Origin of the sequence: Planktothrix serta PCC 8927 (assembly GCF_900010725.2) — a bacterium.
GTDB classification, from domain to species: Bacteria; Cyanobacteriota; Cyanobacteriia; order Cyanobacteriales; family Microcoleaceae; genus Planktothrix; species Planktothrix serta.
In genome coordinates, this window is record NZ_LR734855.1 from 1 (window position 1) to 115,343 (window position 115,343).

A 115,343-nucleotide genomic window follows, 5' to 3' on the forward strand; every position below is an offset into this window, starting at 1 on the left:
ATAGCCAAAATAGCCGAGTCCATTGGGATCATTCATCACTCCCTGTGCAATAATTTCGTCATCTTCACTGGCTTGATAATCGCTTCGACTTGCGCCTTCTTCCCCAACAATAGCGGCGGTAAAATAATCAAAGGTTCCTGAATCTTTACCGGGGCCATAGAGATTAATCGGTTGGTTTGGCCAGGACGAGCGAATTTGATTCCAAGTTTTAATTTGTCCTTCTGCTTGGGGTTCCCAAAGTTTCTTTAATTCCGCAACGGTGATATCCTGAGCCCAGGTATTTTGAGGATTAACTACAATCGTCAAGGCATCAAAAGCAACGGGTAATTCCAGATAAGAAATATTGTTTTTTTTACAAGCTTCTATTTCGGCTTTTAAAATGGGCCGAGAAGCATTACTGATGTCGGTTTCTCCAGCACAAAATTTTCTAAAACCTCCTCCGGTTCCTGAAAAATTAACTTTTACATCCAGATTAGAAGCAGTCTGAGCATTATATTCTTTAACAATGGTCTCAGTAATGGGATAGACGGTACTAGAGCCATCAATATGAATGGCTTTTGTCTGTTTGGTCTGACCTGGACTGCACGCCAAAAGCAGGGTAGCAGTCCCAACAGCTAAAGTTAAGGTTTTGAGAGAACTGGGCAATTTTGATAGTCTAGTAGTCATAAAATATCCCCTGTGAAAGTTAGGATTAGGGATATTAAAATTATATCAAAAAAAATTGATGTGTCAAGTTAAGAAAAGGTTAATAATCTAAGGCTTGAGTTGGGGATTAAAACTTCGGTAACTCCCATAATTCGGGTTCAAATTCATTCAGAGAATTGAGAATTTGATCGGCTTCTTGGTAAAGGGATTGATCCATATCAGGTGCGGGAACAGCAACCACTGACATTCCTGCGGCTTTAGCTGCGGAAACCCCTGCTAAGGCATCTTCAAAAACTAAACATTCTTCAGGGTTTGCCCCTAAACGTTGAGCGACCAAGAGGAAAATATCGGGGGCAGGTTTGCCATTTTTAAGTTCAGGATCATCCCCTCGAACAATTTGTTGAAATAGGGAAAACCAGTGTTGATGACTTTGGGTTTTAGCGGTAAACGGACGAGTTCCTGAACTGGTAGCGACGGCTTGAGGAATATTATTAAAAGCGAGATGTTGTGTCAGACGCACGGCTCCCTCTAAGGGAGAAACATGGGGATAGAAGTCATAAATAATTGCATCTTTTTGTTTGGAAAATTCTTCTACCGTCATCGATAAATCTAACTCTTGAATCAGAAGTTTTGCTGAATCATGGGATTTTCTTCCCCTAACTTTGCAACTGAGAGTATGATCAATCGTTTTACCATAATGGTTGACAAGCATTTGATTGACTTTGGCATGAAGAGGTTCTGTATCTAACAGCAAACCATCTAAATCGTAAATAACGTGAGTAATTTTTTTAAAGTTAGGCATTGGTAACTGGATAAAGCATTAAAGTTATTATGAATGAAATTGATCCATAAATCAAGTATCTGGATTATTTAAAAGTCCAGAAAGAGATTAATATTTCTAATAGACTTGCTATATGCCCTCAAACTCTAGGGATAGGCTGGAAATGATTGAGTTGAATCAAAATAGGTACAAATTAGAATTAAGTTTTTTTCCTATCCCTATTAAATTAAATTAAAATAGCTACGACATTTCTTTTTGACTTGCACTAAAATTTTATACCATTTTTGTGCAGGTTGATCATAAAAGGTAAAAATATCCCCATAAGCAACTCGATAGTTTTGATGGTGTTTCCAATGTCTTTCGGGAGTTGTAATATACAAAACTTCGCAGATTTTTTGCAGGAAAACAGGTGTTTTTTGGGCTCTGATCGGTTGATGTCTCCAGCAAACATGAACTCCTGCGATCGCTACACCTAATAATGTTCCGATCGGAGAAATTGCCCAAAATACAGGGATAAAAATACAATAGGGTAAAAAAGCCATAAATCCTGATAAGAGAACTCTAGGCTTTTTCTGGACAAGGGCATAATAAATAAAACTGCGGTTAGGACTGTGATGAATCAAAGCATGGTATTTACCAAAAATATGTTCGGGAACATGGTAAAAGAATGTTGCTATAAAGTCTGCCGACAGCAGAAACAGTACAAACACTAAAAAAACCTTAAAATTAGCCATATTTCACTCCTCATGCGCTACCCTAAACCATAAGGATTTAAGATTAAATTAGCTTAATCTTTAGGTTAAATTTAATCTAAGCGTATTCAGCAAAAATCATCAGGTTTTTAAATATTACTTTTTCTAAAAAACTGAGAATTTTTGTAAAACAGATTGACTTTAATTCTTTTCTTCTTTAAAATCAAAAGTTATGTTGTTTATTCTACAATATAACTACAATCCGCAGGGTTTGGACACAAAAATGAGATTAACCCCCGATTTTTTTGATGGGACTCAGATTGAGCATTCGGAGACTCAAATGCCTTCTTTATCAGAGCGAGAGCAATTGCAAGAGTTTGCTACTCATGTCACTCAAATTTTTAGCTTAGAAGCCGAAGGAATAATGTCTCCAAACCAAGCTTATAGTCAGATTAAGAGCTTGATTACTGAACTAAAAACCAGAGTGATCGGTAACTAAACTCAATTTTTGTATAATATTCAGGGATAGGGGTTTATTAATTTCGCTCAGACAGGGGAATCTAGATATTTTTTATGAAAACACAAATCAATTCTCAAACCCAGACGTTAGGATATTGGGCTGTACAAGCCATTCAAAAACATTTGGAAAAAGTCATTAGTCATGAATCAGAAGTTTTAAAAGATGATGATCCTGAAGAACTCCATCAAATGCGGGTGGGAATGCGACGGTTGCGTTCTGCGATTGTAGGGTTTGCTCCGGTGTTAGAATTACCGGAATCTGCTGAGGATGAAAAAATTGGCAAGATAGGGCGGCGTTTGGGAACATTACGAGATTTAGATGTTTTATTAGAAACATTACAAAACCATTATTATTCGCAGTTACCGCCATCAGAACAAGAAACCTTAGATAAAATCTTAATAAATTTGGTTAAACAACGTCACAAAGCCTTTCGACTTGTGGAATGGACGTTAGACCATAAAACTTATAAAAAGTTAAAAGAGGATTTACAAGATTGGTTAGAAGAACCTTGTTTTACCCCTCTCGAAAAGCTCCCTATTGATGAAGTTCTACCCGATTTATTACTTCCTCAAATTAGTGAGTTATTTTTGCATCCCGGTTGGCAAGTCGGTGAAACTCAAGCTCAACTGAATTCTATATCTTTAGAAACCTTAGAAGCAATTTTAGATCAGCAGGGAAAATTCTTGCACAGTTTAAGAAAGAAAGTCAAGCGGGTGCGTTATCAGATGAATTTATTTACGGATTTTTATAGTTCTAAATATTCCGATTATTTAGAAGATATGAAATCGATTCAAGAGGATTTAGGGAATATTCAGGATAGTATAGTTTTAGGGGAAAAAATAGCTGAGATCATCCCCTCCAAAATCAACTCCAAACTCCCAGTTTTTATCGGTTTATTAGCTCAAAATCGTTATCAATCTTGGCAAAAATGGGAAGAATTGCAACGCCGTTATTTAAAGGCTGAAACTCGTCACGAATTTCGCTTAGAATTGCTGCATCCAATCACAGGAACAGAAAATAGGACTGTTGACAGTTAACCGTCGTAGGGGCGGGGTTATCCCGCCCGTAACCGTCAACAAACAGCATTTAAGGTTGTTTTGAGGGAGTTTCAGTAGGTTGAGTGGTTGCGGTTTTAACTTTAACAAAAATATCATAACGGCTGGTGCGATCGCTCAGAATTGCGGTGGTTAATCCTATCGATTGAATGGCATCAACCCACACTTTTTGCTGAGGCGGAAGTTGAGGTAAAGATAAAGTTCTAACCTTCGGATCAAACACCCGTTCAACATTCATAAAAAAGTTGCCATTATTGGGGTTGAGTCCCATCGGAACACTTTGCTGAAAGAGGGGATTAGAGGTAATAGGAACTTGAGGAATAGGAACAATTTGATCCGCAATTGATCCCCCCAAGGTCATAAAAGCCACATCTCCTTCTAACCAACCACGAGTTACAAGAAATCCCCCAAAAGGAGAAACCCATTGCACCGCAGGTTGACCTTTTATTTTAGTTTCACTGACTTTAAATTTCTTATTCTTCATCACCTCATCTAACTGGGTTAAGGATTTATCCGCCGCCGTGCGATCATTCACCTTTACAGTTAATACTAATCCCGCCACAAATCGTTCTAAAGCTCTAGGATTTGGATTAGCGGGAACTAAAGATAAAGAAAATGCTCCATTCATCCAATTGAGAACATCTTTTTCTAACTCCATCCCTGTTGCTGATTTAAAACTAGAACTCAAAACTTGAGGATTAAACGGGGCGATCGGATTCGCATTTGCGCCTTGAGTATAATCTTCCCAAACCCGTTTTAAATTACTTCCAGAAACCATCATCAATGTATTTTCTGGAATCCATTTCAGACTTTCTTGGGCTTGATTTTCAACGGTAAATTTTTTCTGACTATTGGGTTTTAACCAAGACACGCTTTTAAGCCCAACTCCTTGAGATTCTAGCGTAATATTCGTCGCTAACCCTTGATGCTGTTGAACTTGTTCTAACTTTTCCGTAGGAATAGGACGGGCTGAATGGTAGGAGGCAACTGTTGTGGCGACGGGAATATTCAGGTAAACTTGAGCAAAGGGATTCGTCGTTTTAATCTTTTCTAAGGCGGCAGGATATCCAGGGGTTTTCGCTAAAGAACCTGAACCCCGATAGGTATCAATGGCGCGTTCAGTTGCATTTGGATCAGTTGTCACCACTAAGAAATCCTCTCCTAAAACCGCCATAGAATAATTTTGTTTAGGATTTCCTTGGGTTTCAATAATATCAACTCCTCGATAAGATCGTTGAGTTGTTTGACCTTGAGGAATGGTTTTCGGTTGTGATAATAATTCTTTAGCTTTAGCCCGGTTCGCAATCGGAAGCACCATCACCATCGCCTGTTGATTCAGGGTGCTGGAACTATCCGTAGTTGGAGGAGTGCCAGAGAGTAAACTAGAATGGGGTAAAAATGCAACCATGATTTCTTTACCCACCCAAGGCTGAATATCTTTTTGATAATCATAGCCATTGTCTGTAAACACTCGATTTTGCCAATCTTTGAGGATGTCTTGCAACGCGGCTTGAGATTGGGGTGTTCCGTATTGGTTTAATTTGTCCCATTGTTGGGTGTCTGTGGAGAGGGATACCGCCACCATTGCTTCTTGGGGGACAACATTCGCACCCAGGGGAACACCTTCTAAAAATTTACGCGAAACTAAGGTGTAGTAGGCTGCTATTCCACCCCCAACCAGCAGCACCGCAACTCCCACCGTTAAAATTAAATTAGGTTTTATTTTTTGCATGATCAATGGCAACGATGGCTCTAGGCAACCAATAAACTTTTATGATTCAGTATCTATCGAGGGAGATTTTAACCCAGGGGGTTACACTTTGCAAATTCAGGATTTATTAATAAAAGCGATCGCCACCGGAAAAAACAGCCTTTAGGAAGAAAACAACCACAGAGGAAGAGCTTTGGTCAGTGGGGTAGGCGATCTCACCCAGCCTGAAAACAATCGCTCACAGGAGGAGAGTAGCAATGACAGGAATAATCAAAATCAATATTGTAGAATCAGCCGAAAAATTATATGAAATCTCGAAATGTTTGCTACAAATCCCCCCCTGTAGAGACGTTGCATGCAACGTCTCTACAGGGGGTTAGAGGGGATCATCTGTAGCATCTATAATGGGATTTCATATTACATATCCTGCGGTGTTCCCTGTTAAGCTATTCCTTGTTCCCTACTATAACTTAAAATCTAGTTTCATACTCAAAACGAATTTCACTTTCATTATTAAAATTAGTTGCACCGCGTAACAATAAATTATCATTCAAACGATAATTAATATTAAAGAGAAAGGGTTGTTGAGCCGCCAAAACACGGCTTAAAGAAACATAAACATTATCAGTTACATCTAAACCCACTTCAATTCCCACTCCTAATGCTGAAGCTTTACCACTTGAACCTCGTTCCGCAACCCGTGAGGGATAAATTCTAAATTCTGTTAAACCCGTTGCATTAATAATATTGCGTTGCAGTCTGCCAAATAATCCTGTACTGGCAATATTTGCTAATACTAATGTACTATCCTCTTGAATGCCTTGAATCACACTTCCTCCTAATAAAGCTAGTAATTCATTTTGAGAACGAGGAGGAGAACTTTGTAACTTAATAATATCATTAATTTCCGATGCAGCACCGCGCACAACAGCAACAATACGGATAGTTCTTACTGTTCCAAACCGAGAAGGACTTAAAGCTTCCGTTTGTTCAGAAGGAAAAGCCGAAGGAGAAGATACAAACCTCACTGCTTCAGGAACACGGGTCACTAAGCGCACATCTAAAATTGGGTCGAGTCCCTCGGAAGGTACAAATATTGCCCGTTGGGGATAGCCTCGATCTAAGCGTAATTGACTGGTATAAAGATTCACTTGTCCCCCCGTTAGTTCAATGGTTCCTTGAGGACGAATATCATTAATATTGGCTACACTTCCATTTAATTGAATCGTTCCTTTAGCATCAAAATTAATTAAAGGTGCATCTAAAATTGGGGGAGTCATGACTTGAATATTATCAGCTAAAGTGAGTTTTAATCCATTTAAACTGACATTGACAGGGGGCTGAGGAGTTGTTGTTGTATTAGTTGGTAATGTGGCGGTTTCTTGGGAAGGTAAAATCACTCTTCCCTGACTTAATATCACTTCTCCTCCTAATTTTGGTTTTAAAGCGGTTCCTGTTATTGTGATCACACCCGAAGCATTTCCTTTATAGATATCGGGTAAATTTAATGTTAATTGATCTAAGCCTAATTGTAGGGGAGTTTGCAGATCAGGATCATTAGCTGTTAAGGGATGAGACACAGGTAAAACACCACTTAAGAGGATATTTCCGGTTCCTTTATCTCCTTGTAATTCCCCTTGAATATCTTTAACTTGAATGCGATCGCCTGTAAATAAAGCTGTTCCACTTAATCCGACAATTGACTGTTCTAAACTGCGGGCGGTTAAGACTGCATCTTGAATTTTAAATAATCCTTCGGGTTGAAGATCGAGTTTAATTCCTCCCGCTTCAGGTTGTTGCAATGTGCCATGAATTCTTAATTGTACTAATCCTTTTCCTTCCTGCCAATCTAACTCAGGATTGAGTAAATTAATTACCGCTAATCCTTCATCTTTAATCTCAACTCGAACATCGACTAAATCACTTTCCGGGGAAACTTCAGCAAAGGGTAATTTAAACGGTAAAGTTCCTTTAAATGCAATCGGATCGGTTTCCGTTACTAATAAGCTTCCTCCAAATCGTAAGCGAGCATTATTATAACTAAAACTACTTTGAGCTTCTTGAACCGGATCACCATTAACCGTTGCATCTAATAAGGTTAATTCCCCCGATGATTGAGGATTCTCTAAGGTTCCCCCAACACTGGCTCGAATATTCAATTGTCCGGTTAAATCAACATTCGGTAAATCGACAATTTTTTCAATTTCTTCTAAGCGGATATTTTTCACCCGCAACTGACCAGAGGGTTGTTGATTGGCTAAATTTAATTGTCCCCGAAAATCATATAATGCCGTACCAGAACGCAGTTGTATGGGTTCAACTCGCAATACATTATCAGCAAAATCAGCTTCTAATAAAAACTGATTGGCGGTATATTTTCCATAATTCCAATCTTGACCTTTAACCGTTGCTGTTGCTTGAATTCCCGATTGAATTGAACCTTGAAAGGCAATTTCTCCGGTAAATTTTCCTTGTAAATCTTGTAAGGGAGGTAAAGGTTCCTCCGCCGCTTCTGCAATGGATTGTTGTAAAAGTGCTCTAATTTCTGCAAATCGTCGTAATTGCTGCAATAAAGTAGCATCTTCCGATAAACGAATCGGAACAGGGATGACTTCTGTGGCTGTTGCATAATTTGGGGGTTTTAATCCTCTGGCTAAATCTTCTAAATTAAAGATTTTTAAGGCGGTTAAGACATCCTGTAAACTCCCTTGAGGGATTTTAATCGTTCCTTGAAATTGATTAGATACAGTGGATAAATTCTGAGCTTGGGGGTTAGAAAGACTCGCTAAAATTTCAGAAACATTAGCTTGAGTATTAATTAAAACTTGAGTGATGCCTTTCTTAAGTTCGGCATTAGTTAACTCAGCAATGCCATTTTTATAATTAATATTTCCCACAAAAGAATCCGCTTCAATATATCCTAATGTTGGATTTTGAACCGCAACATTTCCCGTTACCCCAATTTGATTAACATTGAAACTAGCTAAATTAGAGATGGTTAATTCTCCCGATGCTATGCCTTTTAAAAGTCCAATATCTAACTCGGCTAAGGGGGAAAGACTTAAAGCTTGTAGGGGAAATTGTTCTAAGTTAACGTTTAAATTATTTCCTTGTGATTGTCCAACTAATAGGCTTTCATCCCGTTGAACTAAAAAGGAAACAGGTAAATATTGATCATTTAAAACCAGTTCAATTTTATCCTGTTCTCCGGCTAAAGCAACATTCACCTGTTGACCCGGACTAATATTAACAATTCCGGCTAAAATGGGATCAAAGGTGACATCCCGAAGGGCAAAATTATTTAATCTTAAATTTCCGTTTAAGTTTAAGGTAGAAAGGGTTCCCGTTAACTTACCATTAAAGTTAACAATTCCCGCCACTAAAGGGCTATCTCCCGTTGTAACTTCTGGGGGTAAAGCCGTTAAGAGATTCTGAGCTAAGGGCGATTGTAAATTAAAGTTATTAACCCGAACATTTAAGTTTAAATTTGACAATTGAGGAATCCCATTTCCTTGAAACTCAACCCCAACTAACCCATCGGTTGAAAATCCTGGGGTTTCGGCTTTTTGAATATTAATTTGTTGACCATTCCAACTCGCAATCGCATCAAAAGGTTGTTTAATTATCGGTAATTCTGTTAGCCGTAATTGACCTAATGCCCGAATTGTGCTAGGATTAAAAGTAGCAATATTCCCCTGTCCCATGATTTCAGTATTTAATAATCCTCGTAATAAAGGCATATTTTCCGCTTGCTCTAACAGTCCATTTTGACGTAAACTTGCTGTTAGTTCGGGGATTTGAGATTCCACTAATTGAGAGAACCGACTCAGAGCAATTTGATCTCCTTTAAAACCTGCTTTCCATTGTCCTTGTTGGGTTTCTCCAGTTGCTAAAAGTAGGCCTCCTCCTTGACCTAAATTCACTTGTCCATCAAGGGTTGCAATTAAATTATTAGGCGAAAAATTAGTTAAATTTCCCCGAAAGTTTGCTAACCCTTGGAGGAAACCTCCTTGTAAATTTAAGGCGTTAATTTCGGCTACCAAACTCGGTTTTAAATCCGCTAAGGGTAATCCTAAATTGATCAGAGGTTGCAGAGGAATCTGATTCGTAATAACTTGAGCTATTAACTGACTATTTTGTAATTGTCCTTCGGCATTAATCGTGCCGCCAAAATTGCCTAAATTCACTTGTCCTGATCCGTTAGCAATCAAGCTATTTAAGTTTAAATTAGTTAAATTTCCGGTAATATTTCCGCCACCTGTTAAACGACTATTCCGCAGGTCAATTGTTTGAACTTGGCTCTGAATATTAGCGGGTAAATTAGCCAGGGGTAAGCCTAAATTAATCCAAGGATTGAGTTGAACGTCTCTGGCGTTAAAGTCTCCTTGAAACTGTCCTTGATTCACTTGACTATTGGCGGTAATGATTCCCCCTAAATTACCTAAATTAATTATTGTTTTTGCGGTTCCCGTGAGGCTATTGGGGGTAAAATTTTCTATATTACCGTTGAGAGAACCTGCAATTTGTAGAGTTCCTTGGCTGAAATCTAAGTTTTGAATTTGTGCGGTTGTAGTCTGGGGTAAATTTGCTAAGGGTAATCCAATATTAATTAATCGAGGTAAGGCTAAATTATCGCTAGAGAAGTCGGTTTGAAATAGTCCGTTTTGAAGTTGAGCGATCGCATTAATGGTGCTATCCTGAAAATTAAGTTGAATTTGACTATCAGCCGTTATGGTATTCAAGGAAAAATCTTTTAAATTTCCTGATAATTTTGCGGCTAGATTTAAACGTCCATCGGTTAAATCAACAGATTGAATTTGTTGTTTTGTAGAGTTAGGAATTGAGGCGAATAATAATCCTAAATCTATTAAAGGCGTGATGGCAATTTGATTTCCTAATATTTCTGCATTCCAAATATCGTTATTATTTTTTTGAGCAATTAGATTAAGATTACCGTTAGCAATTTCAACTTGAGCTTTGGCGGTATTTCCTAAAAATTGAGCTTGACCTGCAATGGGATAGGTTGCTGAGGGTAAATTAAATTCAGCCTGACCTTTTAAGTTATCTAAATTTCCTGCAATTTGAGCGTTTGCTGATAAATTTCCGACCTGAAAATTGGGTAAGAGTCCATAGGATTGTGCGATCGCATCCCCTGGAATATTATCTACACTAAAATCCAACTTAACGGCTGGATTAAATTCAACTTTTCGGGTTGTAATTTCACGGTTTTGGGGTAATGTTGGAAGGGGTTGATTTGGAGTGGGTTTTTGTTGACGGATAATGACTTTATCACCGGGTTTAAGCAGTTCGGGTTGAGGTTCTAATAATGCAGTTAATCCGTTTAATTGAATTTCTCCATTTCCCTTGACAGAACCCCCAACGGACGGTTGAATTAATAAATTTTTAATTCCAATAATCGGGTCGGCTAAAATTTTAAAATTGGGATCAAATTTAGCTAATATATTAAAATCTGTTTGAATTGTATCAAAATAAACCCGATCTACTAAAGTTTGTTGTGTGGTAGCAATTGTTCCTGAAATTTGAGGAGTTTGTAAATAGCCTTTTAAGTTAACATCGGCTTTTAATTCTCCTGTAACTGGAAAAGGAAGCTTTACAGGTTTCCCTTGAATTCCTTCTACTGTTTTTAACAGTGTCGAAACTTGAACAGGTTGTAAATTAGCGACTAAATCAACTTGAGTTTTAGCCAATTCTAAATCGGGATTTGTTAAAACAGATCCCTTCAAATTTAGAGCTAAATCTCCCATTGTGGTGTTAAACTGATCAATAATCAATTGAGTTCCCGCAAATCGCAATTTAGCTTGACTTAAGTTAACAGGATCGGGAAGATTGTCAACCGCAACTTTAATTTGATCTAAATTTAACGTTCCCCGCACATCTAGGGGTTTATAATCATCTAATTTAACGCTTAAATTTGTATTTAATTTACCCCGTTTTACTGATATACCGGGAGTAGAAACAAACCATGCTATTAAGGGTAAGTCTATACGATTAGCTCGAATTTGAGCATTGACTTTTCCTGGTTCTAGTAAGGCATCTCCCTTAATCGCAAAGGTTCCCGTATCGCCAATTTTTCCAGCTAAATCAGCTTGAATTCGTTCATTATCTTCGCTTAAGTTAGCTCTAACTTGATCAACGGCAATTAAAATCGGTTTTTGTGTTTTCTTCCCTTGAGAATTAGCCCTTAAAATTTCATAAGGCATTAAATTAATTTGAGCATTTTCAATTCCAATCGTTCTAAAAACTAAAGTAATGGGAGGATTCGGATCTAAATTCAGCTTTGTATTAATCCAGTTTCCTGATGCGTCTTCCTCAATATAAACATTAGGTTTAATTAAAGTAATATCTAGTTGAACTTTTGGTTTAAATAAAGATAAAAGGGAAAAATTAACTTCTACTGCTTCCGCTTCTGCTTTGTCGGTATCCGTTGCTGTTGGAGGGATTGATGAATTTCCAAAACGAATACTATTGAGGGTAAATCCTTCAACAGGGCCAACATTAACAGGCCGTTGTACAATCGTTTCTAAGACACCGCCAATAATGGGAGCTAACCGATATCGAATAAACCAGGCGGCTCCTGTTCCCACCGTTAACAGCGTAATTCCGCAGCCCACACCCCCCCAAATCAGGATGCGCTTTAACCGTCGTCGAGGATGTAAAATCGGTTCAGAATTGGGATTAGGAGAATTAGTCATCTCAAATCTGGCTCTGAGTGAATCAACACAATATTATAGAGGCAATTCAAAACATGGGCACTCAGCTATTACCGCAGTCTGTTCAGGATAAATATGAAATTCATGAATGGAAACACGCTTGTGCAATACTCTCCGGGGATTTCAAAACTGAATGGCAAGACATCATAGACTTGCTTGATCAGTTCTGTCTTTGTAAAAGTTGGCTTACTGTTGGTGGTGGAAGAAAATCACAGGTATCAGAATCTATTGATAACTTTTTATACAATCGAGGTTGGGTTGAGAAAAAATTCGCAACATCTGTAACAGTAGATGAGGATATCATGGATTCTCCAACTCATAAAGTGGATTGTTACAAGAATAGAATTGCACTAGAAATTGAATGGAACAACAAAGACCCCTTCTTTGATCGTGACCTTAATAACTTCCGTCTTCTATTTGACTTGCGGGCAATCAGTGTTGGTGTAATCATCACAAGATGTGACCATCTTCAAGATATCTTTAATATGCTGGGGCGTGGTAATTCATATGGCGCCTCGACTACGCATATGTCTAAACTGCTACAAAGAATCAAGGGCGGTAGTGGTGGTGGATGTCCTATTCTTGTCTTTGGGATAACTGAAAAGCTCTATTCGCAAAATTGCTAGATCATGGATGACGAAGTAATTACGCCCGCTCAAGATTTTCTTAAAGATGTGTCAAGACGGGGGTATGGAACTATTCTTGCTGATCCTCCTTGGCAATTCCAAAATAGGACAGGCAAGGCTGCACCTGAGCCAGACGATCAACGGTGTGGACTAAAATAGAAAAAGTTGTCGCCCATTTTCTGCATGAGTGAAACTGTCTACATCGAAACGAGTGTTTTAGGCTATCTCACTGCTCGACCTAGCAGAGATCTGGTTGTGGCTGCCAATATCGAGATAACAAGGGAATGGTGGGATACGCGCCGCAGTGCTTTCCAACTCTACTCCTCCCAAGCAGTTGTAAAAGAAACTTCACAGGGAGATACCGAAATCGCATCTCGACGACTCGAAATCATTTCCAACCTCGCGTTACTCGATTTAAGCCAATCTGTACTTGATTTAGCAGAGCAATTTTTGGAACGCAGTAGCCTTCCCGCAAAAGCTGATGTTGACGCTGTTCATATTGCAGCCGCAACTGTTCACGGTATGGATTACCTACTCACATGGAACTGTAAGCACATTGCCAATGCTCAAATTCAAAGAAAACTGGCAGAGATTAGTCTTGATTTGGGATACGAGTTGCCTATTCTTTGTACACCCTATGAACTTCTTGGAGATTGATTATGTATCAAGATGCAATTGTAGAAGAAATTCACAGAATTCGTGAAGAGTATTCTCGGTCATTCAATCATGACTTGAAGGCTATCTTTGCTGATTTACAAAAGCAGCAAGCGGAAAGCGGAAGAGAAGTTGTGAGCTTGTCGCGAAAGCCCGGTCTAACAACACGTTGGAGCCCAAGGGCCAGAGATATTGGTGAGGATGCAAAGGATATTAGTCACCGCTCAACTTAGCCGTTATATCACTTCATCTCTAAGTTGTAGCAATCGATAAATCGTATCGGTGGGTATTCAAAATTAAGTGAGCGATGCCAAGTACATTATGAGAATGAATTCTCTACGGAATGAAGCAGCGCACGAAGGGAATTTTCGTGGTAGTTATCAGGATGTTGCTGCTTATGCAGATTTCGTTAAGCGATGGCTTGGTTCAACCGAAAATGCACAAATACAGGTCAGTCGCTCTTTTCCTGTTTGTTCATAGGATATTATGGAAATCTACAGAGCTAGAGTAGCGATTGGGGAGTCAACTTATGCAAGCCATCCTTTTAAGCCGCGAAGAAGTTGCTCAACGTGCGGAGCAACTGTACGAAAGCAGAATCCGCCAAGAAGTGGAAGTTGAAGAAAATATTGGCAAGATGGTCATCATAGACATTGAGACAGGTGACTATAGGATTGATGCAAATGGCTTACGCGCTGCTGACTTCTTGAGCGAGAAGCACCCCCATGCTCGACTCTTTGGGATTAAAATTGGGTACAACGTTGCTGCCGCTTTTGGTGGGGGTATTATGGAGCGTGTAGTCAAGTGATTTCAGGGATTGTGGCTGATGGACACCCGATTATTACCATCCCATTTCGGATTCCAAATCGCGCTGACTTCCCCATTGAATTCGTGATAGACACAGGATTTACCGATGAGCTTTGTTTACCACCTGAAGCAGTGGCACTACTGAATCTCCCCTTCAGATACGATATGCGTGCGAATTTGGCAGACAACAGCCGAGTGATGTTGCCTGTTCATAGAGCAATTATTGTCTGGAACGGAGAGGAGCGAGAAGCTCGTGTATTTGCGACAGGGCGACGACCTCTAGTTGGAACTGCTTTATTGGATAGCCATGAGCTTGTGATCCAATTTACGGAAGGTGGGTTGATAACGATTGATGAGTTGTAGTCCTCAGCATCGACACAAACGCAGGCTAACTTGGTCGTTATACGGTTTCATCTCTAAGTTGTAGTAATCAATAAATTGTATCGGTGGGTATTCAAAATTAAGTGAGCGATCGCCTAATGAGTTAGGTGTTGTATCTTGTGCAGCATTGCCAAGTAACACAACGGGAACTATAACAAGCAATCACATCGTTGCTCGATACAAATCCAAATGCAGCGGACGTAGTAGGGAAGGTCGGTAGTGTCCCAAAGAGTGCGATCGCCGATGATTTGGGGCGTTATGCCAGAAGTGTTGAATGTTCAACACAAAAATATAAAAACTTTCTTAAGATTTCCGGGTATATTGAAAATACAAGTCCAGGAAGCGGAGTGATACATTTATGCAAGTGAGTCAACTCTTGAGGCAGTATGAGGAAGGGGAAACCAATTTTACAGAGGTAGACCTTCAGGGTGCAGACCTATCGGGTGCGATTTTGATTGGGGTTAACCTTTCCAGGGCCAACCTAACGGGAGCGAACTTAAGTCGGGCCTTCCTGAGTCGGGTCAAATTGAATGGTGCCTGTTTGCATCGGGCCAATCTCAGTTATGCCAAAATGAACGAGGCTAAATTAGGAGACGCTAACCTGAGTAAAGCCAATTTGAGTGGCACTTTTTTAGTAAAAGCTAAACTTCCTAATGCTAATTTAAGTGGTGCAATTCTGACCGGAGCTAATTTAAGACGCGCTACATTACCCAACGCCAATTTATGCTCGGCGAATTTACAATCAGCCAATTTAAGAGAAACAAATTTAACCGGAGTTAACTTTAAATGGGCGAATTTAGTAGCCGCAAAACTCAGTGGAGCTAATCTATTTGGGGTAGAATTAAGTGGAGCTAATTTGCAAAAAGCTTATATGAATGGTCTTAAATTAAGTCGAGTTAATCTTGAGGGTGTGAATCTAAGTGAAGCCAAACTCAATGGTGCAGATTTAGAGGATGCGACGTTAATTAATGCTAACTTCAGTGCAGCGCAAATGCAAGGAACTCGGTTAACAAAAGCGGATTTAACGGGAGCCAATTTAGAACGAGCGAGTCTGATATGGGCAAATTTAAACTGGGCAAAATTGCCCCAAGCTGACTTAAGAAATGCTGATTTAAGAGAGGCGTCTTTATTGGGAGCAACCCTGGAAGATACTCAGTTTCAAGGGGCAAAATTACCCCAATCTTTAAAACTTTATCTGGATTTAGCGATCACCTGTTCTAATTTATATCAATCTCATACTCAAAAGTGTGCAATTGAGTTAAGATCATGATTAGAAAGAGTTAATCAGGCATCAATGAGAACAGATTATGCAGTAGTGCTGGTTACAGCAAGTTCTAGGTTAGAAGCGGAAAAAATAGCTAAAGCATTAGTTGAAAAACAACTGGCAGCTTGTGTTAGCTTAACACCGATTCATTCGATTTATACTTGGAAATCAGAAGTCTGTCAGGAGGATGAATGGCAATTAATGATCAAAACAGATCTCAGACAGTTTGAGCAGTTAGAAACACAAATTAAACAACTTCACTCTTACGAAGTCCCTGAAATTATTGCCTTACCGATTATTAAAGGCTCGGCGGATTATTTAAACTGGATTTCTGAACAAATTCAGAAGTATTAAAATTTTTAAGGATAATCGAACGAGCTCAGAATGATCATGATGACATGGGAAAAAACATGAGCAATCATGGCCGATTCTAAACCTTTTTTCCAATAAAGATAACCTGCAATTAAGCCAAAGAAAGAGTTAGCACCGATAATATAAATCAGAAGGGCTAAATTTGGCTGTTGTGTTAAGTAAAGAGCGATGGGGATATGACCTAAAGCAAATAGGATAGAAGACAGAAAAATTGCTAATCCTACCCCCCAATTCTTAGGTGTTCCCTGTCTATTTTGAAAGAACCGCCAAGTTATCCAAACCAAAAGCGTCATCAGTCCCCATCTCAATAATATTTCTTCTGTAATTCCTCCATAAAATAGACGAGTTAGAATAGAAAGATTAGGACTAAATTGTGTGGCATTTTTGATAAAATCCTCTGGAAAAAAGGGTTTTCCTAAGTAAAACATTAAAGGTAATATTAACCCGGTAATTATCCCCCCAATTAAACCGGGAATAACTTGGGGTTTTAAGGCTAAGAAGGGAGAGTTTCCAGAGGCGATCGCTTCAAATCCGGGTGCAAATAAATTAACTTTATGAGCAAGTTTTACTCCTATAAATACCGCAATTGATAATAGAATAAAGGGTTGAATCAGACTGAGGAATTGCAGTGTTTCTACCGGAAGGGGAAGTTCTGCACCTGCGATTAAGAGTGGAGGTGTGGCTAATAGAGACAATACCCCCACTAAACCCGCAAACTCCAAAACGATAAACAGCTTTTTTGAGAAAGTCATAATTTTGCGGTTTATACGATATCTTATGATTATATCCAATTGCAGGGATTCAAACTTCTCCTAAAACTAGCCTTAAGGTTTTTCCTTTTTCGTGGCTAACATCATATTCGATTGATTCACCCCAAACTTATAACCGACTCCAAAATTAAACGGTTTTACAGAGGAATTACTTTGATAAACTTTCCTTAAATCCGGTTGATAACGGACACTAAATAAGGAAATAGGGGCGGTATAGGTTCCAAAAAAGTTTAAATTCCATTGTTTTTCGGCAAAATATTGAAGGGGAATCCCAGAATCATCTTGTAAAATGGCTTGACTTTGATCAAGAATTAACCCTCGAATTGCTGAAAAGCTAGGTCTGTGCATTAAATAGGATGCAGCTTTAAGATAGGTCACAGGTTGATTCATTTGCTTGATAAATTGGCTGTATTGGGGCGTTTTTTTCAACCCGTCATCGGAAATATCTGCGGAAAAATAATAAAACGTTCGCGGTTGTTTTTCCCCTTCAGGAACAAAATCAATTTTTACCCCTGGAATCATGCCTTTTTCAAACTTTTGAATTTTAGCATCTGGATCTAAGCCAATATATTGCAGATCTAAAATTCTATTGTTTGTCCTCACCATAAATAATAAAATCAACGGTAAAACCCCTTGATTAGATAAATCGGATTTCATTTCTTTGGTTTGAAAGAAACTGAATTGAAGTAAAGAATAAAGAGAGTTTTTAACATTAGCTAATTTTTGATTGCGTTGACTTTCTGATAATTGATTAAAATCAGGCATTGTTCCAACGGGTTCTAAAGCTGTGAGAACATATTCTTTTGCTGTTGGGAAAAATAAAGCAGCATACAAGAAATCTGGGCCGCTAAAGGGATAAAAAATCTCAGGGTTAGATTGATTAATTGTAGCTAATTCTTCCTTTGACCATTGGCTGACTTTCGCCAGTTGTTGTTTTTCTAGTTTTGACCAAGCCGGGTTAATAAAGCTGTGGTAATTTCTCCAAACATTAGATTGTTCTAAAGAATAAAATGGACTTTTTGAATCAACTTTAATTCCGGCAATCAATTTAGCTGTATCGGTTAAATGATCCGCTTGTTTTTGATCATATTTAGCTAAAGGATCAACGGGTTGGGGAGGCGTTTGTGATGTTATTGTTGTAGTTTGAGTAACTTCAGTTTGAGGTTGTTCGATCTTTTGTTGCGGTTCTGTTTTAGAACAAGATTGTAACCCAACTACACTTAAAATTAGGGCTAATAAGACTTTAATTTTCATAGATCACACCAATTTCTTGTGAACACCGATAAAATAGAAGGGTAAACCCAAGGCAATTGTTCCTAAGCCAGCTAAGGATTCTAAGGGTTTATCCTGAAAAACAAATATTAGCATCCAAAGGCTGATTCCTAAAAAAATTATTGGGGTGATTGGATATCCCCAAGTTTTGTAGGGACGAGGAGCATCAGGACTGCGAAAACGATAGATAAAAACGCCCAAAACTGTGATAAAGGAACAGAGGGTTAAGGTAAATCCTAAATAGGTAATTACGGCTTCAAAGCTGGCTGTGATGATTAAAATAATCACAATAGCCAATTGTAAATATAGGGCATAAGCAGGAATTCCATGTTTATTTTTTCGAGATAAAATTTGAAACAAAGGAATATCTTCGCCGATGACTTGGGTGACTCTTGGCCCTGCTAATACCATTGAACTGATCGAAGAAATTAAACCAAATCCGATTAATAATCCCATTAATTTTGCCCCGAAGTTACCGAAAATTTGCTGGGCTGCAATATAACCAATTTCTAATTGTCCGGCTAATTGATTGATGGGTGTTGTATAGAGAAAAACAAAATTGAGGAGGAGATATAAAAGGGTGACAATTAAGGTTCCAATTAAGAGCGATCGCGGTAAATTTTTCTCTGGTTCTTTTAGTTCACTAGCTAAATAAACGGCTGCATTCCAACCGGAATAGGAATAGGTCACATAGACTAAAGAAATAGCAAAGGAGGAACTAAAAATAACCGAAATATCATTAATATTAGGTAAAAATTGAATTGGTTGAGGAGTAGCCAAGCCTAAACCAAAGAGAATAAACACAATAATGAGGACAACTTTTAAAATGGTAAATCCTTGCTGAAATAAGCTCCCAAATTTGAGGGTTTGGATGTGAATTAGAGAGACTAAGATTACGGCTATTAAGGCGATCGCTGTGGGATAATTTAAACTAGGAAATACACTCGATATATATTTGCCAAATGCCATCGCTGCGGCGGCAATGGGAGCGGCAAAACCTACGGTGACAGAAACCCATCCTGAGAGAAAACCAATCAGAGGATGATAAATTTTAGAAAGATAATGATATTCACCGCCAGAACGGGGCATAGCAGCCCCTAATTCCCCATAACAAAGAGCACCAGAAAGGGCAAAAATACCGCCAATTAACCACAAAAATAAAATCGCAAAACCCGATTGAATATCGATGACTTGAAACCCTAAACTGGTAAATACACCCGTCCCAATCATATTAGCAACGACAAGACAAATTGCTGTTAATAATGTGATTTGACCCTGGGATGCAGAGGATTTTTTAGGGAAATCCGAGGTAGAATTAGGAGGGGGGGGATTGTTAAATGAAGTCATAAATATTTTTTAAAAATTTAGTAGGACTATAGCAGATTTTGATCTAATTTTTTATCCGATATTTCCATAATATTACTAATTTTCCTCTTGATTTAAGCTTAAAATCGTTCTCACTTCTTGCAGAAGTTGATTTTGTTGTTGATGAATATTCTCTAAGTATTGTAATAGAATAATAAGCCGTTCTTGCTGTTCTAAGGTGAGTGATTCTATCTGTTGAGGGTGAGTTGATAAAAACTGCGACAAGCGACTTCTAGGGGGTTCAGAATGTAAGGGTCTCCCAGGGTTTAAAATTAACTGAGAAATCCAAACTAAGCTATATTTAAAAAGGTGAAAAGGACTGGTTAAAATTAATAGCCATCCCTGTTTCAATAAACTACTAATTGCTTGTAAAAAGCCGAGAAATAAGCTAATCAAAAATACAAATAGAATTAAACTCATCCCTGGATGGCTAATTAACCAAGAGATAAAAGGATGAGCATTAATCCAATCTTGAATTAAGGAGTTAATCGCGTTTTTTACAGCATCATTGATTGGAAAATTAGGCATATAAAAGCTTTTTGCTTATATCAAGCTGATATTTGAGGCATTTTTTGTATTTTATTCTGAATGAAGGGTGAAGTTATCTATCTTAGGACTTATGCAGATGACCAAAAAATCTGATTTCTGCATCAGTCCGAAATTTTTAATTAAAGTTTATTTCAACCCTTCAATTCTAAACACAATTGGCGGAAATCTTCTCCCCGATGTTCAAAACTTTGATATTGATCAAAACTAGCACAAGCCGGAGATAATAACACAACTTTTGCACCTAATTTGGGAGCAATTTCTGCTGACCTTTTAATGGCTTTTTCCATTGTTTCAACAATTTCAAAATTAGAGTAATTCTCTGCTTTTAACCGTTGAGAAAATGCCTCGGCTGCATCTCCAATCAATAAAACCGAGACTGCTTTTTCTTTAATTCGATGAATCCAAGTGGTATCATCTCCTTTTTTTGCTTCTCCCCCTGCAATTAAAATTACAGGAGAATCAACTGCCGCTAATCCCACTTCTGCTGCGTCATAATTTGTGGCTTTACTATCATTAATCCAGTCAATTCCTTGCCAATTCATAATCTGTTCTAAACGATGGGCAACCCCTGGAAATGTAGAAATTGCATTACAAATTGCTTCCGATTCTATTCCAGCTAATTTAGCAGTAGCTACAGCCATTAATAGGTTTTGTTTGTTATGACTTCCGACCATTTTTAAGGCATCTGCTTGAACAATTTTCTCTCCATTTTGCATCACCCAATTGTTCTCAATATAAAACCCTAGTTCAGGATTTGCTACTAATTTTTCTTGTCCTAAAACACTTGTCCAACAGGCAGAAAGCCAGCGTTGATGAGCAGTTTCTTTTAAATAAAGATCATCGCCATTAATCACTTGTTGTTGCGATTGATATAATAATTTAGCTTTAATATCATAATACCTTTCTAATGTGTAATGACGATTCAAATGATCCGGTGTAAAAGTTGTCCAAACAGCAATTCTAGGGGTTAAAGTTGAGGAGGATTCAATTTGATAACTACTCACTTCTGCAATAATCCAATCTAAGGGTTTTTCAATTCCTTGATATTCTTGTAAGGCTAATTCACAAGCAGCATGACCAATATTTCCACAAGCTGGAGCGTTTAAACCTGCGGCTTGAAATATCGCAGCAGTTAGGGCTGTTGTTGTGGTTTTACCATTCGTTCCCGTAATACAAACCCAAGGCAAATCTCGCAGATTTCGCCAAGCTAATTCCATTTCTCCAATGGTTTCTATGCCTAAATTTCGGGCTGTTTTTAACCCTGGAATATCCCAAGGAACCCCAGGACTAACAACGATTAAATCTAAGGAATCATCCGGTTGAAAATTGTGTCCTAAATGAACTTCTATTCCTTCACTTTCTAATTGTTGTTTTTGCGGTTCTAAATGTGGGGAATTATTGCGATCGCTTAAAATAACATCCCATCCTTGCAATTTTAATAACCGTGCTGCGGCATTTCCAGATTTTCCTAAACCGATGATATGAGCTTTGAGCATAAATAATGTTATTGCACCAGAATTTTTTTTGATTGTATTCGATGAGATCTTCGATTTGATCCCCCTAAATCCCCCTTAAAAAGGGGGAGTGTGATCTTTTTTTAACTTTTAACAATTGCCCCAAAATCCGCTAAAACACGAGCATGATTTCTTAATAATCCTAATAAATTCAAACGATTACGTTGAATATTTGGATCATCATCCATCACTAAAACACTTTCTGGGCCGTCAAAAAAGCTGCTAACGGTTGGAGTAATTTCGCTCAAAGCTTCCACTAATTGACGATAATTTCTTGTGGCTTGAGAGGCTTGTGTTTTAGGAACTAACTGTACTAAAGCTTGATAAAATTCCTGTTCAGAAGATTTTTGAAAGAGATCGGGTTTAACCTTCGTTTCAGGTTGCAATTCTAGGGTGTCTAAATCCCCTTGTTTGGCTAACCGAGTGGAACGATTTACTGTTTCATAAATTTGGTCTAAGGTACCATCTTTACGGATAGTTTGTAGGAATAACGCTCGATCTCGGACATCTAATAAGTCCTGTAACGCCCGTTCTTTATATTCGAGATCATTTTCTCCTAAAATAGCATTAACTAAGTCATAATCAATGGCTTTTTCATCCTGTAATAACGTCCGAATGCGTTGCAGGAAAAAGTCATCTAATTGATGGGTTAACCCTAACATTGCATTGGGAAATGTATTGACAAAATCCGCCGAAATTTGTTTGAGAAGTTGATAGAGATTCAAAGGTAAATCCGCCGACCAAATAATATTAATCACCGCATTCGCAGCCCGACGTAAGGCAAAGGGATCAGAGGAACCTGTGGGTAACATTCCCAAGCCAAAAATACTAACTAAAGTATCGAGTTTATCCGCTAAACCGACGACTTGACCGACTAAGGTTTGGGGTAAATTATCCGTAGCATTTCGGGGTAAATAATGTTCAAAAATCGCCGTTGCTACCGCTTCCGGTTCTCCTCCTTCACGGGCATATTTTTCCCCCATAACTCCTTGCAATTCAGGGAATTCATACACCATTTGGGTGACTAAATCCGCCTTACATAATAAAGCAGCCCGTTGTATTAAATTACGATCTGATTCACTAACATTTAGTTGATCGGCAATCCAATTAGCAATTTTACCAATGCGATTAACTTTATCTCGAACTGAACCTAAATCCTCTTGAAATGTTACCGCTTCTAACGCAGGTAAATAGCTTTCTAAAGGCGTTTTTAAATCGGATTTATAGAAAAATTGCCCATCAGCTAACCTTGCCCGGATAACCCGTTCATTTCCGGCTGCAATCAGATCGGATTTGGCAGGATCTCCATTAGAAATCGTGATAAAATAGGGTTTTAAGGGCGATGAATTTTGAGTTTCTGTTGTTAATACTGGAAAATACCGTTGATGCGTTACCATGACGGTTTTAATCACTTCAGCAGGTAAATTCAAAAATTCTTGATCAAAAGTTCCGACAACGGCCGTCGGCCATTCCACTAAATTAACAACTTCTGCTAATAAATCTTCGGGAATTTCTGCTTTTCCCCCAACACTATTAGCAGCAATTTCAACTTCTTTTTGAATCGTCTGAATCCGGTCTTGGGGGTCAACTTCAATAAAGCCTTGTTTCAGAGATTCTGCGTAGGTTTTAGCATGGGAAATTGAGATTTTTTCAGGATGTAATACTCGATGTCCTTGGGAAATGCGATCGCTTTTAACTATTTCGGAACCACTAACTAATGTAACAGGTAAAATTTGATCATCTAATAAGGTAATTAACCAACGAATCGGACGGGGAAATTTTAAATCTCCATCCCCCCAACGCATAAATCGTTTTCCTTCTAATTTAGTAATCCATTCTGATGTTAATTCGGCTAAAATTTCTGCGGTTAATCGACCGGGAATTTTCTTTAAAACAAAGACAAAATCGCCTTTAGAAGTCGGACGAATTTCTAAATTTTCTAATGTGACTCCCTGTTTTTTAATAAATCCTTCCGCCGCCGGAGTGGGTTTTCCATCTTTAAAAGCGGTAGACGCTGGGGGGCCTTTAATTTCTTCTTCGCGGTCAGGTTGTTGGCTAGGAAGTCCCTCAATTAATACGGCTAACCGTCGCGGTGTTCCCAATACTTGAACGGACTCAAAGCTTAAAAACTGTTCTTTGAGACTCGCAGGAATTTTCTGTTTCCACTGTTGAATAGCGGTTTCTACAAAGGTTGCTGGTAATTCTTCTGTACCTACTTCGAGTAAAAAACTAACCATAGGAAATTTTATAAGGGATGTTGCTAAGAAAGTTAAGGTGACAAATAATCACCATAGCAGGTTAGGGGGTCATTTCTCAAGGGTTTGAGAACTAATGCAGAAACCGATAGACTTGTAGAGACGTTTCATGAAACGTCTCTACAAGATTTTTGGAAATATCTTTATTCCATAGGTTCTATTCCCAAAGACCTTAATTGTTCAGCCAAACGTTCAGCCCGATTTTGCGCTTCATTAGCCCGATTTTGCGCTTGTAATGCTGCTTCTTCTGGTGTCGGAACAATATCACCTTCTGGGGTAAAATACCGTAGTTTTTCTTGATAAATTCCTAGGAATAATCCTAACACTTCACTTTCTAATAATCCGGCATCATTCGGAATAATTTCTTCATATTCCTGTCCCACTAATTTAAAACCCACTAATTCTAAATCATCGGGAGAAAACCAAAAATATTCCTGGGTTCTAAAGTGATCTTGATATAAATTCTTTTTAGTCGTTTTATCGGTTTCCGCCGTCGAGTTGGAAAGCAATTCAATAATTAAATCGGGATATTTCCCTTCTTCTTCCCAAACTACCCAAGATTTTCTCGGACTTTTAGAAGTATTTTTCACCAAGAAAAAATCCGGCCCGCGAAAGTCTCGATTTCTCAGTTGTTGACGACTAAAATAAATCGTTAAATTTGCGCCAATAAAATAGTCTGTTCTGTCTCTCCATAACCAATCTAAACAAGACACTAATAACGCTAATTGGAGATAATGTAACGTACTTTCCATTTCAGTATACTCACTTTCAACCTGACTCCCATCGGGCATTAATGCCTCTAATTGTTCTGCGGTTATTGACATTTTTTTCCTCGTTTAATTTTAACGTTAGCCGATTAATACAAATTGCAAACCGGGTTAATTCAGCTATGTTCTTAAACCGTAGAGTAAAGACCTGTCCTAGCGCGTCTCTACAAGATTTTTAGAAATGTCTTTATGCCATAGGTTCAATGCCTAAAGATCGTAATTGTTCGGCTAAACCTTCAGCACGATTTTGCGCTTCTTCAGCACGATTTTCAGCTTCTTCAGCACGATTTTGCGCTTCTTCAGCACGATTTTCAGCTTCTAATGCAGCTTCTTCAGGAGTCGAAACAATATTACCTTCTTGGGTAAAATATCGCAGTTTTTCCTGATAAATTCCCAGGAATAATCCTAAGACTTCACTTGCTAATAATCCTTGTTGATTAGGAATAATTCCTTCATATTCATTTCCGACTAATTTAAAACCTGTTAGTTCTAAATCATCGGGAGAAAACCAGAAATATTCCTGAGTTCTGAATTGATTTTGATATAAACTCTTTTTAGTGGTTTTATCGGTTTCCGCCGTTGAGTTGGAGAGAAGTTCAATAATTAAATCGGGATATTTCCCTTCTTCTTCCCAAACCACCCAAGATTTTCTCGGAAGTTTAGAAGTATTTCTCACTAAGAAAAAATCCGGCCCGCGAAAGTCTCGATTTCTCAGTTGTTGACGACTAAAATAAATCGTTAAATTTGCGCCAATAAAATAGTCTGTTCTGTCTCTCCATAACCAATCTAAACAAGACACTAATAACGCTAATTGGAGATAATGTAACGTACTTTCCATTTCAGTATACTCACTTTCAACCTGACTCCCATCGGGCATTAATGCCTCTAATTGTTCGGCGGTAATTGACATTTTTAATCCTTCTCATTTGAGGTTAGGTTAATTTATTATATCGCAAGTATAAAGGAATTGTATAAAAGCAGGTGTGTAGTAGGGGCGAGGCGCGCCTCGCCCCTACGATGACTTGAAATTTAATGCTCAATTATCTGTTCTAAAGCGTTCTGTAAATCCTGGGTTAAATTAGCAACGGCTTGACGACGGTTTGTTTGATAATCTGACCATTTTTGAGTCACAGAAAGGGGTTCCCCAACAGTTAATTTAGCTCGTTTTTTACCTAAATAGGGGCGTTTAATCGGGTTTCCTCCCTTTAACCGATTTACCATTGTCCATACAATTAATGTTGTTTCTGCAAAGCGATCAAATGTTGGATTTTCTCGAATATAACGACCCGTTACTGCTACAAAGCTTTCTACTAATCTCATGTGCCACATTCGCAAACTGGCTTCTATTGCTACCCGATCTGCTAATCCTAATTCTACCGCAGACCAGTTATCATTTCCTTTGAGATCATATCGATAAATACAATCCCATCCCGCTTGTTCTAACCGACGACAACGACTACTTAAATCTCCAGTTGGTTTCAGATTAAAATATTCTTCAGCAACCGTTAACGCCATTTCTAATAATCGTTTTAGACGTTCTGAAAAATCGAGACTTTCATCTTGGGGAATAGTGCGATGATAAAATTGGCGATAAAAATTTTCCATTGTATCTAATAGATAATTTCCTAACTGCATTAAACGGCTATATAGAGAAGAAACGGTTAAATCTTCATTTCCTTGAGGTAAGTTACAATCTTTTTCTAATTGAGAAATTACTTTTTCTACATCTATCCAATTATCTTGAATATAAAAATATTGAATTCCAATGGGAACTAAATAAACTTCTTCTGTGCGTTCGGCTTTTTTTAAATCTTCAACACACCAAAATCCTAATTGAGCAATTCCCGGTTCTAAAGGGCTAATACTTTGATTATGTCCATTAGTTGCCCCTTCTGGTGCGGCGGCTAAGGGAAATTGACCATTCATAAATAAATCCCTCGCTGATCGTAATCCTAAGCGATCAACTTTCCCCCTAAATATCGGCGTTCCTCCTATTTTTGGAAATAACCAAGAAACCGATTTTCCCGCCCATAAGGGAATTCCCCGATCATACATAAAATGAGCATGAATCGGATCAGATAAGACAATTCCCTGTTGTTTTGCAGTTTCAGGAACAAATCGCCATAACAATTGACTCATACAATAGGGATCATCCGTATTGGGATGACGAAACGCTAATAAAAATCGAATTTTTCCCTCTTGAAATTGTTGATAAATATTAACTAATCGTTCTACTTTTTCCCCTTTGATATCTACTAAAGGCGTTTTCCATTGAATCCAAAACGGAATCCCCCATTGGCAGACCTTGAGTACCAAAGGATTAAAATTAGGAGGGAGAAAATCTAGCGTGGGTTGTATATTTGTAATTGGATTAAACATAAATTAGGGTTCAGTAAATTTAATCAGTATTAAAGCCTATTTAACGGGGTCAATCGTTCTCAAAAGCCGGAGAGAATCAAAAGTTAATCATACCGTAATTTTTAGGTTTTGGTGTTGATGATAGTTTGCTGTTCAGCATAGCATTCTATCGAGAAATGTCTGATATTTCACCCGTTTTTTTGCCTGAATGCGTCGCCTTTACAACTTCTGAGTCTGAATTCGGGAAAACAAACCATGATAGAACTCTTAAATTCTTCTGTCAATCTCTAAAATTTATCCAGAATTCGTTACAATGACAACCGAACTTTACCTCTAAAAACGGTTTCCTTTAAAAGGATAAATCATCAAATTTTCTCTTAGAAGGCAGGTAGAAAGGATGAACCCCATGAACTTGACCCAAGCATTTCAACCGGGTTATTGGTTTCAAACCCCCCTTGATCACGATCCTGAGCGAGTCACCTATTCCGTCCAGACCATCGGTGAATTAGTCTTAACCTCTGGAAAAATTGTCGTTTGTGATCCTTTGGTTGCGATTAATCCTCATCTGTGTTTGACTCAACCCCTGGCTGCGGGTCGTTATCAGGTTCAACTGAGTATCGCCACATTCCATGACCAAAAAGAGCAAAGAGTGGCCTGTGCGATGTTAGTAATTCGAGATCAACCTGCGGTCAAATGGGAATTAGCGGCATCTTTCCCAGGGGATCAAGAATGGGCTTATCCGATGAATTCAGGAACAGGATGTTTTATGGATGGAGAAGTCGCACAACGGTTATCTGACCTCTCAGAACAAGAGTTTGAAGATTATTATGATCGTTTGGATCAAGCTTTAGATCAAACCTATATTGATACTTGGGATTGGGCAAATTTTTGTTTAGATGAATCAACCGGATTGAATATTATTGCCTTTCATTCCGGTTGGGGAGAGGGTTGTTATCCCGCCTATTGGGGTTATGATCAACAGGGTAATCTGGTCTGTTTAGTGACCGATTTTAGACTACTTCAGTCGTGATCGGAGCAATAACTTCTAGTAAGGTTTTAATGCTGGCATTGTGATCAAGAAAAGAAAACAAATGTTTATATTTCAGAATGCCTTTTTGATCTAAAACAAATTGAGCAGGTAAGGGTGCACCTAGGGCTTGTCCGAGTTGATACAATCGAAAAATACCGCAGCTTGGATCACTTAGCAAGGGCATTTTTAACCCTAGATCTTTGACCACAATTTTGCTTTGACGTTCATCGGTACTGGTAATCATCAAGACTTCAACTCCCCGTTGAACGAACGCTTCATAGTTTTCGTTCAGGGCTTTAATATGGGGATAACAAAAGGGACAATATTGTTTTTCTGTAAAAATTCGGGTAAAGGCTAAAATCACCGGGCGATCGCCTCGAAATTGAGACAACCGCACTAATTGACCATTGGTAATATCGGGTAATTGAAAATCTGGGGTTTTGAACCCCAACTGTACATCACTGGTGGCAGGGATCGGAAAAAAGTTATTCCAAAATCGGCGATTAATTAAACCACTAAAATCGTTAGAAGTCAGCATAATAGTTTGTTGTTTATTACTCTTCCTAGTTTAAGACAATCTTATATATAGCAGTCCTAAATAGGTTGTAATATTTTATCGTAGGGGTTGGGTCTCCCAACCCTCCTTGCGCCTGGGTTGGGAGACCCAACCCCTACAAAACTTTTTCACAAATCCTACACGGATTGCTATAGCAGGGAACAGGGAACACCGCAGGAAACGAGGAGTGTACGGCGCACGGTTTTAGCATCAGTCCATGTCCTAATACCCCAGGCGCGACTGCTATAAAATGTAAACCCGCCTTCACACAATTGTTAAGACGGGTTCCTCAACTTTATCTATAACCGATCTTAGATCGCAGCAAAGAATTCTTTGGACTTAACGGGATCGGGGATCATGGTTTTGTCACCCGGTTGCCAACCCGCAGGGCAAACTTCATCGGGATGAGCTTGCACATATTGAATCGCTTGCAATGTCCGCAGGGTTTCATCGACGTTCCGACCAAAGGCGAGGTTATTGATCGTGGCGTGTTGAATTACCCCTTCTTTGTCAATGATGAACAGACCGCGTAGGGCAATTCCGGCTTCGGGATCAAGGACGTTGTAAGCAGCACTGATTTCTTTTTTCAGGTCGGCTACCAGAGGATAGTTCAGGTCGCCCACACCACCAGATTTGCGATCGCTTTGAATCCAAGCCAGGTGAGAGAATTCGCTATCGACGGAAACGCCGAGAATTTGAGTGTTGAGTTTTGTAAACTCTTCGGCGCGATCGCTAAAGGCGGTAATTTCAGTCGGGCAAACAAAGGTAAAGTCTAAGGGGTAGAAGAACAGAACCACATACTTACCCCGATAGTCAGAGAGTTTGATCGTTTTAAATTCTTGGTCAACAACAGCCGTCGCTGTAAAATCGGGGGCGACTTGGCCAACACGCAGGCACTCAGCCATGAATAATACTCCTTAAACTGACGATGGTAAAGTTTTGTTCAAGAGAATCAAGATCAACATGATCCTGATCGTCTGATTGTTTTACGATTTATTACAACTATATCATAGTCGAAATGACTACAGTTACATCAGATTTGTTAAAACAGAACCCGTCCGAACAACAAAGCCAGCCATCAATGGACTGACTAAATGCCCAACAAGAGAGGCTGATCAAATGGGGTTTAAATGGCTCAGGCGGGATTTGAACCTGCGACCTTGGGCTTATGAGTCCCCTGCTCTAACCACTGAGCTACTGAGCCTTGATTGATTCACGATTTATTAATATAGCACAACTTATTTCCAAAAATCAACCCCCTGTTTCAAGTTTTTTCAGAAAGGCAGGGGGGGGAGCGTCCTCGCTCGTCAACAGTCAACAGTCAGTCGAGACGCGCCAGGACACGTCTATACATAGTCAACAGACACCCTAATAATTTTGGGATACCATTGAACTATTTTCTGGCAGTAAGGCCATCGGGTTAACAGGGCCTTCGCTCTTGGGATGGATTTCAAAGTGCAGGTGTGGCCCTGTACTGCGTCCGGTGGTACCCATTTCAGCGATTTGTTCTCCTTGGGCTACTTTATGACCCTCATTAACCAGAACCCGGTCATTGTGGGCGTAAACCGTTAAACTGCCGTCAGGATGTTCAATTTCGACTAAGTTGCCATAGCCACCATCATTCCAGCCCGCGTAGGTTACAACCCCAGGAGCAGCGGCCACAATGGGGGTTCCGATTGGCCCAGCAATATCAATTCCTCGGTGCATCCGTCCCCAACGCCAGCCATAACCGGAGGTAAGAATGCCTTCTGCTGGCCAAATATAGCCATTGAAGCGCTGGGAACCACTGGGTAAGTAAGCATCTGGCCCTGGGAGAGCAGGTAACTGCGGGGATACCATCTGACCCAAAGCGGGGTTATTTAAGGGATCGTAGGTTTTAGATCCGATGGGAGCCGTGGCCACCACAGAACGTCTGGATTGAGGTGGGAGGGGAGTTGCTGGAGACGGAACTCCATTCGGAGACCGTTGAGCCAACTGTTCTGAAGATAGATTCTGTGCCATTTGAGTTGTCTTTTGGCCAGAATCAGCTTGTGGATTAAACTCAGGATTAATCCGTTTTTGCCGTAAGGAAGTCGTTCCCGCAGAGGTCAAGGCTTGAACCTTTGGCTGTTCATCCTGCTCTAGGGAGACATTCATCACCTGATAGCCACTCTGGACTTGATATTCCTCGCGCAGGCGTTCTACTTCAGATTTCAGGCGATCAGTATACAATTTGCTGACGGCTTCTGACTTGCGGACAGAAACAGCTTGAACCGCGACCTGTTCAGACAGGGAGGGGAATTCTGATTCAACCGGAATCGAAACGGCTTTGGCTGCGACGGGAGTAGGAGACTCAACCGCATTGATTGTACGGGAAGCCAGTTGATTCAGTGACAGTTGATTTAAGGTGCTATTTGTGGGAATTGAACTCAGATCAGCCACATCTTCTCCGGGAAGGTCGGCGACTGAAGAATTATTACTTCTGCGTTCTGAGGGAATTACCGCCGGAAGTACAGATTGAGGTAATCTCCCACCTAAAGCACTAAAGTCAGTTGTTGTAGAAAGTTGTGAAGAGGGGGAAGCATCTGGACGAATCTGAATGTCTTGCCATTGATTCGTGGGTAAAGAGGATGAATTGTTTGAAAAACTACTCGCCAGTTGCTTAGGGATTTTTAGATTTTGATGAACATTCAGAACATTAGGATCACTCAGATGATTCGCCTTGATGATGGCATCTACGGAAACATTATGCAGTTTGGCAATTCGATCTAACGTATCACCGGAACCCACCGCATAAACTTCCGCCAGCAACTCATCCCTGGTATCGCTCGGAATCACAAACGCTCCAGACATCTCTTGAGAGATTGTATCTAAAGAGTTAACCTGTGTCGAACCAGAGGCTCTATCGGTTTGATCTAATTGATGAGTTGGGGAAGTGGGAGATTCTGAAGTCTCCACTGAAGCATCTAAAGTCTGTTGATTAGCTGAGGTTTCAGCTTCAGAAGAAGGAGAAATCTGCACAGGGGATTGGCTGTGAGATTCTGTCACCGTAGCCGATGGAGGCATGGATTCCGAAGAAACCAGAGGCTGAGACTCTGATGTAGAAGGGGCTTCTACCCTAGTCTGATCCGATTTTCCTTGCCCTAAGTCATTGGAGTGACTGCGGGTGTTAACGACGTTCTCGCTTGCGTTGAGACTAGAAACAGTTCGCAACAGAGACGGCTGCCAGTCTGAGTTAGATGTTTGTCCCGCCGATGCTGAATTTTCTCCGGTCGGAGAAGAGTCGGCCATTGGGGAAGGTGACTGGATTGTTGGATTCGGATCAAGATTAGGTAACTCTGCCGCCATCACGCAATCATTGGCTTGATTGCTGAGAATGCCGGAAGCAATTGCTAAACCGAGAAATACGACAGAGGTACGAACCTTATGACTGCCAGAGTGTACGACCTGTGGTTGGGTCTGCCCTGTTGCAGTCTGATCTAAATCTAAATCTAAATTAGGCATGGCAACAGGTTGATCATGATTTGGAATTGTTCCTTTCAAAGAACGACCTCCTATGGAGAAGCGTGCTTACTGTCCTCGAACCGCTCAAGATTTTAATATCAGTGAAGGTAATCACATTCATCATTGATTAGAATCACTGACAATAATCTTGATTACGTCAGATTACCTTGCTTTTTCAATTTCGACAAGAAAAGCGAAAGTTTCATAGAAAGGCAAACCCTGAAAACTAACGATAGAACAACAATAACCCTTGAGGGTCGAGGAGCTTTAAAAATAGACTGAACTCGGTTAGAAGAGTCCAGATGAGAATCTACACCAGTTCCTACCTGAAACACAACACCGGATAAAAGCTGATGAGTTTCTAGGGATCAGGTTGCAATCCCAATTAAAATCAATGCCTAATAAACTCAAACCTAAGCTAAGTCAGGGTTTTAGCTTTTTTTGCAACGGGAAAAAAACACCCGTTTAGATGAATAAAATCTATCACTGTTGGGGGTCAGTTTAATCCGGGTATTTATAAAAAAAAGTTATCAGATTAGGCCGTATTTGTCGATTGACATAATACCAAAGTTTAATCAGCCAGTTTCACGCTAAATAGCCAAGTTGTCGGCGGGCTTCAAATAAACCAATAGCAACACTCACGGAGAGATTCAAGCTGCGAACACCGGGCTGGGCCATTGGAATATAAACGGTTGCGGTACAAGCATCCAACGCATCGGGGGGAAGTCCTGTGGTTTCACTTCCAAATAGTAACCAGTCCGAATCTTGGAACTGAAACTGGGCATAGTTGGAGCCACCTTTGGTACTAAACCCTAGCAACCGTCCGCCTTGTTGTTCATGATAGGCTCCAAAGGTGAAGAAATCGGGATGATAGGTTAAGGAAACATAGAGCCAGTAATCTAAACCCGCTCGCTTGAGGTAGCGATCGCTAATTTCAAATCCCAATGGCCCCACCAAATGCAATTGGGTACAGGTGGCTGCACAGGTACGGGCGATATTCCCTGTATTGGGTGGAATTTGAGGCTGAACTAAGACGACGTGAGGCATGAGGTAATCACACAAACAAACAAGGGTTTTAGGGTCGGATCAACCCCTAGACACGAGGAACAAATCTATAGTTTTTCTTTATGCTTTGTAAAGAAATTTATCGATAAGATATTCTGATTAGATAAGTGGCCAAATTTTCAAGCCACTAGGGGTTGACAAATCTGATCTTCAAACTCTTGCTCTTGCTGTTCCATTTCCTGAATAGCCTGCTGAATAATTGAGCGCGTCTCCCAACCTTGTTGGGACAGATGTACCCATTGTTGGGCGGTACAACCTTCTCGCAGTAGTCTTTTAACCGGAGACAGAAAACAGCTAAAACCGTGTTTTTTGGCCGTGGGCCAAACTTCTTGATAAAGTTGTTCAATCCAATCTCTAGCTGAAATTAAACTGCCGTCTTTCCAATGTCGCAGTTGAGCGTCTAAACTGTGGTGAGCCGCTTGGATTTCATTTTGATCACTAATTGCCACTAACTCCTCCGCACGATGGCTTTCAGGCAGTTCACTTAGTTGTAATGGATCAAGGTCAGGATTTTCTAACATTTGCCACAGGCGAGCTTCTAATAAAGCTGTTACCGCTAACAAGGCAATGGGGTTAACCATCAAATCACAAATTCTCAATTCCAAACGGTTTAAATTATAGGGACGGCGATCGCCATTCGGCCGTACCGATGACCACAGGTGACGAACATTTTGCATAGTTCCTTTTTGCAGTTGGTCTTCTGTCCAGTCAATATAGTGGCGATGGCTTTCAAACAAGGGTACAAAAGTAGGCGTTTTGGGGAACAGATACCAACGGGTGGAATCATACCCTGTAACTTCCCCTCCTAAGAAGGGAGACGAGGCACTCATCGCTAAATAGAGGGGTGCTTCCACCCGGACTAAACGAATCGCCTGCATTAACTTTTCCGGGTCAGCAATCCCGATATTAATATGAATACTGGCGGTAACAACATCCGTACCGTAGGTTTGTTCAATATAAGTATGATAGGGATTTTGCGGATCAGACCGATAAAAATTCTCCGTATCTCCGAGGGATAAGGTACTTCCCGGTATCAGGGTATACTCCCCCAACTGGCGTAAATAGTTTCTCAGTAACCGCCGAGGTCGAACTAACGCGCACAACAACCGATCATAATTACACAGGGGGGCTGTTGTGTACTCAACATTTCGGCTATCGGGTTCTCGCACAAACCCTTCTAAATTCGCCACAATTTTATCGGAAAGTCCCACAATATCTCCCTGGGGAGTTCCGGTATACATTTCAACTTCAAAACCTTTGGATAACAGCATATTACAGTAATCAGTAATCAGTAATCAGTAATTAGTAATTAGTAATTATTAATCAGTAATTATTAATCAGTAATTAGACGTGCCATGTCGTGTCTGTACGAGTTAAAAGTTAATCGACTGTTTAATCTTTTACTGATAAATGATTACTGGTAACTGATTACTAATATTGCCATTATCTATCCTAGCACGGATTCTGAACTCCAAGGAAAAATGCCGTCGGGTTCGGTTGAATTAAAAATGTAATCATAATCAAACTCAAAGGAGCGACTATGACGAGTCAAAGAAAATCCACAGGCGATGACTTGGCCCGTTGTAAAGGTCGCCATCACTAATTCAATTAATGTTCGGGGTTTAATTTCGGGTTTCTGTACATAGAAATCTCGTTTGGCAAAAAACACCCGTTCATCTTTAGGAACAATAATTCCATTTACCCGATGGGCGTGTTGAATCGGCTTGAGGTAATTTTTGATAAAATAGTCCTGATTCGTTTGTAAGCGAGACAGTCGTTCATGTTGGAGCCAACTCATTTGAAACATGAGTTTAATTAATTCAAATCCAAGAATATAATTAAACACATTATCCTTATCTTTAGGACTTAAAGCCAACTTTAAAGCCGACTCTAAATATTGACTGGGTTGACATCGAGCATCCTGGGCAGAATGAATATAAAACTGGCGAATATAACCTCGCAAAACTTCTTCATTTAAGGCGGTTTTAATCCGAAAACAACTCAGATATTGTTTGACTCGTTGCAGTGTATCAATATCTTCCAGCATTTTCGCCATTAAGCCATCGGCGGTATATTCATCTAAAAATTCTGCTTGTTTTTCGGGAGAAGATGCACATAATATATAACATAAAGAAAGAACATAACGCCTTTGATTCCAAGGCAAACTTTCAGCCCAATTTTGCACTTCTAAGGGCAATTTATCAAACATTAAATTATGTTTCATCGACCGAAAAACATTTTTTTGCGGTTCATCGTCATATTGAATATTCATCATCTCGTCCCATTCCCGCTTAAGCTGATTGATCTTGACTGAATATTGCTTCCCCCCTTCTATCAGGTTTCCCCCCAACCCTAAAACTCTTTACCCAAAAGTTACTATTGATTTTTGATGGCAATCTGGTTCTCTAGCAACTCAGCATTCACACTAAATGAATTGTATTTAATTCTAAGGGATCTGAGCATTATTTGTCTGTCCCTGACTGAATTTTTTTTTAATAGTTTCCACTTTTGCTGACCTGATTGATTGTTTTTGTCTAATGTGATAGAAATCACAATCCAAACCCGATTTCGATCACTTCTAACTTTTACCCGACTGATCAAAACAATTTGCTAATTTTACTGACTCTTCCGATTTTATCGCCTTTTTCAAAATAGAGTCGCAGATCATCCTAACTATAATGTGTAGCGCTATAAATGCAGAATAGGTTATCAGCTTGTTGAAGACGAAGAACAACCGTATAATTACGGATAACTGGGGAATTGTCTCGGTTAATGATTTTGATTGATTTTAATAAAATATTGGTGCGTGCGCTGCGCTTACGCACCCTACAATTAGAGAGCGTTAATTTGGTTTAATTTGGCTCTGATTTCATCTAAATTTTCATCAGAATTAGAGTTTTGCTGTTCTTCTGCTTCGTTAGATATTATTTCATCAGGAGCAAATTCTAACTCTGTAATTACTGTTTGTTGATCACGATTTGCATCAACTTGAAATCTGATTTTACCTGAAATCCACTTACCAGACTGTAGCTTGAGTAACTGACAGTCTATCCCTTTAGGCGGAAATACTAATCTAATTTCATTTAAGTTCAGTTCTATAGATTTATCTGTTATTTTTAATTGTTGGCATAAGATTTGGGACACACTCGCAGTCACATCAGAGCTACTGTAGAGTTTTTGGCGATGAAAAAGTCTAACCTTCATATTCTCAGCCATTAACTCTTTCAACCGGGATACAGTAAACGTATCCTTCCCCAACATCACAATATCGTCATCCTGTTCCAACTTAACAAACGATTCACTCATCGGTTTAACTCCTCAATTCAGTAGGGTGCGTAAGCAACGCGCACGCACCAACTCTAACTAAATTATCTCATAAATCCATCAAATATAATAATTTAACCCAAATTAAATTAATATTATTATTTAAAATAATAGATTTTATTTAGAACTTTAATTCATTAATAGTTACGCTTTTGAGTACCACAAAGAATTAATCATAGAATGGATTAAAGTTGTGGTATTGTGTTGAAGAACCTGATGGTGGTCTAGGATTTAATTTGACTAAAACAGTGAGATGAAATTTGGGGAAATTCGAGAACTAAGGGGGATTAAAACCTAGGATTTATGCACCAAATGACAGGGAAGTGTGTGATTAGAATTTGAATTTTCAGCGAAATCACTAGAATAATGGAAAATATCCATCAATCGAGGTTCATCGGGAGCAAACTGAATATCAACTGAAAAACTTTGATTCAAAGTTTCAGGATCTAGGGTTAAATTAGATTGAATTCTGACCTGACCAGAAATCCAATCTTTAGAACCCAGTGGCAATAAATAGCCCCTCATTCCTTCAAACGGAAACATTAACTGAACACTCCGCATATCAAAGCAAAAAGCATCATGTTTAGCGAGAGAAAAAGTCAGATTAAAAAAATCACCGTAATTAACGATATGCTCTTCAAACTGAATCGCAATTAATTCTTTTAATCGTGGAATCGTGAAGGCATCTTTCCCTAGTTTAACAATATATTCATCTTCTGTTAAACTAAAAAACTCATGATTCATAATATGGTTTCCTTGTGGCTATGTGTCTTGGCTACACCCTAGTACCCTAATTTAGTCACTTTGTTGAAATCAATCTCTATTGTCCAATTCAATAAAAATTGATCTCAATAAAAACGGGAAAAAATGGGGGTACAACCATGCTCCCTAAACCGATAAAATGGGTTTAGAACAAATTAAAATGACACTAATGAAACAAATTCTAGGATTAACGGCAGTGATCAGTTTTGCTATGTTCTCTCCTACATCGGCGGAACAGCGTTTATATGTTGCTTATCCACCCCAAGATCACAAAACAACATCTGACCGGATTTTTTTGATTGGAACGGCGGCACAAGAGGGAGATGTTTCAATTAATGGTCAAGTGATTCCCCGCAGCAACGCTGGTCATTTTGCACCCACAGTACCATTGCAGCTAGGGGATAACACTTTCATTCTACGCTACAGAAATCAAAAAATCAAACTTAATATTATGCGGATTGCGACCGAAGCCATTCCTGTAGAAAGTGTAAGTTTTTTAAACGATTCATTAACTCCCTCTGAGAATATGGCTATACTTCCGGGTGAATTAGTCTGTTTTAGTGCGATCGCTCCTCAAAAGGCAACGGTTTCTGTTAAATTAGCCGGACAAACAATTCCGTTATCTCCACAATCTCAAAGCTTAGAATTACCCGATAACAAAGCCGTTTTAACCGGACTTAATCAACCTCTAAAGTCCGAGATCGTAAAACATCAAGGATGTGGGGTAATTGCAACAAATTCAACCTTTTTTGGAGAAAAACAAATCTTAGATTTAGGTCAACCTCAATATCAATTAACTCTCAATAATCAAACCATTAACCAAGCTGCAACCGGACAAATTTCTATTCTTTCTCCCACTCAATTTGAAGTTGCTGAAGTGATAGTTGATGAAGGAAACGCACGCACTGGCCCCAGCACAGATAATTCTCGTTTAACCCCTTTACCCAAAGGAACCCGCGCCCGAATTATTGGACGACAAGGGGAGTTTTTACGCCTCGATTATGGAGGTTGGATTAAAGCCAATGAAACCCGCATTACTACCGATGCAATACCGCCGAATTCTTTAATTAGAAGTGCCAGTTCTCGTCAAGTTGGAGATTGGTTAGAAGTGTCTTTTCCCCTACAAGTTGCAGTTCCTCTGACGGTTAAACAAGAGGATCAACGTTTGATTTTAACTCTCTATAATACAACGGCTCAAACAGATACAATTCGTTTTAATGATAATGCTTTAATTTCTCGTATGGACTGGCAACCTGTGTTATCTCCCCTAGGAGAAGAATCACAAAATGCAGTGCAATATACCTTTCATTTTAAAACAAAACAACAATGGGGTTACAAACTCCGTTATGATGGCACAACCTTAGTTTTATCTCTGAAAATTCCTCCTCAATTACAATCTAATTTACCCTTATCGGGGTTGAACATTTTAATTGATCCCGGTCATGGAAGTAAAAATGATTTAGGAGCAAAGGGGCCTACAGGTTATCCTGAAAAAGATGTTAATTTAGTCGTTTCTAAACTATTAGAAGCCGAACTCATTAAACGAGGAGCATCGGTATTTATGACTCGCAAGGGAGATGAAGATTTATATCCTCAAGATCGAGTTAAAATGATTAATGAACAGGAACCCGATTTATCGATTTCTATTCATTATAATGCTTTACCTGATAATGGAGATGCCATTAAGACTAAAGGAGTTAGTACCTTTTGGTATAACCCTCAAGCGCATAGTTTAGCCGTGTTTTTACAGGACTATTTAGTTAACCAATTAAACCGTCCTTCCTATGGGGTTTTTTGGAATAATTTAGCCTTAACTCGTCCTACTGTTGCCCCATCCGTTTTATTGGAATTAGGATTTATGATTAATCCCGATGAATTTGAATGGATTGTTAATCCCCAAGAGCAACAAAAATTAGCAATAACTTTAGCAGATGGGATAGTAGAATGGGTAAAATTAACGCAATAATTTAAGAGGGGTTTTAGGTGTTACAATAACCATAAACAGTAGGGTGCGTAAGCATAGCGATCGCACCAGGTGAGATTTTAAAACCTATATTCAACTTAGAAAAAAATTTTAATATGCAGTTTGTATTTGATCCCCCAATTGCTACAAAAATCAATAAAATGAAGCAACGGGTTCGCTGGCAAGATCCGTTAATCACCGCTCACAATATTGATCAAACCTGTTTAGTGATTGATGATGGACATAACAATGATCCTGAATTTTCATTTTTAGTCATAGGAGATAGTGGCACAGGTTATAAACCTAGCCCTAGTCCTCAACGTAAAGTGGCAGAATTATTATTAGAAAATCAGGACAACTGCCGTTTTATTGTTCATACCGGAGATGTCGTTTATTTAGTGGGTTCGAGTGAATATTACCCGGATAATTTTATTCATCCCTATCGAGAATTTTTGGTGGGTGGTGAAACCCCTAAACAAATTCGCTATGATCAAATGGTCTTTAATTTACCTTTTTTACCTGTTTTAGGCAATCACGATTATTATGATTTACCTTGGTTTTATAGTTTATTAGCTCAGTTAAGTTGGTTGCCTCGTCATTTAGTTCTTTCTCAATTAGATTTTGATATTGGCTGGCATGGTTCTTTTCAAGGAAAAGCTTATGCTCAAGCTTTCTTAGATTATTTAGAAACGGTTAATCCTCTGCAATTACAACAACATTTAGAACAACATTATACCGCTAAAACTAATACAGGTAACTGTCTTCGCTATCAACCCGGAATATTTACTCGTCTCCCCAATCGTTACTACACCTTTCGCTATGGAGGAATTGATTTTTTTGCCTTGGATTCTAATACTTTTAATGCTCCTGAACCCTTACCTAAAAATCCCCAAGGTGAAGATTTGCGATCGCAATTGAATCAACAATTAAATGCCATTGAAACTGAAAAACAAAAATTGATTCAAGAATTAGATGCCCTTCAGCAGCAAGAAGGCAAAAATTCTTTAATCGTTCATGATCAACGGGAAAAAATAGAACAATTAGAAGAACAACAAATGGATATTCGGAAACAACTAAATGCACCTGCCAATATTACTATTGATTTTGAACAACTAGATTGGTTAAAACAACGTTTAATTGAGTCTTGGCATACTTCAGAAGTCAGAGGACGAGTGCTTTATTTTCACCATCCTCCCTATGTCACCGAAGCCACAAAATGGGATCAAGCTCAAACAATTGCTGTCCGCAATAACTTGCGTTATGTTTTAAATGAAGTGTATAATACTATTGGCAACCTTGTAGAAAATCGCCCGGTTGTGGATTTAGTTTTAAATGGTCATGCTCACTGTTTAGAACACTTATATACTGGAAATACAGGGTTTGCCGATTCCTATATTCATTGGTTAATTTGTGGAGGCAGTGGCTATAGTTTACGCCGACAACGCCCGGAAGGAAATCAATTAATAGAGTTTTTTGAGACGGATACAGGCGTAAAATCTCGCTCTATTGCTGAATCTTTATTATTTGTGGGTCGCACAGGTCAGGGTCGAGAAAAACGTCGCCCCTATTCGGGTTTACGGATTGATGTTTTAGCCGGAAAATTGCCTAAATTTAGGATAAAACCATTAATTACAGAACGATTTAAAGGTCAATGGAATACCAGAAATCAGAAAGATTTTATCCTTTAATGTCGAACTCCTGCGGATTAAAAGACCAAGATTGACAGGTGAAAATAAACATGAATATAGAAAAATCAGGATCTGATCAGTTTAATAGGAAAAACACTTATCCTCGTTGATAAACGGGAATTTCTACGATAAATTCTGTTCCTTCTTCGGGTAACGCCTGACATTCAATTCTTCCTTTATGTTTTTCTACTACTATTTGATAACTAATGGATAATCCTAATCCTGTCCCTTTACCAACAGGTTTAGTGGTAAAAAAGGGATCAAAAACCTGTTTTCTCACCGCATCAGGAATGCCCTTACCATTATCCTGAATTACAATTCTAACCCGTTCTATGGGTTGTTGTGGGGTGGCGGGAATTAATTGTGTTTCAATATTGATCGCTAAATATTTCGCTTCTGAAGATTCTTTAGATAAGGATTCTAACTCATCAATTGCATTACTAATAATATTCATAAATACCTGATTCATTTGGGCTGCATAGCACTCCACCCTGGGTAATTTCCCATATTTTTTAATAATTTCAATCGTAAACCGATCGGGTTTAGATTTTAAGCGATGTTGCAGAATTAATAGCGTGCTATCAATACCCTCATGAATATCAACAGGTTTTACCTCAGATTCATCTAAACGGGAGAAATTTCTTAAGGATAAAACTAATTGACGAATACGGTCAGTGCCGACTTTCATCGAAGATAAAATTTTAGGCAAATCTTCTTGAATAAAATCAAATTCAATGTTCTCCTTTTTTTCTTCAATTTCGGGTGAACTATCAGGATATTGTTCTTGATATAATTGGACTAAATCTAATATATCTTTGGTGTAATCTGTGACATAACCCAAGTTTCCATAAATAAAGTTAACCGGATTATTAATTTCATGGGCAACTCCTGCAACTAACTGCCCCAAACTTGACATCTTTTCACTTTGAACCAGTTGACTTTGGGTTTGTCGTAAATCTTGAGCCAGTTCTTCTGCTCTCTTTTGGGTTTGAGCATAAAGTTCAGCCTGAAGTAAAGCTACTCCGAGTTGAGTCCCAATTTGAGCTAATAATTTAATTTCTCCTTCGTACCAATGACGGGGATAGGAATTTTGATAAGCGGCGAGTAATCCCCAGAGGGATTGTGCTTGTAAAATCGGAACAATAATATAAGATCTCGCCTGTAATTGTTCCAGTAATTGAACATGACAATCCTCATGTCCGGCGGTATAAATATCATCAACAGCATGGGTTTGATTATCTCGATAACGTCCTCCTAATGTTTCTTGTAAATAGGTATCTTGAATCATCGGAACTGTATCAAATAACGAGTTCCATCCTTCAATAACAGATTCTGCTACAAAATAACCTGACCAATCAGAACTAAAACGATAAACAACAACTCGATCTACATTCAAAAACTCTCGAACTTCGGCGACAGTGGTATTAAAAATAGTAGTAATATCTAAAGAGTTACGAATTTTTTCGATGACGGTATATAATAATTTTTGTTGGTCGGCGGATTTTTGTCGTTCTGTTAACTGAACCAGTTGTTTCGCCTGTTTTTGGACTTTCTCAACATAATCAATCTGTTGTAAAGCGACTTCTAAATTTCGAGCAATTTGACGCACAAATTCTATTTCTTGGGGTTGCCAATGGCGAGGATGACTACATTGATGAATACAGAGTAAACCCCAAAGCTTTTGAGCTTTTAACAAAGGAACAACTAAGTTAGCTTTAATTTGAAATTGAGCCAGAATATTCAGATGACAGTCTTGTAAATTCGCTTGATAAATATCAGAAATTGCATTAATTTCACCCTGCTGATACAAATGATAAAACTGTTCAGAAAAACAATGATCTTGAACTTTTTTAGCTATAGCAGAATCAAATCCTGTTACCACATCTTCTGAGATGAATTCCCCCTCTCTGTATTCTGAATCTGGGCTAAAGTAGAAAACACCTACTCGATCAGCATTTAAAAGCTGTCGAACTTCTGTCGCTGTGGCTTTAAAAATAGTGTCTAAATTTAACGTTTCTCGAATTCGATGAATCACCCGTGTTAGAGTGGTTTGTTGTTCTAATTGTAGAGAAATTTCTTTCCATAATTCTCGTTGAGCAATGGCTATTTCTAAATGTTTAATAATCTCCGTTATTCCTTCGATTTCATCGGGTTGCCAGTCTCGACGTTGGTGACAATCTTGCACCCATAATAATCCCCATAACTGTTGGTTTTTGTAAATAGGTATTCCTAAATAAGCTCTGACTTGGTAATCTTGCATCCATTGCAATATTAATGGATTCAATCCCCCATAATAAATATCTGAAATTTGTATCGTTTTAAGCCGTTCATTATTGAAGTTGAAACCCAATAATTTCTGAGAATAAATTTCTAGATTTAACAGAGATTTAAACTCGGATAAAACACTTTCAGCAATAAATCTCCCGGTGGGATTTTCCCCTTCTAAATCTAATTTTAGGAGAGCAACTCGATCAACTTTTAGCCAGTTTTGAAGGTCTGCTGTGACGGTTTGTAATAGAGTTTCTAAATCCAAACACTGATTCATCCGCTTAATCACTGTTAAGAGAGATTTGTAACGTAAATTAAGATCATATTCGATCAAAATATCCTCGCTATTGTCCCCAAGGTCTTGTAAGTCTCCCCCATTCCTAAAACTAGGTATTTCTAATTCAGAAGGTAAAAGTTTTAGGTCTAAAATTTCCAATAATTGAGCAAATGCCGTGTCATTTTGACAGCATTCTCTTAACTGTTCCCATTGATGTCTATTTACCATCATACACGCTCTCTTAACCTCCTATTAAATAACTTTTTTATAAAATAAAACAATCCTCCTAATTGTGTCTCTCAATTTTCCATTTTAGGAACTCGGAATCGCATCGGGTGAAGATTGTCGCAGAGGGATTTCAATTCTAAATTCTGTTCCAAGTCCCCAATGAGATAGACATTTTAGCGATCCTTTATGTTTCTCCACGATAATTTGATAACTGATTGATAACCCTAACCCCGTGCCTTGACCTACTGGTTTTGTGGTAAAAAACGGATCAAAAATATGGGGAAGTAGTGCATTGGGAATACCAGTGCCATTGTCAATGATCGAGATCACAATTTTGGGTAAAGTCGTAATATCATCTTTTAGGGTTGTACGGATCTCTAAAAACGGTTGTGTCTGTTCCGAGGAAGAAAAGGACTGATTAGATCCTTGCATTTTTAATGCTAACGCATCAATGGCATTGGTGAGAAGATTCATAAATACTTGATTGAGTAAGCTGGCATAACATTCTACGCGAGGAAGATTGCCATACTGTCGCTTCACTAGAATTTCTGGCTCGTCGGAGTTAATATTAAGTCGATGTTGCAACAGCAATAATGTACTTTCAATTCCTTCATGAAGATTCACAAATTTTAAATCGGCTTGATCGAGTCGGGCAAAGTTGCGTAAGGAAAGCACTAATTGACGAATGCGATCGGCTCCTCCTTGCATAGACTCCAAAATTTTAGGCAGATCTGTAGTAATAAAATCTAACTCGATTGTGTTCGTATAGTTAATAATTTCCGAGTTAGGATAGGGATAATGCTGTTGATAAAGTTGAATCAGATTTAATAAATATTGGCTATATTCACTGGCATACATTAAGTTGCCATAAATAAAGTTAATCGGATTATTAATTTCATGCGCCATTCCCGCCACTAACCGCCCCAAACTTAACATTTTTTCGGTTTGAATCAGTTGAGTTTGGGTCTTTTGTAACTCATTCAAAGTTTGGGTGAGTTGTTCCGCTTTCGCCTGTTCATTTTGGGCGGCTCGGCGGCTTTGTTCATACAATTCGGTTTGAGCAATAGCGATCGCAGCCTGATCGGCTAATTGTTGTAAAATATCTAATTCCTCAGTCTGCCAATTTCTGATATCGGTACATTCATGGGCAATTAATAATCCCCAGAGTTTAAACTCTTGACTAATCGGAACAATTAAATTTGCCCTGACCTGCAAACTTTCTAAAAATTCTTGATGACAAAGGGCTAAATCTTCATTATAAACATCAGAAATCGCTCGCATTCGTCCTTGTCGATAAAGATTTACCATCTCCTCTGGAAAACAATCTTCCGGTGTTTGCATCCCCAATATTGAGCCAATTGATGTCCGCCGATCTTCAAAGGCGACTTCTCCAGCTTGTTCATTGATGAGTTTATAAATGACAACCCGATCGGTATCTAATAAGGCTCTAACTTCTTGAACCAAACAAGATAAAGTGGTGTTTAAATCCAGAGTTCGACGAATTTGATGAGTAATTCTTTCTAAGGTTTTAGCAAACTCTAATGACCGTTTTAGTTTCTCCGTTCGGTCTTCAATTTGTTGCTCTAAATTAATATTTAAAGTCTGAACTTCTTGATACAATCGATATTGTTGAATCGCCAGAGCAAATTGATAGCTTAAAGCTTTGGCTAAGGTTAATTCCGATTCTGTCCAAGGTTGAGCTTGATCCTGTTTAGATTCTCGCCAAATTTCAAAGGACTGTCGAGGCATGATTTGTTTGACATTGGGATCAAATTCTCCCGCCCATAGGGTTTCTGTATCAATTTCTTCCCGAAAAATTGTTAGAACACCTAACAATTGTTGACGATATTGAATCGGTAAAACTAATAATCCTCGAATCGACGTAGACTTAAATAGGGGTCTCAAGACTCGCCATTGAGGTTCTTGATAAATATCCGTAATCACCCAAGGGGATAAAGATTGATCGGCTACTGGGGAATGATGTTCAGTGATTCCATAGCCCTGAGTTAACCAATGTTGCCAGAGGGGATGTTCTTCTAAAATACCCGAAAACATACTAATCGGAGAATTCGGCTGTTCACCCCAGGTGAAAACTTCCGTTTGACTTTGGGAATGAGCTTGAAGATATAACCGTCCTCCCACCCCTTGTAGGGCTGTGATTGTGGCTTCTAATGCTGCTTGGAGTTCAATGGTGGGGCGTTCATGGAGGAGAGACGCAACGGCGTTAATCGTCGCTTCCTGTTGGGCCTGTTGTTGCGTTTGGCTGAGTAAATTAGCTTGGGCGATCGCAAGTGCTAGTTGATCTACTAACAGTTGAACAACTTGGATATTAGATTCAGAAATCGGTTTAGGCTCGGCGTGATGGGAAACTAATAACCCCCAAAGCTTGGGTTTTTCGGGGTTAACAGAATTCAGAGCCTGGAGTAAAATCGGAACTACCAGGGAGGACTGTACCCCCATCGCGGTTAAATAAGCTTGATGACAAGGATCAAGGGGGCGATAATCAATACTGGATGGGCTTCCAATTTCTCCTAAATCGGTGCTGATGCCAATTCTGGCCACATCGACATTCACAATCGTCCGTTGGCCTAGGGAAGAATACATTTCCCGCGCATGGGGAGGAATATCGTCCACTGGAAAATGTAATCCCAATAGGGACGGAAGCCGATCTTGATTTCGAGATTCAGCCACCACTTCCCCACTCTCATCGGGACTAAATTCATAAATCATAATCCGATCCGTTCCTAGAAATGAACGAATTTCGGCAACCGTTGCGGTTAAAATCTCAGGTAATTCTAGGGATTGACGAATTCGATTCGTAATCCGATGCAGTAAAACCTGTTGATCTAATTTGGATTGAAGTTGTTGTCTATTGTCCAACCGATTCATGATCATGTCCTAGAGCCAGCTTTATTAAAGCTTCATTGACAGGGTAAGAAAAACAGCACTCAAGACGCTTGGGGGTTCAAATAAAAACAGACTATTCCGTTTTGTCCCTGATGTTGAGCCAAATTGATTTTCTTGGGGAGGGGGAGGAGTGATGCGTCCTCAAAAATAGTTCTATCAGACACAATAGCAGATCTGACTAAATTTTGCGGGAAACTTTATGAACTTTTATCAAACTGAAGATGCTGCTATCTCTTTCTTTTTATCGGGGTTAAACCGATAGCATCTATCCGGTGATTCTGATCGGCGTGTTAGTGAAGTAAAAATCTCTACTATTTCTAATCATAATAGAGATTTTTAGAGGAGGTTTTGATGGACTCGGTTCATCCGACGCGATCGCGTCAATCTCTACCTTTTTTTAGAATAAGTTTAATCCTGATTGCGAAATTGTTTAATGAATTCCACAACCTCTGTATGTTTCTCGGAAGCTGCCCAAATTAACGCTGTCCAACTATTCTGATCTTTGGCTGTTAAATCTGCTCCTCGATTTAATAATAATTCTACAATCGGTTTATGTCCACTTCCTGCGGCTGCCATTAATACCGTTAAATCAAAATTGGTTTTAGCGTTAATTTCTGCACCCGAATCTAATAATAACTGCACGATTTCTAAGTTGCCACTAGCCGAGGCTTCCATTAAGGGAGTCCAACCATCATTATCGGGACTGTTGACATTTGCCCCAGTTTCTAATAACAGTTGTACTATCTGTTTTTGTCCTAAATTAATGGCGGTAATTAATGCCGTATTTCCCTGTTCATCTTGAGCATTAAGATCAGGGTTTTGATTGAAACAGGCTTTAATTTTATCGATTTCTCCCGCTTGAATTGCCTTAATTAACTCAGTCATTTGTTTTCCTCCTGTTAAATTACCCTATTTAAAAATATCGAAATGCGGTTAATGGTTCTTAAAAAATAATAACATTTATCCCTGGATACCTGATACCTGAGAGGAGATTTTTGAAGATAAGAAATTGACAAGTTTTAAAAATAGGGGTAATATTGTCAATAGATTATAATTAGGGATTTTATGTCTAATCCGTTCCTGCACCTCGACTATGAACCCGCATTTGAGGCGTTAGGCGGTGACTATTCAGATATTGTGACGGCGACGGAGTTCCCGATCCATTTACTGCGGTTCCGCAATCACGGAGTATTAACTCAGTTAGGGCTGAACCCCGAAACCGTTACCGACGACCATTTTATCGAAGCCTTTGGCAAATTTGAAACCGTGCGGCCATTATTGGCGATGCGCTATCACGGCTATCAATTTGGAGAATATAACCCCAATTTGGGAGATGGCCGGGGATTTTTATATGGTCAAATGCGGGGAATTGATGGGGAACTCTATGATTTTGCCACCAAAGGATCGGGAAGAACTCCCTATTCCAGAAATGCCGATGGCCGACTTACATTAAAAGGGGGCATACGCGAAGTATTAGCCGCCGAAATGTTGCATCGGATGAAAGTAAAAACCTCTCGATGTTTAAGCTTAATTGAAACCGGAGAACAACTGTGGCGAGGAGATGAACCTTCCCCCACCCGTTCTTCTGTGATGGTACGGTTTAGTCGCTCTCATATTCGCTTCGGAACCTTTGAACGGTTGCACTATTTAAAACGCAAAGATTTAATCGAAATCTTATTAGATCATGTGATTAATTATTATTATAATGATTTAAAACAAGAAGGCGATCGCTATGCTTTATTTTATGCAGAATTAGTAAAGAGAGTTGCAGAATTAACCGCACAATGGATGGCTTCAGGGTTTTGTCATGGGGTCTTAAATACCGATAATATGTCAATTACCGGGGAAAGTTTCGATTATGGCCCCTACGCTTTTATGCCTCATTATAGCCTCCGATTTACCGCCGCCTATTTTGATTATGGGGGATTATATTGTTATGGAAATCAACCCTTTGTTTGTGAGGGAAATTTAGAGTTATTACAAAAACCATTATCCTTAGTAATGCCATTAGAAGAACTCCAAGCCGGGTTAGCGCCCTTTCAACAATATTATCGAGAATTTTATCGTCAACGGATGATTAATCGTTTGGGATTTGCTCAACTTCCCACCCCAGAAGCAGAGGAATTATTGCAAATTACGATTGATTTACTCAAGGATAATCTAATCAGCTATCCTGACTTTTTTATTCAACTGCGAGAACAGTTTTGTTATCAGTGGCAAGACCAACCCCAGAATATTTTAAAGGATGCTGAACCGATGAAACATTTAGACAGTTGGAGACAAAAATATTATCATCATTTGCAAATGTTTTCCTATCCTGAACTGGATGAAATTAAACACCGATTAAAACACTATAATCCTCAAGTTATGATAGTTCGTCCTGAAATTGAGGCAATATGGGAGCCGATTACCGTTGAGGATAATTGGCAACCCTTTTATCAATTCTTAGAAAAAATTCAAGCAGAATAGCAGGGGTGCTTTGATGGGATGTCCATAAAAATCCCTATACCTATTGGTGTAAATCCAGTCTGAACTTCAATAAAGTCAGTTAAAATACGGAAGTAAGACCCTGAGCGTTAAACTTAAACTGGGTTTAACCTCAGCAGCAATTATTTTAGAGGGAGGAAGAAAGATGACAGAAAATCAACCTGTAGATACACCAACCCCGATGACAACATCAATCATGGACAGTATTAAAGGGTTTGTGGGTAAAATTCTGAGTAGTTGGACAGTCAGAATTACCTTACTGGCAATTGTGCTTTTAGGAGTGGGAATTTTTGCCTTCTTTTGGCAACATTATGTCGCAGAATTGGGAATGAAAATGTGGACAAATAGTTCGGGAGCAAGACCCATTGAATGTGTTTTGAAAGATACTAATAATGATAATTATGTTAGCTGTAGTGCATTATTAGGTGATCAAGTTGTCCCTTTAGAATGTAGTTCCAGTTTATTTAATTTGGGTTGTCGTGTCAATTATGGCTCTGCTGTACCCAATGTTAAAGCCTCAAGAGGAAATTGAGATCGGAGGTTGGCTGTTGACGGTTGACTGTTGACTGTTGACTGTTAACAGCCTGTCTAGGGGATTAATAATTTCTGCAAGAGAGTCCTGAAGGACTCACTACAAAATAGTAGTAAGCCCTTCAGGGCTTTCTTAACTAAAATAGTAGTAAGCCCTTCAGGGCTTTCTTAATTTAAGAGGGAAGAGAGTCCTGAAGGACTCACTACGAGTTGGATTTTTATTCATTATTTTACTATAATTTTAATGGGTTTTGATCGTTTATTTGTGTAGGATTTAGATGTTTAATTTTAATCGCCAATTTAACAGTTTACAAACGCCCCATAGTGGCTATCATTGGGATGGAAGCGATCGCCGTTTTTTTGAAGGCTGGTACTATCGAGTCACAATACCTGAAGAAAAACAGACCTTTGCCTTTATGTATTCTATCGAAGATCCGATGGGAAATCAACCCCAAAGTGGAGGCGGGGCGCAAATTTTAGGGCCAGATGATCAATATTTATGCCGAACTTTTCCCGATGTCAAAAAATTCTGGGCAACTTCTGATAAACTGGGATTAGGACATTGGGGAAAAACCGATTTAACCGCCTCCCCTGGATATTTAGAACCCGCTATTTTTGAGCGTTATATTCAACAAGGCTATCAAGGAACAGCCACCTTCCATCAAGGAAAATTATCAGATCCAGGTACAAATCAATATTGCAATTGGCAATATAATATTCAACCGATTTATGGATGGGGAAATCCTGAAAAACCGCAACAATCAACCGCCGGATGGTTATCATCTTTACAAATATTTGAACCGGGATGGCAAATTTTAATGGCTCATGGTTTAGCCACAGGTTGGATTGATTGGAATGGAAAAATGTATCAGTTTGAAAATGCTCCCGCCTATAGTGAAAAAAATTGGGGAGGCAGTTTTCCGAAACAATGGTTTTGGGTGAATTGTAATAGTTTTGATGGCGAACCTGATTTAGCCTTAACCGCCGGAGGAGGCATTCGAGATGTGTTATGGTGGTCAGAATCCGTTGCCTTAATTGGCATTCATTATCAAGGTAAATTCTATGAATTTGTCCCTTGGAATTCTGAAGTCAATTGGCAAATCGAACCTTGGGGAAACTGGCAAATGAGTGCCAAAAATCAAGAATATGAAGTTTGTTTAACCGCCACAACAGAACACCCCGGAACTCGATTAAGAGCACCGACCCAAGACGGCTTAATCTTTCGCTGTCGAGACACCATGCACGGAAAAATTCACTTGCAATTAACAGCCAAAAATCGTATTATTTTAGAAGCAACCAGTTCCCTTTGTGGAGTGGAAGTCGGAGGGAAAATCTGGAGAGAAACCTGGAAACAATAACCTCCTCGTAGAGAAGTGTCGGTAGTTCACTAATGGTTAAGTTGCTAAAGTTTTGATATGAGAAAGTGCTGCTGAAACGGTGACGGGTAGATTATAGCCACCCCCATGACAGGAAAGGACTGGACATTCATGTTTCTTCGCAAAATCTAGCGTGATTTGAGTGAGTTTACAGAAGTCATTATTTGTCCAACCTGTCGTGCTGGCACCACAATCCTCTTGATGGGAATCATAACCTGAAAAAATAGCAATTAGATTCGGTTGCCAAGGCATTTTTTCCAACGCTTTTTGAAACACATCAATGCTTTCATAACCATAATAAAAGGTTCCTGTAATCCCTTCTTCTTGTAAAACTTCAATCGGAAAAGATTCAGTAATAATCGGAATATTACAGTGTCCAACTACTTGAGCCGCATCTGTTGTTCCTGCTTTTAAGTCGGAAGCTTTCGCCATATAAAGATCGACAGCACTGTGAATACTAATACAATAAACACTGGGATCATGACTAAAAATGTCCTGAGTTCCATCTCCATGATGAATATCCCAATCAATAATTAGTATTTTGGCAAATCCCTGAAGTTGAGCGTATCGAGTCGCAGCAGCCAGAGGATTGAGAAGACAATAACCATGTCCCCAATCTTGATGAGCATGATGACCAACCATACTAAAACAGTATGCACGCTCAACAATTCCTCGTTTCATTTGGTCAATGGCTTCTAACATTCCGCCCAAGCCATAAAGATAACCGGGTAGCGCGTATTCCAATCCTCGACACTCAATACTTAACTCCGGTAAAGATAGACTGATCTCGTCCAAGGGTTGATCAAGTGCTTTGAGAGCTAACTTTCGGAGATAGTGATAGGTATGAACTCTGAGATAATCAGCAACTTGTGCTTTCCGCAAGGATAAAACTGGATAGTCTCGAAGGGATTGTGCTAGGGTATGTCGAACTTGATTGTAGTAAGCAAGAGAAAACTTTTCAAAAGCGATTTCCTGCATTGGCTTGGAAGTTAAAAATGCTTGAGGGTATAGGGATGTAAAAAGCCGTGCCATTCTATTGTTTTTATTAAATTTAATTCCCATTTGATGTCTATTTATTATAATCTAAGTTTGCTGGATTCGGATGAAGTTGCGATCGCCCGTCCTTAAGTCCAGGAATAATCATCAACTCAAAAAACAGGAATAAAAGCAGGTGCTAGACAGTCAATAACCTAAAGATACAATTCATATTTTTGAAAACTGCTTGAACCTTGACACCAAAAAAGGTTTATAGTTTTTTATAGTCAAGTCAAATCAAGACAAAAACAACAATGGAATTTAAAGCAACGAACACATCCCCTTTAGAGTGGGCCGGAGATGTCCTCGCCCTGGGTTTATTTGAAGATCAGATAGAATTAACCGGGGACTTTGCCACCTTAGATGATCAACTGGCTGGAACCTTAAAAGAGTTAATTGAAGAAGCTGAATTTAAGGGAAAAGCCGATAGTAGTGTCTCTACTCGTGTGGGTGGAAATAGCCCAATTCGCAAAGTGATTTTAGTCGGTTTGGGTAAATCAGAGAGCTTCAAATTAGACAGCTTACGTCGAGCATCAGCGAGTATCGCCAAAACCGCTAAATCCCTCAAAGGTAAAAGCGTTGGGGTGAGCTTACCTGTTTTTGAAACCCCAGAAATCACCGCCCAAGCGATTACCGAAGGGGTAGAATTAGCCTTATATCAAGATACTCGATTTAAGTCTGAACCCGATGAAAAAGCGCACAAAATTGAACAGATTGAATTATTAGGTTTAGCTGGAACAGAAGCCGCTATTACTCGCGCCCAAAAAATCTGTTCTGGAGTGATTTTAGCACGGGAATTAGTCGCCGCCCCTGCTAACGAAATTAACCCGGTTACAATGGCAGAAATGGCACAATCCTTAGCCAACGAATACGGGTTTGAAATTAAAATTCTGGAAAAAGAAGACTGTGAACAATTAGGAATGGGTGCTTTTTTAGGAGTCGCCCAAGCTTCGGATTTACCGCCTAAATTTATTCATTTAATCTATCGTCCTGAAGGAAGCCCTCGCCGCAAATTAGCCATTATTGGCAAAGGATTAACCTTTGATTCTGGGGGGTTGAATTTGAAACCCAGTGGGAGCGGTATTGAAATGATGAAAATGGATATGGGAGGGGCGGCGGCAACCTTTGGCGCTGCTAAAGCCATTGGTCAATTAAAACCCGATGTGGAAGTGCATTTTATTAGTGCTGTCACCGAAAATATGATTAGTGGTCGCGCCATGCACCCTGGAGATTTTCTTAAAGCTTCTAATGGCAAAACCATTGAAGTTAATAATACTGATGCGGAAGGACGGTTAACGTTAGCTGATGCCCTCGTTTTTACAGACAAATTAGGGGTAGATGCTATGATTGATTTAGCCACATTAACTGGCGCCTGCGTGGTTGCTTTGGGAGATGATATTGCTGGGTTATGGAGTCCCGATGAACACCTAGCAATGGAGTTAGAAACGGCCTCCAAAACATCAGGGGAAAAACTCTGGCGGATGCCCTTAGAAGAGAAATATTTTGAAGGGTTAAAAGCTATGCACGCTGATATGAAAAATACCGGGCCGAGGGCTGGCGGATCAATTACTGCGGCGTTATTCCTGAAACAATTTGTAGATAAAACTCCTTGGGCGCATTTAGATGTCGCTGGCCCGGTTTGGGCAGATAAAGACAATGGCTACAATAATGCCGGGGCGACGGGTTACGGGGTGAGAATGTTAGTTAACTGGGTCTTAAGTTAGTTCCCCAGGGCTGTTTCATTCTCGGATCTAAAATGCGATCGCTGCTCAGAAGAAAGAAAGGGCGGGTTTAGGGAGATAATTACTGATCATTAAAGCTGGTCTCGGAACCCGCCCCTACGGTTTAATTGTTGATTATTNAGATGATGCTCTCCCCCTAACTTCCTCTCCTGGGAGAACAGGGGGAGTGATTAAAATTAAAAATAATATGATAGAAAACTTTAGAAAACTCTACAAAACTCTACAAAACTCTAACAATTTTGATGAAGTTATAGAATAACGTTAAATAATTTCTTACAATAAAGCCAGCATAACAGAGTCCGTAGGTTCAGGGTGGTACAACAGAAGATCACAGCTTTTTCCCCAAAAAGTGGGTCAACTTTGTTATAAACCCATTTAATCATCGGCAATTTAAAACCCATGTTTCAATTTTTTAAAGCCTTTTTTGAAAATATCATGATTTTACCGGGATTTTCGCCATCCTGTTACCCGAATGCTGTTAGCAATATTCCCATACAACCGTATATTCTCGGTTCAGAATGGCTGATTATTGTAGCTCACTACAGTTTAGCATTGTTGCTGATTAACCGTCGGCAAACCCTCCCTGAACTACAGATATCCCAGAATTTACCGTCAACCTCCGGGCTGAGTCGAGTCCTGAAACCCTTTTCCTTCAAGTCTTCAAACTGGCAACTCCCCTTGAAACTTTGGCCGGTTTTAGCATTCGGTTTAATCGCTGATGGCACCCTACATCTGATGCACCTGTTGAGGTGGAGGTATCCTCTCAATTTGGGTTTAGGCGTGGGTCAAGGAGTGATCACGTTCCTATTTTTACTCAGTGTGGGGGGATTAATTCGGATGCTCACTCCCTCCTCCCCTGGGAGTTCCCCAGCGATACAATCCGTTACCCCTTTAATTTCTTGTGATCTTTGTCAACATAAAATAGCCGCCTCTCAAAACTATTCCACATTAGATAAACTGCGATTAAATTTTTCAAATTTGTTTAAACTGGATGCTGCTTTTCCGTTTAAATTAGATCCTATGGAAGAAGTTTTAAAACTGACTAAATTTTCCATTGATAAAGCTGCCGATGCTATTTTTTGGGTCGGAGAAGATGGACATATTTTATATGTCAATGATGCGGCTTGTCGTTCTTTGGGGTATGGGCCAGAAGAATTATTAAATCTAACGATTCATGATATTAACCCGGATTTTCCTGAATCTTCTTGGTCATTACATTGGAAAATTTTAAGACGTTGCGGTTCTTTGAATATTGAAGCTCGGCATCGTACTAAACATAACCGGGTTTTTCCCGTTGAAATTACGATTAGTCATCTGAATTTTAATGGTAAAGAATATCAATGTGCCTTTGCACGAGATATTAGCGATCGCAAACAAATTGAACGGACATTACGCGAACGTCAAGGAGAATTTCGTTCCTTAGTTTCTAATATTCCCGGTGCAGTTTATCGAGGGATTTTGGAACAGGATCGGCTGATGGTTTTTCTCAGTCAAGGAATTGAAGTTATTACCGGATATCCGGCCGCAGATTTTATTCAAAATCGAGTCCGATCCTTTAATAGTATTATTCATCCTGATGATATCGCTAAAGTCAAGGGAAAAATTCAGGTGAGTTTGGAAGCTCGACAGCCTTATATTTTAGAATACCGCTTAATTGCTGTGGATGGAACTATTCACTGGGTTTATGAAAAAGGACAAGTTATTTCGACCGAAGAAGGTTCAACTTGTTGGTTAAATGGGGCAATTTTTGATATTACAGAAAAGCGCCAAGCCTCGGAAGCCTTGAAAGCCAGTGAAGAACGATTAAAGTTAGCCTTAGCCGGAACTGATCAAGGATTATGGGATTGGAATTTAGTCACTGGAGAGGTTTATTTTAGTCCTCAATGGAGTTTGATGTTAGGGTATGAAACCAACCAAATTCAAGGGAAAGCTAGATCTTGGTTAAAGTTAGTTCATCCCGAAGATCGAGATCAAGTGGTTGAAGTTCTCAAACAACATTTAGAGGGAAAAACCCTGTTTTGTGAAATGGAACATCGAATGTTAAGCCGTTCGGGAGAATGGAAATGGATTCTGAATCATGGTAAAGTTGTGGTGCGGAATGAACATCAACAACCGATTCGGATGACGGGAACGGTTAAAGATATTAGCGATCGCAAACAAACAGAAGCCGCTTTACGTCAATCCGAAGCCAGAGAACGCGCTAAAGCGGAACAATTAGAACTGACTTTAAGAGAATTAGGACAAGCTCAAGCTCAACTGATTCAAACCGAAAAATTATCCAGTTTAGGTCAATTAGTCGCCGGAATTGCCCATGAAATTAATAACCCGATCACGTTTATTTATGGCAACATTACTTATGCCAGTCAATATATTCAAGACTTGTTGCAATTAATCGCCCTTTATCAACAGTATTATCCCCAACCTGTGGCGGAAATTCAACATCATCAAGAAACCATTGAGTTAGATTTTATTCTCGATGATTTACCCAAAATTTTAGCCTCGATGGAAGTGGGAACTAACCGAATTAGAGAAATTGTGCTGTCACTTCGTAATTTTTCCCGGTTGGATGAAGCCGATATGAAACCCGTTAATATTCATGATGGCTTGGACAATACTTTATTGATTTTACAACATCGGCTTCGCCCCCAAGGAGGAAACCCCAGAGAAAAATGGAATCCTCCCATTCAAGTGATTAAAGAGTATGGTAACTTACCGAAAACTGAATGTTATCCCGGTCAGTTGAATCAAGTTTTTATGAATGTGATCAGTAATGCCATTGATGCTTTATTAGAAGGAGAATCTAAGTTTATTCATCCTCCCCAATGCCTGAATTCTCCGGCTCCGGGATGGCATATTCCCTCCAGTTCTCCCACCATTCGGATTCACACAGAATTAAATGAAATCAACCGAGTTGTGATCCGAATTACTGACAATGGAAATGGCATGACAGAACGGGTAAAACACCGTTTATTTGAACCTTTTTTTACCACAAAACCTGTGGGAAAGGGAACAGGTTTAGGATTAGCAATTAGTTATCAAATTATTGCCAAACATCAGGGGAAACTGCTCTGCTATTCTGAACCGGGAAAAGGAACAGAATTTGTCATCGAATTGCCTTTAAAGCAAGAGTTCAGACAAAATTCAAATTTACGCTTAGAAGTACAGTCCTCTACTGCTTGAAGAAAAACTCAGGGTTTTTAGATATAGCAGTCACCCCAGGGGTGTTAGGACATAGACTGATGCTTAAAACCGTGCGCCGTACACCCCTATGAACCTGTCTGTTCCCTGTTCCCTGCTATTTGGAAAAGGAGGTTTCTTGACTACAAACAACAGCAGAACGTTGGGCTCGGCGCTCTAAGAAATGCTCAACTTCTTCTGTTGTTGTTACCCAGGTTCCTACGTTCTCATCCCAAGCAAACTCAATGCGATGTCTGAGTCTCAATTGAGAGACTCGTTGATGAGAAACCCCTAAAATTCGCGCTACATCAGACTGTCTTAACATTGAACTTTTTCTACCCAAAATTGGGATTATAGTTGACAATAGAAATTAAATAAATTCAACACTACTGTTAAATTTATTCGTTTTTATACTATCAGGTTTTTCCAGAAAAAAAATCAGTATTTATTCGGAAAAATAATTCCGTAATCTGGCATTTTTCCTTGAAATTACGCAATTATACTGATGGTGTTTGGTAACAATAAATTAAACTTTTAGCCAGTAATACCCGCAAAATCAAGGAGTTGATGGTAATCACTATTACGGTTTTTATTGTCAGTACATTGAAAAAAAACCGGAGGGACAGGGACATTCCTGTTTTTCAGGGGGTAGAGCGTGGGGACAAAGGTTATGATTAAAATTCTTGAAGTGATCAGGAGCAGTATGGGATTAAAATTAAGATCAACACCAACTTTTCCAGTGGCTTTTCAGGAATTCAAGTTAAAATATGGACAGTTTAACACCAACGCCATCCATTCAAGATATTAGCGTTACCTTGCTTCTTCTCGGTGGCTATCAATATGGAATCACATTACCCTCTAACTCGCCCTTACTATTAAATTTATTGAATGCTGTGGTTCATCGGACAGAAAAAAATCAAGATGAACCGCCTAAACTGTTTCAAATTCCTGTCAATGGACAGCAGCAGGCGTTATGGTTTTCTAGTGATTCTTTAGTGGGAGTAATTACAGAACCCCCTATTTTTATTAAAACTCAAACTCCTGTTCTTCCTGCTACACCTAAAGGGGAAATTTTTAACATTAAATATTGGCAAATTGATAATTTTTTATCCCCAGAAGAACATCACAAACTTCTCGATTATGCCTTAAAACACGAGCAGGAATTTCAATTAACTGGCCCCGCAACGAATACATCAGACTATCCTGAACATCGGGATTCTCTGGTGTTGTATTATTCTCCAGATTTTGCCGATATTATTCTAAATCGAGTTAAGGCTGTGTTCTGGAAAGCATTGGAAAAACTCAATATTCCTCCCTTTCCTATTACTCATATTGATGCTCAACTCACCGCCCATAATCAGGGTCATTATTTCCGGGTTCATAATGATAATGGTTCTGAACGAGATGAAACTCGAACCTTAACCTATGTTTATTATTTCTATCAAGAACCGAAAGCATTTACAGGAGGAGAGTTAGTGATGTATGATACGAAATGGGAAGGTCAATATGCGTATTCAAAATTAGAGAATTTTCAAACAATAGAACCCCTCAATAATCGAGTTATCTTTTTTTATAGTGGTTTAATGCACGAAGTTTTACCCGTTCATTGTCCCTCTAAACAGTTCGCCGATAGTCGATTTACAGTGAATGGTTGGATTAGGAAATAATATTCCATCCTTCAATGTTTGCTACAAATACTTGTCGGGTAGCCAATCACTTTTTTCTATAGCAAATATTGAAGGATTTCCTATTAAATTAGGGGTTAATCATCCCCTAATAATACGGCTAATAATGCCTTTTGAACGTGCATTCTATTTTCAGCTTCATCCCAAACTTTTGATTTTGAACCTTCAATCACTTCATCAGTAATTTCTTCATCCCGATGGGCGGGTAAACAATGTAAAACAATCGAATTCTCGGCGGTTTTTTCCATTAATTTAGCATTAACTTGATAAGGCTGAAATAGAGGAATTCGGGCTCTGGCTTCTTCTTCCTGTCCCATACTTGCCCAAACATCTGTATAAACAACATCAGCCCCTTTTGCCGCTTCAATGGGATCATCTGTAACAATGACTTCTGTTTTTCCCTGAGCAATACTTTTCGCTTGTTCAACAATATCAGCATCGGGTAAATAATTAGCAGGGGTGCCAATTCTAACGTTCATTCCTACCATTGCACAGCCTAATAATAACGAATGAGCCATATTATTAGCCCCATCGCCAAAATAACTTAAAGTCAAATTTTCTAAGGTTCCAAAACATTCCTGAACGGTCATTAAATCCGCTAAGACTTGACAGGGATGTTCCCGATCTGTTAAAGCATTAATTACGGGAATTTCAGCATAATTGGCAAAGGTTTCTAAATCCTTTTGTTCAAAGGTACGAATTGCCATAATATCTAAATAGCGATCTAATACCCTAGCCGTATCAACTAAGGGTTCGCCGCGACTCACCTGGGTAACATTGGGGTTTAAATCAATCACTTGCCCCCCTAATTGATACATGGCAACAGTAAAACTAACACGGGTTCGGGTTGAAGCTTTAGAAAACATTAATCCTAAAACTTTATTGCGACGCAATTTAACCATTCCTGATTTTAATTTGGTGGCTAAATCTAATAAAAAATGAAGTTCGTCGATACTAACATCCGCTAAACTTAAAAAATCTCGTCCTTTTAAGGTTTCCATCATTATTCCTCAGTAATTATGTTCAGTTCCCAGCGCCCGGAAATAAATTTCGGGCGTAGGGGCGGGTTCAGTGGGGTTGCGGTTAATCAGAAAAGATCTTGTTGAACCCGCCCCTACAAACCCGTTAAAACGGGTTAAGAAAGACAGGTATTTAGTTATCTTTAGATAACTTTAGCTTTGAGCCTGAAATTTATTTCAAGGCTTTTAGGCTTAAGTTGACACTGATGGAGGGAACCTCACCTCTACAAAACCAGGGTTGTTTTATAAGAGTATTCAAGGCAATTAGGACATTAAAGCTTGCAACTTTCTGTTCTATTCCCTATTCCCTGTTCCCTGTTCCCTTATAATTTTAAAGTTTTCTAGGCAACAAAACTGTTCCGAGCTAACTGATTTATAGCATTATCTAATAATTGCCATCCTTGGGCTAAGGTTTCAATTTTGGCCAAATGATCCCGTAATTCCTGCGCCCCAGGAAACCCTTTAGCATACCAGGTTAAATGCTTTCGAGATTGATAAATTCCCCGTTGTCCTTTATAGTCCCATAACGCTTGCAGGTGTTCTTTTGCACATTGCAACCGTTCAATTACTGAGGGCGGTGTTTTCAATATTCCGGTTTTCAGAAAATAGTCAATTTCTCCCACTAAAAACGGATAACCCAGGGTTCCCCGTGAACACATCACCCCATCAGCCCCCGTTTGTTGTAAACATTGAATCGCTGTTTCCACTGAAAAAATATCGCCATTAGCAATCACGGGAATCCTTAACTGTTCCTTAACCTGTCGAATCCAGTCCCATTTTGCCTGACCGTTGTAACCTTGGGCGCGTGTCCGAGCGTGAATGGTGATCATTTTTGCTCCCGCATCCTGCATTCTACGGGCAAAATCCAAAATCGTGATTTCTTCATCGCTCCAACCAATCCGAGTTTTTACGGTGACAGGCACATCCACCGCCTCAACCACTGACCGGACAATGGTTTCCGCGATTTCCGGTTGTCGCAATAACGAAGACCCGCCCCCATTTTTAGTAATTTTATTCACCGGACACCCCATATTAATATCAATGGTATCGGCCCCTTCCTGAACGGCTTTTTGAGCGGCATCGGCTAAAAAATTGGGGCGACAGTCAAACAGTTGAATACTGATGGGGCGTTCATTCGGGTCAATCTCCATCATTTTAGGTCGTCTCTGAACATGACAGACCTCGCTGGCGTGCACCATTTCGGTATACATCATCGAGTCCGGGGCGTAGCGACGCACCAAACGCCGAAATACCAAGTCTGTGACACCGGATAGGGGGGATTGTAACACCCGACTATTGACTTCTACTGTGCCAATTTTCAGGGGTGTGGATAAATGTTGTTTTAATTCGGCTGAGAGAACAGACATGGTTTCTAAGGAGCAAATCTCGCAGGTCAGACTCTCTATATATTAAAATAGATTCACCCTTTCTGGGCATCACTCTTTAACTCATTATTAGATTTTATGATGAACCTTCCCCCGAATAATCGTGACCCGTTTAATCAGAATGGAAACGCGAATAAATTGCACTTTCCTCAAGCTGAATCGACTGAAATTACTGAAGAAATAGAAGATGTTAAAGGTCGAGACTATGATCCAAGAACGCTAAAAATTATTCAACGTTCTTTTATTCTTTTAACAGTCATTGGGTTAATTGTTGGAGTGTTTATGGCTGCGGGGGTTTTGTATTTAATGCAAAAATTTAATATTACTGGACGTCCGGCACAATTGGAACAGCCAATTAATCGATAAACCTTCAATAATTAGCAGTTTTTAGCTTATTAATTGGGCTAATCACTGGATTAATTCGGGAAAACTAATCTCGCATTTGATAGCGTTGTTGAGCAATTTCTTTAACTTTTGCTGAAAATTGGGGATAATTTTCTAGGACTTTATCAAAGTCTTCTTTATAGAGAACAAATAACTCACAGTAAGTTAAAGTTTTTACCGAAGCGGTGCGACGACTATCGTAGAGTAAGGCAATTTCACCAAAAAAAGAACCTGCCATCATCACTGTATAAACTTTTCCGGTTTTTTCAGAAAAGGCTTGTAATTGTCCTCGTTTCACAAAATACATTTCATGCCCAATTTGATCTTCCCGAATTACATAATCATAAGGGGGAAGAATTCTCGGTTTTAATTTCATGACTAAATCTTCAATAAAACAGGGTTCAGCGTTTTGAAATATCGGGACTTTTGATAAAAGTTCTTGATAGAGATAACAATAAATTTTTGTTTTAAGTGAGTTAGGAAGTTCATCTAATAAGTAAAAATCTAGGGACACATCTCGATTATATTCCCACATATATTGATAATAATCCAAGACATTTTTTTGTAAGGAAGGAGGGATTTTTCGTTCCCACATATAGGCTTGAACTTGACCCAATTTATCTCGAAATCGGTTTTTATTAGCATCTAAATTAGAAATGACTGCCGCCACATTTCCAATCACAAAGGCATACAGCGATACCCCCACAAACATTACTACAAAGGTAAAGATTAGTTCAATATTATTTTGAGGAGTAATATCCCCATAGCCTATAGTTGTTAAGGTTGTAATTGACCAATAGAAGGAATATAAATATTGTGTCGTTGTATTTTCTAAGTGCAGATTATTACTTTGAAGCCAAGACTCTCCAGATTGTCCGGTTGAATTTCCAATAAAAAACCACAAACAAGCAATCCAATGATCAATTAAAAAGACAATAAAGAATAACTCAAACATCCGAATAACAGCCGAATTAAAATAAACATTATTCTCCCATTTTCTGAAAATTAAAAAACATTGGGGAAATCTTAACAGTCTTGGAATTCGGCATAAACCGATTAAAATTAGAGAAGCCTTGGGTAAAAATAAATAGACTAAAGTATCTAGGGGTAAACTAGCGATTACATTGGATTTAAAGTCTGTATTTCGATAATGCTGACTAATTTGATTTTTATCTTTAATAACTTCTCCTTCCTTCATATAGCCAATATGAAAGCGTAAAAAAATATCTATAATTAAAATCAAATCTGCTAGACCATCTAACGAAAACCAATTGTCAGAGATTGTGGCATTAAACGCCATGCGAAAGGGAATCGTAAAACAGTTATAGAGGGTCACTAAAACAATTAAGGCTTCCCAGACAATCAGGAGTCTTGATTCTGGGTGTAAAGACGGCATTCGGGAGAGGAAAGATAGCATTAAAACGGGGGATTGAGTCTTCAATAAGAGTGTATATGATTTAATTCAATTTTTGGGTATAATCATCTAGCACTTTCCTCTGGAGTGAAGAAACTCGGCTCAAATTTATCCCTCTGTCTGTCGGGGTAAACCTAAATTGAGAATCTACTGCTAAAATCAGTTTATGTTCCTTCATTGACTCAATACTGATTCAACTCATGATTCCAACAACGCTGACACCGTTTGCTCAAAAACTTGGTTTTCCCCTCACGAAACAACCGATTACAATCTTACAAATTAATTTAGGAAAACGGTGTAACCTTGCTTGTAACCATTGTCATGTAGAAGCAGGGCCAAAACGGAGTGAAGAACTGAATTTAGATATTAGTTTACAACTGATTGAATTAATTAACCGCTTTCCCCAAATTCAAACCATCGATTTAACCGGAGGAGCGCCGGAAATGAATTATGGATTTAAACCTTTAGTGGAAGCAGCGAGAACAACCGAAAAACAAGTAATTGTTCGGTCTAATTTAACAATTTATTTTGTTCCCGGTTATGAGGATATTCCCGAATATTGTGCTAATCATCAATTAAGAATTGTTGCTTCTTTGCCTTGCTATTTAGAAAATAATGTTGATCAAATGCGAGGGAAAGGAGTCTATCAGGATTCTATTCAAGCTATTCAATGGTTAAACCTTTTGGGATATGGTCGCACACCAGAATTAATTTTAGATTTAGTCTATAATCCTGCCTTACCGACCGCCGAAAAATTTACCCTTCCTTCAGAACAGTCTAAACTAGAACGAGCTTATAAACAGTATCTAAAACAACAGTTTGATATTGATTTTAATCAGCTATTGACGATTACAAATTTACCCATCGGACGCACGAAATCTTACTTACAGCAGAAAAAACTAGAAAATTCTTATTTAGAATTTTTGGAATTTAACTATAATCCTGAAACGGTGTCCCATTTAATGTGTCGGAATCAATTATCGATTGATTATCAAGGTTATATTTATGATTGTGATTTTAATCAAATGGAAAATATTCCCGCCCGAAATTCCTCTGGAAAACCCTTAATAGTCAGTGATTTATTAGAGGCTAAGGATTTAGATTTAATTGAAACTGTACAAACTGCTTCCTATTGTTATGGATGTACGGCTGGGTGTGGTTCGAGTTGTGGGGGGGCTTTAATTTAACCACAAAGACACAAAGACACAAAGAAGACAAAGAAGTTATCCAGACTAACCTGCTCCTAGCTATAATATTAAATAATAGGGAGAATAAAATGGGTATTCAAGGGTTACTAACACAGGTATTAGATTGGGTTGATAATTTAGGGTTTTGGGGGCCAATTGCCTTTATTGTTATCTACAATTTAGCGACAATATTATTTATTCCGGGTTCTCTCCTGACTTTGGGCGCAGGTGTAATATTTGGGGTATTTTGGGGGTCTATTTATGTTTCCATTGCTTCGGTTATGGGGGCGACTTTTGCTTTTTTAATTGGGCGATATTTGGCGCGGGATTGGGTGGCTAAAAAACTAGAAAATTATGAACAATTTAAAGCGATTGATCAAGCTGTGGGTGAAGAAGGATGGAAAATTGTTGGGTTAACTCGTCTGTCTCCAATTTTTCCGTTTAACCTATTAAATTATGCTTTTGGATTAACCAATGTTTCCTTAAAGGATTATTTTTTAGCCTCTTGGATTGGAATGTTACCGGGTACAATTTTATATGTTTATGTGGGATCTTTAGTGGGAAGTTTAGCTCAGTTAGGGATGGGGGAGCGATCGCGGACTCCAGTAGAATGGTTATTATATGGAATCGGTTTAATCGCCACGATAATTGTTACAATTTATATCACAAAAATTGCTCAAAATGCCCTGAATCAAAAAATCGAATAGAAGTAAAATACAATCTATATTGGGTAGAGACGTTGCATGCAACGTCTCTACAGGGCGCGTCTGTTAAGATTCTGCGGGAGTTGGTTCAACTTCAGAATTAACGGTTTTTGCTGTCGTTTCTAATTGAGAAGCAATATCCGCTTTAATGGAACGTTTGTACAATCTGCCTGCATATTCTTCTAAAGCTTGCGTCAATTGATCGACCCAAGTATGTTCAACTAAGGCAATTATAGCCGAACTTCCAGGGGTTAAAGATTCAGATAATTCTTTGAGATCTTCTTGAGGAAATCCCAAGTCCATAAAATGAGTAATTAAAGCACCAACTCCCGCCCCTCCTGCGGTTAGAGCAATCACTCCTAACGCTCCAATGGGGTTAAATAAGGCAATTAATCCGGCAGTAATTCCGCCCATAATTGCCCCGCCTTTAGCATCTGTATCTCCGGTTTCACTAATCGAAACTTTTCCTTTTTCATTCTTAACCATGACCGCAGCATTCACAATCGAAATCACCCCTTGTGCTTGCAGTGCTTTGAGAGTTTTTAAAACCTCTTTTGCTTTTTCTTGTTCTGGGTAAGCGACAACAACTAAATTTGTTAACTCTTCTGAATAAGTCATGTTTTATTCCTCGAACTTAATTTTTAAACAAACGAGAGTGATTGTTTAAGTGTCCAGCCCTTACTTTAGCACACTCCAAATTAGCAAGCTAGACTCAACCCATGATAGATTGACGAAAGGGATTTTCATCTTTCATTGTAAACATAGACCCAATTTCAGAAGTTAAGGATTTTTATTGTATGAGCTTGAGCGTGATTCTATTGCTGATAGGAGGTTTAGTCTTACTGGTTCTGGGTGCAGAACTATTAGTGCGTGGTGCTTCAACCATTGCTGCAATGTTGGGAATTCCCTCCTTACTTGTGGGACTGACAATTGTTGCCTATGGAACCAGTTCTCCAGAAATGGCTGTTAGTATTCAATCGAGTTTTGCAGGTCAAGCGGATGTCGCATTAGGAAATGTCGTTGGAAGTAATATTTTTAATATCTTAATCATCTTAGGAATTTCGGCTTTAATTGCCCCTTTAATGGTAGCGAGTCAATTGATTCGTTTAGATGTCCCAATTATGATTGGGGTGTCTATTTTAGCCTTTATGTTTGGTAGTGATGGCACTATTAGCCGGGTCGATGGAACCATTTTATTTATTGGGGCAATTGTCTATACTCTGTTTTTAATTTATGAAGCTAAAAAACAAAAAGATCAGGAATCTTCCGAAAATCAATCTCAAGCTTCTGTTGAAAATAGTCTCAAAAACTGGCTGATTAATATCTGCTTAATTGCGGTTGGATTAGTGTTACTAATTCAAGGTTCTAATTGGTTAGTTGAAAGCTCAACTTCTATTGCTAAAGCCCTGGGAGTGAGTGATTTAGTTATCGGATTAACCATTGTCGCCACCGGAACTTCCCTCCCTGAATTAGCCAGTTCTGTTGTCGCCACAATTCGAGGTGAACGGGATATTGCGGTGGGTAATGTAGTCGGAAGCAATATTTTTAATATCCTGGCAGTTTTAGGACTATCTTCTGCCATTTCTCCAGAGGGAATTCCGGTTGCAACTGCGGCTTTAAATTTCGATATTCCCGTTATGATTGCGGTGGCAATTTCTTGTTTTCCTATTTTTTATACAGGCAAAACCATTGCCCGTTGGGAAGGCATTCTATTTTTAGGATATTATGTTGCCTATTCCACCTATTTAATCCTCGATTCTTCCCGACATTCTCAACTTCCTATGTTTAATTTCGTGATGATCAGTTTTGCCATTCCGATTACGATAATAACCTTAATTGTCACCACTGCCCGCAGTTATCAAGCCAAACGAAAACGTTTAAATTCTTAATCAAATCTAACCCCCGCTTATGATTAAATTTCCCGGCTGATTATTTTTGATCAGTTAGTTGGCTGTTAAAATAACCGGGGTGTTTCTTAATTTTCCCTCTAGGGGTTTCACTTTTTCGATAAACTGAATCAGTTGTTGATAATCATTGGGTTGGGTATGGGGAAGATAACCCGCTTGCTCAATCAAATTGGGGGGAGCTTCTTGTAGAATTGTTTTCAGATTTTGTTGCTGTTGAGGATTAAATGTCGGAGCAAATAAAACCGAACCGGAGGGTATGGGACGAGATTTATGCAAAATCCTAAAAGGAGAGGATTTCAATTGGGGAACATACTCTAAAAACTGATTTTCTGAAACGGCGATCGCATCAACTTTACCCATTGCTAACCAATCTAATGCCATTTTTGGTGTGGGTGCAAACTGAATTTCTGCTAATGTTAATCCATATAAATCATAGAGCGGTAAATAATATCCGGTTAACGATCCAGGCTGTCCTAATGCTATTTTTTTATTAGATAGATTTTTGAGGATCTTCATTGAACTTTCCTGTTTAACTATAATCACCGCATAATTTTTAAGACTTTGTAGGGGAAAAATCGGGGTATATTTAGCATCATGAATGGCAATGGCAGCTAACCCTGGAGGTGCAAAAACCACTGACCAAGCTTGACGTTTTACTTGGTCTACCGCCTGTAATTCACTAAAAGCGGGCTCCACTTCCACAATAGTTTGGGTTTGTTGGGCTAAATAATCTTGAAAGGGTTGATATTGCTGAAGGGATTGTTTTCCCGTTTCATAACTGACAATTCCCAGGGTAATTTTTCCCCATTGATTTGAGGGAGATGGATTGCACCCCCCAACAATAGAAAGCCCTAATACAACAAAACTTAACACGATAAAGGAAACGAGCTTTCGAGAAAACATAAAATTAACAACCCTTGAGCAATTCAGGACATATCAAAATTAAATTCATACTTTCTCCCCTTCTCTATTTTACAAAGCCAACTTCTAAAAAACAGATATTTTTAACAATCTTAATATTGATCGGATGACAATCCTGTATTTTTGACCTATGTTAGAATTAATCATCAAGACAACTCAGGTTGATGAACGGTTCTTAAACTGAAAAAATAAGGGATTGAAAATGTCATTAATCCAACCGCATAAAATTATCCCGTCTCTTAAACTCAATCAAAAATTTACACTATTGTTGGTTATTGTTTTCTTAATGGGAACAATCTTAAGTGGAATTGTGCTATCTAGCGTTCTTAATTATAATGCGCGATCGCAATTTAACTCAGAAGCCATGATTCTACTCAAAACCATGAATGCTGTCCGAGAGTATACAAATACTCAAGTAACAAGCCATTTAGAAACACAAATAAAAACGGATTTTTTACCCCAAACTGTTCCGACCTATGCAGCACGAGAAGTCTTTGAAATCCTCCGAAAAGAACCAGATTGGAATCAATTTTTTTATAAAGATGCGACTCTCAACCCTACTAATTTACGCGATAAAGCTGATCCCTTTGAAGAGAAATTAATTGCCCAATTTCGGAATAATCCCAATTTAAAAGGATTAGAAGACTTTCGCCAATTCCCGACAGGTAAGGTTTTCTATATTGCTCGTCCGATTCAGATATCAGAAGCCAGTTGTTTAGAATGTCATAGTCAACCGAGCAAAGCTCCAAAAAGTTTAATTGAACGTTATGGAAGCGAAAATGGATTCGGTTGGAAACTGAATGAAATTGTGGGGGCTCAAATTATCTTTGTTCCCGCTAATGCGGTTTATAATCGGATGCGTCAATCCCAAATTCTCGTGATTTCCATTGTGGTTGGCATTTTTGCGGTAACAATTTTATTAGTTAATATTTGGTTGAAGCGCTATGTTGTTAAACCCCTAAAACGCATGGCTAATGCCGCAGAAGCTATCAGTATCGGAAATATGGAGGCAGAATTTGAACAACAAAGCACGGATGAAGTCGGAACTTTAGCCAAAGCCTTTACGCGGATGAAAATTAGTTTACAAATGGCAATGCAACGGTTAAGTCAAAATCGGAATTTATAGGAAGGGAACAGGGAACAGGGAACAGGGAACAGGGAATAGGGAACAGGGAACAGGGAACAGGGAATAAGCATTGGTGTCAACTTAACCCACGTTAGCCCTGAAATAAATTTCGGGCTAAGAAGCTCAAGTCATCTAAAGATGACTAAGATCATTCTTGATTAACCCGTTTTAACGGGTTTTAGCTTTTAGCCTGAAATTTATTTCAAGGCTTTTAGCCTGAAGTTTACACGGGAATAGGGAATTTAGTTTTTAATGCCTTAAGCGTTTGCGAAAAGCTTGAGCTTCATTGCTATTCGGAATATTAGCTGCTAATTTATCTACTAATTCTTCTGGGGTTAATTGAGGAAATTGCGTTAATATATCCTCAACAATAAAATTAGCAAATGGGCCGATAAATTCAGCTAATGCTTGCCGACATTGCTCTTGAAAAATACTAGAAATTATTGAATCTGAGGCTACCGTTTTAACAGAACTAATCCCCGGAATTGGAGGTGCTAGAATATTCGGAGGATGGGCAATAGATTGACTCAAAGGGTCGAGAGCAACGGTGGACTGTTCAAACACATCTGTTAACTCCAATATTGCCACCAGAGCCTCCTGAGCGGTCGGGTAACGTTGGCGATAGTCATAACGCACCATTTTGTCTAAAATAGTAGCAAATGCTTCACTAATCGGCTTAGACATTGGTAACACACGACAGCAATATTCTCCCTGTAAATCTTGGGGAAATTGACGAGGAGATAAACCGCTTAAAGCTTGCATAGCAATGATGCCTACTGCAAAAATATCACTACTAAATTTAGGTTTAAAAGCTTGTTGTTCACTGGGCATATAATTCGGCGTTCCCACCGCAACAGTTAAGGTAGTTTCACCCGTTGAGTTAACAGAATAGAGACTGACTTCTTTGACCGCCCCAAAATCAATTAAAACAATTTTATTGTCTTGATGACGACGAATTAAATTAGCGGGTTTAATATCTCGATGAATGACCTGATTTTCATGAACAAATGCCAAAACGTGCAGAATTTCCTGTAAAAAAATGATCACTTCCCCCTCCGACCAAGCCCGACCTGATACAATTAATTCATTCAGAGGTTGACCTTCAATATAGTCCTGAACTAAATAAAATTCTTGATTTTGTTCAAAATGAGCCAGTAAACTAGGGATTTGTTCATGATGTCCTAAACGATGTAAAACTTCAGCTTCCTGAATAAATAGACGTTTGGCAATTTGTTGGGTATTCGCATTTGTTGATGTCGGTTTGAGTTGTTTCACCACACACAAGGGGTCATGGGGTAAATGCAAGTCTTGAGCCAAAAATGTTTGACCAAAACCCCCACTTCCCAAGGGTTTAATCAGTCGATAACGATTTGCAAGTTGAGTGTCCATTGTTAAGCTGCTCCTGATCTAAATGATTACATATTATTGAATTAAAAAGATAGAGCAGTTGATTGAACTTCTTGCCAATGTATTCGATAAAGTTGTAGAGGTTCAACTTTACCTTTAACAGTAACGGGGGGAATTTTTTCTAAGGGAAGACTGTGATCTTTTAATTGATCAAAAGTGGATTGAGAAATTAAAATCTCATTTTTTTGGGCCGCAGAACAAATTCGACTCGCAACGTTCATCGTATCTCCAATATGGGTATATTGAATCAGTTTAGAAGAGCCAATATTTCCGGCTGCTACCTGTCCGGTATTCAGTCCAATATGAATATAAATTGGTTCTCCATAACGCTGTTTCCATTGCTCATTCATCCGATGAACTGTCCATTGCATTTCAATGGCGGCTCGCACGGCTCGATCAACATCATCATGACGGGAATAAGGTGCTCCCCAAACCGCAACTAAGGCATCCCCAATGTATTTTTCTAAGGTTCCTTCAAAGGGAAAAACAATTTCCTCTACCATGTGTTTAAAATATTCATTTAACATCGAAATAACTTGACGGGGCTGCATTCGAGAAGACATTTCCGTAAACCGAGTAATATCAGAAAATAGGGCGGTAACTTCACTTTCTACAATGCCTAATTTTCCTTCTTCTCGCAGTTTTCGACTCACCGCCGGGGGAAAAAATCGTTCTAATTTATTTCTAATTACGGCTTCTTCCTGCATTTTTTTATACAGTTCTGCATTATCAATGGCGATCGCAGCTTGATTCGCTAAAGCCGTTAAAAATTCTACATCTTCGGGAGAATAAAGATTAGATAAAGATAAATTATCCACATATAAAACCCCGATCACACTATCTCGTAACTTCAACGGCGCACACATTGAGGCATGAATAGCTTGACACAAAATCGACTCGGAACCTTCAAACCGTTCATCCGCTTGAGCATCGGCGATTAATACAGCATTCCCCGTTTCTCGAACGGTATTCGTAATTTTTTTACTATAAAAATTTTCATCGGCGAGGGGTTCTTCTCGAAATTTAACGGCTTTTTGTTCTAAATTATTAGTTTTAGGATTAATCAACAAAATCGCCGCCCGATCCAGATTCATGATTTGAAATAATAGATCTAAAATTTTATCGAGGAGTTTATTAAGTTCATGGGGAGAAGATAACTCTTTGCTGACTTCTAATAAAATTTTTAACTTATCAACAACCCGTAAATGGGCATCTTGTTGGCGAATATTTAAAACAGAAGTTCCCGCTTGGGAAGGTTCTAATAAATCTTGAATAATTGTATAACCCGCATCCGTTGCAAATTCTTGAATCACAGAAGTTTGAGAATTGTCGCTATCAGGTTTATAGGAGGAGGTAAGTGAAACATTCATAAACTTAAATACCACACGACCACAACGAACTAAATCCCCAGATTTTAGGTTGGAGTGTTCAATCATCACCTCATTCACAAAGGTATGATTACTACTTTGCATATCTGTAATCGTGCTTTTTCCCTCGTTTACCTCAATCCGAGCATGATGACGAGACAAACTCACATCCGCCAAACAAATCGTATTATCCCGTCCCCGTCCGATGGTATTCGCACCGAACTGTAAGTTAAACGTCATTGAACTGGTCGTATCGGGGTTATAAATTAAATATGGCACTTTCCTCTCAACCTAATTAATGATATAAAAACGGTACATGGATGGGATTGTGCAAATCGATATAAATCTCAGTGTGATCTTAAAGGCATCTGTCTTCTGGTGTAAGATCAGCAGCAAAGTGTTAAACCCTTGATTTCTAAGGTTCGTATTGCTGCTTATCCCAATTTAACTCCAATTAACTGATTTATTCTAATTTTAGATCGCTCCTTCTAAGGCTGCTCCTACCACTCGGTGATCTTGATCTTTTTTCAGATAGTGTAATGCGGCTTGAGCTTGGGGGTGATTAAACTTTCTCAAGGCTAGGGCGACACGAGTTCGGGTTCGCCAAACGGGGGTTCCCACTAATTCTACCAGCCGTTGTAAAGCCTCCGTTTGTTTTTCCGTTCCCGCTAATACCGCTAACCCCTCAATGGCGGCTTCTTGCGCCATCTGTTCCTGTCCGGTCAACGCACAAATACAGATTTCATACAAGGCTTGGGGATGGCGAAGGGTCATCAACGGTTCTAAAATACTTTGTCGCACCAGCCAATTAAAATCTCGACAAAAGCTACAAACCAGGTAAGGGATAGCAATTTCTCCATATTTGGAGAGGGAATTGGCGGCTTCGGCGCGAACATTGGGATCAAGATCGCAGTTGAGGAGTTCCAAGAGGGCTTGAAAGGATTCGGGAGATTGTTGGTGTCCCAGTCCCATCGCTACAAATGACCGGATAATAAATTCAGGATCATCCCGTTTACTCATGAGCAGAGGAATCGCCACCGCACTCTCATAATGGTTTAACTCCGTTAGTCCTCTGAGTCGCTCCTGAAAATCAGGGCTGTTCAGGTAGGTTTCGATTTGCTGGATTTTCATCAAAATCCTCCAGAAAGGTTAAAATCTAAAGTCTGTATTTTGAACAAAACCGTCTTAAATCTTGTTTGAGTTATTTAATGATGACCTATAAACCTATTTACTCTACTTCAAAATTTTAATTCCGTAAAACTATCTCCAGAAAGAGGGGGTAATCCGTATATACACTTAGATAAGGGAACATCGGATCTGGGAACAGGGAACAGAAAGAAAAGAAAACAAAAGATTTCACCTCTTAATTTTATTCAATATGTATTTAAAATTGCTACATTTACGACAGTTTCGCAACTATAGCGATCAAAAAGTTTTGTTTGAAGCCCCGAAAACGATTTTATTAGGAAATAATGCTCAGGGAAAATCGAATTTATTAGAAGCGGTTGAGTTACTTTCGACCCTCAAAAGTCATCGGGTGAGTCGGGATCGGGATTTAATTTTTGATCTCCAACCCACCGCACAGGTGAGTGCTACCCTAAAACGGGATGTGGGAACATTGGATTTAGCAATTACCCTGCGCTCCCAAGGAGGGCGAACGGTTTATCTAAATGGTCAATCTTTACGGCGACAATTGGATTTTTTGAGTGTATTAAATGTGGTTCAGTTTTCCAGCTTAGATTTAGAATTAGTTCGAGGGGGCCCTGAACATCGGCGCAATTGGTTAGATCGTTTATTAGTTCAGTTAGAACCGATTTATGCTTATATTTTACAACAATATAATCAAGTTCTGCGTCAACGCAATGCTTTGTTAAAACAAATTAAACAAAATTCCGAAGAAATGGAAACTCAGAAGCAAGCGGAATTACAACTTTGGGATACTCAATTAGCCGTAGCTGGAACCCGGGTTTTGCGACGCCGCGATCGCGTTTTAGAACGTTTAATCCCTCTGGCTCAAGCTTGGCATCAATCTATTAGTGGAAGTACGGAGTTATTAGAAATTATTTATCAACCGAATGTTAATTTAGGGTTACAAAATCAAAGTTTATCAACGGCTCCACCGGAACAAATTCAACAAGCTTTTTTTGATAAAATCATCACTAGAGCGATCGCTGAACAAAAACAAGGAATTTCTTTAGTGGGGCCCCATCGAGATGATGTTATGTTTACTATTAATCAAACTATAGCTCGTAATTATGGCTCGTCGGGTCAACAACGGACGTTAGTTTTAGCCCTGAAATTAGCCGAATTACAACTGATTGAGGAGGTTGTTGGAGAGCCCCCCTTACTGCTGTTAGATGATGTTTTAGCTGAATTAGATTTGCTTCGACAAAATCAACTTTTAGATGCTATTGGCGATCGCTTTCAAACTTTAATTACCAGCACTCATTTAGGAGCTTTTGATACTCAATGGTTAAAACATACTCAAATTTTAAACGTTAAAGCCGGAGAGATTACCCCTTTTAACTCCTGGTAAAAAGTTACCGATAAACGTACAATAAAACTATTGTGGGGTAAACTGTTATGGATCTCAACTCTTTCCTTCGTTCTCTATTAATCAGTCAAACCTGGGGCAAAATTCCCTTACGATTTGTATTGATTATTCCCTTTGTGATCCAAATTACAGCCACCGTATTAATTGTCGGTTATTTATCCTTTCGCAGTGGACAACGTGCGGTTGAAAAAATGAGTAGCGAATTGATGAATGAAGTCACTCAGCGTGTTGAAGATCACATTGATCAAGTCACAGAAACCGCCAAAGTGATTACAAATCATACTCTGGATCAGTGGGAGATTGACAATACTGATTTAAGCGAATTATTACCCCTGGAAGAACATCTATTTTTAACCTTACGACATTTTAAATTAATTAATAGAATCTTAATCGGAAATGAACAGCATGATTTTTTAGGAGTCACTCGTTTGAATGGACAGCGAGCTTGGTATTCTAGTCCCCAGGATTCATCACTAATTTATGATTATGCGATTGATCAAAAGGGAAAACCGATTAAACTTTTAGGAACCTTTTGGAAACCGAGTGTCACCCTTCGTCCTTGGTATCAAGATGCTGTGAAAAATCGAAAAACAAGCTGGGGTTCTCTATATCCATTAGGAAGTAATGAAGATTTAGGATTAAGTCTGAATACTCCGATTTATGATCGCCAAAGCCAGAAATTATTAGGGGTGTTGTCCGTCGGAATTATCTCCTCTAATCTCAGTGATTTCCTCAGTCAAATTCGAGTCGGAAAATCGGGAAAAGTTATTATAATTGATAGAAATGGCAATTTAGTTGCTAGTTCTCAAGGTCAAATCTATCAGAAATATAAAGGAAAATTAAAATTTATTAATCTTGTAGAAAGTCAAGATCAATTATATCAGAATATTGGGAATTTTTTAATCAAAAATTTTGGTGAATTTCCTAATGTTCAAAAGATTCAAAATGTTAATTTTACGATTCCACCGACAACCTGGGGAAGTTTATCAAACCATTATTTTTTACAAGTCGCTCCCTTAAAAAATCAAGAGGGTTTAGATTTACTGATGATTGTTGTTATTCCTCAAAGCGATTTTATGACGGAAGTAAATGCTCAGTTTAAACAAACTTTGTTTCTTTGTATTGGTGTTTTCTTCTTAGCGACAGGTGTAGGAATCTTAATCAGTCGTTGGATCATTAAACCAATTTTAGCCGTTAATCAAGCTGCGAAACAGATCGCAACTGGAGAAATTAAACACCTTACCGACTTTGAAAGAACCGATGAAATTGGGGAATTGGTTCAATCCTTTAAAGGAATGACCAATCAATTACAAACCAGCCTAGAAAACCTTCAAAAAGAAATTATTAAACACCAAGAAACCGAAGCCAAACTACGTCACGCTCAACGAATTTCTAAACTGAGTGTTTGGGAATTTCATTGTTTGAATAAAACTCTAATTTGGAGTCCAGAAATTTATCAGATTTATGGTTTTAATTTCCTGGGTAAACTGTCAAATATTCGACAATTATTACCCTATATTTATCCCGATGATCATCCGATCTATTTTCAAGAGGTTATTGACCCATTACGGGCGAAGAAACCCTTTGCTACAGAATTAAGAATTTTGCGGGCTGATGGCTCTATTCGCTATACTGAAGTTCAGGGAGAACCGATTTTTGATCAACAAGGAAACACAATTCGATTAGTAGGAACTATCAGAGATATTACAGAACGTAAACAAGCAGAAATCACCTTAAAAAATCAAGAACAATTATTACGCAGTATTTATGAGGGCGTCGAAGAACCCATTTTTGTCGTAGATGTGGGAGAAAATGGAGAGTTTCGATATGCGGGAACAAATTCCGCCCATGAAAAAATTACGGGTTTATCTCGCAAAAAAATCTTAGGAAAAACCCCGGAAGAATTAAAATTTCCCGCCTGGAAACAGGTGATTCAACATTATCAAGATTGTGTGAATACCGGAACTTCTATCTGTTATGAAGAATGGGTAGTTTTGAATGGGGTAGAAACATTTTGGTATACAACTCTAACCCCGTTAAAAGATTTAGAATCTCGCATTTATCGAATTGTAGGAACAACAGTAGAAACCAGTTATATTAAACAAACCGAGCGATCGCTACAAACCGCTTTACTACAAATTCAAAAACATTTTGAATATTCTCCCTTAGCGATTATAGAATGGGATTCTCAAGGTAAAATCAAACGCTGGTCAAAACAAGCTGAAAATATTTTTGGATGGAAAGCCGAAGAAGTCATCGGTTTATCTAATCATGATTTTTTGATGATTTACGAAGCCGACCAAGAGCGAGTTAATCAGGGAATTATGGAGATGTTAACCCGTCAAAGTAATACCTTAAAAATGCAAAACCGGAATTATACGAAAAACCATGATCTGATTAGTTGTGAATGGTTTTCATCGGCGATCTTTGATCAGCAGGGTAATCTAACTTCAGCTTTATCTTTTGTTCAGGATATCACGGATCGTCAACAATCTGAACAAGCATTACGTCAAAGTGAAGCCAGATGGCGGCATTTAATTGAAGCTAATATTGTTGGGATTATTTTTGCTGATTTTGAAGGCAAAATTTTAGCAGCCAATGATGCCTTTTTACGGATGATTGGCTATAGTCGAGAGGAGTTAGAAAATGGAGTATTACGCTGGGATACTATTACTCCCCCGGATGGTAAAGCCGCTGATCAAGAACGGGTGCGAAAAATTTTAAGGGATAAGATTTTACCCCCGAATGAAAAAGAATATTTGCATAAAGATGGAACCCGAATTCCGGTTATTTTAGGAGCAACTTTATTAGAAGAACAAAAGCAGTGCGTTGCTTTTGTGTTAAATATTACCCAACAAAAACAAACCGAAATCGAACTGCAAAAAGCTAAGGAACAAGCGGAAGCCGCCAACCGCGCCAAAAGTACCTTTTTAAGCAATATGAGTCATGAGCTTCGCACCCCTTTAAATGCAATTTTAGGGTTTACGCAACTGATGGTGAGAGATTCTACCTTAGCCCCTCATCATCGAGAAAAATTACAAATTATTAACCGCAATGGAGCTTATTTATTACAGCTAATTAATGATATTTTATCCATTTCTAAAATAGAAGCAAATCGAGTTATTTTTGAAGAAAAAACCTTTGATTTATATCAATTATTAGAAGATTTAGAGGATACCTTTGAACTGAGAGCAGCTTCCAAAGGTTTAGAATTAATTATTGAGCGATCGCCGAATTTACCCCAATATTTAAAGACCGATGAACGCAAATTGCGTCAAGTTTTGATCAATTTATTAGATAATGGGATTAAATTCACCGATCATGGCAGTGTCACCCTGCGAATTACGCTTTTAGAACAGAGCTTAAACCCCGGTTCTGCTCCTCCTGACTACACCATCGAGTTTGAAGTTGAAGATACGGGTGCCGGGGTAGCACCTGAAGAACTAGACACCATGTTTGATGCTTTCGTACAAACCAGCAGTGGACGACACTCGCAACAGGGAACTGGGTTAGGGTTACCCATTAGTCGCCGCTTTGTGGAACTGATGGGGGGTCAGATCCAAGTCAGCAGTCAAATAGGTAGAGGAACTCAGTTTCAATTTACCATCCAGGCTTTAGGGGTTGACCCTGCAACCGTAGCTTCACCCGAACCCCAATACCGGGTAATTGGACTGGCCCCCCATCAACCTTTATACCGAATTTTAGTCGTCGATGATTTAGAAATGAACCGTCAATGGTTCGTTAAGTTGTTGCGTTCTGTGGGGTTTGAGGTTGAGGAAGCTGAAAATGGGGAAATGGCTTTGAATTTGGTAGAATCTTATGACCCCCATCTGATTTGGATGGATATGCGAATGTCAGGTATTGATGGCTATCGTGCAACTCAAGAAATTAGAGCCAAAAAAGCGCAGACTCTTTTATCGATGCCTCCTGATTTTGAACCTTTTCCCAAAATTATTGCGGTTTCTGCTAGTGTATTTGAAGAGGAACGCCAAAAAATTATCGCCGCAGGCTGTGATGATTTTGTTGGTAAACCTTTGACAGAAGCCAGGATTTGGGAAATATTGAAGAAACATTTAGGAGTAAAATATAGAGTTGAAGACTTTATACCTAATCAAGTTAGACATCACCAGATTCAGGATGCAACCATTATTCAAGCGTTGGCGACTCTACCTCCCGAATTGTTAAATCAGTTAGCAATAGAAACTCAAATAGGGGATTCTGAAAAACTGCTCAGTTTACTTACACAAATTCCTTCTTCTCAAAGGGTTTTAATTAACACGTTAACGGAATTAATCAATAACTTTGAATTTGAAGTCATTCTTAACTGGGTTACAAACACTCTGATATGAATTCTAACTCAACGAACTCTCCTCTAGCAGATATTTTAATTGTTGATGATATTCCTGATAACTTGCGGGTTTTATCTCAAGTTTTATTAGAACAGGGTTATCGGGTTCGCAAAGCAACCAATGGGCAATTTGCCTTAAATTCCGCCCAATTGATGCCTCCTGATTTAATTTTATTAGATGTGATGATGCCAGAGTTAGATGGCTATGATGCCTGTCGTTTTCTCAAGGCAGATGAACGCACACGCGATATTCCGATTATTTTTATTACCGCTAGGGATGATATTCAAAGTAAACTTATGGGGTTTGAAGTCGGAGGATTAGATTATATTACTAAACCCTTTGATGTTGAAGAAGTTGTCGTGCGCGTTTCTACTCAACTTAAAATTAGTCGCTTGCAAAAAGAACTGCAATTGCAAAAAAATCAGTTAGAGCAAAAAAATCAACAACTGGAACAGGAAGTTAGCGATCGCATTGCTGCCCAAACACAACTCCAAATTTTAAATCAAGAGTTAGAAACTAAAGTTGAACAACGCACCCAAGAACTGAAACAGAGAAATCAAGAATTAGTCAGCTTACAAAAACAGTTAGAAATTTCTTTGAAAAAAGAACAGTCCTTAAGCGAAATGAAATCTCGGCTAATTACCACAATTTCCCATGAATTTCGCACCCCTTTGACGGTGATTATGACTTCTAATGAATTAATTAAATATAAAATTGAACAACAAAAAACCGAAAATTTAGATCGTCATATTAACCGAGTTAATGAAAGTGTTAAACGGATTGAACAGATTTTAAATAGTGCGATTGTTTTAGCCCAAGCTGAATCTAATTTAATTCATTTTGAACCGCAATCTTTGAATTTAGACTTATTTATTAAAAGCCTATTAGAAGATTGGAAATCTCTCGAAATTCAGGATCATAAAATTCAATTAAAGGTTGAAGGCAATCATCCACAGCAGTTTAAAGCCGATCCGAACTTCCTCAAACAAATTATCATTAATTTACTCACAAATGCGATTCGTTATTCTCCAGAAGGAGGAACAATTGTGGTTGAAATGATTTATCAACCCACTCAAGTTGTGTTCAAAATTCAAGATCAAGGCATTGGAATTCCTGAATCTGAACTAGACCAAGTATTAGAACCCTTCTATCGTGCTAGTAATGCTGATTCTATATCAGGAACCCCAGGGGCTGGATTAGGATTAACCGTTGTCAAACGTCTGGTAGAACTCCATCAAGGAACCCTCACCCTCCACAGCATCCTCAACCAAGGAACAACCGTTACCCTTTCTTTTCCGGTTCAAGAGGTTGACGGTTAAGAGTTAACCGCCAACCCTCAAACCCTTCCCTTAAGTTGTCTCTGGGGATGGCGTTTCAGTTTTAAACACAATTCGCAGTAACGGAGGCGCTAAGAATGTGGTGATGATCACCATGAGAATAATCGCCACATCCAAAGCCGGAGATAATGCACCACTGGCGGAACCAACGGCGGCAAATACTAATCCGACTTCTCCTCGCGGAATCATCCCAACGCCAATTCCTAAACGATTGATGTTATCCAAACCAAACACCCCCCAACCGGCGGCGATTTTGCCCACAATAGCAACTACAATCAAAAACAGAGCAATAATTAATCCTTCCCGATTTTCAGGAATTGCTGGGTTGAGAACACCTAAATTTGTTTTTGCCCCAACTGCTACAAAAAACACCGGGACAATCACATCAGCAATGGGTTTAATTAATTCCTCTAACTCTCTGCCTGGTTCCGTTTCATCTAACACTAACCCCGCCGCAAAAGCCCCTAAAATTGCTTCTAGGTGAATTGCGCCACCGATATAGGCTAATAGCAGGGCCAAAATTAACGCCGGAACTACAACCCGACCGCGGGTTTTAAATTGGGAAGCCAGGGCAACAAAAGTCCCGTTGAAAAACTTCCCTAAAACAATCGCACCAACAATAAAAACACTGGCACTAATAATCAAATAAATGATATTAGCAATATCAATTTCACCTGTTTTTGCCAAACTCGCAACCACAGCTAAAATCAGAATTCCTAACACATCATCAATTACCGCCGCACCCAAAATAATCTGACCTTCTTGGGTAGACAAACAACCAATTTCCGATAAAACCCTAGAAGTAATTCCGATACTGGTAGCTGTCAACGCCGCACCCGCAAAAACCGCCGGAATTACAGGAACATGGAAAATGGCAATCAGTCCCACTGTTCCAGCAATAAAGGGAACAACAACCCCTAAACAAGCCACAATAAAGGCTTGAATGCCGACAGCCAGCAGTTGTTCAATATTGGATTCTAAGCCAATTTCAAACAACAGAATAATTACACCGAGTTCAGATAAAATCTCTAAAACTTCGCTTTGAGATTTAAACGTTGCTTCTGCCGCATCGGGACTTAACCCTGCGGTTGTTTCCAAAATACTCATAATCAGAGAGTGAGAACTATCGATCCCCCCTTCTGGAAAAACCACTAAATGCAGGGCAGAAACCCCAATAACTACTCCTCCGAGTAATTCTCCGAGAACTGGAGGAAACCCTAACCAGTTGGCAAATTCTCCCCCCGCTTTACTGGCTACAAAAATCGCCACTAAACTGAGCAGAACCCCCAGTAATACCATTGTTGATTCTGCTTCAACAGGAGGACAAGCTTCTGTTGCGACTCCCAAAATCGGTAACAACCTCGATCCCAAACTTGAGAACATCGAGTCTAGTGAGAAAACCCCTGCAACTAGATCCACAGTTAACCCCACATAACTCATCCAGATTACTGTAACGAAAATAGACCCTGGGGGAAAGGGGGCAGGGAGAAGTAGGGGCGAGGTCTCCTCGCCCGACCCCTGTTAACCGACACCCCACTTAACAGCTCATGTTGCCTGTTCCACAATGTCAACAGCTAACGGTCAACGGTCAACGGTCAACGGTCAACAGTCAACTAAATACTCGATGTTTGAGGCTGGGCATTTGGCGACGGACTTGTTCAAGACGAACGGGATCAATTTCTGCGATCGCCACGCCGGGTTTATCTCCCGCATCAGCGAGAACCGCCCCCCAAGGATCAAGAATCATGGCATGACCATGAGTATTTCGACGACCATAATGACACCCGGTTTGAGCAGGTGCAATGACATAACAGGTATTTTCAATCGCTCTGGCTTTGAGGAGAACTTCCCAGTGATCCTTTCCCGTATAGGCAGTAAAAGCCGCCGGGACAAATAAAACTTCTGCTCCTAAGAGTGATAAGTGACGATAGAGTTCGGGAAATCGGACATCGTAACACACTGATAGTCCAAGATTTCCCAACACTGGGGAACGATAGACCGGGGGTAAAACACTCCCAGCCATGACGGTGTTAGATTCCTGATAAGTATTGCCATCGGGCAAATTGACATCAAAGAGATGAACTTTCTGATAACGCGCTAATTCTTGACCATTGGCATCAATCAGCACCGCCGTATTGTAGACTTTACCATCTGTTGTGGGAACTGGAAAACCCCCGGCTAGAAGCGTAATTTGAAACCGTTGGGCAATCGTTTTGAGAAATTTTTCGGTTTTTTGAGCAATAGTTTCAGCTTGCGCCAGTTTCTCGGCTTCTTCACCCATAAAGGGAAAATTCTCAGGCAAGCTAACTAACTCTGCTCCCTGATGAACTGCTAAATCAATCAGTTCTTCCGCCTCTGCTAGATTTTTGTCTAACCAAGGCGTACTGGTCATTTGAATAGCCGCAGCAAGATAGGATTTCATTAAACAATATGTATCGACAATTTAAAAAGTCGGAAAAGAAGAGGAGCAGAGGGAGTAGAGGAGCAGGGGGAGTAGAGAAGATCAGTGATCCTTGACACTCCGCACTCCGCACCTCACACTCCGCACTCTTAGCCCGAAACCCGAAACCCGATTAAATTACGGCATGGGGTGGAAGAGTAAATCGGGGAAAAAGCGATTAAATTCGATTAAAACTCCCGCCGTAAAAACGAACAAAGCCGCAGCTAAAACGGGTGCTGTTGAAAGATATTTGACGAAATACTGCATGAATTTTTTCTCCTAAGTTTAGAACCGTGTGAACAACAATTAATCAGTTAAAAGAAAGCAGAATTCACAAAGATGATTGAAACATAAACAACGTTTGTTTATGGATGGATTAGAAAAAATTTAGGCGATAAATTCCACCTAAATTTTCCTCAATCTCTAAATGAGAATTCCACTTATTAACGAGGTGAAACGGTAATTTCGTTATCTTTAGCGAACATTTCACCTGTGGTGATTTCTTTCAACGCAGCTAACGGCCAAAGGAAGCCACTGAGCATATAGGTCAGGGCCACAGGAACATCGATGATAATCTCTTTTTCTGCGGGATTTTCGCTCTTTTTAGCAGCTAGTAAATAAGAGCGACCTGCCCAACCAATCCATCCGGCAATATACAGGAACAGAACGCTAGGAATTAAGAAATCTCCGGCATGAGCAAGGCTTCCATCTACGATTAAATGGGGTAAGCCATCTGCTTTACCACAGAGTTCTTGGGAATAGCGTTCAAAACGGGCTTTCGCTTGTGCCGGGTTAGCCGCAGAAGCGATAGAGGTTTTGGCCCGTTGCTGAAACACGGAAGATTCAGAGCAAGGAACGAGGTTATAAGCTGAAGCTGCGGGAACAATGCTCATCCACAAGCCCAGGGCTAGAATAGCAGCCAACAATCGACGCATAGAAGTGTTTCCTTTTGTTACAAAACAATACGTTTTTTATCTTTTGAGTCTAGGGGGTTGCAAAGCACCTCCTCTTGACTCCATCAGACAAAGCGTTTGTTATCCCTCGAAGTGAGGTCAAAACCCACGCAGAAAAATGGCGACTATTGGGTTCAGTTGTTCACTGTACCCAAAAAAATCTGCAATGATTAAGCTACTCAAAGTTAGCTCCAATCATTTCATAAAATTTATCAGCCAATGGCAACAGTTTTAGCAATTGAAACAAGTTGTGACGAAACCGGGGTCGCAATTGTAAAGAATCGTGAAGTTTTAAGCAATGTTGTGGCCTCTCAAATCGCCATTCATCACCCTTATGGGGGGGTTGTTCCCGAAGTTGCCTCCCGCCATCATTTAGAAATGGTTAATCCTGTTCTAAACGAAGCTTTAGAAACCGCAGGTTTAGACTGGTCAGTCATTGATGGAATTGCAGCCACCTGTGCCCCCGGACTGGTAGGAGCTTTATTAACGGGCATTACTGCCGCTAAAACCTTAGCCTTGGTGCATAATAAACCTTTTTTAGGCATTCATCACCTGGAAGGACATATTTATGCCAGCTATTTAACCGAACCTAGTCTCCAACCTCCGTTTTTATGTCTGTTGGTATCGGGAGGCCATACCAGTTTAATTCATGTTAAAGATTGTGGGGTCTATCAAATCTTGGGACACACCGTTGATGATGCGGCGGGGGAAGCTTTTGATAAAGTGGCTCGGTTATTAAATTTAGGATATCCTGGGGGGCCAATTATTGACCAATTAGCTACTCAAGGAAACCCCAAAGCCTTTGCATTACCTGAAGGAAAAATTTCTCTCCCGAATGGCGGCTATCATCCCTATCATTCTAGTTTTAGCGGGTTAAAAACGGCGGTGTTACGGTTGGTGCAAACGTTACAAAAGTCAGAAAATACGCCGTTACCCGTTGCGGATATTGCGGCGAGTTTTCAAGATACCGTTGCTAAAAGTTTAACAAAACGGGCGATCGCTTGTGCGGTAGATTTTGGATTAGATACTATTGCTATTGGGGGAGGTGTAGCGGCAAATAGTGGGTTAAGAAACCATCTCCAAGAGGCAGCTAAACTTCACAATTTGCGAGTATTATTTCCCCCTTTAAAATATTGTACCGATAACGCTGCCATGATTGCTTGTGCAGCTTCAGACCATCTGAGTCGAGGTCATATTTCACCCTTAACATTAGGGGCACAGTCCCGAATGTCGTTGGAAGATATGATGCTCTTGTACAACAGGGTCTAGGATGCGTCATCACCTGATTACAACAAACCCAACTTTTGCAGGGCTACCTCTGCGGCTTTTTTTTCGGAGTCCTGTTTTCGGCGTCCTTTTCCATAGCCATATACTTTGTCCCTAACACAGACTTCTGTACAAAATTCCTTAGCGTGATCTGGCCCAGATTCTTCGACCACATAATATTTCGGGTTTTCACCGTATTGCGCTAAAGCCCATTGTTGAAAGCGGTTTTTACAGTCAATTAGGGTTTGGGGTGTTGTTTCTGTTTGCGGAAATACAATTTCATTAGCAACGGCTGAAAATAAGGGATGAATAAATTCTCGAACTGTATCAATATTGGTATCTAAATAAAAAGCCCCAATATAGGCTTCAAAGGCATCACTGAGTAAGGCAGGATTTGTGCGTCCGCCATCTCGAATAGCACCCTTTCCTAGGCGCAGTAATGCCCCTAAATCAAATTGAATGGCAAATTTAGCCAGTTGTTTTTCATCGACTAGCAGTGACCGTAAGCGAGTCATATTTGCCTCACTCATTTTAGCCATATCTTCGGGATAGCGCTTTTTAAATAGCAATTCTCCGACTAAAAATCCTAAAACAGCATCCCCTAAAAATTCTAATCGTTCATTGTCTTCTCCTGAATTAGAATGTTCATTAATATAGGAACGATGGGTGAGGGCTTGTAGTCGCAATTGTTCGTTTTTAATTTCTGGCAGTTTTGTCATAATTATATAGCAATTCGTGTAGGATTTGTGACTCAATACTGTAGGGGTTTGGTTTCCAAACCCAACCCCAAAAAACGGTTTGGATTGACATCACCCCTACAATAAAATATTACAACCTTGGTGCAGATTGCTATATCGGATTAAAGCGATCGCAATTTTTCTCAACTCAGACTAAAATCAACTCTCCATTACAATTTTTTTGAATAATTCCCTCCTGAATTACTGCTTCTACAAATTTACCGAATTTAGAAAAAATCTTTCCATCAGGTTTGCCAATGGATAAAACTTTTTTATCCCCTGAAAGTCGCGGATGCTTTTTGATTAAACTACCCATTAAAGCAAGAGTAGCTTTTTTTCCTTTTGCTTGAACGGTTTTAATCAAGTCAATTAGACATTTTTTAGCTTCTTCATAAGAAATAATAGCGGGATAATCTAGTTTTTCTGGAGTTCCCTGATTGAGATTTCCAAAGGCTATTACTTCATTGATATGATAGGCTTTATCAACAGCTTTTTTCAATGTTTTACTAACATTACAACCATGAATCAATATCACTTTTTTCCCTGACTGTTGTAACTCTTTAACTAAGGGTAAAAAATCTTTATCCCCTGTAATTAAAATTACAATTTCAATGCTGCTATCTGGCGTTGTATCATTTCTGCCATCTCGAAAAATCTTCTTGTCAACTGCATTTTTTTCTCTTGAAGGAACATGAATTATTGTAACGTCTTCTTCCTGATCGAGAGCCTGTGCAAATCGATCATTCTCATTCCTCCAGTTAGAATAAACTTTTATAATAAATTTATAACCTTTTTGATTGAACAATTGATCCAAAAGTTTAATTAACCCTTGAATAAATTGTTTAAATTTTTCAGCATAAGTCCGAACATTTTGAAAATCCCCATAAATTGCTACACGACTTTCCAAGCAAGGTTTCATAACGAGCTCCTAATTTGTTTTTCATGAATTAGACGCCTAGCATTAATAAAGCTTGTAATTCTAACCCTTCAGACCTTTTGCGTGAATTAAAGAATACTCCCCATTTCCAAGTCCAAAACAGAACTCGAAAACCAGCACTTTCAGCGCAATGTCTAAACTATTGAATTAAAACCCTTAGTTTTGAGTGTTTTTGGCTAAAGTCTCAAGGATCGGAGTCAAAAATATAGAAAGAGGCAACAGACAGAAGACAAGAGATAGGAGTAAAACGCTTAACAATTAAGAATCACAGCCCTCATTAATGTCCTAACTGCATTGGCAACTGCTATATTTTTGATTCCGATCAATGAGGCAGAAGTCAATTTCCGACTCAATGCCAGGTAACTCTACTATAATCAAGCCATCTGAAATTGTCAAGTATTTTTTGGGGATTTAGGTTAAGGATGATAAGTTTAAACTCCAACAGAGTTACTCATCCCTTGTTGGAGTCTAAAAACTTGTTATACAGGTAGAGTGTGCAAAAACTAGGCTTGATTTTAAGAAAAACCCAGTTTTTGAACGCTATTTCAAACAGAAGCCTTTTTCTTAAAACACCTAAGTTTAATCTAAATTAGATCAAACTTCACCTCCCCAGATTATGAATTTTCACCATTATCATTATCTTTTTCATTATCTTTTTCATTATCTTTTTCATTATCATTATCTTTTTTGTGGCTATTTTTACCGCCTTTGCGTCCAATAGCAGCCATGTGTTCCCGATCTTGGCTCACTGCTTTACCGCCTTTGCGTCCAGCTTCTCTGGCTTCTTCAGGAGTAAATTCATGAGCGCGTCCTGACTCATGGGCTGCTTTACCGCCTTTGCTGGCAATCTCGCGTTGTTTTTCTTCATCCATGGAAGCAAATCCACGTTTTTCTGTAGCCATGATTTTCTCCTTATCTTTTATTGAGTGGCTAAACACTACTGTATCTCTGTAATTAACGTTTACCTTCTACCAGAAGATAGAGTTAACTTCTTTCACTAATAAACTGAAAGATAGAATAATTTATCAGTCAACTTTTCCCTTCGTCAACCGCCAATAACCCCTAGAAACTGGCTATTCTCACGAATTTTATAAGTTTAGCGATGAATCCCCCATTTAACCTCAATAAAATAGGCGATTCTTTGGCTTCCTCATAGACAGCCCCAAGGAGTGATTAAAGGATTGAGATAGAGCCGAGGGTTTATACTATTAATGGTAGCATTTCTGATTCCATTTATGTCAAATGCTGTACATATTCAATGAATAGGGGATAATCTCAGACTTGAGAATCCTTGATCCCCTAGAAAATATCCCTCCTCAATTGCGATCGCCCTTAATTTAAACCGGGCTAATTTTCTCTCCTTCCCTAATAAACAATGGTATAAAATAAATCTTTCATTTTTTCCTTTCCCACTTGGGCAAATAATTCATCAATAGAACTCGCATCTGCAATTAAATGACCTTTTTCTAACGCTACCCATCTCCCTCGATAATTTTGACGATGCTGAATCACCCAATTGAGATTCAGAGGATTATCAGGATTAGGGGTAAGTTGATGAAACGGCAAATTTGAAGAGGCTAAAATTCGAGCATAGCGTTGAATTTTATCATGATTAGGATAATCTTGACTCGCTTGGGCAGAGAGAGTTTTAGCTTGATTAAAATTCCCTTGACTTAAAGCCCAATCCATCGCTCGAATTAATGCTTCTGGAGTATCAGAATTCATGCTGTTGACTGTTAACGGTTGACTGTTCAAGGTCTATCCTGCTTCTGTCTCCTGCGTTCTGTCTTCTGACTCCTGTAACCAATCTTGCCACAAATCGGGGCGACGCTCACGAGTACGCTGAAGTTGTTGTTGTTTTCGCCATTGCTCAATAGCTCCATGATCTCCTGACAATAAAACATCAGGAACTCGCATTCCTCGGAACTCCGCAGGTCGAGTATAGTGGGGATAATCCAATAACCCATCTTCAAAACTTTCTGCTTTAAGAGATTCTTCTTTTCCCACCGTTCCCGGTAATAATCGCACGACTCCGTTAATCAGCGCCATTGCGGGAATTTCTCCTCCAGTCAGGACAAAATCCCCTAAAGAAACTTCACGGGTGACTAAGGGCATAATGCGTTCATCTATACCTTCATAATGCCCACAAATTAAAACAATCTGATCAAAATTTAACGCTAACTCTCGGAATAACCCTTGGTGCATTTTTTCCCCTTGGGGGGTTAAAAAAATCACTTCCCGACGAGGAAATTGAGGTAAAGATTCAACAGCAGCATAAATCGGTTCCGGTTTTAACACCATCCCCACACCACCCCCATAGGATTCATCGTCCACACGGCGATGCTTATCGCGTGTAAAGTCGCGGGGATTAACTAAATGGACATCTGCAATCTCCCTCGCTAAGGCCTTACCCAGAAGACCTGAGTTCAGTGGAGAGGTAAAAAAATCGGGAAACAGAGTAATAATGTCAAAACGCACAATCGCACAATATTTAGGGGTAGATCACCAGAGCTTCAAAAAATTTTAAGCAAAAACTTGCACAGAAGATGTCATGCTATATGATAGTCGATAAACTTAAATATTTCTTAATTCGTATCAAAATATACTAAAATGGATCAGATTTTTTGGACTGGGCAAAGCCCCCCGAACTGGGTTCCCCGAAATTTTCCGGTGGAATCAAGGACAGGTGTGGTGAAAGCCGAGTCCCTCGGTTGTCCCTGTTAAAAGCCGATTTCCCTTCTCCTCCAATCCCAGGACTCTCTCCCCAGGTCAGCCAACAGAGGAGTCCGAGATTGAGTTGTTTCTGTCTTCACTCGCTGTAGGTCAGAAATAGCCCTATTGGACACCGAAAGAGGACAGGGCGACCGGGTGACTTCACCCAGTACAAATTCATGCAAACAGATCTGTACTGATTGTAGCGAGATCCAATCACCCCTAGCCCTTGGACAACTGTTTATAACAAGCCCTAGGTGGTGGGACACAAGCCCCTAATCTTGAACTTATTCTCATGACTAGGAGATACACTATGCAGCAGTTGACATCTCAAGCCCTTGAACAAATGATTCCCCAACAAACTAAAACCTCGATTCTCATTATTGGTGGAGCAGAAGACAAAGTTCATGGACGTGAGATTCTGCAAACTTTTTTTCACCGGGCTGGCGCTTCCACTGCCAACCTTGCCATCATTCCCTCCGCCTCCCGTGAACCTGCCATTCAAGGAGAGAGATATCAAAAAATCTTTGGGGAAATGGGGGCAAAATCCATTGAAGTCTTTGATATTCGGGAACGCCATCATTGTGAAGATCCCAAATGGCACGCCTACTTGGAAACCTGTACTGGGGTATTCCTGACGGGGGGAGATCAATTGCGACTTTACAGTCTGTTGGCGGATACCCTACTGATGGAAAAAATTCGGATCGCAGCCCGCCAAGGACGACTGGCTTTAGCGGGAACCAGTGCGGGAGCAGCCGTTATGGGCCATCACATGATTGCTGGGGGAGGCAGTGGGGAATCTCCAAACCGTTCCCTGGTGGATATGGCAACGGGCCTAGATATTCTCCCGGAGTTGGTGGTTGATCAACACTTTAATAACCGTAATCGCATGGCAAGACTGGTGAGTGCGATCGCAGCCCATCCCGATAAAATTGGGATTGGGATTGATGAAGATACCTGTGCCTTATTTGAAGCGGAAGGTTTATTGCGGGTCGTGGGAAAAGGAACCGTTACCATTGTAGATACCCAGGAAATGTCTTACACCAATTTGGTGAATGTCGGCGCGACTGATCCCTTAAGTGTATTCAATCTGCGAGTCCATATTTTGTCTTATGGCGATCAATATAACCTGCATTCGCGTCGTCCGAGTTCTGCCCCCAGTGTGTAAACCGCAGATCACCCGATTTTGACCTCGGAGGTTGTCAAGGTTTTCCCCTGAAGTCTCTGGAGACTGGATAGTGCCGACACTTCCAGAAACCTTGCACCCAACAAAACAGATGATCAGATTCACTGCTTACTGTTCCCTGTTAAGCTGTTCCCTGTTCCCTTGATAATGAAAAAACTGTTCATGGTAAACAGTTTACAAGTCACCTTAGCTTGAAATTGAATAAAGCGGACTATCGCCCTGGAACATTCCTGCATCACGGACTCACACGGATATGAAAATTCTTAAAATACAAACCTTAAGAGGCCCTAACTACTGGAGCATCCGACGTCATCAACTGATTGTGATGCGTTTGGATTTAGAAGAATTAACTGAACGCTATAGCAGCGATATTCCAGGCTTCTATAAAGGCTTAACGTCTGTTCTCCCTAGCCTAATTGAACACCACTGTTCACCAGGAGTCCGAGGAGGGTTCCTCAGTCGGGTAGAACGGGGAACGTTAATGGGACATATTATCGAACACGTTGCCCTGGAACTCCAACAGTTAGCCGGAATGCCTGTCGCCTTTGGTCGCACCCGTGAAACATCGACTTCAGGGATTTTTCAGGTGGCGTTTGAGTATGACAACGAACACGCCGGACGTTATGCAGGAAGGGCGGCCGTCCGACTCTGCCAAAGTATTGTGCAGACAGGAACCTATCCCACGGAAGAACTCACCCAAGATCTTGAAGATCTCAAAGAATTAAAAGCTCAAGCCTCCCTTGGCCCTAGCACAGAAACTATTATTAAAGAAGCCGAAGCCCGTGAAATTCCCTGGCAACAACTGAATGCTCGGTTTATGATTCAGTTTGGCTATGGTTGTTATCAAAAACGGATTCAAGCCACTCTGAGCAACCAAACCGGAGTGTTAGCGGTGGAACTAGCCTGTGATAAAGAAGGGACAAAACAAATTCTCCGCGATGCAGGGGTTCCGGTTCCTAGGGGGACAGTAATTCGCTATTTTGATGAACTCCAAGATGCTATTGATGAAGTGGGGGGCTATCCCATTGCCATTAAGCCCCTGGATGGCAATCATGGCCGGGGAATTACCCTAGATATTACTAAATGGGAAACGGCCGCTACAGCCTACGAGGAAGCCAGTAACGCTTCTAAAACCCGCAGTGTGATTTTGGAACGCTTCTATAAAGGTCGAGATCATCGGGTATTAGTGGTTAATGGAAAAATGGTCGCTGTCGCGGAACGGGTGCCCGCCCATATCATCGGGGATGGTCAGTTAACCATTGAACAATTAATCGAAAAAACTAACCGAGATCCCCGTCGGGGAGATGGTCATGATAATGTCCTCACCCGGATAGTGGTGGATAAAACGGTGCTGTCCATGATTGCCGAAAAAGGCTGTACCCTAGAAAGCGTATTGCCCCCAGGAGAAATCTGTTTTCTTCGAGCTACGGCTAATCTGAGTACCGGAGGGAGTGCTATTGACCGCACCGATGAAGTTCACCCGGATAATGTTTGGCTGTTTGCTCGAATTGCTAAAATTATTGGTTTGGATATTGCCGGAATTGATGTGGTGACACCGGATATTTCCCAGCCTCTGCGGGAAGTTGATGGGGTGATTGTGGAAGTTAACGCCGCACCGGGTTTCCGAATGCACGTCGCCCCCAGTGAAGGTTTACCCCGGAATGTGGCGGGGGCGGTGATGGATATGTTATTCCCCCCTGGTCAACCGAGTCGCGTCCCGATTTTAGCGGTGACTGGGACGAATGGGAAAACGACAACTACCCGTTTGTTAGCTCACATCATCAAACAAACGGGGTTAGCGGTGGGTTATACCACTACCGACGGGATTTATATTGGCGATCATTTAGCTGAACCTGGGGATAATACCGGGCCTCAAAGCGCTCAACTGATTCTGCGTGATCCGATGGTAGAAGTCGCTGTGCTTGAATGTGCGCGGGGGGGAATTCTGCGGGCTGGGTTAGGGTTCGATACCTGTGATGTCGGTGTGGTGTTGAATGTTTCGGCCGATCATTTGGGGTTGGGGGATATTGATACCCCGGAACAAATGGCGAAGGTGAAAAGTGTTGTGGCTGAGGTGGTGATGCCCAAAGGCTATGCGGTGTTGAACGCTGATGATCCGTTAGTGGTACAAATGGCCGAACGGGTGAAAGCCCAGATCGCCTATTTTACGATGAATCCTGAGAATGAAATTGTGTTGAAACACACTGAATCTGGGGGGTTAGCGGCGGTTTATGAAAACGGCTATCTGTCGATATTAAAAGGAGATTGGACGTTACGGATTGAACAGGCGGTGAATGTTCCGATCACGATGAATGGTCGCGCTCCGTTTATGATTGCCAATGCTTTAGCGGCTTGTTTAGCCGCCTTTGCCCAAGGGGTGAAAATAGAGCATATTCGGGCGGGTTTGTCAACCTTTATCGCCTCGACTTCCCAAACCCCCGGACGGATGAATTTATTTAATATGGGCGACTATCACGCTCTGATTGATTATGCCCACAACCCGGCAAGTTATGTGGCATTAGGAGCTTTTGTGAAAAATTGGCCAGGGCCTCGGATTGGGGTTATTGGTGGCCCCGGCGATCGCCGAGATGAGGATTTTGTCACCTTGGGTCAACTGGCGGCTGATATTTTTGATCAGATTATTGTCAAGGAGGATGATGATACTCGGGGTCGAGAACGGGGTTCGGCGGCTGAGTTAATTAGCAAAGGGGTTGAGCAAATTTTGGCGGGAGTTCCTGATCCTAGTATTCGCTATGAAACGATTCTCAATGAAACTGAAGCGATTAATACGGCTTTAGATCAAGCTTCTTCGGGATCGTTAGTGGTGATTTTACCTGAAAGTGTGAATCGAGCTATTCAATTAATTGAGTCGCGTAACCCTATCCAGGAGTCTAATAACAACTCTCATCCTCCGAGTCTAAATTCCTCAACAGCGAGCTTAAAACCGTCTCAAGTTTAACTGAAGAAGAGGAGAATGTAGGGGCGGGTTCTGTAATTATCTTCAATTCTGAGCAATAATCTGACTAAACCCGCCCCTTTTTCAATGCGATCGCCTAAGAATAGAGGGCGGGTTTAGGGAGATAATTACTGATTATTAAAGCTCGTCTCGGAACCCGCCCCTACGGTTTAATTGTTGATTATTGCTCAAATGCGATCGCATTTTTTCCACAACAAAATGTAGGGGCGGNTAATCGTCGTTGTCCCGGCAGTATTACCGTTACTGAGATTCAGTTCTAAGGTTTCGTTCGCTTCAATAACGGTATCACCCAGGATTTCGACCGCAATTGTCGCTGTGGTGGCATTGGCAGCAAAATTAATCGTACTGCCCGTGAAGCTGATTCCGTTACCCGTAACGTTGACGTTATTGTAATCTGTGCCGACGCTGGCCGTTCCCCCAAAATTGAAATCAACACTACTGGCTTGTTGAGTATGGCCATCCCGACTAATCGTGAAACTGACAACTTGGCTACCCGTATTCCCTTCTGTGATAGTGGTGGTACTGCCAATCACATTGTAGGTAATATCGTTATCAATAATTTGGGCATTCACCGAGCCGATGGGTTGGGTGGTGGGGTAGTTGGGGGCTGTGCTATTGGTAATCGCGTGGGTAATAGCACTGCTGTGATTATGTTCGGCAACGCCATCATCTATCGCCCGCACGGTAATAGTTTGGGGAATAATCCCATTGACGGGAGTAAAGTTAACGATTTGAGATGAAGCAAAGTTAACGCCATCTAAGCTGATTTCGGCTTGGGCATCGGCAGTTAATGTTACTTCGACATTTCCCAAAGGTGAGGTATTTAATTGTATCTCATAAGTATCGGTTTGTCCGGCTTCTGTCAGGTTAGTGCTGCCTCCCGACTGGGTAATGGTGACTCCGGGGATGTCGTTGTCGGTGTTGATGACATCAATATCGGCGAGTTTGTAGTTGTTGTAGGTGCTATCGGCACTGGTGACGGGGGTACTAACAATTTCGTAGCTGATATCGCCGTCGGCGAATAAATCGTCTACTCCGGTGGCGGTGATAGTTTGGTAAGTATCCCAGTTGCCGGGGGTAAAGGTGACGGTGGTGGGGGCAACTGTCCCTTCGGCGGTGTTGCTGCTGCTGAAACTGAGGTTGACATCTGCTGTGGGTTGACTTAGGAGGCGCAGGTCAAAGCTGGCTTGACCTCCGGCTTCGCTGGTATCCCCGGTTATCGGTTGGACTTGAAATCCGGCACTGTCGTTGTCGATGATGGTGAAACTGTCTGTAATGTCTGGCCCTAGGACTATTCCAGCACTGGGGTTACTAATGGTGAGAGTCGCGGTTTCGTCGATTTCGTCGAGGTGGTCATGAACAATGGTAAAGGTGACTTGTCCACTGCTGCTACCGTTGGGAATGGTAATTTTGTTGGGGACGGGGCCGACGAAATCAGCAAGGCTGGCATCTCCGCTTAAGCTCAGGTCTAGGGTTTGGTCGCCAATAACGGCTGCTGCTGCGGTGGCGGTGACGGTAATACTGGTTGTCCCGGCTTCGCTACCTGTGGTTTGGGATAGGAAGAGGTTGACAGGGGGAATTGCAGGTAGAACATCAACGGTTTTGAAGTTCCAGGTTGTATTGCCACTAATACCACTATAGGGATTTCCGGCTAGGTCTTGAATGGCGGTTGGGGCAATTTCTACATAATATTCTGTACTTAAGGCTAAGTCGGCGGTGGGGTTAAGGATGAGTAGACTGGCGACTTTATCCTTTTTGTTTGTCCCGATGCTGACTTTGGGGGAATTTACATTCAGGGTTTCGACTATTGAATTATCGGATAGTTTCTTGATGACGATATTACCACTGCCAATCTGAATGGCTTCACTGAATTTAATGATTAAGTTATCCCCAACTGCTACGGCTGTGGCATCATCGGTTGGCGTTAAACTAATAACGCTGGGTGGAGTAGTATCGACGGGGAGGACATCGTTATCGCTATTGATAACGGCAATATCGTTGGGGTTAATCCCGTTAAATCGGGTATCGGTACTGGTAGAGGCTCCGGTAACAATATTATAGGTTGTATCTCCATCAACAATAGTGTCATCGACTCCGGTAACAGTAACAGTTTGGGGGATATTCCAGTTGGTAGCATTCAAGGTAACGGAAGCGGGAGCAACAGTACCTTCGGCAGTATTATCACTGCTTAAGGGAATGGTGACATCCCCTGTGGGTTGACCGTTGAGTTGAAGGGTAAAGGTGGCTGTGCCTCCGGCTTCTGTGGTATTCCCACTGATGGGGGAGATGACAACTGTGGGAGTTTCGTTGTCGGTGTTGATGAAGGGAATATCGTTGGGGTCAATGCCGTTAAAGCGGGTATCGGTACTGGTAGAGGCTCCGATAACAATATTATACGCTTTATCCCCATCCAAAAGATTGTCATCGACGGGCAGAACCGTAACGATTTGGGGGATATCCCAGTTAGTGGCATTAAAGGTAAGGGCTGCGGGGGTTACAGTGCCTTCATTGGTGTTATCACTACTGAGGGGAAGGGTGACATCGCCTGTCGGTTGACCGTTGAGATAGATGGCAAATCCTCCAGTACCTCCCGCTTCTGTGGTATTGCTAACAACGGGTACGATAATGAACCCCGGACTGTCGTTGTCGGTATTCGTGACGGCGATATCGTTGGGGTCAATGCCTTGATAATTAGGATCTTGACTGCTGATGGCGGTGGTAACAATATTATAGGGTTTATCGCCATCTAAGAAAATATCATCAATTCCGGTGACGGTGACGGTTTGGGGTTGATTCCAGTTCGTTGAAGTAAAGGTGAGGCTGTTAACAGAAATAGACCCTTCTGCGGCATTATCACTACTTAAATTAAAGCTAACATCAGCCGTAGGTTGACTGCTCAGTTGAACAGTAAAGGTGGCTGTACCTGCGGCTTCTGTGGTATTCCCACTAATAGCAGAAATTGTGACCCCGGCAACATCGTTATCAATATTATCAATCCCAATATCGTTAGGGTCAACGCCGTTATAGTTGGTATCGGTACTGGTGGCGGCTCCGGTGACAATATTATAGTTTTGATTACCGTCGGCAATACTATCATCAACTCCGGTAACAGTAACAGTTTGGGGTTGATTCCAGTTAGTTGAATTAAAGGTAACAGAAGCGGGTAAAACTGTACCTTCGGCAGTGTTATCGCTACTTAAAGGAAGGGTGACGTCGGCGGTGGGTGGGGTTTTGAGTTGGATGGTAAAGGTACTCGTCCCGCCAACTTCTGTGGTATTCCCACTAATAGCCGAAATCGTGAACCCAGCGACGTCGTTATCGAGGTTAGTAACACCAATATCATTGGAGACTAAACCGCTATAGTTAGTATCGGTACTGGTGGCGTCGGCGGTAACAACTTTATAAGCTTTATTGCCATCAATAATATTATCATCAACTCCAGTAACAGTCACCGCTTGAGCAGTATTCCAGTTACTAGGGGTAAAGGTGACGCTGTTGGCTGATAACGTGCCTTCGGCGGTGTTATCGCTAGTTAACCCAATGGTGACATCGGCGCTAGGTTGACTGCTTAACCGGACATTGAAGATGTCCCGACCTCCGGCTTCGGTAGTGGCTAATCCAGTTTTGGGTTTAAGAACAATTCCGGCGGTGTCGTCATTGGTTAGGGTAACATTCAGGGGTGAACCTGTAACAGTAGCTGTGCCTGCATTGCTCAGGGTCAGTTGTAGGGTTTCATCAGCTTCAACTTGGGCATCTCCTAGGATTTCAACGGCGATGGTGGCGGTGGTGGCGTTGGCAGCAAAGTTAATCGTGCTACCTGTAGCACTCACTCCCGTACCCGTGACGTTGGGGTTATTGTAGTCTGTTCCGGCGCTGGCCGTTCCCCCAAAGCTGAAATCAATACTACTAGCCTGTTGGGTTTCGCCTCCGCGAGTAATCGTAAAACTAATAACTTGGTTGCCTGTATTGCCTTCTGTAATGGTGGTAGTGCTACCAACAACATTGTAGGTAATATCGTTATCGGTAATTTGGGCATTCACCGGGCCGATGGGCAGGGTGGTGGGATAGTTGGGCGTGGCACTGGCCGTAATCGCGTGAGTAATACTGCTGGTATGGTTATGTTCGGCAACGGTATCATCAACGGCTTTGACCGTGATGGTTTGGGGGGTCTGACCGTTGACGGGGGTAAAGGTGACGGTTTTTGGGCTGCTGCCAAAGTTTGTACCGTCGGTGCTAACTTCGGTTTGGGCATCGGAGGTAATGGTAACGGTGACATCACCTTGGGGTAGGCTATTTAATTGTATGGTATAAGTATCAGTAGCTCCCCCTTCTGTAACATCGGTACTGCCGCCCGTTTGGGTAATAGTAACTCCGGCACTGTCGTTGTCGGTGTTGATACCAATCAAATCGGCGGGTTTGATGCTGCTGTAGTTGGTGTCGGTGCTAGTAACGGTGCTGCTAACAATTTGGAAGGTTTTATCTCCATCGATAACGGCATCGTCTACCCCAGTAACGGTAACGGTTTGATAAACGTTCCAGTTAGCGGGGGTAAAGGTGATGGGGGTGGCGGGGACGGTTGCCTCTGCGGTGTTGCTGCTGGTGAAACTGAGGGTGACGTCGGCGGTGGGTTGGGTTTTGAGGCGGAGGCTAAAGCTGGCAGTCCCTCCGGCTTCGCTGGTATTTCCGGTAATAGGAAGAACTTCAAATGCAGCGTCGTCGTTGTCGGTAATAGTGATATTGCCTGTGGTCGTTGGCCCTAAGACAATGCCCGCACTGGGGTTACTAATGGTTAGAGTGCCTGTTTCGTTAATTTCATCAAGTTTGTCATCGAGAATGGTGAGCGTGACTTGTCCGGTGGTGTTGCCGTTGGTTATGGTAATTTTATTGGGGATAGTACCCGCAAAATCTGCGGCTGTGGCACTTCCCGTTAACGCTAAATCAACGGTTTGGTCGCCAACAACGGGCAGGGCAGCCGTGGCGGTGACAGTAATACTGGTGGTGGCGGCTTCTGTTCCGGTGGTGGGGGTGATGGACAGGTTAACGGTATCGGGGACAGTTGTGAAATTCCATTCCGTACTCCCACTAATTCCAATAAAGGGATTTGCGGCTAATGTGCCTGCCGCGCCTAAATCGGCAATGGTGCCGGGGGCAATTTCTACATAATATTCTGTGCCCGGAGCTAAATTGGTAATGGGGTTAATGGTGAGTTGATTGCCATTGACTGTAAGATTGGGTGAACTAACATCTAGGGTTTCAACAATCGAACCATCTGATACTTTTTTAATCGTGATATTGCCCGTACTGTTTTTTTGAATGGGTTCATTGAAGGTGACAATTAAATTATCTCCTACGGCAACTCCGGTGGCATTATCCGTTGGTGATAAACTGGTCAGGACTGGAGGAGTACGATCAACAGTTTTGAAATTCCAGGCACTATTTCCACTCAGGCCCGCAAAGGCATTTCCGCTCCAATCTTTAAAGGCTGTATTATCAATTTCAACGTAATATTCTGTTTCCGATGCAAAATCGTTTGTGGGGTTGATCAGAATTTGGGTGTTTAAATTACCAAGCCAAGTGATATTGGGTGATGTCACCGGGATCGTTTCAAAAACAGAATTATCCGAGACTTTTTTGATAACAATATTACCAGTGCCTTTGAGAATGGATTCGCTGAATGCGACAGTCAAGTTGCCATTCAACACGGTTTGGCTGATGCTGTTATCGGCAGGTCTTTGACCAACAATCGTAGGTGCAATATTATCAAGCGTTATAAACGACCAATCTCCAGGCTTGATACCCGCAAAGGGTGCTGCTATGGCTTTAGATAGAACTGCGTTTGGAGCAATTTCAACGCTGTATCGTGTTTGTTCTGCTAAATTATTAGTGGGATTAATAACAAGTTCGTTATTAAGAATCGTAATATTAGGTGAATTGACATCTAGGGTTTCAAAAATATGCCCGGCACTGTCTTTAATAACAATATTGCCAGCGCCTTTGAGAATGTTTTGGTTAAAATCGACAATTAAGTCATTAGCAACGGAAACTTGTTGCTGATTATTAGTAGGGAGTAAAGCGTTGATCAGGAGGGGAAGTGGAGGTGTGGTGTTCTCAAAGTATCGGATATACGCCCCTCCTCCGGTACCACCACTACTCATCCCAAAGAAAGCATCGTCATCCCCATCCCCATCAATATCCGCCCAAGCGAGGGAGGTATTACCTGGGAAACTTAGATTAGAGAAGGGGTTTAAATTAATATTGTCTAGCCCGAAACTCCCGTTGTTGTTTGGGTGGTATGAGAAGTAAGTCGAGCTTCCAAATCCTGACGGAACAAAAAAATCCAAGTCCCCATCCTGGTCTAAGTCCGTAAAAGCGGGAATGGGAGAGGTAATTCCCGACAAGATGTTACCTCCCGTCAGGGTGTTATTCTGGAAGGGGCTACCATTATTATTTGGTTGCTTAGTGAAACTCCCGTTGGTGTTCTGCCAGTATTCCCAATTATATATACCCGTCTGGACGAAGTTTGGAATAAAAGCATCCAAGTCCCCATCTTTGTCAGCATCGAAAAAACTCACAGAAGCCGCATTACCGGTTGTTTGCACAGCATTGAAGGGATTGGCAGCACCGGTTTGCTGAGTGAAACTGCCCCCCCCATTATTCTGCCAGTATTGAACGATTCCAATGCTTCCATTCGAACCCCCAAAAAAAGCATCCACGTCCCCATCCTTGTCAATATCCGCAAAACTGGGACGGGCCTTGATTCCCACATCTACGCCAAAGAAGGGATCGTTAATACTACCGTTTTGAGGAGTGAAACTGCCGCCGTTGTTCTTCCAGTATCGGATTATTCCCTCCTGATTACCAAAAAAAGCATCCAAGTCCCCATCCCCGTCAATATCCGTAAAACTGGGGGTAAAGGTTCCTCGAACGTCTGTTACAGCATCTAAGGGATTTTGAGCACCTGTTTTTTCCTGAAAAGTAGCCATATTGATCAATCCTTTATTACTCGTGATGGTTATTTGGGGACTGGGAACTTGGGTGTTTGGTCTGAGCCCATAGGGAGTATATCTTAGGCCATAGGGAATAGGCAATAGGGAATAGGCAATAGGCGATAGGCTACAAAATTGGCTACAAAATTGGCTTTAAGGAGTTGACAAAATTATTTTTTTATGATAAAGATTTGGCAAAAAGTAAGGTTATAGCGATCGCTGCTCAGAAGAAAGGGCGGGTTTAGGGAGATAATTACTGCTCATTAAAGCTCGTCTCGGAACCCGCCCCTACGATTTAATTGTTGATTATTACTCAAATGCGATCGCATTTTTTCAACAACAAAATGTAAGGGCGGGTTCTGTAATTATCTTCAATTCTGATCAATAATCTGACTAAACCCGCCTCTCTCTCTCTTCAATGCGATCGCTGCTCAGAAGAAAGGGCGGGTTTAGAGAGATAATTACTGCTCATTAAAGCTCGTCTCGGAACCCGCCCCTACGGTTTAATTGTTGATTATTGCTCAAATGTGATCGCATTTTTTCCACAACAAAATGTAGGGGCGGGTTCTGTAATTATCTTCAATTGTGATCAATAATCTAACTAAACCCGCCCCTATAAAATGCGATCGCTGCTCAGAAGAAAGGGCGGGTTTAGGGAGATAATTACTAATAATTAAAGATTGTCTCGGAACCCGCCCCTACGGTTTAATTGTTGATTATTGCTCAAATGCGATGCCGCAAGGCGGCGGCTACGCCATCGCATTTTTTCCACAACAAAATGTAGAGGCGGGTTCTGTAATTGTCTTCAATTGTGATCAATAATCTGACTAAACCCGCCCCTCAGATGATGCGATCGCTGCTCAGAAGAAAGGGCGGGTTTAGGGAGATAATTACTGATTATTAAAGATTGTCTCGGAACCCGCCCCTACGGTTTAATTGTTGATTATTGCTCAAATGCGATCGCATTTTTTCAACAACAAAATGTAGGGGCGGGTTCTGTAATTATCTTCAATTCTGATCAATAATCTGACTAAACCCGCCCCTGTTTTCAAAATCGGGATAAATCTAATAGAGATAACGAAGTTAGGGGTTTTAAACCCAACGATGCGATAATAGAATCTTAACACCTGCTATTAATTCCCAGAAAATCCTTCCGAACTATTTCCAACAACAATTAAATAAAGCTGGTGACAAGATTTGAACTTGCGACCGGCTGATTACAAATCAGCTGCTCTACCACTGAGCTACACCAGCAACGTTTCTGATTATAGCAAAAGTTATTAATTTTGATCAACACCTTTAAAATTTTTTCAGGTTATAGCGTTTCGAGATAACTCAACAGATCGGCCATTTCCTTGGTACTGGGTTGGAATTTAGGCATGGGGGGGGTATTGCCACTAATAACTTGCTGAATGATGCCCACTTCGGATTTGCGTAGGGAAACATCGCGGAGACTTGGCCCCACTTGGCTCCTAGTGTGCCAAGCATGACAGCCAGCACAGTTATAGATAAAAATTTCCTGCCCTCGGCCAGAATCACCTTGAAGGGAGAGAACGCTTTCCACATAGGGATCAGAAACCTGTAGCTTGGGAAGGACAACAATCCAACCCAGGAGAAAAACCATCAACGCTAGGGTGACGAAAGCGGTGCGTTTAATCAGGACTTCAATTTCTGTAATCGCAAGCTGGTTATCCAAAGTGTTTCTAATAATTTGAGAATTATCTACAAGAATCTTTACACTCTAACTAGCTTATAGCCTTGCCGGGTCAAGAGCAAGAGTTCTCAACAGTGAACTGTTAACGGTTAGCGGTATCATAGAGTGTCAATGCTCAAGTTAACACTGAAGGAGTTATCTAGTGGTAGAACCATTACTGTCAGGAATCGTTTTGGGTTTAATCGTCATCACGCTATTAGGGTTATTTTTTGCGGCGTATCAACAATATCGTCGCGGGAACCAGCTTAATATTGACTAAATATCCCAACTTCCACTCACCCTTAGTTGACCCTTCGGGGGTTAACGGGGGTGAAATTATTCTATAAACCTTATGAGTCAGTTAGGAATAAATCTCGTATCAGCAGGAACAATATTCCTGATTATGGTGATTGTGATCCTCCTGATTCTTTATTTTCGAGGAGTTTTTCGAGAGAAACATCACTATCAGGTCAGAAATCTCCCGCCACCCACCGCCGATAATTTTGCGTTTACGATCGCCTGTTTATCCGATTCCTACATCACCGCCGGACAAGTAACGGGGTTTTGGGTAGAAGCGGATCAGATTTATGCCGCGCGACTGGCGGCAATTCGCCAGGCCGAGACGGTCATTCAGTTTGAAACCTATATGATGACGCCTGGACATCGGGCGGATGAATTTGCCGCCGCACTGGCCGAACGTGCTCAAGCGGGGGTGAGAGTCCAACTCTTAGCGGATAATTATGGCAGTCAATCGATGTCTTCTGACTATTGGCAACGCTTAGAAGCCGCCGGGGTAGAAGTCGAATTATTTAATGAATTAAGTTGGAAAGATTTAACTCACCATCTCAAACGCAATCATCGCAAGTTATTGTTAATTGATCAACATTTGGTGATGATTGGGGGCGCAGGAATTTCTGATGAATGGGATGGTGAATCAGAGGATTGTTCCTGTCCTTGGTTTGATTATGAAATCGCTTTTGAAGGCCCCCTAGTGGCGCGTTTAAGGGGGATTTTTCTACAACATTGGATGGATGGCGGAGGCATTGCAGATTTGGCTTTAGATCCTCTGGTATTGCCCCCTGAACATGAACCCCAGGTAATTATTACCCCAGGAGAAGATCCGAGTTATCGAGATTCGGAAATTAGATCACTGTATCAATCTTTGATTCAGAGTTCTCAATATCGACTTTGGATTGCGAGTCCCTATTTTTTACCAGATCCAAGTTCCCGTCGAATTTTATTTGAGGCAAAGCGTAGAGGGGTAGATGTGCGGATTTTAACGATGGGAAAAACCTGTGATAAACCGTTTGTTCATTATACTTCGCGTGAATTATATGGTGATTTATTGCAGGGGGGAATTGAGATTTATGAATATCAAAAAACGATGATGCACGCGAAAGCGTGGTTAGTCGATGATCATTGGGTAAGTTTAGGTAGTGCTAATTTTGATCCGCGTAGTTTGTTCAAAAATGATGAGTTGAATATTTCGACTTCTGAAGTGGCGGTCATTCCCCAAATTGAAGCGTTTTTTAATCAGGGTTTTGCCAATAGTTATTTTGTGAATCGCAAAGATTGGCAACGTCGGTCTAAGGTAGAACGGTTAATCGGACAATTTTGTTTATTATTTTTCTGGCAATTGTAGCAGTATAGCAGGGAACAGGGAACAGGGAACAGGGAACAGGGAATGAGTTTGCTGGATGTAGAAGTGTTCTAAGTTTAATGCGTAGCACTATAACCTAAAACAACAGTACCCAAACTCTATTTCCTTAGTGATTTCCTCTCCTGTGTTGGATGATGTAGAGTTGCACTAAGGCTTAACGCTTAGTTGCATTGCTCCCTTAACCATGATTGGGGGAAGTATAAGGATTAATGATGGGTACTGTTGTTCGTATTCGACTTCGACTTCGACAAGACAGATTGTATTGACGTTAAACAGCGTAACCGACCTCCTAGTCAAACTGAGGAACTTCCTCGTGTATAATCCGTTAAATTTGGAGTTGTAGACTTGTTAACAACGAAGTTACATTGCTCCCAATTAGTTAATTTGAGGAAATATCAGCAACCAAAGGAAGAGGTGCTGCGGAAGATGACAGACGTTAGATGAAACAGTATTTTAACCTCCTAATTTCACTCAACCTCGATGCTCAATAAAACGTGTTTAAGACCTCCTATTAAATCGAGATAGTACCACTTGAACATCGTTTACTTATCTGTCAAAGAAGCTGTTTGTTTGCTTCTGTTTATACAATAATCATTCCTCTGGTGAATTGCAAGTGAAATCTATTAAAGTTAATCATTTGATCAATGAACACTCTCGCAATTGTAAACTTAAGTAACAGAAGCCGACGGAGTGGATCAGCACCTAATCCCGACCCAGAAGGGATAACAACCGCTAAAACCGTTAACATCGTTGCTGAAAATAGGCTCCAAAAAAAGGACGATCTGGGAATGGAAACTACTTCCGCAGCAGTTGTTTAATCGTACTCAAGAGTTCTTCGGGATGGAAAGGTTTCGAGATATAAGCATCGGCTCCTTGTTTAATTCCCCAGTAGCGATCAAATTCTTCACTTTTACTAGAACACATGACCACGGGAACATTCTGGGTTTTGGGGTTCTTTTTAATATGGCGACAGAGTTCATAGCCATTCATGTTAGGCATAACAATATCTAACACCACCAAATCCAGTTGCTTGATCTGTTCAATTTGTTTTAAGGCTTCTACCCCATCTCCGACTGAGATCACATCCACACCACTTTTACTCAACATTCCAGCAATCATCTCTCGGAGGGAGATGCTATCATCGACAATCATAACTGTAGTCATATCGTTTATATTTTTAGTTATTGAAATTAAGTTAAACTAAGACTGCGTAGGCTGCCCCAAGGTTAGCGACAGGTTATCGAAAATTTACCCATTTTCAAGAGTGTATTTGCATTTTTTTGATAATTTGTGAGTTTGATAGTACCCATACGTCCATTTTATAGGTTCCCGTCGCCTAACCAAATAGGCATTCGGGCTGCTAGTCAAGATTCAGCTAACCTACTATGGGAGTTATTCTTATTCTAGCGGGTTGTTGTGCTTAAAACATCCATCCTTTAAGAGTTTAGTTCTTGAGATCGGTTATATTGGTTTGGCAATCGGCTACAAAACCATCACAGAGGTATTGTGATTGAAATCATGGAGAATCGCTTAACTGCAATTGACACTCCCCCGTCAAGCTTACGCTGTGACGGGGGATTCTTGTTTCACAGAAGAACGCTTTTCAGTGCAAGCACTAACGAGTCTTATATCTTCTCCACAAGCTTGAATTTCTGTGTGTCCCACAGTATTTGTTGACAGGATTCTTATCCCTTCTTCCCTAATATTGTGTGCTGCATTTTCATCTCGATCATGGTGAGTTTGACAGTTCGGACAAACCCATTCTCGAACACTTAAGTTTAATGAATTATTCTTGAATTGGCAGCAATGACAAAGCTTTGTACTTGGGAAAAATCTGTCAACTTCGATTAATTTTCCGCCTTCTCTTTCCAGTTTGTAGCCCAGGAAATTAATCAGCATCCCAAAACCAGCGTCTAATACAGATTTTGCTAATTTGGTACGAGCTAACCCTTTAATACAAAGGTTTTCCACTACAATGACTTGGTTCTCGTCAACTAACTTTCGAGAGAGTTTATGCAGAAAATCTTGTCTAGTATTCGCTATTTTTTCATGAACTTTAGCAACTCTTTTAACTTGTTCTTTACGGTTATTAGACCCTTTTGTCTTTCGAGACAATGCTTGTTGTCTTCTTTTTAATCGTTTAGCATATTTTCGAGTAGGTTTAATTGGGTCAACCTTGCTATAGGCTTCACCGTCAAATACAGTCACTAAACTCGTTAACCCTAAGTCAATCCCTGAGATTTTCCCGGTTTTATTCGGGATTAAATTATCAGCTTCAAACAAAATAGCGGCAAAATATTTATCTGTACTGGTCTTAGACACGGTGACAGATTTAATTTTGCCGCTAATTGTTTTTGGAATCCTGGCTTTGACAATCCCTAACTTAGGAAGTTTTACACCATTTCCTCGGATTGAACAACTTTCGGGATAACGAATGGATTGCTTTTTGTGTTTGCTTTTGAATTTAGGAAACCTAGTTCTTTTTTGAAAAAAGTTTTTGAACGCAGTTTCCAAATTCTTTAGGGATTGCTGTAATGTAGCAGCAGTCGCTTCTTTTAGAAACAGATAATCCGGTTGCTTTTTGAGTTGGGTCAAATCCTTAGCCATATCGCAATAATTCAACCCTTTCCCTGTTTCTCCGTACTGAGTGTTAGTTTTCTCTAGGTAGTAATTCCAAACAAATCTACAACAACCAAAGCTTTTCGCCAAGACTGTTTGCTGTTCTTTGTTTGGATACAACCTTACTTTGAGAACGTCTAACATTTCTGCTCACATATCAACTTGTCTGGTATTATAGCGTTTAGTGTTAGAGAGTGTCAACTATGTATCACAAAGGTTTTAGATCGGTTTACAGGCTTAACGCTCATGTTGTACTGGTCGTCAAATACCGAAGGAAAGCAATTAGTAGAGAAATCTTAACAAGGTTGCATGAAATATTTGTTGATACCCTTAAAAAATGGGATTGTACATTATTGGAGTTTAACGGAGAATCCGATCATGTTCACTTACTGATCGACTACAAGCCCGATCAACCCCTATCAACATTAATTGGTAATCTTAAAACTGTTAGTAGCAGACTAATTCGCAAGGAATTTCCTGGTTTGGCATCTAAATATTTTTATAACAAACCTTATTTCTGGACGGGTTCTTACTTTGTTGCAAGTTGCGGTGGAGTCACGATTGAACAGCTAAAAAAATACGTTGAGCAACAAACAACCCCAGAAAATTAATGGGATTGACGGGAATTTTCTCGGTTTTGACAACATAAATAAATTCGGCATAAAAACAACGATTACGAGGTAAAATCCGAATCTCTTTGATGTCTTTCCATTCTAGGTTTGATGGCTTATGAAGATAAATCTCTCCCAGTCCAAACCATGCTTTTACCTGTTGCCCTAGTGGAATTCTGATTCCCTCTGGGGTTAACTTTAGCCACCTGACGGGATAGGAAACCGTAAAAAAACCCTGCTTTCTATATTTAGGAGGACGGGGTTTTTCTGTTAATTTCCCACTTTTCCAAAGTTTAAGGAGTTCCTTGTAAGAACTCATGGCTGACGCTACACTATTGCAGGTTTGTTGGGCTGATGAAACATACATGGCTTTGAAATGTCGATTATAACTTCCAGACATCTCAGAACAAATAGCAGCCCGTTTAACAAATGTTCCGGTCTTAAACAGCATTTGTCTTGCGTAGTAAAGGGCGCAATTATATACCTTGTTCGATTCAGAGCATAGATACTCTATAACGGCCCTAGTATTAGGGGTGGTATGAATTAAGTTTTGCTGACATCCATACATGGTTTGTCGCTTTCTGTATACTGATCAACATTGTAGAGCATCAATTAAAAATTGACCCTGAGAAAGAAAAGTTTTGAGTATCAACACTACAATCACTCTGTCATCTATTTATCGAGTTGCCTAGTTTATGGAGTAAAAGTTATTTTTTGAGTACCGTAGGAAATGTTAGTGCTGAAACAATACAGAAATATATTGAAGATCCTAGCGGTTAAAACCACTTGAGTCGCTTTTCCACCTCGCTCTGAAGAGGCGAGGCTACCAAGCATTCCATACTTCTCTTGTGTAACAATAGTGAATTGTCGATTTTTTTCGTTTGGAGTTTTGGAGAATGGCGCGTTTAGCTTTATTGAGTGTATCTGACAAACGAGGACTGATTGAGTTTGCCAAAAGCCTAGTTGAAGAATTGGGTTTCGATTTAATCAGTAGTGGGGGCACAGCAACGGCCTTAAAAGCAGCAGGACTTCCGGTTACAAAAGTCTCCGATTATACCGGATTTCCTGAAATTTTAGGAGGACGAGTCAAAACCCTCCATCCTCGGATTCATGGGGGGATTTTAGCGCGGCGAGATCTGCCACAAGATGTCAGCGAATTAGAAACCCATCAGATTCGGCCAATTGATTTAGTGGTAGTGAATCTTTATCCCTTTGAACAAACCATTGCTAAACCGGATGTAACCTTAACAGATGCCATCGAAAATATTGATATTGGTGGCCCGACGTTATTACGCGCATCGGCTAAAAATTATGCCCATTTAACCGTATTATGTAACCCCGAACAATATGGAAGTTATTTAGAAGAATTTCGTCACAAAAAGGGAGAAATTGCTTTTGAATTTCGACAACATTGTGCTTTAAAAGCCTTTCAACATACGGGAGCTTATGATCGGGCGATCGCAGCTTATTTAGAACAACAAGAACTCAGCGAAGCATCCCCTTTACCCCAAAGTTTTGTCTTAGCAGGAACCCAAATTCAAGCCTTACGATATGGCGAAAATCCCCATCAAGCAGCGGCTTGGTATCAAACCGGAACTCAACCCACAGGTTGGGCATCGGGTCAAATTTTGCAAGGCAAACCCTTAAGTTATAATAACTTAGTGGATTTAGAAGCAGCTAGACGAATTATCTGTGAGTTTCCTGATCAACCTGCTGCTGCAATTTTAAAACATACGAATCCCTGTGGTGTTGCGGTTGCGAATAGCTTAGTTACCGCTTATGAAAAAGCCTTTAATGCTGATTCAACTTCTGCTTTTGGGGGAATTGTAGCGTTAAATCGTGCCCTTGATTCAGAGACAGCCAAGGCATTAAGCAAAACCTTTTTAGAGTGTATTGTTGCCCCCAGTTGTGAGCCAGAAGCCGCACAAATTCTCAAGAAAAAATCTAATCTCCGGGTGTTAATCTTACCGGATTTAACTCAAGGGCCAAAAGAAACTATTAAAGGAATTGCTGGCGGTTTCTTAGTGCAAACGGCGGATGATATTGTGGAACAGTCTACGGACTGGAAAGTGGTGACAGAAAAGCAACCGACTCCTGAAGAATTAGAGGAATTAATGTTTGCTTGGAAAGTTGTTAAACACGTTAAATCTAATGCCATTGTAGTGACGAAAAATCAGACGACCTTGGGCGTTGGGGCGGGACAAATGAACCGGGTTGGCTCTGTTGAAATAGCCCTCAAACAAGCTGGAGAAAACGCTCAAGGAGGGGTTTTAGGGAGTGATGCCTTTTTCCCCTTTGATGATTCAGTTCGCACGGCGGCGGCGGCGGGAATTTCTGCTATTGTACAACCGGGAGGTAGTATGCGAGATCAAGATTCAATTAAGGCTGCCAATGAATTAGGATTAGTGATGATTTTCACTGGAATTCGTCATTTTCTACATTAATTAAAATCTAAATCAATATTCCGATAGATTAAAATTTGTCGGAATATTGTGAAGCATAAATTCAACATTCAATTAGAATTACAAAGATGAAAAAGAACCCATTAAATTCAACCCTGGTAACAACAATAATTTGGGGAATCCTGCTTGTATTCCCATCGAGGGTACAAGCTCAAAATGATTTACCCAATGCTGACGACTTGCGAAGCGAACCGAATGAAGCCGAACAACAACGTTTAGATCAGCAAAAAAATCGACAAGCAATTGTTCGTCAGGGGATTCAACTGTATCAAGCTCGAAATTATGCCGCCTCTGAAGCAATTTTTCGTCAATTAGTCGAAAATCAACCTAAAGAAGCTAAATATCATTTTTATTTAGGAAACACTTTATTTTATCAACAAAAAATCGATGAAGCCACTCAAGAATATCAAGAAGCAATTCGTTTAAATTCTCAATATGCACTGGCTTATAATGCTTTGGGATTTTTACACGCCAGTCAAGGACAATGGGATGAAGCGATCGCCCAATATCAAAAAGCCTTAGAAATTAATTCTGACTATGCGGAAGCCTTAAAAAATTTAGGTGAAGCCTTGTGGAAAAAAGGTAATACTACTGAAGCAACTAATGTGTGGAAAAAAGCCTTAGAATTATATACAAAACAGGGAAATAATAAAGCCGTCCAACAACTTGAACGAGTGTTAAATCAAACCTCACAATAATATTAATTACCGGGGCGGGTTCCGTCACAATTTATAATTCCTACAGATCATCTTTATAAACCCGCCCTATTACTACAACAAATGTTAAATCAAACCGCACAATAATATTAATTGTAGGGGCGGGTTCCGTCACAATTTATGATTTCTACAGATCACCTTTATAAACCCGCCCTATTACATTTTTTAGGTCATCTGATAAAAATGAATAATCAGGATGAGTATAGAGTTTTTGATAAAAATTTCTGAGTTCAGAATAGCCTGACTCAGCATTTTTTAAAGTTTGTTGATCAGAATGTAAACGAAAACTCGATAATTTTTGATTAACAAATCCAATTTTATAATGACCCATGATTCTTAACCAGAGATCTAAATCTAACAACTGTTTAAATTCTGAGTCAAACCCCCCCAGTTGTTCAACCGCTTCTTTTTTTATCAAAATGGTACTGGGTTCTCCAATTTTATTAAGTGGACTCTGAAGCAACTGAGGATCAGCTAATAAATCTTTTCCGGTTTGAATAGGTTTTAAGTCAGACCAAGCTTGATGTAAATCTTGATAACCATAATAAGCTCTAAGCAAGATTTTATTTGCGATCGCTTCTGGAGATAGAATAATATTTCTAGGTGAAAAAACTAGACCTATTTCTGCATCTGTTTCCGCTAAATTTACGAATTCTTCAAGACAATTGGGTTCTAATAAATCATCTTGGAACAAAAATTTAATATATTTCCCGTGAGCTTGAGAGACACAATAATTCCAATTTTTGGCTAACCCATATTGTTCATGCTGAAATAGGGATACTTTCAAAGAACAATTTTTCTGAAAAGATTGAATAATTTCTAAAGTTTTATCCGTTGAACTATCATCAGAGATAATAATTTCTAAATGCGGATAGGTTTGATCAACGACACTTGATAACGCCTCTTTTAGATATTTTTCCCCATTATAAGTGGGAATACAAATACTCACGAGGGGAAGTTCAGAAGCAGAACCTTTAAATTGAGGTGCAATTTTAGGAGAATCTGAAACTGGAGAACCACTTAAATAAGCTTCTTGTAAAATTTGACCATAACTTTCTACCATTTGTTCAAAGTTATTAAATCGTTCTAAAACCTTTGAGGAATTTTGAGCTAGGTGCGATCGCAATTTTTCATCCGTTAATAACTGAGTGATAACCTTTGCTAAAGCGTCAATATTACCCGCAGGATAAAATAGCCCATTCACCCCCTGTTTAACTTGTTCTTTGACTCCAAAAACAGGTGTAGCAATAATCGGTAAACCATAAGCCATTGCTTCTAAAATCACACGGGGAAAACTTTCAATTCGAGAAGTTAAAATAAAGATATCCGCAGCTTGATAGTAACGAGCTATATCACGAGTTTCAGGAAGAATATTAATTTTTTCTTGTAAAACTATCGGTAAACTCCGTACTAAAGTTTTCAATTCTTGACTATAGGAACTAGGGCGATCGCCAACAATCAAAATTTTAACCTTTTTTTGCCATTCTGGAGGTAATTTTGCCAAAGCTAAGGGTAAATCTTTTTGTCCTTTCCGAGATCCCACAGTTCCCAATAGCAATAAAACAATTTCATCTTTTTTTATCTTTAAAGATTCTCTAGCTTTTTCCCTCGTCCAAGTTGCATTACTCATTGGGGATGAACTGCGATTAATCCCATTATAAATCACGGTAAAATTATGACTATGATTCAGATCTAAATAATTTTTTTGAGTTTCGGAAGAAACAAAAACAACACGATAAGGAAACCGAAAACACTCTAAAGCATGACGAGTAATTTCTTCTTCTAAGCCTTGTAAATAAGTTTCAATGGGTTCACTTTCATGAATATTCCAAATACAAGGAATCCCCAATCGTTGAGCGCAGTCTACTAGGAAAAAGTTAGGTAATGTATTAATATAAAAAACATCTATCTTGAGTTTCGATAACTGCTGACTTAATTTTTGCATCACCAGATGATAGGTAGCCGGATCATAATTTTTAGCTAAGGGATGGGGTTTGCAAATAATTACCTGTATTCCTTGTTTTTGATATTCTGTTTGTAATGGCCCTTCTTGAAACGAAAAAACAATCGGTTCAATCATTCCTGCTTTTGCTAACTTGACTGCAATTTCATATTGATGTAAAGGCGCGCCCGTTAAATCTAATAAATGACTCGCAATTAATACCCGCAATCGTTTTTTCATTGACCCTAAGAAAAACCGCCGAGGCTGAATTCTAAAATTCTCATCCGCTAAGGATAAATGAGGACTATAATAAGGATCAACTTTATTTCCGTATAAGTGTCGAAATGCAGCCACTTCTTGCGGGGAATCATCATACCCTCTGGTAGCACCTTCATGATGAATTAATTCTGCTGTCGGACAATAAACACTTCTCCATCCTTTCTCGCTGAGTCGATAGCAATAATCAACATCATTGTAAGCCACAGCAAACTGTTCGGAATCAAATCCTCCTAAGTCTAAAAATAAATTCCGAGGTGTCAATAAACAATCGGCACTAACGGCCGAATAATTGCGAACAACTTGAATATAACTTAAGTAACCATTGGCTTTACTGGGTCTTAATTTAAACCCATGACCTGCTAATCCTTGATGGAGTCCATGAACGACTCCAGCGTGTTGAATTTTTTCATTAGGAAATATTAATTTTGCTCCAACAGCACCGACTCCTTTGATTTGAGCATAACCCATCATTTGACTCAACCAATGGGGAGAAATTACCTCGGTATCATTATTAAGAAATAGTAAATAATCACTCTGAATCTGTTGAACGGCTTGATTATGAATTGCAGCAAAGTTAAAGGTTTTATCAGGCGTTTCAATCTTTAACACTTGCTGGGGAAGTTGTTCTAAATAAGCAAGGGTATCAGGATCATCACTGCCATTATCAATAATTACAATTTGATAATTTTGATAGGTTGTTTTCTTCAAGGAAGATAAACAAGCTTCTAATAACTGTTTTTGATTTTTAGTCGGAATTAAAATCGTAACAGATGGCCCTTGATCGGTAAATTGATGTTCAAAAACTCCGACTTGTTTATGAATTGCCCAGTTAGGTTGTTGAATAGTTCCTGCAATTCCCCGACGTTGAAAAGCTTCTTGTAACGCTTGAATAGAAGCTTTAAAACTATTGGGTTTAGCCATCGCTGAAGTTGCTGTTGAACCCGGAATTGCTCGCCAATGATACAGAATTAAAGGTAAATGAGCAATCTGATTACAAATTTCCGTTGCTCTTAAGGCAAAATCATAATCCTGGGCCCCTTCAAATCCAATTCTAAATCCCCCTAATTGTTCAAATATTTCTCGTTTCACTCCCCATAAATGACCGATATACATATAAGATAAAAGCAATTCTGGCGACCAATCTGGTTTAAATTGAGGAGCAAAATGATTACCTTGACTATCAATTTTGTCATCATCGGAATAAATAAACTCTGTTTCTGGATGTTCCCCTAAATATAAGGCGATTTCTGCTAAAGCATCGGGGGTGAGTTGATCATCATGATCTAAAAAGAGTAAAAATTCTCCGGTTGCTAGACTTGCGGCGCTATTACTCGCTTGACTAATATTGCCATTTTCTGGGCGAAATATAACACGAATACGCGCATCTTGTTTTTGCCATTGGTTTAATTGTTCTTGTATTTCTGTATCGCTACTCCCATCATCTGCAATACAAAGTTCCCAATTGACGTAAATTTGTTGAGTAACACTGGCGATCGCTTTTTCTAAATATTCTACTAAAGGATTATATACTGGTATAATCACAGATAGTTTGGGAAGTTTAGAAACATTCTCTTTTAAACGAGAATACAAGAAACTTTGAGCTTTTTCGTTCCACTGATTAACATTTAACCAGGCTTGATAGGGTTGTAAACCTTGGGAACTGACAAAATTAGAGGGTTTAACTGGAATAATTTCCGATGGAATGGGTTGAGTTTTATTAAGCTTTAATTCAGTATTTAAACGCTCAATTTCTCGTTCTAAATTTCTAATTTTTAGCCAATCTTGACAGATCCAAGCTTGAGGAGAATCTGAGGGTTGCCACTGTGACCAGGATAACTCAGGTTCGGCATTTAAAGGGTAAGATTGAGCTTCTAAGGCTAAATATAAATCTAAGGCTTTGGGAAAATATTGTTTAATAATTTCCGTTCTGTAACTAGGAAATGCTTCAGGGTTTAATAAATTGGGTTGGATAATTTTATCAGAGTTGGGGGAAGATAAATTTAGCTTGAATTTTTGATTGATTTTTAAAATACAATCCAAGTCATTTTTAATTATTTTATTGATATTAACTAAGATACAATTAGAATAATTTGTACGATAAAATTCTAATATCTTTTGATTATATAGAATCCATGAATCAATGGCAATTTTGGGATTTTGTTGAATTAAATCATCTGTTCCTCGACGATACAAAGAATCAACAACTTCCCAAGGGGAACGATAGACAAAAATAAACTTAGCTTGGGGTATTAAGGTTTGCCAAAAGTTCAAGAATAATGTCGTGCGTGGATCTTTCCATCCCCAGAGATTTCTTTGAGATTTTCGGGTGATTAAGGTTTTAGCGGCTGTTACATATTCAGGTAAGATTTGTTTATGGGGTTGAATCATCCATCCGTCAATATCTAAATTTTGCGATCGCAATACGGTTTGATGAAACTGGACGAACTCAACATCCTCAAAATGGCCCCTAATATTACCCCTATTAGCTCCAATTAATTGATCCCCTAAATAGACACCAGCCTCTTGCAAAATAGTAGCAATTAAGGACGTTCCTGAACGGTGCATTCCCGTAATTACTAATACGGTTGTATGGGGAGTCGTGACAATTCCTGGTGATGGCATCAATAACTCCGTACTAGGGGGAGAAGTTGAGACTGGGGAAGAACTAGAGATAGGAATTTGGGGTTCTAAGGAACGCAAAATATCGGATTCTCGCATAGATAGTCAGTGTTAATAATTTTACTGCTGTTAGAGTAAAACTTAAATTAATCTTAAGTTTTAGGTTAAATCATCCAGCTTAGATTGAGTCTGATCTTTGATTCTATCTTTAATGAAATGTATAGTCTCATTAAATTTTGTTTCAAAAGCCAGAAAACTTGAAAAATTTTAGATCAAATTCGGAATGAGATGATATACTCAGTTTTAGATTGAATACATCTTCCAACTGTTTTAAGCCTTAAACCTTACTCGTTTTGACTTTCTAAGGGTTCCCTCCACCCCAAATTTCTCACTGACCTTGACCTGCTACTGAAATTGCTGAAACCGTTCTGCACAACAGGACGCATTATTCCTATTTAATATTTCTCTGCTCAATAAACTTCGTTGCGTTAGATAGTTTGTTGGGTTAGTGATATTCCTGGCTATTAAATCTAATAGCCTAGACTCGACTTGCCTTTGTTAGATAATTGAGGACGAAAATATTATGCCTGATCTATATGAACCCAATGACTCTCTGAGCGGTGCTACTAACTTACAGCCAACCAGTGGAGCTTTGCAGATACCCAACTTGAGCATTGATTCTTATAACGAAGATTGGTTTAAGTTTCAAACCACAGGTAACGGTTCAACAACTGTCGGGATTGATTTTGATTCTGCACTAGGAGATTTAGATCTGCGAGTGCTGGATATTTATGGTTCTATTTTAGGGAGTTCCACT

General features: G+C 40.0%; 86 protein-coding genes, 2 tRNA genes and 1 pseudogene (1 of these 89 running past the window's edge). 37 read left to right on the top strand and 52 right to left on the bottom strand.

Annotated elements, in window-relative coordinates:
* The 3 genes from PL8927_RS07370 to PL8927_RS07380 all read right to left on the bottom strand — a co-directional run.
* A partial coding sequence (locus tag PL8927_RS07370) for a PstS family phosphate ABC transporter substrate-binding protein (RefSeq protein ID WP_156093127.1) occupies positions 1–666 on the bottom strand: 666 nt, incomplete at its 3' end.
* A 106-nt stretch (positions 667–772) separates the two neighbouring features.
* Positions 773–1,447: an HAD-IA family hydrolase gene (locus PL8927_RS07375; protein ID WP_083619137.1), complete on the bottom strand. Its 675-nt coding sequence runs from the start codon at positions 1,445–1,447 to the stop codon at positions 773–775.
* 200 nt (positions 1,448–1,647) lie between these two features.
* Positions 1,648–2,160: a sterol desaturase family protein gene (locus PL8927_RS07380; RefSeq protein WP_083619138.1), complete on the bottom strand. Its 513-nt coding sequence runs from the start codon at positions 2,158–2,160 to the stop codon at positions 1,648–1,650.
* A gap of 241 nt (positions 2,161–2,401) precedes the next feature.
* Between PL8927_RS07380 and PL8927_RS07385 the strand changes: the two genes are divergently transcribed.
* A complete protein-coding gene (locus PL8927_RS07385; protein ID WP_083619140.1) occupies positions 2,402–2,617 on the top strand; it encodes a DUF7219 family protein in 216 nt (71 codons plus the stop codon).
* A 74-nt stretch (positions 2,618–2,691) separates the two neighbouring features.
* On the top strand, positions 2,692–3,675 hold the full coding sequence (locus PL8927_RS07390; RefSeq protein WP_083619142.1) for a CHAD domain-containing protein: 984 nt from the start codon (positions 2,692–2,694) through the stop codon (positions 3,673–3,675).
* Positions 3,676–3,724: 49 nt separating this feature from the next.
* Here PL8927_RS07390 and PL8927_RS07395 read toward each other — a convergent pair whose 3' ends face one another.
* Positions 3,725–5,425: a DUF3352 domain-containing protein gene (locus tag PL8927_RS07395; protein WP_231505948.1), complete on the bottom strand. Its 1,701-nt coding sequence runs from the start codon at positions 5,423–5,425 to the stop codon at positions 3,725–3,727.
* A gap of 449 nt (positions 5,426–5,874) precedes the next feature.
* Complete coding sequence (locus PL8927_RS07400; RefSeq protein WP_083619144.1) at positions 5,875–12,117, bottom strand: translocation/assembly module TamB domain-containing protein; 6,243 nt, start codon at positions 12,115–12,117, stop codon at positions 5,875–5,877.
* 53 nt (positions 12,118–12,170) lie between these two features.
* On the opposite strand from PL8927_RS07400, the gene PL8927_RS07405 reads away from it, so the two are divergent.
* The 8 genes from PL8927_RS07405 (at position 12,171) to cutA (ending at position 16,218) form a co-directional block, all read left to right on the top strand.
* The gene (locus PL8927_RS07405; protein ID WP_083619516.1) at positions 12,171–12,761 is read left to right on the top strand and encodes a BglII/BstYI family type II restriction endonuclease; all 591 of its coding nucleotides are present in this window, start codon (positions 12,171–12,173) and stop codon (positions 12,759–12,761) included.
* A gap of 3 nt (positions 12,762–12,764) precedes the next feature.
* The gene (locus PL8927_RS07410) at positions 12,765–12,920 is read left to right on the top strand and encodes a hypothetical protein (RefSeq protein ID WP_197047347.1); all 156 of its coding nucleotides are present in this window, start codon (positions 12,765–12,767) and stop codon (positions 12,918–12,920) included.
* Between the two features lie 24 nt (positions 12,921–12,944).
* Positions 12,945–13,418, top strand: coding sequence for a type II toxin-antitoxin system VapC family toxin (locus tag PL8927_RS07415; protein WP_083619152.1), 474 nt, complete (start codon positions 12,945–12,947; stop codon positions 13,416–13,418).
* 2 nt (positions 13,419–13,420) lie between these two features.
* Entirely contained in the window at positions 13,421–13,648 is a 228-nt protein-coding gene (locus tag PL8927_RS07420) for a hypothetical protein (protein ID WP_083619154.1), read from the top strand.
* 296 nt (positions 13,649–13,944) lie between these two features.
* Positions 13,945–14,220: a hypothetical protein gene (locus PL8927_RS07425; RefSeq protein ID WP_083619158.1), complete on the top strand. Its 276-nt coding sequence runs from the start codon at positions 13,945–13,947 to the stop codon at positions 14,218–14,220.
* A complete protein-coding gene (locus PL8927_RS07430; RefSeq protein ID WP_083619161.1) occupies positions 14,217–14,582 on the top strand; it encodes a clan AA aspartic protease in 366 nt (121 codons plus the stop codon). Before PL8927_RS07425 ends, PL8927_RS07430 begins: the two co-directional genes overlap by 4 nt.
* Positions 14,583–14,958: 376 nt before the next feature.
* Positions 14,959–15,870, top strand: a complete 912-nt coding sequence (locus tag PL8927_RS07435) for a pentapeptide repeat-containing protein (RefSeq protein ID WP_083619170.1) — start codon at positions 14,959–14,961, stop codon at positions 15,868–15,870.
* Positions 15,871–15,894: 24 nt separating this feature from the next.
* Complete coding sequence (gene cutA / locus PL8927_RS07440) at positions 15,895–16,218, top strand: divalent-cation tolerance protein CutA (RefSeq protein ID WP_083619173.1); 324 nt, start codon at positions 15,895–15,897, stop codon at positions 16,216–16,218.
* 5 nt (positions 16,219–16,223) lie between these two features.
* Here cutA and PL8927_RS07445 read toward each other — a convergent pair whose 3' ends face one another.
* From PL8927_RS07445 to PL8927_RS07485, 9 genes are all read right to left on the bottom strand, one after another.
* Positions 16,224–16,988: a CPBP family intramembrane glutamic endopeptidase gene (locus PL8927_RS07445; RefSeq protein WP_083619176.1), complete on the bottom strand. Its 765-nt coding sequence runs from the start codon at positions 16,986–16,988 to the stop codon at positions 16,224–16,226.
* A gap of 72 nt (positions 16,989–17,060) precedes the next feature.
* Positions 17,061–18,260: a hypothetical protein gene (locus PL8927_RS07450; RefSeq protein ID WP_083619179.1), complete on the bottom strand. Its 1,200-nt coding sequence runs from the start codon at positions 18,258–18,260 to the stop codon at positions 17,061–17,063.
* 3 nt (positions 18,261–18,263) lie between these two features.
* A complete protein-coding gene (locus PL8927_RS07455) occupies positions 18,264–19,625 on the bottom strand; it encodes an APC family permease (RefSeq protein ID WP_083619182.1) in 1,362 nt (453 codons plus the stop codon).
* Positions 19,626–19,700: 75 nt separating this feature from the next.
* Positions 19,701–20,171: a hypothetical protein gene (locus PL8927_RS07460; RefSeq protein ID WP_083619184.1), complete on the bottom strand. Its 471-nt coding sequence runs from the start codon at positions 20,169–20,171 to the stop codon at positions 19,701–19,703.
* A 152-nt stretch (positions 20,172–20,323) separates the two neighbouring features.
* Positions 20,324–21,688, bottom strand: coding sequence for a UDP-N-acetylmuramoyl-L-alanine--D-glutamate ligase (murD, locus tag PL8927_RS07465; RefSeq protein ID WP_083619187.1), 1,365 nt, complete (start codon positions 21,686–21,688; stop codon positions 20,324–20,326).
* A 101-nt stretch (positions 21,689–21,789) separates the two neighbouring features.
* Positions 21,790–23,943 (bottom strand): glycine--tRNA ligase subunit beta, encoded by a 2,154-nt coding sequence (glyS, locus tag PL8927_RS07470; RefSeq protein ID WP_083619190.1) that lies wholly within the window; start codon positions 23,941–23,943, stop codon positions 21,790–21,792.
* Between the two features lie 161 nt (positions 23,944–24,104).
* Positions 24,105–24,785: a Uma2 family endonuclease gene (locus PL8927_RS07475; protein ID WP_083619193.1), complete on the bottom strand. Its 681-nt coding sequence runs from the start codon at positions 24,783–24,785 to the stop codon at positions 24,105–24,107.
* 130 nt (positions 24,786–24,915) lie between these two features.
* Positions 24,916–25,638, bottom strand: a complete 723-nt coding sequence (locus PL8927_RS07480; RefSeq protein WP_083619194.1) for a Uma2 family endonuclease — start codon at positions 25,636–25,638, stop codon at positions 24,916–24,918.
* Between the two features lie 119 nt (positions 25,639–25,757).
* The gene (locus PL8927_RS07485; RefSeq protein ID WP_083619197.1) at positions 25,758–27,107 is read right to left on the bottom strand and encodes a glycerol acyltransferase; all 1,350 of its coding nucleotides are present in this window, start codon (positions 27,105–27,107) and stop codon (positions 25,758–25,760) included.
* A 385-nt stretch (positions 27,108–27,492) separates the two neighbouring features.
* On the opposite strand from PL8927_RS07485, the gene PL8927_RS07490 reads away from it, so the two are divergent.
* Complete coding sequence (locus PL8927_RS07490; RefSeq protein ID WP_197047348.1) at positions 27,493–28,116, top strand: DUF4241 domain-containing protein; 624 nt, start codon at positions 27,493–27,495, stop codon at positions 28,114–28,116.
* Here the strand turns inward: PL8927_RS07490 and PL8927_RS07495 are convergent.
* From PL8927_RS07495 to PL8927_RS07535, 9 genes are all read right to left on the bottom strand, one after another.
* Complete coding sequence (locus PL8927_RS07495) at positions 28,097–28,654, bottom strand: peroxiredoxin family protein (RefSeq protein ID WP_083619202.1); 558 nt, start codon at positions 28,652–28,654, stop codon at positions 28,097–28,099. The two genes, PL8927_RS07490 and PL8927_RS07495, sit on opposite strands and share 20 nt — an antisense overlap.
* A gap of 329 nt (positions 28,655–28,983) precedes the next feature.
* Complete coding sequence (locus tag PL8927_RS07500; RefSeq protein WP_083619205.1) at positions 28,984–29,577, bottom strand: peroxiredoxin; 594 nt, start codon at positions 29,575–29,577, stop codon at positions 28,984–28,986.
* A 226-nt stretch (positions 29,578–29,803) separates the two neighbouring features.
* Positions 29,804–29,876 (bottom strand) — tRNA-Met (locus tag PL8927_RS07505).
* 164 nt (positions 29,877–30,040) lie between these two features.
* Positions 30,041–32,194 (bottom strand): LysM peptidoglycan-binding domain-containing M23 family metallopeptidase, encoded by a 2,154-nt coding sequence (locus tag PL8927_RS07510; protein WP_083619208.1) that lies wholly within the window; start codon positions 32,192–32,194, stop codon positions 30,041–30,043.
* A 546-nt stretch (positions 32,195–32,740) separates the two neighbouring features.
* A complete protein-coding gene (locus tag PL8927_RS07515) occupies positions 32,741–33,202 on the bottom strand; it encodes a tRNA (cytidine(34)-2'-O)-methyltransferase (RefSeq protein WP_083619211.1) in 462 nt (153 codons plus the stop codon).
* 137 nt (positions 33,203–33,339) lie between these two features.
* Positions 33,340–34,491, bottom strand: coding sequence for a glutamate--cysteine ligase (gene gshA, locus PL8927_RS07520; RefSeq protein WP_083619212.1), 1,152 nt, complete (start codon positions 34,489–34,491; stop codon positions 33,340–33,342).
* Positions 34,492–34,667: 176 nt separating this feature from the next.
* Complete coding sequence (locus PL8927_RS07525) at positions 34,668–35,495, bottom strand: cobyrinic acid a,c-diamide synthase (protein WP_197047349.1); 828 nt, start codon at positions 35,493–35,495, stop codon at positions 34,668–34,670.
* A gap of 557 nt (positions 35,496–36,052) precedes the next feature.
* Positions 36,053–36,526, bottom strand: coding sequence for a KGK domain-containing protein (locus tag PL8927_RS07530; protein ID WP_083619215.1), 474 nt, complete (start codon positions 36,524–36,526; stop codon positions 36,053–36,055).
* A 312-nt stretch (positions 36,527–36,838) separates the two neighbouring features.
* Positions 36,839–37,288 carry a KGK domain-containing protein gene (locus PL8927_RS07535; RefSeq protein ID WP_083619218.1) on the bottom strand — a complete coding sequence of 150 codons (450 nt, stop codon included), beginning with the start codon at positions 37,286–37,288 and terminating at the stop codon, positions 36,839–36,841.
* 187 nt (positions 37,289–37,475) lie between these two features.
* Between PL8927_RS07535 and PL8927_RS07540 the strand changes: the two genes are divergently transcribed.
* Both PL8927_RS07540 and PL8927_RS07545 read left to right on the top strand, forming a co-directional pair.
* A complete protein-coding gene (locus tag PL8927_RS07540) occupies positions 37,476–39,272 on the top strand; it encodes an N-acetylmuramoyl-L-alanine amidase (protein ID WP_083619522.1) in 1,797 nt (598 codons plus the stop codon).
* Between the two features lie 113 nt (positions 39,273–39,385).
* Complete coding sequence (locus PL8927_RS07545; protein ID WP_083619221.1) at positions 39,386–40,957, top strand: metallophosphoesterase family protein; 1,572 nt, start codon at positions 39,386–39,388, stop codon at positions 40,955–40,957.
* Between the two features lie 97 nt (positions 40,958–41,054).
* On the opposite strand, the gene PL8927_RS07550 is transcribed toward PL8927_RS07545, so the two are convergent.
* From PL8927_RS07550 to PL8927_RS07560, 3 genes are all read right to left on the bottom strand, one after another.
* Positions 41,055–43,733, bottom strand: coding sequence for a GAF domain-containing sensor histidine kinase (locus tag PL8927_RS07550; RefSeq protein ID WP_231505949.1), 2,679 nt, complete (start codon positions 43,731–43,733; stop codon positions 41,055–41,057).
* An 81-nt stretch (positions 43,734–43,814) separates the two neighbouring features.
* Positions 43,815–46,619 (bottom strand): GAF domain-containing sensor histidine kinase, encoded by a 2,805-nt coding sequence (locus PL8927_RS07555; RefSeq protein ID WP_083619224.1) that lies wholly within the window; start codon positions 46,617–46,619, stop codon positions 43,815–43,817.
* Positions 46,620–47,045: 426 nt separating this feature from the next.
* Positions 47,046–47,522: an ankyrin repeat domain-containing protein gene (locus PL8927_RS07560; RefSeq protein ID WP_083619226.1), complete on the bottom strand. Its 477-nt coding sequence runs from the start codon at positions 47,520–47,522 to the stop codon at positions 47,046–47,048.
* Between the two features lie 180 nt (positions 47,523–47,702).
* Here PL8927_RS07560 and PL8927_RS07565 point away from each other — a divergent pair, with 180 nt between their 5' ends.
* The 3 genes from PL8927_RS07565 to PL8927_RS07575 all read left to right on the top strand — a co-directional run bounded on the left by PL8927_RS07565 (position 47,703) and on the right by PL8927_RS07575 (position 51,013).
* On the top strand, positions 47,703–49,106 hold the full coding sequence (locus tag PL8927_RS07565; RefSeq protein WP_083619228.1) for a protein adenylyltransferase SelO: 1,404 nt from the start codon (positions 47,703–47,705) through the stop codon (positions 49,104–49,106).
* 163 nt (positions 49,107–49,269) lie between these two features.
* Entirely contained in the window at positions 49,270–49,656 is a 387-nt protein-coding gene (locus PL8927_RS07570) for a hypothetical protein (protein WP_083619231.1), read from the top strand.
* Between the two features lie 277 nt (positions 49,657–49,933).
* Entirely contained in the window at positions 49,934–51,013 is a 1,080-nt protein-coding gene (locus tag PL8927_RS07575; protein WP_083619234.1) for a tocopherol cyclase family protein, read from the top strand.
* 36 nt (positions 51,014–51,049) lie between these two features.
* Here PL8927_RS07575 and PL8927_RS07580 read toward each other — a convergent pair whose 3' ends face one another.
* On the bottom strand, positions 51,050–52,063 hold the full coding sequence (locus PL8927_RS07580) for a histone deacetylase family protein (protein WP_083619528.1): 1,014 nt from the start codon (positions 52,061–52,063) through the stop codon (positions 51,050–51,052).
* A 257-nt stretch (positions 52,064–52,320) separates the two neighbouring features.
* Here PL8927_RS07580 and PL8927_RS07585 point away from each other — a divergent pair, with 257 nt between their 5' ends.
* Positions 52,321–53,790 (top strand): leucyl aminopeptidase, encoded by a 1,470-nt coding sequence (locus tag PL8927_RS07585; protein ID WP_083619237.1) that lies wholly within the window; start codon positions 52,321–52,323, stop codon positions 53,788–53,790.
* 417 nt (positions 53,791–54,207) lie between these two features.
* Positions 54,208–56,988: a PAS domain-containing protein gene (locus PL8927_RS07590; protein ID WP_231505950.1), complete on the top strand. Its 2,781-nt coding sequence runs from the start codon at positions 54,208–54,210 to the stop codon at positions 56,986–56,988.
* A gap of 115 nt (positions 56,989–57,103) precedes the next feature.
* On the opposite strand, the gene PL8927_RS07595 is transcribed toward PL8927_RS07590, so the two are convergent.
* On the bottom strand, positions 57,104–57,310 hold the full coding sequence (locus tag PL8927_RS07595) for a helix-turn-helix domain-containing protein (protein WP_083619241.1): 207 nt from the start codon (positions 57,308–57,310) through the stop codon (positions 57,104–57,106).
* Between the two features lie 442 nt (positions 57,311–57,752).
* Between PL8927_RS07595 and PL8927_RS07600 the strand changes: the two genes are divergently transcribed.
* Positions 57,753–58,652 carry a 2OG-Fe(II) oxygenase gene (locus PL8927_RS07600; protein ID WP_083619244.1) on the top strand — a complete coding sequence of 300 codons (900 nt, stop codon included), beginning with the start codon at positions 57,753–57,755 and terminating at the stop codon, positions 58,650–58,652.
* 95 nt (positions 58,653–58,747) lie between these two features.
* On the opposite strand, the gene argF is transcribed toward PL8927_RS07600, so the two are convergent.
* Positions 58,748–59,671 carry an ornithine carbamoyltransferase gene (argF, locus tag PL8927_RS07605; protein WP_083619247.1) on the bottom strand — a complete coding sequence of 308 codons (924 nt, stop codon included), beginning with the start codon at positions 59,669–59,671 and terminating at the stop codon, positions 58,748–58,750.
* 359 nt (positions 59,672–60,030) lie between these two features.
* On the bottom strand, positions 60,031–61,056 hold the full coding sequence (gene dusB, locus PL8927_RS07610) for a tRNA dihydrouridine synthase DusB (protein WP_083619250.1): 1,026 nt from the start codon (positions 61,054–61,056) through the stop codon (positions 60,031–60,033).
* A 96-nt stretch (positions 61,057–61,152) separates the two neighbouring features.
* Here dusB and PL8927_RS07615 point away from each other — a divergent pair, with 96 nt between their 5' ends.
* A complete protein-coding gene (locus tag PL8927_RS07615) occupies positions 61,153–61,440 on the top strand; it encodes a hypothetical protein (protein WP_156093128.1) in 288 nt (95 codons plus the stop codon).
* A gap of 64 nt (positions 61,441–61,504) precedes the next feature.
* Here PL8927_RS07615 and PL8927_RS07620 read toward each other — a convergent pair whose 3' ends face one another.
* Positions 61,505–62,854 (bottom strand): ion transporter, encoded by a 1,350-nt coding sequence (locus PL8927_RS07620; protein ID WP_083619533.1) that lies wholly within the window; start codon positions 62,852–62,854, stop codon positions 61,505–61,507.
* Between the two features lie 218 nt (positions 62,855–63,072).
* On the opposite strand from PL8927_RS07620, the gene arsS reads away from it, so the two are divergent.
* Together arsS and PL8927_RS07630 are read left to right on the top strand one after the other, a co-directional pair.
* Complete coding sequence (arsS, locus tag PL8927_RS07625; protein WP_083619256.1) at positions 63,073–64,059, top strand: arsenosugar biosynthesis radical SAM (seleno)protein ArsS; 987 nt, start codon at positions 63,073–63,075, stop codon at positions 64,057–64,059.
* 89 nt (positions 64,060–64,148) lie between these two features.
* Positions 64,149–64,766: a TVP38/TMEM64 family protein gene (locus PL8927_RS07630; RefSeq protein WP_083619259.1), complete on the top strand. Its 618-nt coding sequence runs from the start codon at positions 64,149–64,151 to the stop codon at positions 64,764–64,766.
* A gap of 63 nt (positions 64,767–64,829) precedes the next feature.
* Here PL8927_RS07630 and PL8927_RS07635 read toward each other — a convergent pair whose 3' ends face one another.
* Positions 64,830–65,381 (bottom strand): DUF1269 domain-containing protein, encoded by a 552-nt coding sequence (locus PL8927_RS07635; protein ID WP_083619262.1) that lies wholly within the window; start codon positions 65,379–65,381, stop codon positions 64,830–64,832.
* Between the two features lie 179 nt (positions 65,382–65,560).
* Between PL8927_RS07635 and PL8927_RS07640 the strand changes: the two genes are divergently transcribed.
* Entirely contained in the window at positions 65,561–66,652 is a 1,092-nt protein-coding gene (locus tag PL8927_RS07640) for a calcium/sodium antiporter (RefSeq protein ID WP_083619265.1), read from the top strand.
* A gap of 54 nt (positions 66,653–66,706) precedes the next feature.
* On the opposite strand, the gene PL8927_RS07645 is transcribed toward PL8927_RS07640, so the two are convergent.
* Complete coding sequence (locus PL8927_RS07645) at positions 66,707–67,573, bottom strand: phosphate/phosphite/phosphonate ABC transporter substrate-binding protein (RefSeq protein WP_083619269.1); 867 nt, start codon at positions 67,571–67,573, stop codon at positions 66,707–66,709.
* A gap of 220 nt (positions 67,574–67,793) precedes the next feature.
* On the opposite strand from PL8927_RS07645, the gene PL8927_RS07650 reads away from it, so the two are divergent.
* On the top strand, positions 67,794–68,717 hold the full coding sequence (locus PL8927_RS07650; protein ID WP_197047350.1) for a c-type heme family protein: 924 nt from the start codon (positions 67,794–67,796) through the stop codon (positions 68,715–68,717).
* A gap of 249 nt (positions 68,718–68,966) precedes the next feature.
* On the opposite strand, the gene PL8927_RS07655 is transcribed toward PL8927_RS07650, so the two are convergent.
* The 3 genes from PL8927_RS07655 to PL8927_RS07665 form a co-directional block, all read right to left on the bottom strand.
* A complete protein-coding gene (locus PL8927_RS07655; RefSeq protein WP_083619272.1) occupies positions 68,967–70,106 on the bottom strand; it encodes a serine/threonine-protein kinase in 1,140 nt (379 codons plus the stop codon).
* Positions 70,107–70,147: 41 nt separating this feature from the next.
* Positions 70,148–71,770: an adenylate/guanylate cyclase domain-containing protein gene (locus PL8927_RS07660; RefSeq protein WP_331281808.1), complete on the bottom strand. Its 1,623-nt coding sequence runs from the start codon at positions 71,768–71,770 to the stop codon at positions 70,148–70,150.
* 195 nt (positions 71,771–71,965) lie between these two features.
* A complete protein-coding gene (locus PL8927_RS07665; RefSeq protein WP_083619275.1) occupies positions 71,966–72,622 on the bottom strand; it encodes a HEAT repeat domain-containing protein in 657 nt (218 codons plus the stop codon).
* 247 nt (positions 72,623–72,869) lie between these two features.
* Here PL8927_RS07665 and recF point away from each other — a divergent pair, with 247 nt between their 5' ends.
* The 3 genes from recF to PL8927_RS07680 are packed head-to-tail and all read left to right on the top strand — an operon-like array spanning position 72,870 to position 79,713.
* Positions 72,870–74,027, top strand: coding sequence for a DNA replication/repair protein RecF (gene recF / locus PL8927_RS07670; protein ID WP_083619278.1), 1,158 nt, complete (start codon positions 72,870–72,872; stop codon positions 74,025–74,027).
* 47 nt (positions 74,028–74,074) lie between these two features.
* Positions 74,075–78,394, top strand: a complete 4,320-nt coding sequence (locus PL8927_RS07675) for a PAS domain S-box protein (RefSeq protein ID WP_083619280.1) — start codon at positions 74,075–74,077, stop codon at positions 78,392–78,394.
* A complete protein-coding gene (locus PL8927_RS07680) occupies positions 78,391–79,713 on the top strand; it encodes an ATP-binding response regulator (RefSeq protein ID WP_083619283.1) in 1,323 nt (440 codons plus the stop codon). Before PL8927_RS07675 ends, PL8927_RS07680 begins: the two co-directional genes overlap by 4 nt.
* Positions 79,714–79,743: 30 nt before the next feature.
* Here the strand turns inward: PL8927_RS07680 and PL8927_RS07685 are convergent, their stop codons facing one another.
* From PL8927_RS07685 to PL8927_RS07700, 4 genes are all read right to left on the bottom strand, one after another.
* A complete protein-coding gene (locus PL8927_RS07685) occupies positions 79,744–81,114 on the bottom strand; it encodes a cation:proton antiporter (protein ID WP_083619542.1) in 1,371 nt (456 codons plus the stop codon).
* 226 nt (positions 81,115–81,340) lie between these two features.
* Positions 81,341–82,153 (bottom strand): carbon-nitrogen hydrolase family protein, encoded by an 813-nt coding sequence (locus PL8927_RS07690; protein ID WP_083619286.1) that lies wholly within the window; start codon positions 82,151–82,153, stop codon positions 81,341–81,343.
* 156 nt (positions 82,154–82,309) lie between these two features.
* The gene (gene psaJ / locus PL8927_RS07695; RefSeq protein ID WP_083619289.1) at positions 82,310–82,438 is read right to left on the bottom strand and encodes a photosystem I reaction center subunit IX; all 129 of its coding nucleotides are present in this window, start codon (positions 82,436–82,438) and stop codon (positions 82,310–82,312) included.
* A gap of 176 nt (positions 82,439–82,614) precedes the next feature.
* Positions 82,615–83,106 carry a Photosystem I reaction center subunit III gene (locus PL8927_RS07700; RefSeq protein ID WP_083619291.1) on the bottom strand — a complete coding sequence of 164 codons (492 nt, stop codon included), beginning with the start codon at positions 83,104–83,106 and terminating at the stop codon, positions 82,615–82,617.
* Positions 83,107–83,343: 237 nt separating this feature from the next.
* On the opposite strand from PL8927_RS07700, the gene tsaD reads away from it, so the two are divergent.
* Positions 83,344–84,393 (top strand): tRNA (adenosine(37)-N6)-threonylcarbamoyltransferase complex transferase subunit TsaD, encoded by a 1,050-nt coding sequence (gene tsaD, locus PL8927_RS07705; protein ID WP_083619294.1) that lies wholly within the window; start codon positions 83,344–83,346, stop codon positions 84,391–84,393.
* A 17-nt stretch (positions 84,394–84,410) separates the two neighbouring features.
* Here tsaD and rnc read toward each other — a convergent pair whose 3' ends face one another.
* The 5 genes from rnc to trmD all read right to left on the bottom strand — a co-directional run bounded on the left by rnc (position 84,411) and on the right by trmD (position 88,542).
* Complete coding sequence (gene rnc, locus PL8927_RS07710) at positions 84,411–85,109, bottom strand: ribonuclease III (protein ID WP_083619297.1); 699 nt, start codon at positions 85,107–85,109, stop codon at positions 84,411–84,413.
* A gap of 166 nt (positions 85,110–85,275) precedes the next feature.
* Positions 85,276–86,046 carry an NYN domain-containing protein gene (locus PL8927_RS07715; protein ID WP_083619299.1) on the bottom strand — a complete coding sequence of 257 codons (771 nt, stop codon included), beginning with the start codon at positions 86,044–86,046 and terminating at the stop codon, positions 85,276–85,278.
* Positions 86,047–86,678: 632 nt separating this feature from the next.
* Complete coding sequence (locus PL8927_RS07720) at positions 86,679–86,966, bottom strand: KGG domain-containing protein (protein WP_083619302.1); 288 nt, start codon at positions 86,964–86,966, stop codon at positions 86,679–86,681.
* Positions 86,967–87,429: 463 nt separating this feature from the next.
* The gene (locus PL8927_RS07725; protein WP_083619305.1) at positions 87,430–87,789 is read right to left on the bottom strand and encodes a hypothetical protein; all 360 of its coding nucleotides are present in this window, start codon (positions 87,787–87,789) and stop codon (positions 87,430–87,432) included.
* A gap of 33 nt (positions 87,790–87,822) precedes the next feature.
* Positions 87,823–88,542 carry a tRNA (guanosine(37)-N1)-methyltransferase TrmD gene (gene trmD / locus PL8927_RS07730; protein ID WP_083619308.1) on the bottom strand — a complete coding sequence of 240 codons (720 nt, stop codon included), beginning with the start codon at positions 88,540–88,542 and terminating at the stop codon, positions 87,823–87,825.
* Between the two features lie 547 nt (positions 88,543–89,089).
* Between trmD and PL8927_RS07735 the strand changes: the two genes are divergently transcribed.
* Both PL8927_RS07735 and cphA read left to right on the top strand, forming a co-directional pair.
* A complete protein-coding gene (locus tag PL8927_RS07735) occupies positions 89,090–89,944 on the top strand; it encodes a cyanophycinase (protein ID WP_083619311.1) in 855 nt (284 codons plus the stop codon).
* Between the two features lie 271 nt (positions 89,945–90,215).
* A complete protein-coding gene (cphA, locus tag PL8927_RS07740; RefSeq protein ID WP_083619313.1) occupies positions 90,216–92,921 on the top strand; it encodes a cyanophycin synthetase in 2,706 nt (901 codons plus the stop codon).
* Between the two features lie 185 nt (positions 92,922–93,106).
* On the opposite strand, the gene PL8927_RS07745 is transcribed toward cphA, so the two are convergent.
* From PL8927_RS07745 to PL8927_RS07755, 3 genes are all read right to left on the bottom strand, one after another.
* Entirely contained in the window at positions 93,107–99,922 is a 6,816-nt protein-coding gene (locus tag PL8927_RS07745) for an Ig-like domain-containing protein (protein WP_083619316.1), read from the bottom strand.
* A 1,185-nt stretch (positions 99,923–101,107) separates the two neighbouring features.
* Positions 101,108–101,179, bottom strand: a tRNA-Thr gene (locus tag PL8927_RS07750).
* A gap of 61 nt (positions 101,180–101,240) precedes the next feature.
* On the bottom strand, positions 101,241–101,621 hold the full coding sequence (locus tag PL8927_RS07755; RefSeq protein WP_083619319.1) for a c-type cytochrome: 381 nt from the start codon (positions 101,619–101,621) through the stop codon (positions 101,241–101,243).
* A gap of 160 nt (positions 101,622–101,781) precedes the next feature.
* Here PL8927_RS07755 and petG point away from each other — a divergent pair, with 160 nt between their 5' ends.
* A complete protein-coding gene (gene petG / locus PL8927_RS07760; protein WP_083619322.1) occupies positions 101,782–101,898 on the top strand; it encodes a cytochrome b6-f complex subunit V in 117 nt (38 codons plus the stop codon).
* Between the two features lie 123 nt (positions 101,899–102,021).
* Positions 102,022–103,260 (top strand): phospholipase D-like domain-containing protein, encoded by a 1,239-nt coding sequence (locus tag PL8927_RS07765; protein WP_231505951.1) that lies wholly within the window; start codon positions 102,022–102,024, stop codon positions 103,258–103,260.
* A gap of 813 nt (positions 103,261–104,073) precedes the next feature.
* Here PL8927_RS07765 and PL8927_RS07770 read toward each other — a convergent pair.
* Positions 104,074–104,442 carry a response regulator transcription factor gene (locus PL8927_RS07770; protein ID WP_083619328.1) on the bottom strand — a complete coding sequence of 123 codons (369 nt, stop codon included), beginning with the start codon at positions 104,440–104,442 and terminating at the stop codon, positions 104,074–104,076.
* A 396-nt stretch (positions 104,443–104,838) separates the two neighbouring features.
* On the bottom strand, positions 104,839–106,041 hold the full coding sequence (locus tag PL8927_RS07775) for an RNA-guided endonuclease InsQ/TnpB family protein (protein ID WP_083619331.1): 1,203 nt from the start codon (positions 106,039–106,041) through the stop codon (positions 104,839–104,841).
* Positions 106,042–106,100: 59 nt separating this feature from the next.
* Between PL8927_RS07775 and tnpA the strand changes: the two genes are divergently transcribed.
* The gene (gene tnpA / locus PL8927_RS07780; protein WP_083619334.1) at positions 106,101–106,508 is read left to right on the top strand and encodes an IS200/IS605 family transposase; all 408 of its coding nucleotides are present in this window, start codon (positions 106,101–106,103) and stop codon (positions 106,506–106,508) included.
* Here the strand turns inward: tnpA and PL8927_RS07785 are convergent.
* Positions 106,453–106,959 (bottom strand): hypothetical protein, encoded by a 507-nt coding sequence (locus PL8927_RS07785; protein ID WP_083619337.1) that lies wholly within the window; start codon positions 106,957–106,959, stop codon positions 106,453–106,455. The two genes, tnpA and PL8927_RS07785, sit on opposite strands and share 56 nt — an antisense overlap.
* Before the next feature lie 230 nt (positions 106,960–107,189).
* On the opposite strand from PL8927_RS07785, the pseudogene PL8927_RS07790 reads away from it, so the two are divergent.
* The 3 genes and pseudogenes from PL8927_RS07790 to PL8927_RS07800 all read left to right on the top strand — a co-directional run.
* Positions 107,190–107,288, top strand: a pseudogene (locus tag PL8927_RS07790) (transposase); the annotation flags it as partial.
* Between the two features lie 116 nt (positions 107,289–107,404).
* A complete protein-coding gene (gene purH / locus PL8927_RS07795; RefSeq protein WP_083619340.1) occupies positions 107,405–108,952 on the top strand; it encodes a bifunctional phosphoribosylaminoimidazolecarboxamide formyltransferase/IMP cyclohydrolase in 1,548 nt (515 codons plus the stop codon).
* A gap of 86 nt (positions 108,953–109,038) precedes the next feature.
* The gene (locus tag PL8927_RS07800; protein WP_083619343.1) at positions 109,039–109,668 is read left to right on the top strand and encodes a tetratricopeptide repeat protein; all 630 of its coding nucleotides are present in this window, start codon (positions 109,039–109,041) and stop codon (positions 109,666–109,668) included.
* Positions 109,669–109,813: 145 nt separating this feature from the next.
* Here the strand turns inward: PL8927_RS07800 and PL8927_RS07805 are convergent, their stop codons facing one another.
* Complete coding sequence (locus PL8927_RS07805) at positions 109,814–114,625, bottom strand: glycosyltransferase (protein ID WP_083619346.1); 4,812 nt, start codon at positions 114,623–114,625, stop codon at positions 109,814–109,816.
* A 484-nt stretch (positions 114,626–115,109) separates the two neighbouring features.
* Between PL8927_RS07805 and PL8927_RS07810 the strand changes: the two genes are divergently transcribed.
* Positions 115,110–115,343 carry the start of a pre-peptidase C-terminal domain-containing protein gene (locus tag PL8927_RS07810; RefSeq protein WP_083619349.1) on the top strand. Its footprint extends 6,060 nt past the window's final position, so 234 of the gene's 6,294 nt are visible here — the first part of the coding sequence; its start codon is at positions 115,110–115,112; its stop codon lies off the right edge, out of view.

Excerpts from the sequence above, each read along its gene's own strand:
- PL8927_RS07375 (WP_083619137.1), bottom strand. The coding sequence starts at position 1,447 with ATGCCTAACTTTAAAAAAATTACTCACGTTATTTACGATTTAGATGGT.
- PL8927_RS07380 (WP_083619138.1), bottom strand. The coding sequence starts at position 2,160 with ATGGCTAATTTTAAGGTTTTTTTAGTGTTTGTACTGTTTCTGCTGTCG.
- PL8927_RS07385 (WP_083619140.1), top strand. The coding sequence starts at position 2,402 with ATGAGATTAACCCCCGATTTTTTTGATGGGACTCAGATTGAGCATTCG.
- PL8927_RS07390 (WP_083619142.1), top strand. The coding sequence starts at position 2,692 with ATGAAAACACAAATCAATTCTCAAACCCAGACGTTAGGATATTGGGCT.
- PL8927_RS07395 (WP_231505948.1), bottom strand. The coding sequence starts at position 5,425 with ATGCAAAAAATAAAACCTAATTTAATTTTAACGGTGGGAGTTGCGGTG.
- PL8927_RS07400 (WP_083619144.1), bottom strand. The coding sequence starts at position 12,117 with ATGACTAATTCTCCTAATCCCAATTCTGAACCGATTTTACATCCTCGA.
- PL8927_RS07405 (WP_083619516.1), top strand. The coding sequence starts at position 12,171 with ATGGGCACTCAGCTATTACCGCAGTCTGTTCAGGATAAATATGAAATT.
- PL8927_RS07410 (WP_197047347.1), top strand. The coding sequence starts at position 12,765 with ATGGATGACGAAGTAATTACGCCCGCTCAAGATTTTCTTAAAGATGTG.
- PL8927_RS07415 (WP_083619152.1), top strand. The coding sequence starts at position 12,945 with ATGAGTGAAACTGTCTACATCGAAACGAGTGTTTTAGGCTATCTCACT.
- PL8927_RS07420 (WP_083619154.1), top strand. The coding sequence starts at position 13,421 with ATGTATCAAGATGCAATTGTAGAAGAAATTCACAGAATTCGTGAAGAG.
- PL8927_RS07425 (WP_083619158.1), top strand. The coding sequence starts at position 13,945 with ATGCAAGCCATCCTTTTAAGCCGCGAAGAAGTTGCTCAACGTGCGGAG.
- PL8927_RS07435 (WP_083619170.1), top strand. The coding sequence starts at position 14,959 with ATGCAAGTGAGTCAACTCTTGAGGCAGTATGAGGAAGGGGAAACCAAT.
- cutA (WP_083619173.1), top strand. The coding sequence starts at position 15,895 with ATGAGAACAGATTATGCAGTAGTGCTGGTTACAGCAAGTTCTAGGTTA.
- PL8927_RS07445 (WP_083619176.1), bottom strand. The coding sequence starts at position 16,988 with ATGACTTTCTCAAAAAAGCTGTTTATCGTTTTGGAGTTTGCGGGTTTA.
- PL8927_RS07450 (WP_083619179.1), bottom strand. The coding sequence starts at position 18,260 with ATGAAAATTAAAGTCTTATTAGCCCTAATTTTAAGTGTAGTTGGGTTA.
- PL8927_RS07455 (WP_083619182.1), bottom strand. The coding sequence starts at position 19,625 with ATGACTTCATTTAACAATCCCCCCCCTCCTAATTCTACCTCGGATTTC.
- PL8927_RS07460 (WP_083619184.1), bottom strand. The coding sequence starts at position 20,171 with ATGCCTAATTTTCCAATCAATGATGCTGTAAAAAACGCGATTAACTCC.
- murD (WP_083619187.1), bottom strand. The coding sequence starts at position 21,688 with ATGCTCAAAGCTCATATCATCGGTTTAGGAAAATCTGGAAATGCCGCA.
- glyS (WP_083619190.1), bottom strand. The coding sequence starts at position 23,943 with ATGGTTAGTTTTTTACTCGAAGTAGGTACAGAAGAATTACCAGCAACC.
- PL8927_RS07475 (WP_083619193.1), bottom strand. The coding sequence starts at position 24,785 with ATGTCAATAACCGCAGAACAATTAGAGGCATTAATGCCCGATGGGAGT.
- PL8927_RS07480 (WP_083619194.1), bottom strand. The coding sequence starts at position 25,638 with ATGTCAATTACCGCCGAACAATTAGAGGCATTAATGCCCGATGGGAGT.
- PL8927_RS07485 (WP_083619197.1), bottom strand. The coding sequence starts at position 27,107 with ATGTTTAATCCAATTACAAATATACAACCCACGCTAGATTTTCTCCCT.
- PL8927_RS07490 (WP_197047348.1), top strand. The coding sequence starts at position 27,493 with ATGAACTTGACCCAAGCATTTCAACCGGGTTATTGGTTTCAAACCCCC.
- PL8927_RS07495 (WP_083619202.1), bottom strand. The coding sequence starts at position 28,654 with ATGCTGACTTCTAACGATTTTAGTGGTTTAATTAATCGCCGATTTTGG.
- PL8927_RS07500 (WP_083619205.1), bottom strand. The coding sequence starts at position 29,577 with ATGGCTGAGTGCCTGCGTGTTGGCCAAGTCGCCCCCGATTTTACAGCG.
- PL8927_RS07515 (WP_083619211.1), bottom strand. The coding sequence starts at position 33,202 with ATGCCTCACGTCGTCTTAGTTCAGCCTCAAATTCCACCCAATACAGGG.
- gshA (WP_083619212.1), bottom strand. The coding sequence starts at position 34,491 with ATGCTGTTATCCAAAGGTTTTGAAGTTGAAATGTATACCGGAACTCCC.
- PL8927_RS07525 (WP_197047349.1), bottom strand. The coding sequence starts at position 35,495 with ATGATGAATATTCAATATGACGATGAACCGCAAAAAAATGTTTTTCGG.
- PL8927_RS07530 (WP_083619215.1), bottom strand. The coding sequence starts at position 36,526 with ATGAGTGAATCGTTTGTTAAGTTGGAACAGGATGACGATATTGTGATG.
- PL8927_RS07535 (WP_083619218.1), bottom strand. The coding sequence starts at position 37,288 with ATGAATCATGAGTTTTTTAGTTTAACAGAAGATGAATATATTGTTAAA.
- PL8927_RS07540 (WP_083619522.1), top strand. The coding sequence starts at position 37,476 with ATGAAACAAATTCTAGGATTAACGGCAGTGATCAGTTTTGCTATGTTC.
- PL8927_RS07545 (WP_083619221.1), top strand. The coding sequence starts at position 39,386 with ATGCAGTTTGTATTTGATCCCCCAATTGCTACAAAAATCAATAAAATG.
- PL8927_RS07550 (WP_231505949.1), bottom strand. The coding sequence starts at position 43,733 with ATGATGGTAAATAGACATCAATGGGAACAGTTAAGAGAATGCTGTCAA.
- PL8927_RS07555 (WP_083619224.1), bottom strand. The coding sequence starts at position 46,619 with ATGAATCGGTTGGACAATAGACAACAACTTCAATCCAAATTAGATCAA.
- PL8927_RS07560 (WP_083619226.1), bottom strand. The coding sequence starts at position 47,522 with ATGACTGAGTTAATTAAGGCAATTCAAGCGGGAGAAATCGATAAAATT.
- PL8927_RS07565 (WP_083619228.1), top strand. The coding sequence starts at position 47,703 with ATGTCTAATCCGTTCCTGCACCTCGACTATGAACCCGCATTTGAGGCG.
- PL8927_RS07570 (WP_083619231.1), top strand. The coding sequence starts at position 49,270 with ATGACAGAAAATCAACCTGTAGATACACCAACCCCGATGACAACATCA.
- PL8927_RS07575 (WP_083619234.1), top strand. The coding sequence starts at position 49,934 with ATGTTTAATTTTAATCGCCAATTTAACAGTTTACAAACGCCCCATAGT.
- PL8927_RS07580 (WP_083619528.1), bottom strand. The coding sequence starts at position 52,063 with ATGGCACGGCTTTTTACATCCCTATACCCTCAAGCATTTTTAACTTCC.
- PL8927_RS07585 (WP_083619237.1), top strand. The coding sequence starts at position 52,321 with ATGGAATTTAAAGCAACGAACACATCCCCTTTAGAGTGGGCCGGAGAT.
- PL8927_RS07590 (WP_231505950.1), top strand. The coding sequence starts at position 54,208 with ATGTTTCAATTTTTTAAAGCCTTTTTTGAAAATATCATGATTTTACCG.
- PL8927_RS07595 (WP_083619241.1), bottom strand. The coding sequence starts at position 57,310 with ATGTTAAGACAGTCTGATGTAGCGCGAATTTTAGGGGTTTCTCATCAA.
- PL8927_RS07600 (WP_083619244.1), top strand. The coding sequence starts at position 57,753 with ATGGACAGTTTAACACCAACGCCATCCATTCAAGATATTAGCGTTACC.
- argF (WP_083619247.1), bottom strand. The coding sequence starts at position 59,671 with ATGGAAACCTTAAAAGGACGAGATTTTTTAAGTTTAGCGGATGTTAGT.
- dusB (WP_083619250.1), bottom strand. The coding sequence starts at position 61,056 with ATGTCTGTTCTCTCAGCCGAATTAAAACAACATTTATCCACACCCCTG.
- PL8927_RS07615 (WP_156093128.1), top strand. The coding sequence starts at position 61,153 with ATGATGAACCTTCCCCCGAATAATCGTGACCCGTTTAATCAGAATGGA.
- PL8927_RS07620 (WP_083619533.1), bottom strand. The coding sequence starts at position 62,854 with ATGCCGTCTTTACACCCAGAATCAAGACTCCTGATTGTCTGGGAAGCC.
- arsS (WP_083619256.1), top strand. The coding sequence starts at position 63,073 with ATGATTCCAACAACGCTGACACCGTTTGCTCAAAAACTTGGTTTTCCC.
- PL8927_RS07630 (WP_083619259.1), top strand. The coding sequence starts at position 64,149 with ATGGGTATTCAAGGGTTACTAACACAGGTATTAGATTGGGTTGATAAT.
- PL8927_RS07635 (WP_083619262.1), bottom strand. The coding sequence starts at position 65,381 with ATGACTTATTCAGAAGAGTTAACAAATTTAGTTGTTGTCGCTTACCCA.
- PL8927_RS07640 (WP_083619265.1), top strand. The coding sequence starts at position 65,561 with ATGAGCTTGAGCGTGATTCTATTGCTGATAGGAGGTTTAGTCTTACTG.
- PL8927_RS07645 (WP_083619269.1), bottom strand. The coding sequence starts at position 67,573 with ATGTTTTCTCGAAAGCTCGTTTCCTTTATCGTGTTAAGTTTTGTTGTA.
- PL8927_RS07650 (WP_197047350.1), top strand. The coding sequence starts at position 67,794 with ATGTCATTAATCCAACCGCATAAAATTATCCCGTCTCTTAAACTCAAT.
- PL8927_RS07655 (WP_083619272.1), bottom strand. The coding sequence starts at position 70,106 with ATGGACACTCAACTTGCAAATCGTTATCGACTGATTAAACCCTTGGGA.
- PL8927_RS07665 (WP_083619275.1), bottom strand. The coding sequence starts at position 72,622 with ATGAAAATCCAGCAAATCGAAACCTACCTGAACAGCCCTGATTTTCAG.
- recF (WP_083619278.1), top strand. The coding sequence starts at position 72,870 with ATGTATTTAAAATTGCTACATTTACGACAGTTTCGCAACTATAGCGAT.
- PL8927_RS07675 (WP_083619280.1), top strand. The coding sequence starts at position 74,075 with ATGGATCTCAACTCTTTCCTTCGTTCTCTATTAATCAGTCAAACCTGG.
- PL8927_RS07680 (WP_083619283.1), top strand. The coding sequence starts at position 78,391 with ATGAATTCTAACTCAACGAACTCTCCTCTAGCAGATATTTTAATTGTT.
- PL8927_RS07685 (WP_083619542.1), bottom strand. The coding sequence starts at position 81,114 with ATGTTCTCAAGTTTGGGATCGAGGTTGTTACCGATTTTGGGAGTCGCA.
- PL8927_RS07690 (WP_083619286.1), bottom strand. The coding sequence starts at position 82,153 with ATGAAATCCTATCTTGCTGCGGCTATTCAAATGACCAGTACGCCTTGG.
- psaJ (WP_083619289.1), bottom strand. The coding sequence starts at position 82,438 with ATGCAGTATTTCGTCAAATATCTTTCAACAGCACCCGTTTTAGCTGCG.
- PL8927_RS07700 (WP_083619291.1), bottom strand. The coding sequence starts at position 83,106 with ATGCGTCGATTGTTGGCTGCTATTCTAGCCCTGGGCTTGTGGATGAGC.
- tsaD (WP_083619294.1), top strand. The coding sequence starts at position 83,344 with ATGGCAACAGTTTTAGCAATTGAAACAAGTTGTGACGAAACCGGGGTC.
- rnc (WP_083619297.1), bottom strand. The coding sequence starts at position 85,109 with ATGACAAAACTGCCAGAAATTAAAAACGAACAATTGCGACTACAAGCC.
- PL8927_RS07715 (WP_083619299.1), bottom strand. The coding sequence starts at position 86,046 with ATGAAACCTTGCTTGGAAAGTCGTGTAGCAATTTATGGGGATTTTCAA.
- PL8927_RS07720 (WP_083619302.1), bottom strand. The coding sequence starts at position 86,966 with ATGGCTACAGAAAAACGTGGATTTGCTTCCATGGATGAAGAAAAACAA.
- PL8927_RS07725 (WP_083619305.1), bottom strand. The coding sequence starts at position 87,789 with ATGAATTCTGATACTCCAGAAGCATTAATTCGAGCGATGGATTGGGCT.
- PL8927_RS07735 (WP_083619311.1), top strand. The coding sequence starts at position 89,090 with ATGCAGCAGTTGACATCTCAAGCCCTTGAACAAATGATTCCCCAACAA.
- cphA (WP_083619313.1), top strand. The coding sequence starts at position 90,216 with ATGAAAATTCTTAAAATACAAACCTTAAGAGGCCCTAACTACTGGAGC.
- PL8927_RS07765 (WP_231505951.1), top strand. The coding sequence starts at position 102,022 with ATGGTGATTGTGATCCTCCTGATTCTTTATTTTCGAGGAGTTTTTCGA.
- PL8927_RS07770 (WP_083619328.1), bottom strand. The coding sequence starts at position 104,442 with ATGACTACAGTTATGATTGTCGATGATAGCATCTCCCTCCGAGAGATG.
- PL8927_RS07775 (WP_083619331.1), bottom strand. The coding sequence starts at position 106,041 with ATGTTAGACGTTCTCAAAGTAAGGTTGTATCCAAACAAAGAACAGCAA.
- tnpA (WP_083619334.1), top strand. The coding sequence starts at position 106,101 with ATGTATCACAAAGGTTTTAGATCGGTTTACAGGCTTAACGCTCATGTT.
- PL8927_RS07785 (WP_083619337.1), bottom strand. The coding sequence starts at position 106,959 with ATGCTGTTTAAGACCGGAACATTTGTTAAACGGGCTGCTATTTGTTCT.
- purH (WP_083619340.1), top strand. The coding sequence starts at position 107,405 with ATGGCGCGTTTAGCTTTATTGAGTGTATCTGACAAACGAGGACTGATT.
- PL8927_RS07800 (WP_083619343.1), top strand. The coding sequence starts at position 109,039 with ATGAAAAAGAACCCATTAAATTCAACCCTGGTAACAACAATAATTTGG.
- PL8927_RS07805 (WP_083619346.1), bottom strand. The coding sequence starts at position 114,625 with ATGCGAGAATCCGATATTTTGCGTTCCTTAGAACCCCAAATTCCTATC.